This is a genomic window from Arthrobacter sp. KBS0702 (assembly GCF_005937985.2).
Classification (GTDB): Bacteria; Actinomycetota; Actinomycetes; order Actinomycetales; family Micrococcaceae; genus Arthrobacter.
Genome location: NZ_CP042172.1, coordinates 623,681 through 734,954, shown reverse-complemented (window position 1 = coordinate 734,954; position 111,274 = coordinate 623,681). Strand labels below are relative to the sequence as shown.

Sequence of the window (111,274 nt, the reverse complement as noted above, 5' to 3'; positions counted from 1 at the left end):
CCCTCACGTAACAGGAGTCCTACATGAAGAAGACCATCGCAACCCTCCTCGTCGCCGGAGCCCTGGCCGCCGCAGGGCTCTCCGCCTCAGCAGCTGTCTCGGCTACCGGTGGCAACTCCGGCAGCACGGTTGTGGCAGCGCCGGACTGGTGGCCGAACTCCACCACCAAGTAGAACTGACAGCAACCGCAAAGGGCGGGGACCGGATTTACGTCCAGTCCCCGCCCTTTGTTATGTCCGGCCGCAAACACGCCGCCCGCAAACACGCCGGCCGCACCGCCGTCGTTCTTTCCGTCGGAGCATTACTCCGAAACTGCGCTCCACTGCCAAAGGGTTTCCTCCACGGCTTCCGCCGGTGCCGGGCGTCCAAAGTAATACCCCTGGCCGCTCCCGCAACCCAACCGGATCAGTTCCTCGGCCTGTTCGGCAGTCTCAATACCCTCGGCCACCGCTTTGAGCCCGCAGGCGTGGATCAGGTGCAGCACGGCCTCGACAAAGCCGCCCTGCTCCTCGTCCGTCCCCAGGCCCGCAATCAGACTCCGGTCAATTTTGACCACGTTCACGGGGAGCCGGCGGAGGTAGCTGATCGAGGAGTAGCCCGTGCCAAAGTCGTCGATCTCAAGCTGCACGCCGAGCTGGCGCAGCCCGCTGAGCGAGTACTTGTCCACATCACCGCCGGTGACGGCCATCGATTCCGTCAGTTCGATGATCAGGTTGGACGCATCCACACCGGTCTCGCGGAGGATGTCCTGGACGTGCTCGATGAGTTCGAGGTTTTGCAGCTCGGTGGTGGAGATATTCACCCGGACGGAGAATTCGCTATCCAGCGGCAACCGGTCTTGCCAGTCGCGCAACTGCCGGACCGCGGTGCGCAGGACCCAGTGCCCCAGTTCCACGATCATCCCGGTCTCTTCTGCCAGCGGAATGAACTGGTCCGGCATCAGGAGCCCGCGCTCAGGGTGGTTCCAGCGCACCAGCGCCTCGACGCCCTCGATCCGGCCGGTGGCGAGCTCCACCACCGGCTGGTAGTGCAGGGTCAGCTGGTCCTGGAGGATCGCTTCACGCATCTCGGTGACCATAAGGCTCTGCAACCGCCGGGCGTAGAGCAGCGCCGGTTCGAAGATCTTGATCCCGCTGTGCGGCTGTGCCTTGGCGGCGTACATGGCCGTGTCAGCTTCCATCACCAGGTCATCCACGGACTGCCCGGGCTCGGCCACGCGCACGCCGATGCTCGTGCCGCAGGTGATCCGGAGGTCGCCGATGTCCAGGCTCTCGCTGAGCGCCTTGAGAATCCTGTTGGCGACCCGACGGGCACGCACCAGGTTGGATTTTGGCAGCATGACGGCGAATTCGTCGCCGCCCAGCCTCGCCACGGTATCCGTGGCCCGGACTGCGTCCTGGAGACGCCGGGCAATCACACGCAGGACATCGTCGCCCGCGCTGTGGCCCAGCGTGTCGTTGATGCCCTTGAAGGAGTCGAGGTCGAGGATCAGCAGGGCCGGCGGCTGCTCACCGCGGGATGTCTCGGCTAGCGCGTGGCTGAGCACCGAGTTCAGGGCAGTCCGGTTGGCCAACTGGGTCAACGGATCCGTCAGCGCCATCCGCTCGAGCTCCACCTGCGCTTGGCGCAGCATGGCGGTCCGGCTCTCGACGCGCTCCTCGAGCTCCTGGTAAATGGTCTGCAGATCGTCGGCCATCAGGTTGATTCCGGCAATCACCGCCGCGACGTCGTCGCGCGCCCCGGAGTGGGGAATCCTGGTGCTTAGATCACCGCTGGCGATCCGGACAATGCCCTCCACGAGGGTATGGAGACGGGGGTCTGGAACATCACTTTTCACTCGTATAGGGCCTTAACCACTCAAGGGCTTCCGTGCGCGAAAGGAAGAACTCCGCCGGGATTGTTTCGGTTCTGGAGCGCAGCAGGTAGTGCGCGATCACGCGGTCCACGGGGCTCTCTCCCACCAGCGCGAATGCCGAAGCGGCAATCGAACCAGCATAGACCTGGCGGGCTTCCGCGCTGACGCCGACGACGCCGGAGATGTTCAGCAGTACGGGCACGCGCAGGCCGTCGGCGAGCGTGCGGACCGCAGCCCCGGCCGCCCGTGCTTCGGGGCCCTCGATCTCACGGTTCGGCGGCAACGCGACTTCGATGATGCCGCCTTGGAGTTGACGGACGCCGATGATCGGCTCCGGGGTTGGCTCCGCGGCCAACGTCGGCTCCGCGGTCAACAATGACTGAGCCGCCGCGGCGGGCGCTCCCGCAAGTGCTCGGGGGTCTTCCGGGATTTTCTCGTCCGGGGCGTCCGGAGCAACCGGCGCTTCAACCGTCACTGGGCCACCACCTGTGGCGGACGAACATTTGCCGGGACGCCGAAAACCGTTGTCGCTGCCATGCGCGGCACAACTAGCTGATCAGACATTCGTCCCCAAAGGCTACAAGTCGGCATTCCGGCGTGCGCTGGAGCCAGCTCCTGCACGAGGCACCGGAACGTTCCGGCGGATGCCCTCATAATAGTGCAAGCCTGCCCGTGGATGAGACATAAGACACCACCGCGACACGCATTCGCCAAAAGTGCCGCCGGAAAGGCCGGTCCGGGCAAATTCCACATGACTGGGCGAGGTATTCGAGGCTTTAGTTCGATCCCACGAACGCCCGCTTTCTGGCAACGAGTTCCTGCCGGACGCGCTGTGCCACGACCAGCCCCAGCACCGCCATGCCGATGGTGATGGGGTATCCCATCAGCCGTTCCAGCGTGCCCGGTTCCGGCACCTTCATCCCCGTCAGCCCGCCCGCCGCCAGCGCGGCCAGCGAAACGGCGCCGCAGCCAAGGATGAACCAGCACAAGGGTGTCTGGTGGCGCCACAGCCAGCCGACCAGCAACAAGGCCACCCCGCCGGCGGCGAAATACATCAGCGCGCCCACCAGATGCCAGCCGGAGCCGGCGTCTTCCGGCACCAGTCCGACCACCACGGTGCCCGCGCCGGCGGTCACGCTCAGTGAGCGCACGGCAAAAGCAGCGCGGGACGGCGAGCGCCGCCCGGGGGCAACGGCCAGCCGGGCCCCGGCCCGGGCCGCCACGCCGAGAACGGCGGAGCTGAGCAGCAGCGCCCCGACCATCATCCCGATCCCCTGGACCACGAACGAGGCGTTCATCAGCAGGTGTGCGGGCGAGCAGACGTCCCGGCCGGAAAACTCGCCGCACCGCAGGGCACCGAGATCGCTGATGTACCCGGTGCGCCGGCTGTACCGCTCCGGGCCCGCCCACGCGCCGATGACCGCGGCCTCGGCGACGAAGTACTGCAGCACGCTTAGTTTGGCGAGCGCTCCGAGGTAGAACCGGGTGGTGGCCACGTCGGGGATGTAGATAAGTTCGCGCGAGGCGGTGGCGGCAGAGGCTGTCATGCGAAGAGCGTAGTACGTGCCCTCACCTTGTATGCTGGTATCCGTGTCCGGACGGGCAGGCCAACCGCCGCCCGCCCCGTACGCCCGCCCTCGTAGCTCAGTGGATAGAGCACGGCTCTCCTAAAGCCGGTGTCGTTGGTTCGATTCCAATCGAGGGCACTTGAACTCCCAGCTGCCGGCCGCCGGTGAAGAAGAGGAACGGCCCTTCGATCTGCGCGCCTACCTCGTGGGCGACTGGAGCGTGGACCGGACCCTGCTGGACCGGGCCACCGGCAGCCGCGGAACCTTCACCGGCGTCGTCCGCTTCACAGAAACCAACGACGGCGGCCTCCGCTTCCGCGAAGACGGCACCGTGCAGTGGAACCCGGCCGGCGGCACGTCCTTTGCCGGGCCGGCCAGCCGCGAATACCTGCTCCGGGCGGCGGCAACACCGGACGCCATGGACATGTTCTTCCCCGACGGCCGCCCGTTCCACCGCATCGGCTTCGGCGGGCAGGACCACCGGGATACGCACTGGTGCGACCCCGACACCTACCGGGTCGAGTACACGAAGCTCGGGCCGGACGAGTTCCACTACCGCTGGGACGTCACCGGCCCGGCCAAGGACCTGCTGCTCGAATCCGCGCTGCACAGGACGGCCGTGAATCCCCGCATCGTCGTCTCCGCCGTCTGCGTCTTCGACGACGCCGGCCGCCTCCTGACCGTCCGCAAGCGCGGCACGGACAAGTTCATGCACCCGGGCGGCAAGCCCGAACCCGGCGAAACCGCCGCCCAGGCCGCTTCCCGCGAGCTCGAGGAGGAAGTGGGAATCAGCGTGGCCCCCGGGGACCTGGTGCCCTTTGGCCGCTGGCTGGCCGACGCCGCAAATGAGGCTGCCACGCAGATCGAGGCCACCGTTTTCACCGCGCCCACCTTGATCAACGCACCAGGCAGCTGGACCGCGCACCCGTCGGCGGAGATCGCCGAAATCCGTTGGCTGGACCTGTCCGGCGAGTTGCCGGACGATCTGGCGCCGTTGCTCACGGACCACGTGCTGCCGCTCCTCGCGGCCCAGGCGGACCGCCGCGGCTAGGGCTCCGGCACCGCCTCCGCGGCCACCGCGGTAGCCTCGGCAAACTGCGTCCGGTACAGCTCGGCGTAGCGCCCCTCCGCGGCGAGCAACTCGTTGTGCGTCCCCCGCTCCACAATTTGGCCGTCCTCGACCACCAGGATGGCGTCGGCGGCGCGAATGGTGGAGAGCCGGTGGGCGATCACGACGGCGGTGCGGCCCTCGAGCGCGGCGCCGAGCGCTTCCTGCACGGCGGCTTCGTTGGTCGAGTCCAGCGCGGCCGTGGCCTCGTCGAGGATCACGACCCGCGGCTGGGCGATCAGCAGCCGGGCGATGGTGAGCCTTTGCCGTTCGCCGCCCGAGAGCCGGTAGCCGCGCTCCCCCACCACGGTGTCCAGCCCGTCCGGCAGGGACCGGATCATGTCCTCGAGCCGGGCCTGGCGCAGCACGTCCCACATCAGCTCCTCGCTGGCGCCGGGCCTGGCCAGGCGCAGGTTGGAGGCGATGCTCTCGTGGAAGAGGTGCCCGTCCTGGGTGACCATGCCCAGGGTTTGCCGCATCGAATCGAAAGTCAGGTCGCGGACGTCCACCCCGGCGCCGGCTCCCGCACCGCCGAACCGGACGGCGCCCGAATCGACGTCGTAGAGCCGGGAGAGCAGCTGGGCGATGGTGGACTTTCCGGCGCCCGAGGAACCCACCAGGGCCACGGTCTGGCCCGGTTCCACCCGGAAGCTGATGCCGTGCAGCACTTCCTCGCCGCCGCGGGTATCCAGGGTGGAGACGTCCTCGAGGGAGGCCAGCGAGACCTTGTCCGCCGAGGGGTAGGAGAAGCGGACATCGTCGAACTCCACGGACAGCGGGCCGCGCGGCGATTCCACCGCATCCGGCTTCTGCTGGATGAGCGGCTTGAGATCCAGGATCTCGAAGACGCGCTCGAAGCTGACCAGGGCGCTCATGATTTCCACCCGGGCATTGGACAAGGCGGTGAGCGGCGCATAGAGGCGGGTCAGGAGCAGCGCGAGCACGACGACGTCGCCCGCGGCCAGCTGCCCGCCGAGGGCGAGCCAGCCGCCCAGGCCGTAGACCAGGGCCAGGGCGAGGGCGGAGACGAGGGTCAGGGCCGTGACGAAGGTGAACTGCAACATCGCGGTGCGGACGCCGATGTCCCGGACCCGCCCGGCCCGGAGCGCGAACTCGCGGGATTCCTCGTCCGGACGGCCAAAGAGCTTGACCAGGGTGGCGCCGGGGGCGGAGAAGCGTTCGGTCATCTGGGTGCCCATGGCGGCGTTGTGCTCCGCGGCTTCGCGGCGCAGTTCGGCAAGTCTGGAGCCCATCCGGCGGGCCGGAATCAGGAAGATCGGCAGCAGGATCATGGCCAGGACGGTCACCAGCCAGGACTTGTTCAGCATCACCACGAGGGTGAGGGCCAGCGCCACCACATTGCTGACAACGCCGGAGAGCGTGCCCGCGAAGGCCGACTGGGCGCCGATCACGTCGTTGTTGAGCCGGCTGACCAGCGCCCCGGTGCGGGTCCGGGTGAAGAACGCGATCGGCATCTTCTGTACGTGGTCGAAGACCTTGGTGCGCAAGTCCACGATGACGCCTTCGCCGATGGTCGAGGACAGCCAGCGCGTCACCAGCCCGATGCCGGCCTCAGCGACGGCCACGACCGCGATCAGCACGGCGAGCCAGATCACCGTTCCGGCGTCCGCCTTCGCGATGATCGCATCCACCACCTGGCCGGCAAGGACCGGCGTCGCGACCGCCAGCACGGCCATCACGATCGACAGCAGCACGAAGGCGATCAGCCTGCCGCGGTGCGGCCGCGCGAAGCCGAAGACGCGCTTGAGGAGCTCCTTGGAGAACGGTTTGGAGCCGCTCGAGGCGCGGGTGATGTTGTAGAGGGAGCTCCAGGCAACCCGGTCCATGCTCATGTGTTCGTGCCTTTCGGGGCGCTCGCGCCCTGCAGTTCGGTAACGACGCCGTCGACGACGTGCCAGCGCACGTCCAGGCGCACGTTTTCCAGCAGCCTGCGGTCGTGCGTGACGAGCAGCAGGGCGCCGTCGTAGCTTTCGAGGGCTTCCTCGAGCTGTTCGATCGCGGGGAGGTCAAGGTGGTTGGTCGGCTCGTCGAGGACCAGCAGGTTCACCCCGCGGGCCTGCAGCAGCGCCAGCGCGGCCCGGGTCCGTTCCCCCGGCGAGAGCGAGTCGACGGGCCGGGAAGTGTGGTCGGCCTTGAGGCCGAATTTGGCCAGCAGGGTGCGGACCTCGGCCGGGGACAGTTCCGTCAGGACCGCCTCGACGGCGTCGGCGAGTTTGAGCTGGCCGGCGAGCAGGCCGCGGGCCTGGTCGATTTCTCCCACGGCCACCGAGGCGCCCATGGACGCATCACCGGCGTCGGGCCGTGTCACCCCGAGCAGGAGGCGCAGCAGGGTGGACTTGCCCGCGCCGTTCGGCCCGGTGATGCCGATCCGCTCGCCGGCGTTGAGCTGCAGGTTCACCGGGCCCAGGGTGAAATCGCCCTGGCGAACGACGGCGTCGCGCAGGGTCGCGACGACGGCGCTCGAACGCGGCGCCGCCCCGATGCTGAACTGCAGCTGCCATTCCTTGCGCGGTTCCTCGATTTCCTCCAGCCGGGCGATCCGGGATTCCATCTGCCGGACTTTCTGGCCCTGCTTTTCGGAGGACTCCGTGCTGGCCGCCCGGCGGATCTTGTCATTGTCCGGATTCTTCTTCATGGCGTTTCGGACGCCCTGGGAGCTCCACTCGCGCTGGGTGCGGGCCCGCGAGACCAGATCCGCCTTCGTAGAGGCGAACTCCTCGTAACGTTCCCGCGCGTGCCGGCGGGCGACGGCGCGTTCCTCCAGGTAGGCCTCGTAGCCGCCGTCGTAGACCGCGACGGCGTTTTGCGCGCGGTCCAGTTCCACCACCGTGGTGACGCAGCGGGCCAGGAACTCCCGGTCATGCGAGACCAGCACGACGCCGCCGCGGAGACCCTGGACGAAGGACTCCAGCTTGGCCAGGCCGCCCAGGTCGAGGTCGTTGGTGGGCTCGTCGAGGAGCACGATGTCGAAGCGGCTCAACAGGAGGGCCGCGAGCGCCACCCGGGCGGCCTGGCCGCCGGAGAGCCCGGTCATTGCCGCGTCGGGTCCCACCTCGAGACCCAGATCCGCCAGCACCGGCGGAATCCGCTCCTCAAGATCGGCGGCGCCGGAAGCCATCCAGCGGTCGAACGCTGCCGAGTACGCGTCCTCGGAGCCCGGGGCGCCGGTTCCCAGCGCCTCGGCGGTGGATTCCATCTCCGCCGTCGCCTGCCCGCAGCCGGTACGCCGGGCGATGTAGCCGGCCACAGTTTCGCCGTCGATCCGTTCGTGTTCCTGCGGCAGCCAGCCGACAAAAGCGTCGGCCGGGGCAAGGCTCACCGTGCCCTCCTGCGGCTGGTCGACGCCGGCGAGCAGCCGCAGCAGCGTGGACTTGCCGGCACCGTTGGCGCCCACGACGCCGACGACGTCGCCCGGCGCGACCGTGAGGGAGAGTTTGGAGAAGAGTGTGCGGTGGTCGTGACCACCGGAAAGGTCCTTGGCAACAAGGGTTGCAGTCATTAGTCCATTCTCTCACCGAGGCCCAAAACGGACGGCTGGGGGGGCGGCCGGCCGGGGCTGAAATCCGGCGAAAATCCGCGCACCTGCCGCCCGGCATAGAAGAACCCGCTGGTCCGGACTTGGGGGGTGTACGGACCAGCGGGTTCGAGCATCTAGCATAGTTGAAGAACACGAGCAGGTAAAATCGCAAGCTAGCCCCGCTCTTTGATTCCACGACGCAGGAAGCCCCTCGATGCCATTACCCGCCAAGGCGTTCCAACACTGGCTTCACCGTGTCGCCCCGGCGATGAGCACCGCCGACATTTGTCGGATCTCCGGCGTCAAACGAACCACCTTGGCGCAGCAACTGGTGCGCGGCAAGGTCGCGGAATCCTCCGTCGTGAGCATCAGCCGGGCCCTGGGCCTCAACCCCCTGGACGGCCTCGCCAGCTTCGAGAGCTATGCCGGCCTGACGGGTCCATCGCGGCCGCCCACGCCGGCCGAGCTGGTCAGCCAGATCGCGACCACGGATTTGCTGCACGCCGTGATCGCACGCACCGCGCCGGGCGGCGCGGCCACCCCGGCGCTGCGTCCGGCCCCGCACGCCACCTCGGTGCGGAACTGGGTGGACGCCATCGACGACGGCGACCTCCGGCACCGGGTGTCGGCGGCCACCGGGATCGCGCCACAGAACTACTCGGCCCAACTGACCGCCAACCGGCTCTCCCCCGAACTCGCCGTGGCAACCTCGCGCGCCGCTGGCGTCGGTTTCACCGGCGGGCTCGTCGCCACCGGGCTGGTCACCGAAGCCGAGGCCGGCTGGCTGCCCGGCGCGCGGCAGGCGGCGCTGGATGCACTCTCCGACGGCGAACTCACCGTGCTGGCCGGCGACCGGTTGCAGGCGCTGGGAAGGACCCTGCGCCGCCAGGAACAAGAACAAGCGCAAACGGAAAAAATCTGGGAGAACCTGGGATGATCGAAATCCTGCAATGGTCCACCCTGGCCGTCTGCGGCGCACTGGCCGCGGCCAGGATCCCGAGCGCACGCCGCGGCGAGAACCGCCTGCTCTTTGGCATCCTGCTGCTGATGACCGTCGCGATCCTGCTCAGCATGCGGGCGCCTTATGTGGCCATCGACCAGGTGCTGGGAGGCCGCAACCTGGCCAACCTGATCCTCCGCTTCATCATTTTCGGCGCCATCCTCCTGGTGGGCATCCGCGTTGCGAGGGCTTTCGGGGCACGTCGCGCGCTGACGCTGATCACCGGCCGGGCCGGGGCCGTTGCCCTCGCCATTGCCGGCGTGGCCGTGATCGTGACGTTCCTGTTCATGGACACGGCGGGGTCCTCCGCCGGGCTGGAGGCGATCGCCGCGCAGGATGCCCGCAACGCCATGCTGGTCGAGTACTACGGGGCGGCGGGACGGCTGTACCCCAGCTACGTCGCGCTCGTCCTCCTGCCGGCCACGATCGGGGTGCTCCGCAGCCGCCTCCCGGCCCTCATCCGGACGGCGGCGCTGCTCCTGTCCGTGGGTGCCGTGGCCATCGCCTTGAGCCTGCTGTTTCCGATGATCCCGCCGGGCCTGGGCATCCTGCGGTTTATTGTGAACTACACCGCTATCCTCTGCTACGTACTGGGACTGGCCCTGATCTGGATGGCCAAACTCCGGGCCCACCCGTCGCCGCGGAACCGGCGCCCCGATCCAGCGGCCACGGCACCGGATTAGGAGTGCAGAAACATGGCAGTGCTTCAGTGGGGGACGCTGATCGTTTGCGGCCTCGCCACGGTCGTCCGGATTCCCGACGCCCTGCGCGGGCGCAACCGGACTGTTTTCGGGATCCTCTTCCTCGCCACGCTGTGCAGCCTGCTCAGCATCCCCGAGCCCTACTCGGCTATCGACAAGGCGCTGGGGAGCTGGAACCTGACCAACCTGATCCTGCGCTTCTTCGTTTTCGGAATGGTCTTCCTGGTCGGCGTACGGCTGGCCAAGGGGCTTGGCGCCGCCCCCGCCCGGCGCCTGATCACCGGCGCCCCGGGACGTTGGGGGCTGGCGGCCGCGTGCCTCGCGGTCACCGTCACGTTCCTGCTGATGGACACCGGGGGTTCCTCCGCCGGGCTTGAAGCCCTCTCGGACGAGGGCCGCCGCAATGCCGCCCTTGTCCCGTTCTATGCGGCGGCCGGGCGCAGTTATCCGGCGTTCGTCTCATTCGTTCTGCTGCTTCCCCTGCTGGCGACGATCAGGACACCGCTGCCGCGGCTGGTGCGGGCCGGCGCTGCAGTAACCCTGGTGGGGGCCGCCGCGGCCATCGCGAGCGTGCCGGCGTCCTTCGCGCCGGACGCCTGGGATCCGGCCCGGATGCTCATCAACTACGTGGCGGTGCTCGGCTACGTGCTGGGACTGCTCACCTTTTGGTTTTCCGGCCAGATCGCAGGACCGCCATATAACGCTCCCGCAACGTTCCGTAAAAAGTAGGCCCGGGCGTTCACAAAATCATTAGACCATGAGAGAATCATGAATGTGTGAAAACGCTAGCCGGCTTCGTGAATGGGGATTCAGTCTAACGGGCCTGGCGAAACGTGCAAGCGCCATTGGGGGGATGAGTGGTAGCGGTCCGGAAGGACCGCTCCCACTCAGCCTGTTTAAGCGGCAGGTGGCTCTCTTTATCCCACCACCACCCGACGGGCGTCAGCGCCGGAACCGGAGGGTCAGCAGCTGGAAGGGGCGCAGCTCAAGCTCCGCGGACCCAGCCCGGGTCGTCACCCCGGGTGCATCCACGGGCCGCTCCAGGAGATCCACGGTGAGCACTCCCGCGGCGTCGAAATTGGCTGAAACCGTGCCGGATGAGCGCTCCCCGAGGGATTCGTAGAGCCTCACGATCACGTCGCCCGAGCCGTCCTCCGCGAGTTTGACCGCCTCGACCACGAGGGCGGGATTGGAGACCGTGAACAGCGGCTCGACACCGCGGGCACCCCTGACCACGCGCGGTGCGAGGTTGGTGCGGTAGCCCTCCTCGACGGCGTCGGCTATCCCGGCGCCGGGCCGGACGGTGACCGTCAGCTCGTGCGGACCACGGTCGGCGTTCGGGTCCGGGTACTTGGGAGCCCGCAGCAGCGAGACCCGGACCGTTGTGGTGGTGCCGCCGTCATCCTCTCGAACGGCGCGGGTGACATCGTGGCCGTAGCTGGCGGCGTTGGAAACCGCGACGCCGTAGCCGGGCTCGGCCACATGGATCCAGCGGTGCGCACAGATCTCGAATTTGGCCGCCTCCCACGAGGTGTTGAGGTGGGTGGGACGGAAGACGTGGCCGAACTGCGTTTCCGAGGCGGAGCGGTCGGCCCGGACGTCGAACGCGAAACCAAGCTTGAGCAGTTTCTCGCGTTCCTGCCAGTCCACCGCGGTGGTGATGGCCAGCGAGGACGCACCGGGTTCCAGCAGGATCCGCTGGGTCACGGCGGAGGCGCCGGCCAGCCGCTCCACCACGACGGCGGCAGCGTCACCGAGGCGTTCCAGGGTCACGGAGCGTGCCTCGGTCAACGCTGTGACGTTGCGTCGGTAGAACGCGTCAATGTCCCACGCGTCCCATTCGTTGGGCGTGTCCCGGTGCAGTTCGAGGAGGTTGCCGAACTGGCCCGGGGCGATCGCCTCGCGTCCGCTGCCGTAGTCCTTGAGCGACACCAGCAGGCCATCGGCGTTCACCTCGGCGCGGATGATCCCGTTGTCCAGCACGTAGCCGCCGCCGGCCGTCGCGGACCGGACGGGCGCGGCCGTGCGGAGGGGGATGCCGCCGGCGAGGGCCGGTACACCGTGACGGGCGTGCGGGGCGGCGTTGAGCAGGAACTCCTGCCCTCCCTCCCCCAGGATGGCGCGGGCGGCCTCGGCGATGATCGCCTCCAGGTCGCGGGCGACGGCGTCGTAGTTCCGCTCGGCGTCCTGGTGCACCCAGGCGATCGAGCTGCCCGGCAGGATGTCATGGAATTGCTGCAGCAGCACCAGCCGCCAGAGCCGCTTGAGCTCGGCCGCCGGGTAGCGTGCGCCGGCACGGACGGCAGCCGTGGCGCACCACAGCTCGGCTTCCCGCAGCAGGTGCTCGCTGCGCCGGTTGCCCCGTTTGGTGTTGGCCTGGCTGGTGTACGTGCCGCGGTGCAACTCGAGGTACATTTCGCCCACCCAGACGGGAAGCCCCGGGTATTCCGCTTCGGCGGCGGCGAAGAAGTCCGCGGCCGCGCCGAGCCGAACCCGCGGGGATCCCTCCAGATCCGCGGTGCGCCGTGCCGCGGCCAGCATTTCACGGGTGGGTCCGCCGCCGCCGTCGCCGTAGCCGAAGGGAAGCAGGGACATGGTGCCGCGTCCGTGCTCCCGGTAGTTCCGCTCCGCGTGCGCGAGTTCCCGGCCGCTGATTTCGGCGCTGTAGGTGTCCACCGGGGGGAAATGCGTGAAGAGCCGGGTGCCGTCGATCCCTTCCCAGTGGAAGGTGTGGTGCGGCATCCGGTTGACCTGGTTCCAGGAGATCTTTTGGGTCAGGAACCAGCGGCTCCCGGCGGCCTTAACGATCTGTGGCAGCGCGGCTGAGTAGCCGAAGGTGTCCGGCAGCCAGGCCTCCCTGCACTCGACGCCGAACTCGGCTAGGAAGAAGCTCTTGCCCTCCAGGAACTGGCGGGCCATGGCTTCGCCGCCGGGCATGTTGCTGTCCGATTCGACCCACATGCCGCCTACCGGGACGAACTGGCCGGTCTTGACCTTTTCCCGGATGCGCTCGAAGAGCTCCGGGTAGGACTCCTTGATCCAGGCGAGCTGCTGCGCCGAGGAGCAGGAGAACACGAACCCGGGGTCCTCGTCCATGAGCGCCACCACGTTGGAGAAGGTCCGCGCGCATTTCCGGATGGTTTCCCGGACCGGCCACAGCCAGGCGGAGTCGATGTGCGCGTGGCCGGTCGCGAGGAGGCGGTGGGCCGAGGCGTAGGCCGGCCGGGCCAGCACCTCGGCGAGCACCGCCCGGCCGGCGGCAGCCGTGCCCGCCACGTCGTCCGGGTCCATAACGTCCAGCATCCGTTCAAGGGCGCGGAGGATCTCGTGCCGGCGGGGCAGCTCCATCGGCAGTTCGTGCATCAGCCCGCTGAGGGTCCAGATGTCCTGCTGCAGCTCCCACACGGCCTGGTTGAGCTCGGCGATGACGACAGGGCCCAGCCGGTACTGCGGCTCGGATCCGGCGGTCGCCTTGTCGCCGTAGGGGGTCGCCGCGAAGGTCCAGCCCTGGGACAGGTCCGGGTTGGCCGCCGCCTCGACGTAGAAGTCCACGGACATCCCGCTGCCCAGCAGCTTCAAGGGAATGTACTGGTTGCGCGGGGAGATCGCCTTGATCACGGTGCCGTCGGCCCGCCAGGCGGTGCCCTCGCATTGGAACCCCGGAAGGTCGCTGCTGAAGCCGAGGTCCACGAGGATTTCCACGCAGGTGTCCGCCGCACTGCCCCAGGAATCGGGAACCTCGCCCTGGAGCCGCAGCCACTTGGTGCTCCAGGGCCGCCCCCAGGCCTCCCCCTGCTCCTGCGGCGTGAACTGCTGCCGCACCGCCTCGAGCGCCGGGACGGGTTCGCCCGGCGCCTCCCAACTGCTCAGCGTGAGCGGCGCGCTGCGCGGGTAGACCGCGGGGATGATGCGTTCGCGCAGAAAGCGGTCCAGCCGGACTTCCGTGAGACGGCGGTCGTCGTGCAATGTGATCCTCTTCGCGCTGGTGCCGGTGGTTCGTGCGGGGTCGAGTCGTGTGTCCAGTCGATGGATAAAAATCTACGTCGGCCGCCGCGGTTAAGCCAACGCGCGCCTAGTCGGTGCCCTCCGGGGAGGACACGCGTTCGTGGCCGGCGTAGACGTTGAGCGTGGTGCCACGGCTGAACCCCGCGAGCGTCATTCCGCTGGCCTCGGCGAGTTCCACTGCCAGGCTGGAGGGGGCGCTGACGGCGGCCAGCACCGGGATTCCGGCCAGCGACGCCTTCTGCACGAGTTCAAAGGACGCCCGGCCCGACACTTGGAGCACGGTGCCGCTCAAGGGCAGCAGGCCTTCCCGCAGCGCCCAGCCGACGACCTTGTCCACCGCGTTGTGGCGGCCCACGTCTTCCCGCAGGCAGAGCAACTCGGCGGAACCGTCGTCGGAAATCCGGAAAAGTCCCGCGGCGTGCACGCCGCCGGTGACGTCGAAGACGGCCTGGGCTTCCCGCAGCCGGTCCGGCAACGAGGCGAGTGTCTCCACCGGCACGGTCAGCGGGTCGTCGGCGGGGTGGAAGTGCGAGGACTTACGCACGGCGTCGATCGAGTCGGTGCCGCAGATCCCGCAGGAGCTGGAGGTGAAAAAGTTGCGCCCGGTATCCGGCCGGACGACGTCGGGGCGCAGTTGCGCCTCCACGACGTTGAAGGTCTGGACGCCGTCCTCGTCCTCGCCGGCGCAGAACCGCAGGGAGACGAGTTGCTCCGGCGTCCAGATGACCCCCTCGGAGACCAGGAACCCGGCGACGAGGTCGAAGTCGCTGCCCGGCGTCCGCATGGTGACCGAGTAGGAGAGGCTGCCCAGCCGGATCTCGAGTGGCTCCTCGACCGCCAGCACGTCCTCCCGGTGCCGGACCGGGAACTCCAGCGCCTGCGGCGAGCCGTCCAGGACAAATTTGTGCACCTTGCGGCGCTGTGTCACGCGGCCCATCCGATACTCCTCATCAGCATTGCATTCGGGGTCGGCCGCCGGCGGCGGCACGCCCCTGGATCAATCATGAACTCTGCCCGCGCCTCAGCCAAGCAGTCCGCTCCAGTCCACCGGGCCGTCCGCGGCCGGCTTCCGGGCGGCACGCTTCGTGGCCGGCTTGGCGGGCGTCTTCGCCGGGGCAGGTTCCGGCAGCGCCGCGCCCCACGGCAGGGCAAACGCCGGCACCGGCTCGCCCAGCTGCACGCCGTGCGGCGGGACCACCAGGACGCCGTCGGCGGCGGCCAGTCCGCGCATCATGCCCGGACCGGTGTGCTGCGCCGGCGATGCCATCCCGTACACCATGCGGAACGGCATCAGCCGGGTCCGGCCGGGGTCGGGGTCGATCATGGTTCCGCACGGCACCTCGGTCACCGGAGGCGGCGTTCCGTGGCCCAGGGCGGCCAACAGAGGGGCGCCGAGGGTGGACAGCGCCATCATGGCGGCGAGCGGATTTCCGGGGAGCCCGATGATGAAGCGCCCGTCCGGCAGTTCCGCCAGCACCGCCGGGTGGCCCGGGCGCATGGCGATCCCGTCGACCAGCAGCCGGCCGCCCAGTTCCGCGACCGTTCGCCGGAGATGGTCGGTGCCAGAACGGCCAGTGCCGCCGGTGGTGATGACGACGTCGGCCGGCAGCGGTTCCGCGGCGTCACCGGCGGCCGGGCCGGCCTGCGCCGCCGGGGCGTCGGTGTCTTCAAGGGCGGCGAGCCACTCGGCGTCGGCGTCACCGATCTTGACCTCACCGGCGAAGATCCCGCCGAGCATTTCAACGACGGCGGCCAGCTGCGGCCCGAAGGTGTCCCGCACCTCGCCCGGTTCGGGGACGCCGCTGCTGACGACCTCGGAGCCGGTGAGCACGAGCCGGACCACGGGCTTGCCTAGGACCGGCAGCTCGTCGTGTCCGGCGAGGGCTGCCAGGGCCAGGTGCGCGGGGTTAAGGACGGCGCCAGCCTTGATGAGCACCTCACCGGCGGCGGCTTCCTGCGCGGCGTTGCGGATGTGGTCGCCGTTGCGCGGTTCCCCGGGCTTGGCCCCGCCGCCGAGTTTCAGGACCGGCAGCCCGTCCTCGTCCGGGGCGATGACGCCGCTCTCACTCCGGAGCACGGCTTTCGCGCCCGCCGGGATCAGTCCGCCGGTGACGATCGGGCTGGCCTGGTGCGGGGCCAGCCGCTGCCCGGGCTCGGCGAGGATCCAGGGGCCGCTGCCGTTGACGGCCCAGCCGTCCATCGCGGAGGAGGCGTAGTGCGGCATGTCATGCAGGGCTCTCAGGTCCTCGGCCAGGGTCCGACCCAGCGCATGCCGGAGCGGCACCGGTGCGGCCGGGATGGGGGTGGCGCAGTCGAAGGCCAGCTGCCGCGCCTCCTGCCAGCCGTGTGCAAGGTGCCGGTGGGGAGCCTCGGCGGAATCTCCGGAGGCTCGGTCGTCGGGGACCGAGGCGGCGTCGGCGGCGGCATGCCGCGTGGGCGGGGGATCGTCGGGGCCGGCGCTGCTGTCGGGCGGCTCAGGCGTCATGCCCCGGGAGCCTCGGCGGCGGCGTATTCCTTCGCGAGTTTCCGTGCCACGCCCATGGCGGCCTGCATCGACACACTGTCTGGGGCCTGGCCTGAACCCGAGGCCAGGCCGGCGGCGAAGCCCGCGATGAAGGTGGTCAGCGGCGCGGCGGGGCGGACGATGGAATGCGCCGCCACGCCAGCCAGTCCCAGCACTTCGTTGATGTCGATTTCGACGTCGTCGAGCTCCAGGGCCTGGAGCAGCGCGCGGCACCAGTCTTCCAGCGTTTCATCCTGGCTTTTCACTGTTTGCCTCCAAAGTCGAATTCGGCCGCTCCGTCCCGGACCGGCCTAAGCCGGGGTCTGAAACCCCCAGCGCGGAAGCGTCATCCCAGGTGTCCACGTCATCGGTGGAACCCGGCGGAACCGGAACCTTCCGCAGTTCAAGACTAGCAAGCAGGGCGAAGACGGAAGCCCCCTCGAGGGCGTTCCGCCGGGCCGCGTCGTCGACGGCGTGTTGTAGCGCGGCTGTGCGATAAAGCCCGACGAGGGGCTGGGTGCGCCCGTCCGACGAAACTGCCATGACCCCGTCGCGGCCGGCCGGGACTCCCGTGCGGCCCTCCTCGCCTGCAGCCAGCAGGGTGCCGACGGCGGCGGCGACCCGCGGCATGTCGCAGGCGAGCACCAAGGTCAGAACGGCGGGGCTGTTCCCGGTCCCGGCCAGGGCGTCGAGCCCGGCAGCGATTGCGGCGGCAGGTCCGGCGAACGGGGGGTCCTCGCGGCAGCCCAGCACCTCCGGCGGGAGGCCGCCCACCTGCGGGCCGACCACCACGGCCCGGCGCGCACCACGGACTGCCGCGAGGGTGAGTTCCAGCAAGGTGGCGCCGTCAACCGCCAGCTGGGCCTTGGGCACGCCGCCGAGCCGGGAGGACCTGCCCCCGGCGAGGATCACGACGTCGAATTCCACCCGCCCAGCCTAGCCGCAGCGGCCGGCACAGAGTGCAAGCGTGGGCCGTTCAGTGCGCCTTTTCGGGGAGCAGGAACGGGTCCCACGCCGGCGTCGGCTTCTCCAGTTCCTTGATCTGCCAGATGGTGCCTTTCGGTGGCCCCGGGACGAAGCCGAGTTTCCAGCCCATTTCCGCGGGCGTATGGTCCCCCTTGGCGTTGTTGCAGCGCAGGCAGGCGGCGACGAGGTTCTCCCACGAATCCGCGCCGCCCCGGGACTTGGGCTGGACGTGGTCGATGGTGTGGGCAGCTTTGCCACAGTAGGCGCAGCGGTGGTTGTCCCGGCGGAGCACTCCCCTGCGGCTGACCGCCGTCATGGTGTTGTATCGGGGCCTGATGTACCTGTTCAACAGGATCACCGAAGGGCGGCCGAGGATGTCCTGCGGGCCCACCACGGGATCGTCGCCTTCGGCCACCACGCTGGCCTTCCCCGTCAGCACAAGGACCAGCGCCCGGCGGAAGGTGACTACCGCCAGCGGTTCATATCCAGCATTCAGAACGAGAGTGCGCATCCGCATACCTCTTCACGGCCGCACCCGCCAGGGGCACGAGGGCCGGCTGCCCTGTGCATGGTCGGGCTATGGATCGACACCACAAGAGTAAACACCGGGAGCCCGGATTACCGAATTTTTCTTATCCCGGGCGCGCGCGGCACGGCCCGGCGGCGGGTCCGCCAACGCAAAGGACCCCTGCCGCGGGGCAGGGGTCCTTCACAATGCTTCCGGCGGGCGCCGGGATTCAGTCCTAGCCGCCGACGCGGATGAAGACCGGGCCGGAGCCTACGTTGACGCTGTAGAGCGCGGTGGTTCCGCCGTTCCAGCCGCCGTGGACGGCCATGCCGTTGCCGACGTAAACAGCGATGTGGGCCATGCCCATGCCGCCGTTCTGGTAGTAGGCGAGGTCGCCCGGCTGAGCCTCAGCGGCGCTCACGGTGCGGCCCAGGGACAGGTAACCTGCCGGCCAGCCGTGGTAGTTGATGCCCACTGCGGCAAGTGCGTTGGTCGCCAGCATGGTGCAGTCCTGGGAGACGCCGATCTGCGCGTAGGCAGCTGCGGCGATCGAAGCGCCCATGCCGCTGACAGCAGCCGGAGCCTTCGTGGCCAGGGAAGCCGTCACGGCGGTGCCGGTGGAAGCAGCAGCTTCCTTGACCTGGACAACCGGCTTGGGTGCCTCGACCGGGGCCGGTGCGGTGGTGACAGCAGGCTTCTCGTAGGAGATGGCGATGCTGGAGGCCGCGGAGATCGTGGCCGGTGCGGTGGACTGTACTTCCATGGCGGAAGCAGAAGTCGATTCGCGCTGAACGTTGGTCTCGGCAGCGTTGGCTGCGATACCGCTGGTCAGTACCAGGCCGGAGGCTGCAGCGATAACCGCGGCCTGGCGACCCATACCACCGGCGTTGTCGCCGACGGCCTTAGCAATGACAGCCAGCGAGTTGGTCTTGGTGACCTCCGCGCGGTGGCGTGCAATGGTTGCACGAGTAGTCATTCAGTTCTCTCTTTCGTGATCCTTTTGTCCGCGCTTTTACAGGCGGGACTGAGGACGCTCCGGCATCTTGGGGGTACGCCGGATCGCCCCGAAACGGGTTTCTTTAGCGAAGGGTGTACTGCGAAGACGCGCCAAAAGCGGGAACTGCGTTGTGAGATCCAGTCCGGGCGCCGGCAAGGGCCGCGCGGAGCATGGAGTTCAGCGGGCTCAAGTGAGCCTCGCCAGCGCGAGAACGCGCAGCATTGTGGCGTGAAGACACGAAAGTAGCCTCTCCCAATGCCTACGAGGTGAGCTGTCGGATTCGGATGGGAGTCACCCGGCCGCGCCGCTTCCTGGGAAGCTTTGCGACTTAACCCCAAGGTCTTCTTGCGAAGACCAAAATTGGTTCCCCCGCCCCTGCCAGACGATGTCATGCGAACGGACCTTGAGCGGTGGCAGAGTTAGGCAATCCACTCAAGAGCGCCAACTTCGGTGAAGTTGGCGTGCTTCATACGGTACAGCAGTTAGGACTCAATGTCACATTCAGATCACGGCGTGTCACAGAAATGCGAGTGGTCCCTCGGGTCGGTCTAAAGCCAGCCCAGCGGATCAACGACTTCTCCGTTGACCATCACCTCGAAGTGGAGGTGGCAGCCGGTGGAGGCGCCGGTGGTTCCGCTCATCGCCACCACATCGCCGCGGGAAACCTGCTGGCCCACGCGGACGTTTGAGGACGACAAGTGGTTGTACGTGGTCTCCAGGCCGTTGCCATGGTCGATCACGACGCGGTTGCCGCCCCCGTAGGGGTGCCAACCGGTAAAGGTTACGGTGCCGCTGGCCGCGGCGTGCACGGGGGTGCCGCACTGGGCGGCGTAGTCCTGGCCGCGGTGGAATTCGCCCACGGCCCCCGTGATGGGACTGATCCGGTAACCGAACGGCGAGGCGGTCACCATCACGTCCAGCGGTGCCCCCAGGCTACCGGCCGAGGCTGCCCTGGTAATCGTGCTGGCCGACTGGGCACTGAGCAGCTGCTTGAGCTTGCCATCCGGGTCGCCCTTGGTGGTGATAGCCGTGCGGTTGAAGTCGATCTGGGCCGCTGAGGCCTTGACCTCGGGCTGGGCCGCGGCCGACACAGAGCCGGTCTTGGCGGCGTCGTTGGCCATGACCGGGCCAGTGGCCGGGACGCTGATGGTGAGGACCAGTCCAGTGGCCGCCAGGGCGATGCCTGCCTTCTGCCCAACGCCGCTGACGGCGGCGAAGTCTGTCATCTGGCGGAACGCGCTGCGCCGGCCGCGGCGTTCATCGCGGTGCGCGTCACGCGGGCGCTCGGCGGTCACGACGGCGGCGGCCGGGCGCGGCTCCGGAGCGGGACCGGTCGCGCGACGGCGGCCCCTGACGGTCTGGGTGGTCAAGTACGGTTCCTCTCTGGATAGCCTGCGAAGTTAGCTGTCGGATTCGGGTCAGAGAGATCAAAGACCCGGTCCGCCGATGCAAGCATCCAGACACAGGGACATCCAGGGAGGCCCTCGTAGAGTTTGCTTGCCGCTAGCGGACTTCACCCCAAGGCTGTTGAATCAACAGCCGCTTGTGGTTCCCCCGCCTCTGCCAGAAGGTGACTCGCCTACTGATCCGCTGGCAGAGCTCGGCTTCGGATCAGATAACGCTTTAGTATCAGTGCCAGTGCTCAACTATAGGGGATTAAGGCAAGCAGTAATAATTTCGTTATCTCGCCTGTGCACAACCCCTGGCCGGCCCCGGGCATGCCCGCCCCGCGCGAGCTACCCGAGAGTAACAAAGACGTGGGCTGCAACCTCGGGAGGCAGTTCCAAGGCGCCTTCAATGTCCGGGACCCGGACCGAGATGTACTCCCCCACTCGTTCCAGCGACACCCTTGCGCCGGGACGGATTCCGCCTTCGTCCAGCTGGACCAGCAGTTCCGGCTCCACCTGGATGGGCTCGGCCAGGCGGCTCACGGTGATCCGGGAGTCCGCGCCGTAGCCGGCCATGGCGTCGAGGAGGTTGACGACCCCGTCCGCGATGCCTGATTCGGGGAGCCCGCCAAGATCTGCCAGTCCCGGGATCGGGTTTCCGTAGGGAGACACGGTGGGGTGGTCCAGCATCTCAAAAATGCGCCGCTCAACCCGTTCACTCATCACGTGTTCCCAGCGGCAGGCTTCCTCGTGAACGTAGGCCCAATCGAGTCCGATCACGTCGGCGAGCAGCCGCTCAGCGAGCCGGTGCTTGCGCATGACCTCGATCGCGCGCTTGCGGCCCGCTTCGGTCAGCTCCAGGTGCCGGTCGCCGGAAACCACGACCAGGCCGTCCCGCTCCATGCGGCCGACAGTCTGGGAAACGGTGGGGCCGGAATGGCGGAGCCGTTCGGCGATGCGGGCGCGGAGGGCGACGATGTTCTCTTCTTCAAGTTCCAGGATGGTCCGAAGATACATCTCGGTGGTATCAATCAGATCCGTCATTCAGCTCAGCTCCTCGAGCGCCGTCCTTGCGTCATTCCCACCGTACCGCGTCCGGGATGCGCCCCGGCGAGATCCGCCGTACGTCACCGCACAGCCTAGCCTATTTTGAATTACTCCGGATAATCCCGGACCCCGACGGCGCCGCCCCACCGTGCCTGTCTCAATGACCGGACTATGACGGACGTTTTTCCCGCCTGCCCGGGACCGTCGGGCAGAATAAGGGCAGGTCCCCGGCCGCAGCCCACGCACGATCCGCCCGGGCCACGCCACGCACCCAGCCGACAATTGGAGCCACTGTGAGCGACACCCGCATCACCATCCCCGCGAACCTCCTGCCCAAGGACGGCCGGTTTGGCGCCGGCCCGTCGAAGGTCAGGCCGGAGCAAATCCAGGCCCTGTCCGCGGCGTCGGCGACGCTGCTGGGCACCTCGCACCGCCAGGCTCCGGTCAAGAACCTCGTGGGTTCGGTGCGCACCGGCCTCAGCGACTTCTTCCGGGCCCCCGAAGGCTACGAGGTTATCCTCGGCGTCGGCGGGTCCACGGCGTTCTGGGACATTGCCAGCTTCGGCCTCGTAGAGAACAAGGCACAGCACCTGTCCTTCGGCGAGTTCGGCTCGAAGTTCGCCGCGGCCACCAATAAGGCGCCGTTCCTGGCCGAATCCTCGGTCATCACCTCCGAGCCCGGCACCCGCCCCGAGGCCCGGGCCGAGGCCGGCGTCGACGCCTACGCCTGGCCGCAGAACGAGACCTCCACCGGCGTTGCCGCGCCGGTGCGGCGCGTGCCGGGGGCGGACGAGGGCTCGCTCGTACTGGTCGACGCCACGTCCGCGGCCGGCGGCCTGGATGTCGACGTCGCCGAGGCGGATGTGTACTACTTCGCCCCGCAGAAGAACTTCGCGTCCGACGGCGGACTGTGGCTGGGCCTGTTTTCCCCGGCAGCGCTGGAGCGCGCCGCCCGGATCAAGGCCAGCGGCCGCTGGATCCCGGATTTCCTGGATCTGCAGACCGCCATCGACAATTCACGGCTGAACCAGACCTACAACACTCCGGCGCTGGCCACCCTGGTGACCCTCGATGCGCAGGTGCAGTGGCTCAACGCCAGCGGCGGCCTCGACTTCGCCGCCGCACGGACCGCCGACTCGGCCGGCCGCATCTACCGCTGGGCCGAGGCCTCCTCCTATGCCACGCCTTTCGTGGCCCGGGCGGAGGACCGCTCCAACGTGATCGCCACGATCGACTTCGATGACTCCATTGATGCCTCGGCCGTCGCCAAGGTCCTGCGCGCCAATGGCATCGTGGATACCGAGCCGTACCGCAAGCTGGGCCGAAACCAGCTGCGCATCGCCACCTTCGTGGCGATCGAGCCCGACGACGTGTCCGCGCTCCTTGAGTGCATCGACTTCGTCGTGGGCGAGCTCAAGCAGTAGCGGCGGTGTCCCCCCGCGGGACGAGTCAGCGGCCGACGGCGTCGCCGGGGGTTTCCCCCCGGTCGGCGCCGTCGGCGTTCTCACCGGAGGTTGCCTCCCGTCCGGCGGCACCGGTCGACGGGCTGCCGGGGATGACCCGGAAGTAGCGCAGCCCGCGGGCACGGCGGTTGAAGCGGATCCGGAGCTGCTTTGCCCGCACAATCCAGGCCATCCCGATCAGGGCCGCGGCAACTCCCGCGGCCGCCGCGACGCCCATGGACCAGCGTGCGCCGGCAACGTTCGCCACCCACCCCACGAAGGGGGCCCCGATGGGGGTGCCGCCCATGAAGATCGCCATGTACAGCGCCATCACCCGGCCGCGCATCACCGGATCGGTGGTGGTCTGGACGTAGCCGTTGGCGCTGGTCATCATGGTGATCGCGAAGAGGCCGACCGGCACCAGCGCGACGCCGAACCAGAAGTAGTCGGGGGCCAGCGCGGCGAGGCCGGAGGTCAGGCCGAAGGCCCCGGCCGCCCCGAAAATCACACGCATCCGCGGCCGTCCCCGGCCGGCCGAGAGCAGCGCGCCGGCAACCGAACCGATCGCCATGATCGAATTCATCAGGCCGAAGGCTCCGGCGTCCAGGCCGAACTCCGTGCCGACCATGGCCGCAATGAAGAGGACGAAGTTCAGTCCCAGGGTTCCCACGATGAAGACCGCCACGAGCACCACCACGATGTCCGGCCGGAAGCGCACGTAGCGCAGGCCCTCGCGGATCCGTCCCTTGCCGGCCGGCGCCCGGGGCAGCTGCCGCAAGGAGGCTACCGGGATTTTGGCCAGGCTCAGGAGCAGGGCCAGGAACGTGACGGTGTTGACCAGGAACACCCAGCCGGGCCCGATGGCCACGGTGAGCAGGCCGGCGACGGCGGGCCCGATCATCCGGGCCACGTTGAATGAGGCGCTGTTGAGGGCGACGGCGTTGGGCAGGTAGTCGTCGCGTACCAGCTCGGAGACGAACGTCTGGCGCACGGGTGCGTCGAGGGCGGACACGACGCCCAGCAGGAGCGCAAAGATGTAGACGTGCCAGAGCTGCGCGGCGCCGGAGAGCACCAGGACGCCGAGCGCCGCGCTCAGCAGTGCCATGGCGGACTGCGTCAGGACCAGCAGTTGCTTGCGGTTGAAGCGGTCGGCGACCAGTCCGGCCACGGGGGCGAGGAACAGCTGCGGTCCCAGTTGCAGGGCCATTGTGATGCCCATGGCTCCGGCGTCCTGCGCGCTCAGGTGGTCAAAGACCAGCCAGTCCTGCGCGGTGCGCTGCATCCAGGTCCCGATGTTGGAGACCAGGGCGCCGATGAACCAGATCCGGTAGTTCAGGATGTGCAGCGATTTGAAGGTGGACCTCATGCCCGAACCCTCCGCTGCCTTCCCCCGAACGGAGCCAAATCGCTAGTCGGCCTCGACGGTGGACTCGTCCTCCGCCGCCCCGGTATTGGCGTTGTCGTCGGGCGCTGAGTGCGCCTCCACGGCGTCGTCGGCGGCGGGCTGTTCCGTCGGGGCGCCACCGGCGGGGGCGGCGTCGTCGTCCTGCTGGGCGTCTTCCGGGCGAACCCGTTCGGCCCACGGAACCCACTCCGGGGCCAGGATGGAATCCTCGGAGGGCAGCAGGCCCAGTTCGTCCACCGTGATGACCTTGGAGCGGGAGTTGCGCGTCAACACCGCGTACCACTGCCAGCCACCGTAGCCGGGCAGTTTGGACTCGAAAAGGTGCGTGACCAGACGGTCGCCTTCGCTCTTGGCACCCAGATGCCGGCCGATCTGCTCCGCCGGAGCGATGCCCTCCACGGCCGTCCGTGCGGCGTCCACCGCAGCGGCCAGGAAGGCGTCGGGCTTGCCGGTGCGCCAGACGGGGACGCCGTAGCGCGGCTTGGATCCTGCTTTGGCGCCGGCGGCCTTGGCGGCCGCACCGGCCGTCGCGGCGGCGTTCTGTTCAGGTTCCGGAGTCATCGCGGGCCCTTACGCGTCCAGCTCGTCGGCGACCTTACGAAGCGCGGCGGCAATGGCCTTGGCCTTGTTGCCTTCCGGGTACTTCCCCGCGGACAGTGTTCCGGAAAGGTTGTCCAGCACGCTGACGAGGTCCTGCACCAGCGGTGCGAGGTCCTTGGCGCTGGGCCGCTTGGCCTTCGCGATGGACGGCGTCTTGTCCAGCACCCGCAGGCCCAGGGCTTGGGCTCCCTTGCGGCCGTCTGCCACACCAAACTCCACCCGGGTTCCGGCCTTGAGCTCCGTCACGCCTTCGGGCAGCGCCGACTTGGGCAGGAAGACCTCCTGGCCGTCTTCGCCTGCGAGGAATCCGAAGCCTTTTTCCTTGTCATACCACTTGACCTTGCCGGTGGGCACGTAATCAACCTTCTTCGTTCTGCGGGGGACGCGGCCGGCGGTCAGCGCATCCGCATGGATATGCGCGTTCAGGGTGTGACTGCCAGGTCCGTGTTGGTCTGTTCCTCCAAGGTTATCCTGCCTTGGCCACTTTGACGGTTTGAGGCGCGGGCTGGACCGGGCTGTTAGCGTTGGCTGCATGACACCTCAGCGTTTCCGGCGGCCCGTGTTGATCCTTGCGGCCGCCGTTGCGGCGCTCTCGCTGGCCGCCGTCGGAGCCGTGATGGCCATGGCGTTCAACACCACGGTGGCCCCGGCGTGGGTCACCTCCGTTGCCCTGTACGGGCTGCCCCTGGCGTTCCTGCTCATGCTGGCCCTTGTGATCGACGCCGTGGCCAGTCGTCGCCGGACACCAGAGCACGGCGAAAGGTAACGTTGGACTGATGTCCCTGATCCGCGCGCTCAGCAAGGAACTGCAGGCCCGCAGCGACGACTCGTTGCGGGCCCTGTTCTCCGCGCGGCCGGACCTGATCTCCCCGGCGGTCCCGGACTTCCCCGCCTTGGCCGCGCGGGCCAGCGGCCGGGTCAGCGTCCAGCGTGCGTTGGAACGACTGAACCGTCCCGAAATGCAGGTGCTGGAAACCCTGCACCTCTGCACCAACACGGACACTGGCCACAGCGCGTCGGCCGCGACGCTCAAACGGCTGATCAACGGCTCCACCGTGACCGCGCTTGAGCGGCTGCTGCACTCGCTGCAGGAACTCGCCCTCGTGCACCGGGCCGAGCCCCCGCATGGTTCGACCCCGGCCGCGGGCCGGCAGCGCTTTTACCTTCCGGTCGGGAGCCTCAAGGACGTCATCGGCATCTATCCTGCCGGGCTGGGACGGAGCTATACAGAACTGGTGCGGCTGCAGCCTGCCTTCGCCCAGCGCGTGGTCCAGCTTGTCGGCGAACTGCACCGCACCGGGGCCGACATTGCCCCGGCCACGACGCCGATGGAGGCCGCGCTGTCGTTACAGCACTGGACCGCCTCACCGGAAGCCCTGCGACAGCTGCTCGCCGACGCCCCCGACCGCACGGCGGCGCTGCTCGCCCGGTTCGGAAACTGGGCCATGGGCGCGGTCCCCCAGGCGCAGCGCCGAGCATCCGTGCTGAACGAGGGCTCCGACGTCGGGCCGGTCGACTGGTTGTTGGCCCGCGGGCTGTTGGTGCCGCTGGACGCCGCACATGTGGAGCTTCCGCACAGCGTCGGCATTTCGCTGCGGGGCGGCTTCGTGATCGAACACTTCGCGCTCAGCCCGCCGGTTCCACGGCTGGGACAGACCAGCGCGGCGCTGCGCCGCAATGCCGCGCTCGGCGCCATCGCCGAGACGCTGAGGCTGGTCGGCGAACTGCTCCACGCCGTGCGGGAACAGCCGCTCGTTACCCTGCGCAGCGGCGGCGTGGGCGTCCGGGAAATGAAGCGCCTCGCCGACGCCCTGCGGATCGGACTGACCGAAGCCGGTGGGCTGGCGGAGCTCTGCGCCCTCTCCGGGCTGCTCCGCCTGGACGTGGACAGCTCCGCCTGGATCCCGGCGCCGCAGCTGGAATGGCAGGCGCTGCCCCGGCAGGAGCAGTGGCTGTGGCTCGTCAACGCCTGGCTTGCCAGCGAACGCGTCCCGTCCCTGGTGGGCCAGCCGGTGAGCGGCGTCGCCACCGCCCAGGCGCACCGCGGCACGGCCGCAAGCACCATCAACGCCCTCTCCGCGGAAGCGCAGCGGCCCGATGCCCCGGTGGTCCGGAAACGGATTCTGGAGATCCTGAACGAACTCACCGTGGAAGCCGACGCGGCCGACGGCGAGGCCCCGGTGCTCGACGCCGCCGCCGTGCTGGAACGCGCCGACTGGTCGCAGCCGCGGATGGCGCGCCGCTTCAGTTCGCTGATCCGCGGGGTCCTTGCCGAAGCCGAAATGCTGGGCCTGATCGGGTCCGGCGCCCTGAGCCAGATCGGGGCGGCGATCGCCGTCGAACAGCCCGACGAGGCCCTGGCCATCCTGGGCGAGCACCTGCCGGCGGCGCTGAACCACGTGCTCCTCCAGGCGGACCTGACCGCCGTCGCCCCGGGCTACCTGGACCCGGAGCTGAGTGAGAAACTGCTGACCATGGCGGACGCGGAGGGCCAGGGCCCGGCCACCATCTACCGCTTCTCCGTGGCCTCGGTCCGGCGTGCCCTGGATGCCGGGCAGGACGCCCGGGGGCTGCTGGAGTTCCTGCGCGAGCACTCCGCGACCGCGGTGCCGCAACCGCTGGAGTACCTGATCGAGGACACGGCCGCGCGCCACGCCCGGCTCCGGGTGGGTCCGGCTGCGAGCTTCATCCAGAGCGAGGACGAGACCTCCCTGCTGGAGCTGCTCAATACCCCGGCTGCCGCCGGCCTGGCCCTGGTCCGGATTGCCCCGACCGTGCTGATCTCGCCGGCCGCGCCCCGGGAAACCGCCCAGGTGCTGCGCGGCCTGGGCCTCTCCCCCGCGCTGGAGGACACCGGTTCCGCCGTCGTCCGGCTGCGCCGCAGCACCGCGGCGCCCGGGAGCACCCGACCGGTCTACACAGCCCCCCGCACCGCCCCCGCGGACGCCGACGTCGACGCCCAGCTGGCCGTGCTGCGCGACGGCCGCACCCCGCACGCCTCCGGTGCGCCGGAGGGCCGCGGCACGGCGGCGCCCGACGCCGAGGCCGCGACGCAGCTGGGCCTGGAGACCCTGCAGAAAGCGATCCGGCTCAAGCAGCCGGTGGTGATGAACGTGGTGGACAGCCTGGGGAATGCCAGCCGCGAAACCGTTGTTCCGGTAGCAGTGAACGGCGGCCGGGTGCGGGTGTTCGACCCGGCCAAGGACACCGAACGCGTCCTGTCCATCCACCGGATTATTGATGTTGAAGCCACAGAGGAACTGCTCCAGTGAATGACGGACCGCTGATCGTCCAGAGCGACAAGACCATCCTGCTGGAAGTGGACCACGAACAGGCTACCGAGGCGCGCCACGCGATCGCGGCCTTCGCCGAGCTGGAGCGCGCCCCGGAACATGTCCACAGCTACCGCCTGACGCCACTGGGGCTCTGGAACGCCCGGGCGGCCGGGCTCGACGCCGAACAGGTGCTCGACACCCTGCTCAAGTATTCCCGCTTCCCGGTGCCGCATTCGCTGCTGATTGACATCGAGGAAACCATGTCCCGGTACGGCCGGCTGCGGCTGGAGAAGGACCCGCAGCACGGCCTCGTCATGCGCACCTCCGACTACCCGGTGCTCGAGGAGGTCAGCCGCGCCAAGAAGATCGCTCCCCTGCTGGGGCCGCGGATCGATGCCGAGACGGTGGTGGTGCACTCCTCGCAGCGGGGCCAGCTCAAGCAGCTGCTGCTCAAGATCGGCTGGCCCGCGGAGGACTTCGCCGGCTACGTCGACGGCACGCCGCACCCCATCATGCTCAATGAGTCCGGCTGGAAACTCCGCCCCTACCAGCAGCTGGCCACGGAGAACTTCTGGGCCGGCGGCAGCGGCGTCGTCGTGCTTCCCTGCGGCGCCGGCAAGACGCTGGTGGGCGCTGCCGCGATGGCCACGAGTTCCACCACCACGCTGATCCTGGTGACCAACACGGTGTCCGCGCGGCAATGGAAGGACGAGCTGCTCAAGCGGACCTCCCTCACCGAAGAGGAGATCGGCGAATACTCGGGCTCGGTCAAGGAAGTCCGCCCCGTCACGATCGCCACCTACCAGGTGCTCACCACCAAGCGCGGCGGACTCTACCCGCATCTGGAACTCGTGGACGGCAACGACTGGGGCCTGATCATCTACGACGAGGTCCATCTGCTGCCGGCGCCGATCTTCCGGATGACCGCGGACCTGCAGGCACGCCGCCGCCTGGGCCTGACCGCCACGCTGGTCCGCGAGGACGGCCGCGAGGGCGAGGTCTTCAGCCTGATCGGTCCCAAGCGCTACGACGCCCCGTGGAAGGACATCGAGGCGCAGGGCTACATCGCGCCGGCGGACTGTGTGGAGGTCCGGGTGGATCTTCCCCGCGACGAACGCGTGGCGTATGCCATGGCCGAGGATGCGGACAAGTACCGGCTTTGCGCCACCTCGGAGACCAAGACCGGGATCGTGGAGCGGCTGGTGGCCGAGCACGCCGGCGAGCAGCTGCTAGTGATCGGGCAGTACATCGACCAGCTGGACGAGATCGGCGAGCGGCTGCAGGCCCCGGTGATTAAGGGCGACACCTCGGTCAAGGAACGCCAGCGGCTCTTCGACGCCTTCCGCGCGGGAGAAGTGCAGACCCTGGTGGTGTCCAAGGTCGCGAACTTCTCCATCGACCTGCCGGAGGCCTCGGTGGCGATCCAGGTCTCCGGGTCCTTCGGCTCCCGCCAGGAGGAGGCCCAGCGGCTGGGGCGGCTGCTGCGGCCCAAGCAGGACGGCAGGGCCGCACGCTTCTATTCGCTCGTGGCACGGGACACCTTGGACCAGGACTTCGCCGCAAAGCGCCAGCGCTTCCTGGCCGAACAGGGCTATGCCTACCGGATCATGGACGCCAAGGATGTCGGCGCCGGCAGCTAGCCGACCTCCATTCAACACACATCTGCCTCTCAGAAAACTCACAGAGTCTGGGAGCATCATGGGAATCATGAAAAAGAACGGTCCCGAAGCCAAGCTGCTCGTTGTTGACGATGAACCCAACATCCGAGAGCTGCTCTCCACCTCGCTGCGCTTCGCCGGCTTCGAAGTCGTCTCCGCCGGCACCGGGCGCGACGCCCTCGCCGCCGCGGAGCTCCATGCCCCCGACCTCGCCGTGCTGGACGTGATGCTGCCGGACATGGACGGGTTCACCGTCACCCGCCGGCTGCGCGCCTCGGGCAAGCACTTCCCGGTGCTGTTCCTGACCGCGAAGGACGACACCGAGGACAAGGTCACCGGCCTCACCGTCGGCGGCGATGATTACGTCACCAAACCCTTCAGCCTCGACGAGGTGGTGGCGCGCATCCGCGCGGTGCTGCGCCGCACGCAGCCGCTCCAGGACGACGACGCCGTCATCCGCGTCGACGACCTTGAACTCGACGACGACGCCCACGAGGTCCGCCGCGGCGGCACGGTGATCGAGCTGTCCCCCACCGAGTTCAAGCTGCTGCGCTACCTCATGCTCAACCCAAACCGGGTGCTCTCCAAGGCGCAGATCCTGGACCACGTCTGGGAGTACGACTTCAACGGGGACGCCTCGATTGTGGAGTCCTACATCTCCTACCTCCGGCGCAAGGTGGACATCGATCCCGAGGCGCCCGCCCTGATCCAGACCAAACGGGGCGTCGGCTACGTGCTGCGGACGGCTGAGAAGCGCTGACCTTGCTGCACCGTTGGAGGGCGGCCTCGCTGCGGTCGCAGCTGGTCGCGATCATGATGGCCCTGATGCTGGTGGCACTCACCGCCACCGGCGCCGGCACGCTAGCACTGCTGCACAGCTACCTGCAGGGCCAGGTCGATGACAAGCTCAAGGCCGCCGTCGAGACCGCCCGCCAGCAGCAGTCCTTCAGCCAACTGCAGGACCAGAACCCGAACGTCCCCACCGACTACTCGCTGATGCTCTTCAGCCCGGGCCAGCCCGCCTACGTCTTTGGCGGCAGCAAGGGCTCGCGCCCCTCCATCGGCAGCATCAGCCCGGAGGACGCCCGCAGCCGCGGCGAGGCTCCCTTCCAGGTCCGCGGCACCGACGGCCGCAACTGGCGGGTCGTGGCCGTCAACGTGCTGGATGGGAACCAGCGGGCCGCCGTCGTGGTGATCGGCCTGCCGCTGTACCCGGTGGATTCGGTGATGGAACACGCCGCGCTCGTGGTGGTCGGCGTCGGGCTGCTGACCCTGGTCCTGGCCTTTTTCATCGCCACCTGGACCGTCACCCGGTCCTTCCGTCCGCTGGCGCGGGTGGAAAAGACGGCCGCGGCGATCGCCGCCGGCGACCTTTCCCGGCGCGTGGAGGTCGAGAACCCTGACACCGAAGTCGGCCGGCTGAGCCGGTCCCTCAACGCCATGCTCGCGCACATCGAATCGGCCTTCGCCTCAAGGATGGCCTCCGAGGCGAGGATGCGCCGTTTCGCGGCCGACGCCTCCCACGAACTTCGCACCCCGCTGGTCACCATCCGCGGCTTCTCGGAGCTCTACCGGCACGGTGCCCTGGCCACGCCCGAGGACGTTGCCACCGCGATGGGCCGGATCGAGAGTGAAGCCAAGCGGATGGGCGCCATGGTGGAGGACCTGCTGCTGCTGGCCCGGATTGACGAACAGCGCCCGCTGCAGCAGAAGCCTGCCGACCTCCTGCTGCTGGCCCACGACGCCGTGGTGGACACCCAGGCCAGCGACCGCAGCCGGGTGATCTCGCTCCGGGGGCTCGACGGCGGTTCCGGTGCCCCGGCCCCGGTGCTGGGCGACGAAGCGAAACTGCGCCAGGTCATTGGCAACCTTGTGGGGAACGCCCTGCGCTACACGCCCGAAGGCACCCCGATCGAGCTCGCCGTGGGGGTGCGGACGGACGCCGACGGCGCACGCCGCTCGGTGATCGAGGTCCGCGACCACGGGCCCGGCGTCCCCGAGGACGAGGCCGCGAGGATCTTTGAGCGCTTCTACCGGGCGGACACCTCCCGGACGCGGGAGACCGGCGGCAGCGGCCTCGGGCTGGCGATCGTAGCGGCCATTGTCGGTTCACATTCGGGCACAGTCCGCGTGCAGCCGACCGAGGGCGGCGGCGCGACCCTCGTGGTCAGCCTCCCGTACCTGGATGAAGTGGAGGCCACCGAGGCTGCTGAGGCGGCCGTGGAGGCCGGGGAGTCAGCGGGGGCCGCGGCCGTCCCGGCAGACGCTGCCGCAGCGGAACCCGGGCCGGACCGTTCCGTGCGCGGCTAGCGGTTGTCCACATAGCCGGGCTGCCCTCTGGGGCCGGTTCCCGTCGCTGCCTAGGCTCAAAGGGTCCGGAAGATCCGGGCGCTTCCACCCCAGGCAGCCGGGAATCCTGCTCCCCCTGCGATTAAGTCGGGATGCCCGGCTGCCTGCCGGCACACTCGAAAGGCAACCCGTGAGCATCATTTCTGTCGATACCGAACTCCTCCAGCTCAAGTCCGCCAACGTCCAGGCCACGGTCGAAAGGATCAGTGCCGATGTGCAGTCCATGAAGCGCGGGCTGGACGAACTTCAGGCGAGCTGGCGCGGCGCGGCCGCCACCAATTTCCAGGCCTTGATCACGGAATGGGCGCTGACCCAGGGAAAAGTCGAGGCCTCTTTGGCATCGATCAACCTGGCGCTCAACTCGGCCGCCGCCAACTACGCGCAGGTCGAGCTGAACAACGCCCAGCGGTTCGGCTAGCCGTTCCTGCACGTCCATGTTGCTGCACGCCCATGTTCCCCGACGCCGGTCAGTCGAGTTCGCCTGCCCGGGCCTGCGCCGTTCCTAGGCCTCGGGGGTGCCCTGATGGAAGCGGAGCCGCCACTGCGCACCGTCAAGGACCCACAGGGAACTGCGCAGCGCCGTTCCCGTGCGGGTGTGGCTGCGGTAGGTCAGGAGCACGGTGCCCTCACCAAGGCGCTCGGCGGCAATCAGCTCCAGCTCGGCGGGAACACCCGGATCGTCCTCAAGGGCCATCATCATCTCGTCGCGGGTCCAGAGCCGCCCGGAGCTGCCGATCTCGGTGAAGTCCGGATGCAGCAGCACTCCCGTTCGTCCCAGGTCGGAGCGCGTCGCGGGGAGCAGCAGTTCCCGCTCCAGGGCCTCTACGGTGGCCTCCGGCGTCTGTTCCGCGCCGGCCGCGGCTGCCCGGGATTCCTCTTCCAGCTCGCTGAAGAGGTCCGGCTCGGCGAACAGGCCGGATTCGCCGAACAGGGTCGGTTCACCGAACAGCTCCCGGGTTCCGGCCCGGGGTGCCGGCGGGGCGGCCGGGGCCCGGCGGGCGCTTGCGGCAGACATGGTCTGCCCCGCGGGAACAGGCTCGCCGGCAACCTGCGCTGCGGGATCCTGCTGCGGGTCGGGGGCGGAGGCTCCTCCAGCGCGGACGAAGCCGGGGCCCCGCCGGGGTGCGACGCCCTGCTGGTAGGCCGTGGCCGCTGCCCGCGCGCGGTCGTCCGCTTCCTCGTTGAGGTCGTGGCCCGCGTGGCCGCGGACCCACTCGAAGGTGTACTTGCGCCCGACGAGCGCCTGGTCGATTTCCTTTAGTAGTTCGACGTTAAGCACAGGCTTGCCGTCGGACTTCCGCCAGCCCTTGCGCTTCCAGCCCGGCATCCACTTGGTCACCGAATTGATGACGTACTGGCTGTCGCACAGAATGTGCAGGTCCTCGCCGGCTAGGTGCGCCGTGGACCGGAAGAGGTCCAGGACGGCCATCAGCTCGCCCTGGTTGTTGGTCCCATGCGGCCACCCGCCGGCACGCCAGCAGTCATCGTTCACGTACCAGGCCCAGCCGGCCGGACCGGGATTTCCTAGAGCCGAACCGTCGGCCGCTGCAGTAATCGTCACTGCACTATCCTGCCAGACCTCCGCACTCCGGCGCTCCCGCAGCACCGGCAACAAACCACCCGCCGCTCTCCCTCATCAATGTTTTTCGGGTGTGGGAGCGTCCCGCACGCCGCCCCCACAACTGCGGGAGCGTGTCTTAACGCCGACGGCGGCCCCACCCGAAGGTGGAACCGCCGTCGTCGAACAGCCAGTGGCCGGCGTGGGGGTTAGAAACCGCCCATGCCGCCCATGCCGCCCATGTCGTCGCCGCCGCCCATCTGGGCACCGGCCTTTTCGGGCTTGTCGGCCACAACGGCCTCGGTGGTGAGGAACAGGCCGGCGATGGACGCCGCGTTCTGCAGGGCAGAGCGGGTGACCTTGACCGGATCGTTGATGCCGGCAGCCAGCAGGTCGACGTACTCGCCGGTGGCTGCGTTCAGGCCGTGGCCTGCGGGCAGGCCGCGGACCTTGTCGACCACAACGCCCGGCTCAAGGCCTGCGTTGAAGGCGATCTGCTTCAGCGGAGCGTCGATGGCGACGCGGACGATGTTCGCACCGGTTGCCTCATCGCCTTCGAGCTGCAGGTTGGCGAATGCCTTGGCACCGGCCTGGATCAGGGCAACGCCACCGCCGGCGACGATGCCCTCTTCCACAGCAGCCTTGGCGTTGCGGACGGCGTCCTCAATGCGGTGCTTGCGCTCCTTGAGCTCAACCTCGGTTGCGGCACCGGCCTTGATGACTGCAACGCCGCCGGCCAGCTTGGCCAGGCGTTCCTGCAGCTTCTCGCGGTCGTAGTCGGAATCGGAGTTCTCGATCTCGGCACGGATCTGGGACACGCGACCGGCGATCTGGTCGGCGTCGCCGGCACCTTCGACGATGGTGGTCTCGTCCTTGGTGACAACAACCTTGCGGGCCTTGCCGAGCAGTTCGAGGCCGGCGGTCTCAAGCTTGAGGCCGACTTCCTCGGAGATGACCTGGCCACCGGTGAGGATGGCGATGTCGGCCAGCTGGGCCTTGCGGCGGTCGCCGAAGCCCGGAGCCTTGACGGCAACGGACTTGAAGGTGCCGCGGATCTTGTTGACGATCAGGGTGGCCAGGGCCTCGCCTTCGATGTCCTCGGCAATGATCAGCAGCGGCTTGTTGGACTGCATGACCTTTTCGAGGACCGCAACCAGTTCCTTGACGTTGGAGATCTTGGAGTTGACGATCAGGATGTACGGATCCTCGAGGACCGTTTCCTGGCGCTCTGCGTCGGTGACGAAGTAGGCCGAGATGTAGCCCTTGTCGAAGCGCATGCCCTCGGTGAGTTCCAGCTCGAGGCCGAAGGTGTTGGACTCCTCGACCGTGATGACGCCTTCCTTGCCGACCTTATCCAGGGCTTCGGCAATCAGGGCGCCAATTTCGTTGTCACCGGCGGAAATGGACGCGGTGGCGGCGATCTCTTCCTTGGTCTCGATTTCCTTGGCGGAAGCCAGGAGTTCGCGGGTGACCGCCTCGACAGCCTTCTCGATGCCGCGCTTGAGGGACAGCGGGTCAGCGCCGGCCGCGACGTTGCGCAGGCCTTCCTTGACCAGAGCCTGGGCCAGCACGGTGGCGGTGGTGGTACCGTCACCGGCGACGTCGTCCGTCTTCTTGGCAACTTCCTTGACCAGCTCGGCGCCGATCTTCTCGTACGGGTCGTCCAGCTCGATCTCCTTGGCGATGGAAACACCATCGTTGGTGATCGTGGGGGCGCCCCACTTCTTTTCGAGGACGACGTTGCGTCCACGCGGGCCGAGGGTGACCTTGACGGCGTCGGCGAGGATGTTCAGGCCCCGCTCAAGACCGCGGCGTGCCTCTTCATCAAATGCAATGATCTTGGCCATAACGGCAGTAGTCCTTTCGGGACAGTCGTTAAGAATGAACCTTGGCCGTGGTGCCCGCGACGGACGATTCCTGCCCGGCAGCCTCTGTATGCCGCCGGGCCGGGGATCTCACCCCAGCCAGGTGTTTCTCTCGCCCCCGGTGATCCCGCCGCCACGTCGCAGCCGGCCGAACCGGGCGTCGTGTTAGCAGTCAATACGCGGGAGTGCTAAGTCAATAATTAGCACTCCCCCGGGGAGAGTGCAAGCAGTGGCCGCCCCCGGCCCCGCCGCCACGGTGCGCTCTTCGCTACCAGCGATCAGGAGCCGGCGCTGCGGGCGGTTTCGCTGCCGGTCATCTTGGCGTTGTTGTCGGAGCCGTAGCTGTAGACCATGTAGGCGGCGGCGGTGACGTCGCCGTTGGCGTCGAAGTTGATAGGCCCGGACTGCCCGTTGTAGTCGGGGCGCTTGCCGGCGCGGAGGGCTGCCACGCAGTCCTGGTAGGACCCGCAGGCCTCGGCCTCGCCGGACGCCGTTCCTGCGGCACCGGCCGTCCCGCCGGAGACGGCAATGAGCCTCGAGGCGATCGAGGTCCCGGCGTCGTCCTCCGCGGCGGCAGCGGCGATGGCGGCGAGGTTGACGGCGTCGTACGTCTCGGCGGCGAAGGCCATGTCCTTCAGGCCGGGGTCGACGGCCACGAGTTCGGCCTGGAAGTGTGCGGAGGGGAAGGTGCCGGGGAGCACCCCGCGGGCGCCGTCCAGGGCCCTGGAGCCGAGGCCGTGGCCGTACTGGTTGACGGCGCCGTCGCTAAGGACGAGCTTGTTTCCGGCCAGGCCCGCGTTATTGAGCTCGGCGATGGCGCCTTGGGCGCCGTCCCGGGCCACCAGCACGACGGCGTCCGGGGAGGCCGCCTTGGCTGCCGCCGCCGCCTGCTGCGCGTGGCCGGCCGTGAACTCGGCGTCGACCGAGGTACCGAGGGCGGCGGCCTTCGCGGCAGCGGAGACGGCCACGGAGACTTCCTTGCCGTAGCTGCCCTCCTCGTGCAGCACGGCGATCGACTTGGCGCCGCCGTCCTTGGCGAGCTTAACGAGCACGGAAGCCTGCGCGATGTCCGCGGCGGCGGTCCGGAAGTAGTAGCCGCCGCTCTTGTACTTGCTGAGCCCCGGTGCTGCGTTGGCCGGGGAAATGAGGGCGACCTTGGCCCGGGAGAGCACGTCAATGGCGTCGGCGGCCCGGCTGGAGTCGGTCGGTCCGATCACGACGTCGGCCTTGGCCGCCACAAGGTTCTTGGCCTGGGACGCCGTATCCGTGCCGATCGATTCCGGCAGCAGTTCCACGGGCCTGCCCTTGTGGCCGCCCGCCGCGTTGATCTCCTTGACCGCCAGCTTTGCCGCCGCGAGCTGGGGGGCGTTCAGGAAGCTTTGTTTGCCGGTGTTGTCCAGGATCAGGCCGATCCGCAAGGTGCCGTCCCCGCTGGCGTCGGCGGCGTCCACCCGGGCGTTGCCGGTGGGCCCGGCGCACGCACTGAGCGCCACGGCTGCTGCCAGGCCGGCAGCCGCCGCGCGGCGGAGCCGCCTGGCGGACGGCCGGCGGTCCGGGCTCGTCGGGGCGGGTACGGCAGCGGAGAATGACACTAGGCGGGCCGGACGCTTTCGGCCTGCGGGCCCTTGTCGCCTTCGCCGATTTCGAGCTCCACCCGCTGGCCCTCGGTGAGGGCGCGGTAGCCCTCGCCGTTGATCGCGGACCAGTGCACGAAGACGTCGTCCCCGGAGCTGTCGACGGTGATGAAGCCGTAGCCCTTTTCGGCGTTGAACCACTTGACGGTCCCCAGTGCCATCTTCTCCACACTTTCAGCTAGCTGGCTAACGGCCCACCTCGTTGTGCGCCGCGGTATGCGAAACCAAATCCGCAGATACTCTACCCACAGCCTTCCACCGGGGTGCGGACCGGGCCCGGGACCGCGCGGATAGTTATTGAGGCGTAACCGACGCCGGCGGCCGGTGCTACTTGAAGCCGGGACCCAGGACGACGACGAGGGGCATCTTGAGTTCGGCCGAATCCACGAGGGTGCCGATTCCCAGGAGCGAGCCCAGTGCTTCGGCGTTCGCCTTCTGTGCCGGGCCGTTGTAGAAGACCACCGAGGTCTGCTGGCGGGCGCCGCCCCAGTTGCCGAGCGGGCCAAGGACCCACCCTGCGGAGGTGACCGTGGATCCGACGCGGCCGGCCAGCCCCGCCGTCGCGGTTCCGTTGTAGATCGCCACCGGCTGGGTTTTGTCCACGGCTGGGCTCGGGACCGTCGATGCGGACGGCGTCGAGGCCGCCGGGGCGATGCTGCCGCTCGGCTGGGCGCTGGCGGAAGGGGTGGGGCCAGCCGCGGCCGTGCTCGGGGCCTGCGACGTGGCGGCGTTGTTGCTGGCCTGGTCCGCCGTGATGGCCGATCCGCCGGCAGGGCCGAAGCCCAGCTTGGGCAGCAGGAGGAAGGCTACGAGGCCGATCGCGAGGGCCGCGGCGCCAAACGAGAGGATGGGACCCAACCGGCGGGAGTGGGGTGCGGAAGCCGTCCGGTGGACACCCTGGCGCGTGGAGGTCTCCGGGACCCGATCAAATTCATCCCGAGCGTACTTGGTCATGGTAAAACGACGTCCTTGCTGATTTCTGGCTGATGGCCCGCCGACGGTAACTGCGCGAATTTGCGCGCCTCCGGCTGGATTTCCCGCGGGTTTAAGCGTCTGAGCCGAGACGGCGGGCGGTGCGGGCACGTTGTCGTGACGTACGTAGTCTACGCAATCTCTTGACCAGCATGGGATCGTGGGCCAGCGCCGCCTCGGTATCGATCAAGGCATTGAGGATCTGGTAGTAGTGCGTGGCGGACAGGTCAAAAAGCTCCCGGATGGCCTGTTCCTTGGCGCCGGCGTACTTCCACCACTGCCGCTCCAGGGCGAGCATCTGCTGGTCCCGGCCGCTCAGCGGCGAGTCTTCGGCGACCGGCGACAGCCGGTCGCCCTCCGCCGGCAGGTACTCCGATGCTGCTTCGGCCACGACACACTCCCTGACTCGTTCCGATAGTTCTCCCCCACATGCTACGGCCGAATAACAGGCTTGTCATTTAACGGGCAGGTCGCGGGGCGTCCTGCGACAATGGGATCGTGCCTAATTCGTCGCAGCCCGATGCTCTGTTCCAGCTCGAACCGGCGGCTGCCGGGACGGCGGGCTTCGCCGATATGGCGCGGCAGCCGCTGGACGAACTCATGGCGCCGGACTGGGCGGCCGCACTCGCGCCGGTCGAGACGAACCTCCGGGCGGTCCTGGGGTTCCTCGCCGCCGAGGTGGCCGGCGGCCACGAGGTCTTGCCGGCGCCGTCGAACCTGCTGCGCGCCTTCCGCCAGCCGCTCGCCGGCGTCCGGGTGCTGATTGTCGGCCAGGACCCCTACCCCACCCCGGGCCACGCCGTGGGGTTGTCCTTCGCCGTGGACGGTGCCACCCGGCCGATCCCGCGCAGCCTGGCCAACATCTATAAGGAGCTCGAGGCCGACCTTGGGCTGCCGCCGCGGGTCCACGGCGACCTGGGCCGCTGGGCGGAACAGGGAGTGCTCCTGCTCAACAGGGTCCTCAGCGTCCGGGCCGGCGGGGCCGGGTCGCACCGCCGCAAGGGCTGGGAAGCCGTGACAGCCGCCGCCATCACCGCCGTGACGCACCGGTGCTCCGACGACGGCGCCCCGGCTCCGCTGGTCGCGGTCCTCTGGGGCAAGGAAGCGGAGGGGGTGCGGCCGCTGCTCGGGTCCACCGCCGTGATTGCCAGCGCCCACCCCAGCCCCCTCTCGGCTTCCCGGGGGTTCTTCGGCTCCCGGCCCTTCAGCCGGGTCAATGAGCTCCTCACCGCTCAGGGGGACGGCACGGTGGACTGGGAGCTGCCGCCGCTGCCCTGAGCCGTTGTTGGCTAGGCTTAGCCGCATGACTTCGCTCCCCGCCGCCACCACCGCCAACCGGAACTCCCGGCCCCAGACCAGCCTCACGGTCCTGCGGCGCGAGCAGCTCTCGCCGCACATGGTCCGGATCGTTGCCGGTGGCCCCGGTTTCGCCGGCTACGTCGACAACGGCTACGTGGACCGGTACGTCAAGATTGCCTTCCCGCAGCCGGGGATCGACTATCCGCAGCCGCTGGACCTTTGGGCCATCCGGGAATCCTTTCCGCGCGAACAGTGGCCGCACACCCGGACCTACACCGTCCGCTGGGTTGACGAAGCCGCTGCCGAGCTCGCGATCGACTTCGTGATCCACGGCGACGAAGGCCTGGCCGGCCCGTGGGCCGCGGCCGCCCAGGCCGGGGACGCTCTCGTCTTCACCGGACCGGGCGGGGGCTACAACCCGGACCCCGCTGCCGACTGGCACCTCTTCGCGGGTGACGAGTCGGCCCTGCCGGCGATCAGCGCCGCGGTGGAGACCCTGCCCCGGGACGCCCGGGGCTTGGCCTTCCTGGAGGTGGACGGCGAGGCCGACATCCTGGGCCTCGACGCCCCCGCCGGCCTCGAACTGCACTGGCTCCCCCGCCGCGGCGCCCCGGCCGGCAGCACCCCGCTGCTGGTGGACGCCGTGCGCGACGCCGTGTGGCCGGAGGGGCGCGTCCAGGTCTTCGCGCACGGTGAGCGCGGCTCCATGAAGGGCCTGCGCGAGGTGTTCTACGCCCAGCGCGGCCTCGAGCGCGGCCAGGTCTCGCTGTCCGGCTACTGGGCTCAGGGCCGGGTGGAAGACGACTTCCAGGCCGAGAAGAAGCTGCCGATCGGCAAAATCTAGCCGTTCGTCCCGGCCCGCCGGCCCCGGGCGACCGGGCATGGCGCCAGCCAGGCGGCTGCCGGGCAGGCTAGCGGCGGCGGGCCCGGCGCCGTTCGTTGCTGGCCAGGCTCCGGGTCAGCGGCCGGGCCAGGGTGTCACCGAGCACAATGCCGGCCGCAACGCCGAGCACGATTGCCCCGGCGTTGAGCATCCCGCCGGCGCCCATCAGGATCTCGGATTCCTCGATCGTCAATACATACATGGACCGGAATATAGTCAACCCGGGCAGCAGGATGAGCGCCGCAGGCACGGCCACGACCAGCTGCGGGGCTCCCATCCGGAGCGCCACCACCCGGGCCAGCAGACCGATGACGACGGCCGCCAGGGCCGGAGCAAACCGGGGGCCGATGCCCGCGGCCGTCCCGCCGATCAACACGAGGTGTCCGACGACGCCGACGGCCGCCGTCGGCAGCAACAGCTTCAGTGAGGTCTGTTCGGTCACGCCGATCGCGACCACGGCTATGGCGACCAGCGGCACGAGCGCCCACAAGGGATAGACCGGCGGGAATGTTTCGGTGACATCGATGGCTTTCATCCCGCTCATCGCCCCCACGACGAAGCCGACCGCGATTCCCGCGACGAGGGCTCCGAAGGTCAGCATGGTGGACAGGAACCGGCCGGCGGCCGTGACCGGGAAGCCGTTGATCGCGTCCTGCACCGAGGAGACGAGCCGGCCGGTGGGGAGCAGCAGGAGAATCCCGCCGACCACCACGATGGCGGGGGCGATCTGGATTCCGACGCTGCCGCCGAACCGCCACAGCAGCAACGCGATCAGCGTGACCACGAAGGAACACGCTGCCGTGATGAAGAAGTCCGGCGTGCGCCAGCGGCCCAGTTGCCGCGCCAGCAGGCTGATCAGCAGGTTGGACAGGAAGGCGACCCCGGAGGCTGCGAGGCCCCCGCCCAGCACGCCGACGAAAACTGCCGAGAAGACGCCGAAGGCAACGGTGACCATCCAGCGCGGGAAGGGTTTCGGGCTGTGCGTGATCTCGTCGAGCCGGCGCACCGCTTCCTCGCGGCCGACCCCGCCGGCCACGATCTCCGTGACCAGCTGGTGCACCTCGGCCAGGCCGGCGTAGTTGTTGGTCCAGGACCGCACGACGCGCAGCAGCGAGATGGGCGTCTGGTCCTTGGGCGCGTAGTTGATGGCCACTGACTGGTTAGTGATGTCCACCTCGATGTTCTTCAACCCCAGCGCGGCCGTGATGGCGATGATGCTGGTCTCCACTTCGAGGGCCCCGGCACCGTACCGGAACATCGATTCGGCCAGCTTGAGGGCAAAGTCGATGGTCTTGCGGGCGGACGCGTCCACGCCGCCGACCTGGATCATCGGGTTGGCGTACGGACTGCCGGCCAGCCGGTCGACGATGCTCAGCGGGGCCGTCGGCGGGTTTTCGCCCTGGACCAGCCTGCGGAGCATGCGTTTGGCGGCGGCGTTCTGCCGCACCTGCAGGGGCGACATCGGCTCGGTCTTGGGCAGTCCGTCGGTGTGCGGCCTCCGCTGCCCGTCGGTTTCCTTGGTCATTCCGGCGTCCTCAACTGGTCCGTGGCGTCCGGTTTAGTAGAACTGCTGGCCCGTGCGCCGCGTGTACAGCTGCCGGGCGACGCGCTCCCCGGCGGCCATCCAGGCCTTGTACTTCAGCGGGCTCAGGACCTGGTCGTAGCAGCCGACGAAGTCCGTGACGGTTTTGCTGAAGCTGGTCTTGAACAGGCCCAAACCGTGGAACGGGTTGGACGTGTCCTTGAGCTGGTCGCTGGGGGGCGTGCCGCAGAAATCGTATTCGGTGCAGCCGAGTTCCTTGAACTGGTTGATGGCCGTCCACTGCACCAGGTGGGAGTCGCCGTACTGGTTCCGCTTCTGCAGCGAGCCGCCATCCTTGTACGTGCCCTTGCGGCCGTAGTTGATGACGAATGCGCCCACCGAGGGCACGCCGTCCTCATAGACGAACAACAGCCGTCCCTGGTCGCGCTTGATGAAGTTGGTCCAGAACTGGCGGTAGTACTCGTATTCGCGGACCCGGACCTGGGACTTGGCTTCCACCGTGTTGGTCATCAGCGCGTACATGGCCCGGAAGTTCTCTTCGGTGGGGTCCACGTTGTGGACCTCCACGCCCTCCCGGATGGCGCGGCGGACGGCGTTGCGGCCGCGCGAGTGCAGGTTGCGCAGCAGCTGGTTCTCCTCCGGGGAGATGTCCAGCAGTGCTGTTGAGTCGTTGGGCTGCAGGTTGTGGGTCTTGACCAGGCCGGCACCTTCGATGACGCGCCGGGCCTCCTCGGAGAGGACGATGTCCGGTTCGATTTTGATCGCGAAGACTCCCAGCCGGGCGCGTTTCACAAACTCGGCGTTGGCCGCGGCGATCCCGGGGACGTCCTCGACGGACGCCACGTCCGGGCCCTTGATCAGGTACCAGAGCTTGCCGAGCAGCGGGAAGGACTTCTCCAGGATGAGGTTGTAGCTCGTGTAGTCAGCGGTTTCATAGACGAGGTGCAGGGGCTTCCAGCCAAAGTGCTGCTTGACCTCGGCGAAGGCCTCCGATTGCAGGAGATTGCCGCCATTGGGGTTCGCCGTGACGTGGGCATCCCAGTTGGCGATCTCTTCGGCTGAGGCAAAACGGGCAGTGAATTCACGCAAGGGGGCGGCATCCAATCATTGCGGTACGAGCATCGGCGGCATGGCTGGCATGCAGTCCCAAGTCTATCGGGGGCCGGGGCGGTCCGGGTCCCGCGGCCCTGTGCCAGCCGCCGGAACCGGGAATACTCTGGGGGTATGCATGAACGGCCGGATCCCCGGGGCCCCGTTGCGCAGGTGCTGGTCCTGCTCGCGCTGCTGGGCGCTTCGGCACTGGTTGCGGCACTCGGCGGGCTGGCCTCCGCAGCCAACGTCGACGGCTGGTACGCCGCCGCGGACAAGGCGCCGTGGTCCCCGCCGAACTGGCTTTTCGGGCCGGTCTGGACACTGCTCTACATCGCGATGGCCGTAGCCGCCTGGCTGGTGTGGCGCAGTCGGTCCCCCGGGAAAAGGGCCGCCCTCACCGTCTACGGCGCCCAGCTGGTGCTGAATCTGCTGTGGACGCCGGCCTTCTTCGCCTTGTACCCGTCCCTCGGCACACCGGCGCTGTGGATCGGCTTGGTGATCATCGTGGGGCTGGCGGTCGCCGTGGCCGTCACCGTGTTGAGATTCGGACCGATCAGCCGTGCCGCGGGGCTGCTGATGCTCCCCTACCTGAGCTGGATCGTGTTCGCCTCGTCCCTGAACCTGTGGGCGGCGCTGAACAACTGAGCCTCAGCACTCCACCACGTTGACGGCGAGTCCGCCCATGGCGGTCTCCTTGTATTTGGAGCTCATGTCCTTGCCGGTTTCGCGCATGGTCACGATGACCTCGTCGAGCGAGACGCGGTGCGTGCCGTCTCCCCACAGGGCCATCTTGGCCGCGTTGATGGCCTTCGCCGCGGCGATCGCGTTGCGTTCGATGCAGGGGATCTGCACCAGCCCGCCGATAGGGTCGCAGGTCAGGCCGAGGTTGTGTTCCATCGCGATTTCCGCGGCGTTCTCGACCTGCTGCGGCGTGCCGCCCATGACTTCGGCCAGCCCGGCGGCAGCCATCGACGACGCCGAGCCCACCTCACCCTGGCAGCCAACCTCGGCGCCGGAGATCGAGGCCTGTTCCTTGTACAGCACCCCGATCGCACCGGCGGTCAGCAGGAACTTGACCACGACGTCGTCGCGGTCGGCCTGGGTGGCCTTGTCCATCCCGGGGGCGAAGTGCAGGGCGTAGTAGAGCACCGCGGGGATGATGCCGGCCGCGCCGTTGGTGGGGGCGGTGACGACACGCCCGCCGGAGGCGTTCTCCTCGTTGACGGCGAGCGCAATCAGGTTGACCCACTCCTGCCAGTACTTCGGGTCGCGGTAGTCGGGGTCCTGGTCGGCGTTTTCCTTGAGCAGGCGTTCGTGCCAGTCGGGTGCACGACGGCGGACCTTGAGCCCGCCGGGCAGCAGCCCCTCGCGCTTCAGGGAGGTGGCCACGCACTCGGCCATCACCGAGTAGATGTGCAGGAGGCCTTCGCGGATCTCCTCCTCGGTGCGGGACGCCCGTTCGTTGACGAACATGATCTCGCCGATCGAAAGCCCCTTGGACTGGCAGCGGCCCAGCAGTTCCGCGGCGGTGCGGAACGGCAGCGGTAACTCTTTCTTGGATTCGTCGAGTTCCTTCAGCGCGGCGTCTTCCTCGCCCTCGCGGACGATGAAGCCGCCGCCGACGGAGAAGAAGGTGGCGCTGTGCAGGGTGTCGCCGTCGGCGTCGGCAACGGTGAACGTCATGCCGTTCGTGTGCCGAGGCAGGATGGTGAGCGGCCGCAGCACCATGTCCTTGACGCCGTAGGGCAGGGTGACGGCGCCGGCCAGCTGCAGTTTCCCGCTGTCGGCGATGGCGGCCAGCCGCTCCTCCACCTCCGCGGGGAGGATCAGTTCAGGGTGGTAGCCCTCGAGGCCGAGCAGGATGGCCGTCATGGTCCCGTGCCCGTGGCCGGTGGCGGCGAGGGACCCGTAGAGGTCCACGCGCAGCGACGCCACGCGGTCCAGATCGCCCGAGGCCTTGAGTTCCTCGGCGAAGACGGCGGCGGCCCGCATGGGGCCGACGGTGTGCGAGCTTGATGGCCCTAATCCGATGGAAAAGAGATCAAAGACTCCAACAGCCATTGTCGGTTCCTAACTAGGTCTTGCTGTGGCCCGGCAGGGGGTTTTTGCCGGAAGGCGGTGTGGCCGCCGGTAAGCGGCCGTCCCGCCGGATGCACGACGCCGGGCGGCGGCTGGTGGCCGCGGCCCGCCCGGCGTCGTGTCCTCTTCAGTCATACGTCGCCTAGGCGAGGTTATCAACCGAGGGGTAGAGCGGATGGGCGGCGGCGAGGGCCTCGACCCGTGAGCGCAGACCGGACAGGTCCGCGCCGGCGTCGGCGATCAGCGCCTCAGCGATGATATCCGCCACCTCGGTGAAGGCGGTCTCGCCGAAGCCGCGGGTGGCCAGCGCCGGGGTGCCGATCCGCAGGCCCGAGGTGACCATCGGCGGGCGCGGGTCGAACGGGACGGCGTTGCGGTTCACGGTGATGTCGATTTCCGCGAGGCGGTCCTCGGCTTCCTGCCCGTTGAGCTCGCAGTTGCGCAGGTCCACCAGGACCAGGTGCACGTCGGTGCCGCCGGAGATCACGTTGATCCCCTTCGCGGTGACGTCCGGCTGGACCAGGCGCTCGGCGAGGATCCGGGCACCGGCCAGCACACGTTCCTGGCGTTCCTTGAACTCCGGTGACGCGGCAATCTTGAAGGCCACGGCCTTGCCCGCGATGACGTGCTCGAGCGGGCCGCCCTGCTGGCCCGGGAACACAGCCGAGTTGATCTTCTTGGCGATGTCGGCGTCGTTCGAGAGGATGATGCCGCCGCGCGGACCGGCGAGGGTCTTGTGCGTGGTGGAGGTGGTGACGTGGGCGTGCGGCACCGGCGACGGGTGCAGTCCGGCCGCGACGAGCCCGGCGAAGTGGGCCATGTCCACCATCAGGTAGGCGCCCACCGAATCGGCGATCCGACGGAACTCCGCGAAATCGAGCTGGCGCGCGTAGGCGGACCAGCCGGCGACGATCAGGGCCGGCTTGTGCTCCTGGGCCAGGCGCTCCACCTCGGCCATATCGATCCGGTGGTCATCCTCCCGGACCTGGTACGGGATCACGTTGTACAGACGGCCGGAGAAGTTGATCTTCATGCCGTGCGTGAGGTGGCCGCCGTGCGCCAGGTTCAGGCCCATGATGGTGTCGCCCGGACGGATCAGGGCGTGCATCACGGAGGCGTTGGCCTGGGCACCGGAGTGCGGCTGGACGTTGGCGTACTCGGCGCCGAAGAGGGCCTTGACCCGGTCGATCGCGAGCTGTTCAATGACGTCCACGTGCTCACAACCGCCGTAGTAGCGCTTGCCCGGGTAGCCCTCGGCATACTTGTTGGTCAGCACCGAACCCTGCGCCTGCATGACGGCCTTGGCGGTGTGGTTTTCCGAGGCGATCATTTCCAGGCCGTCGCGCTGGCGGCCCAGCTCGGCGTCGATCTTTGCGGCGATCTCCGGATCCAGGGCGGATAGCTCCGCGTCCAGGGACGGGGACACGACCTGCTCGAACACCGTTTCGGTCCCCGTCGCTGCCCCGCTCACAGTTCGCCGCCGTTCTTGGAGGCGTAGTCCTGTGCGGAGAGCAGCGGGCCGTCGGACTCGGCGGCCACCTTGAAGAGCCAGCCGGCGCCGTAGGGGTCGCTGTTGATCAGTGCGGGGTCGTCGACGACGGCGGCGTTGACTTCGGTGACCTCGCCCGTGACCGGGGCGTACAGGTCCGAGACCGACTTGGTCGACTCGACCTCGCCGCAGGTCTCCCCCGCGGTCACCGCGGAGCCGACCTCGGGCAGGTCAACGTAGACGATGTCGCCGAGGGCATCTGTGGCGACCGCGGAGATGCCGATGGACACAATGTTTGATCCGGCGTTGCCGGAGTCCCGCGCAACCCACTCGTGCTCGTCGGAGTACTGCAGTTCAGGGGCAACTTTTGCCATGTGTTTTTCCTTTACGTTTGAAAAAGTCGTGGGTCACGTTAATTGTGGCTGGGTTGGGTGGCGGGTGAGGCGATTCCTCCGCGTGCTCGCTCGTTCCTCGCTTAGACGCACGCTTCCGGAATCCCCTCACCCGCCGCTATTCAGTTCAGTTTTCGGGGCCAACAGTTCCCCGGAAAGAAACATGGCCGTTCGAATTCTTCTAGGGCCGAGCCGCGGGAGGCGGTACGTTCCCCAGCACCTTTGGCTTTCGAAGGCGCTGGCTCCTGTTGGTCTTGGTGTGGCGGCTTGTCCTCAAAGGTGAGATGTCCACGAGGGGCCGGCCGGCCGCGGTTTTCGAAAGCGTGCGTCTAAGCGAGGGACGAGCGAGCACGCGTGAAAACCGGGGCCTGCCGGTCCCGGAGCCGGGAACAGACGGCCGGTCCCGGAGCCAGCCACGGCCCCGGGACAGCCGGCTACTTTTGGCGCTTGTAGAAAGGCAGTGCGACAACTTCGAAAGGCTCGCTCTTGCCGCGCAGGTCGATTTCCAGGGCGGTGCCGGGTTCGGTGAACTCGACGTCGACGTAGGCCATCGCGACCGGGTAGCCGAGGGTCGGGCTGGGCTGGCCGGAGGTGACTTCGCCGACCGTGGTGCCGTCCTTCAGGACCGGGTAGTGGCCGCGGCCGGCCCGGCGTCCGAGGCCTTTGAGTCCGACGAGCTTGCGGCCCGTGGTGGATCCGGCGCCGGCTTCCTTCTTGGCGGCCAGGGCTGCCTTGCCGACGAAGTCGCCCTCCTTGGAGAGCGCGACGACGGGGCCGAGCCCGGCGGCGAACGGGTCGCCTTCGAGGGAGAGTTCGTTGCCGTAGAGCGGCATGCCGGCCTCAAGCCGGAGCGAGTCGCGGGAAGCGAGGCCGGCCGGGGTCAGTTCGCCCTCCTCGGCGATGGCGATGAGCGCCTGCCAGAGGGCGGCGGCGTCGTCGTTGGCGACGAAGATTTCGAAGCCGTCCTCACCGGTGTAGCCGGTGCGGGCCAGCAGGAGTTCCTGGCTGCCGCCGCCGAACATGAACGGGACGTCGACAGCGGCGTAGTACTTCAGCCCGGTGACAAGCTCGTGCTGCGCCGCGGGGACCAGACGGAGCAGGATGGCCTCCGCCTTGGGACCCTGGACGGCAATCAGCGAGGTTGCCGCGGAGGCATCCTCGACGGTGACGTCAAATCCGCCTTCTTGGGCAGAACCGGCGCGCTCCGCCAGGGCCTCGGCCACGACCTTGGCGTTGCCCGCGTTGGGAACCACCAGGAACTTCTCGTCACCGCGCCGGTAGGTGATGAGGTCGTCGATGATGCCGCCGTCTTCGTTGCAGATCAGCGAGTACTTGGCCTTGCCGACCGCCATGGCGGAGATCTTGCCCACGAGGGCGTAGTCCAGGAAGGCGGCAGCGTCCGGGCCGGTGACCCAGACTTCGCCCATATGGGAGAGGTCGAACAGGCCCGCGGAGTTGCGGACGGCGTGGTGTTCGGCGAGTTCGGAGCTGTACTTGAGCGGCATCTGCCAGCCACCAAAGTCCGTGAAGGAGGCGCCGAGTTTCTTGTGCTCTTCGTACAGGGCCGTGTAGTTCTCAGTCATCAACAATCCTTAGTTTTCGAATTCGGACAGCGGCGGGCACGAGCAGATCAGGTTGCGGTCACCGGCCGCGCCGTCGATCCGGCCGACCGGCGGGAAGTACTTGTCCTGCTTGAGCGTGTGGACCGGGAAGGCCGCCTGTTCGCGCGGGTAGCTGCGCTCCCAGTCGGTGCTGATCACGGCGGCAGCGGTGTGCGGGGCGTTGCGCAGCGGGCTGTGCTCCACGCTGAAGTCACCGTGGGCCACCTGGTCGATCTCGGCGCGGATAGCGATCATGGCCGTGATGAAACGGTCGATCTCGCCGAGATCCTCGGACTCGGTGGGTTCGACCATCAGGGTGCCTGCCACGGGGAACGCGAGAGTGGGGGCGTGGAAGCCGTAGTCGATCAGGCGCTTGGCGACGTCCTCGGCGGTCACGCCGGTCTTGGCCGTGAGCTCGCGCAGGTCCAGGATGCACTCGTGGGCCACGAGGCCGCCCTCGCCGGTGTAGAGCACCGGGAAGGAGTCGTTGAGCCGGGCCGCGATGTAGTTCGCCGCCAGCAGCGCCGACTTGGTGGCCTCGGTCAGGCCCTGGCCGCCCATGAGCTTCACGTACGCCCAAGAGATCGGCAGCACGCCGGCCGAGCCGTAGCGGGACGCGGAGATCGGGGTGCCCTCGGCGCCGTTGGCGGGATCGGCCGCGTTGCCCGGCATGAACGGGGCCAGGTGTGCCTTGGCCGCGACCGGGCCGACGCCGGGTCCGCCGCCGCCGTGCGGGATGCAGAAGGTCTTGTGCAGGTTCAGGTGCGAGACGTCGCCGCCGAATTGGCCCGGCTGGGCGAGCCCGACGAGGGCGTTGAGGTTGGCGCCGTCGATGTAGACCTGCCCGCCGGCGGCGTGGATGGCGTCGCAGACTTCGCGGACGTCGGCGTCGTACACGCCGTGCGTCGAGGGGTAGGTGATCATGATCGCGGAGAGCGCGTCCTTGTGCTGCTCGATCTTGGCAGTGAGGTCCGCGTGGTCGATCGTGCCGTCGGAGGCGGTGGCCACGACGACGACCTTCATGCCGGCCAGCACTGCGGAGGCGGCGTTGGTGCCGTGCGCGGAGGCCGGGATGAGGCAGATGTTGCGCTGGGCGTCGCCGCGGGAGAGGTGGTAACCGCGGATGGCGAGCAGGCCCGCGAGCTCGCCCTGGGAGCCGGCGTTGGGCTGGATGGACACCTGGTCGTAGCCGGTGATCTCGGTCAGCTGGGCTTCGAGGTCCTCGATCAGTTCGCGCCAGCCGGCGGTCTGGGATTCGGGCGCGAAGGGGTGGATGGAGGCGAACTCCGGCCAGGAGATGGCTTCCATTTCGGCCGTGGCGTTCAGCTTCATGGTGCAGGAACCCAGCGGGATCATGGTGCGGTCCAGGGCGAGGTCGCGGTCCGAGAGGCGGCGGATGTAGCGCAGCAGCTGGGTCTCGGAGCGGTGCGTGTGGAAGACCGGGTGCTGGAGGTAATCGGAGGTGCGCTCGACAGCCGCGTCCAGGGCGAACGCAGTGCCCGTGCCTGCGGCACTATTTGCGACGCTGGCGCCGAAGGCGGCGACGACGTCGGCAACGATCGCCGCCGTCGTCGCTTCATCGGCGGAGATGCCGACCGAGTCGGCGTCGATGGCGCGCAGGTTGATGCCCCTGGCGTCGGCGGCGGCGATGATTTCCGCGGCCTTGCCCGGCACGGACACCGTGACGGTGTCGAAGAAGGAGGTGTGCTGGACGTCGAGTCCGGCGGCCTTCAGCGAGGCGGCGATGGTCCGGGCGTGGCCGTGGACCGTTTCGGCGATCGCCTTCAGCCCGTCGGGGCCGTGGTAGACGGCGTAGAAGGAGGCCACGATGGCCAGCAATGCCTGGGCGGTGCAGATGTTGGAGGTGGCCTTCTCGCGGCGGATGTGCTGCTCGCGGGTCTGCAGGGCCAGGCGGTAGGCGGGTACGCCGGCGTTGTCCTTGGAGACGCCCACGAGGCGGCCGGGCATGGAGCGCTCCAGGCCCTTCTGGACGGCCATGTACGCAGCGTGCGGGCCGCCGAAGAACAGCGGCACGCCGAAGCGCTGCGCGGAGCCGACGGCGATGTCCGCGCCCTGTTCGCCCGGGGAGGTGATCAGGGTCAGGGACAGCAGGTCCGCGGCGACGGTGACAAGCGCGCCCCGCTCCTTGGCGTCGGCAATGACGGCCGAGTGGTCGAACACGCGGCCGGAGGCACCGGGCTGCTGCAGCACGACGCCGTTGATGACGCCCTCGGGCAGGCCCTTGGACAGGTCTGCGACCTCGACCTCAAAGCCGAGGGCCTCGGCGCGGCCCTTGACGATGGCGATGGTCTGCGGCAGGCAGTCGGCGTCGAGGACGGTCTTGCCGTCGTGGGCCGTCTTATTCTTGTTGGCCCGGCGCATCATCAGTACGGCCTCGGCGACGGCGGTGGCTTCGTCCAGCAGCGAGGCGTTGGCGATCGGCAGGCCCACCAGGTCCTGGACCATGGTCTGGAAGTTCAGCAGCGCCTCGAGCCGGCCCTGCGAGATTTCCGGCTGGTAGGGGGTGTAGGCGGTGTACCAGGCCGGGGCTTCGAGGATGTTGCGGCGGATCACGGCCGGGGTGACGGTGTCGTAGTAGCCCTGGCCGATCATCTGCACGGCGGTCTTGTTCTTGGCTGCCAGCTTGCGCAGTTCGGCCAGCACTTCGACTTCGCTCAGCGCTGCTGCGAGCGCCAAGTCGGAGTCCTGCCGGATGTCCTTCGGAACGGCGGTATCCACCAGCGCGTCGACGGTGTCGTAGCCGACGGCCTTCAGCATGGTGTCGAGGTCGGCCTGGCGGCGCGCGCCGATGTGCCGGTCAACGAAGGACGTGGAGGCTGAGGTAACAGTCACAAGGAACTCCATAACTAAGGCGGCGCAGGGTACGCCACATTGATTCGGGTTCCTCCCCGCTCTGTATTGGACCTGAGAGTTTCCGCGCAGCCGCTTTCGCAGGGCTCCGCTTGCACCGTCGGTGAGCACGGCGCGTCACGAGACGCGCTTGCTGCTTTCCAGAGTTGCCTTGCCGCGGCGGTACATGGGCCTGAGAGATTCCTGGGGAGGGTTTGCTCCTACGGCGCCTGCTTGTACCTACTTGCAGAACTCTCCCGCCGCAGATCAAAGGCATATTCAGTTGCTCGTGACCGCAGTCACAACTTCCATTGTCCTATGCCGGAGACGCGTCCGCAAACTCCGGCACCCGGCGCGGTTCAGGTTACGCTCCGGGCGCCGCCGCAGACCCCAGTTGGGACGCTCGCTCAGGCGCGCAGCCGCTCGACGGCGGCCAGCAGCCTCTCGACGTCGCTGGCTTCCGTCAGTGGCGCCTCACCGGGGCTCCGCGCCAGCATGGCGTTGAAGTACAGCCCGTCCCCCATGTACAGCACGGCCTTCGCCATCGCGGGGCCGACGTCGGCCGCCAGCAGCGCCAGCCAGCTGGCCTGGACGCCGGCCATCCGGCGCAGGGTCTCGGCGTGCGCGACTTCGGCCAGCCGGGTGGCGGCCACGAACACCCGGTCCAGCGGTGTGTCGGCCCACACCGAGGACTTGATGAAGTAGGCCGCGGCGCCTTCGGGAGCGGCCGCCATGGCGTCGAGGTCCGCCGCGAGGAGCCGGTCCAGGCGCTCCAGCAGCACCGAGACCATGGCCTCCTTGTTCGGGAAGTGGTACAGCAGGCCGCCCTTGGAGACGCCTGCCAGCCGGGCCACCGCATCCAGCGTCGCGGCGCGTTCCCCCTCGGCGATGAGCAGGGATTCGAAGGCGTCGAGGACGGCTTCGCGGGCGACGGGTTTTCTGGCCATGGGTTACATCATGCCTGTCAGGAAGTGCATTTCTTAACTATACCGGCCAGACGGTATAGTTAAGCTCCATGAACACCGCACCCCTGTCCGCACACGCCCGCCCGGCGGCGGCCTCCACGCCGGCGCCACGCGCACCCTGGCACGACTGGCTGGCGTTGTCCCTGCTGATGTTCCCGGTGCTGCTGGTGGCCGTGGACAACACGGCCCTGACCTTCGCGCTGCCGGCGATTGCCCGCAGCCTGGATGCCACCGGCGTGGAACTGCTCTGGATTGTCGATGCGTACCCGCTGGTCCTGGCCGGCCTGCTCGTGGGGATGGGCAGCCTGGGCGACAGGATCGGCCGGCGCCGGCTGCTGTTTGTCGGCAGTGCTGGCTTCGCAGCAGTCTCCGCGGTGACGGCCTTCGCCCCCGGTGCGGCGTGGCTGATCGCCGGCCGGGCCGGGCTCGGCTTCTTCGGCGCCATGCTGATGCCATCCACGCTGTCGCTGATCAGGAACATCTTCCCGGAACCCAACCGGCGCCGGCTCGCGGTGGCGATCTGGGCTGCCGGCTTCTCCGGTGGCGCCGCGCTGGGACCGATCCTGGGCGGCTGGCTGGTGGAACACCTCTGGTGGGGTGCTGTCCTGCTCGTCGCGGTGCCCATCATCCTGCCGCTGCTGGTCCTGGGCCCCGCCCTGATTCCGGAATCGCGCGACCCAAACCCAGGCCCCGTGGACGCGCCCAGTATCGCGCTGTCCCTGCTGGCCATGGTCCCGGCGGTCTACGCCATTAAGATCCTGGCGACCCACGGCCCGGCGCCGGAACCGCTGGCTGCCCTCGGCGTCGGCCTGCTGATGGGCTACGCCTTCGTCCGCCGCCAGCGCCGGCTGGCGGCATCGGCGTCGGCCGCTCCCCTGCTGGACCTCAGCCTCTTTGGCAATCCTGTTTTCAGCCCCGCCATCACAGCCAACGTCCTGGCCCTGTTTTCCTACAACGGTTTCATCCTCTTCCTCGCCCAGCACCTGCAGCTGCTGGAGGGCCAGTCGCCGTCGGAGTCCGGCCTGGCGATGGTCCCGGCCCTGGCCGCCACGGTCGTCGCGGGCCTGCTCGTGGTCCCGCTGGTGCGCAAGATCCGCCCGGGCATTGTGGTCGCGGGCGGACTACTGCTGAGCGCTACGGGATATGCCTTGGTGGCCCTGGGCGACCACGGTGCCGGCCCAGGGCTGTTGCTGGCAGCCCTGCTGGTGCTCTGCCTGGGCGTCGGCGCGGCCGAAACTATCTCCAACGACCTCATCCTGGGGTCGGTCCCGGCAGCGAAATCGGGCGCCGCGGCGGCCATTTCGGAAACCGGCTACGAGGTCGGTTCCCTGCTCGGCACAGCCATCCTCGGTTCCATTCTCACGGCATCGTACCAGCGCAACCTGCAGCTTCCCGCCGGCGTCGCCCAGGCCGGCCCCGGGGCGGTCCACAAGGCGGGCGAAACCCTTGCCGGCGCGGCCGAGCTGGCCCGGACCCTCCCGGCACCGCTGGCGGAGGCCGTGACGGCTGCCGCCAGGAGCGCCTTCGATTCCGGCGTCCACATCACGGCCGCCATCGCACTGGTGCTGATGGCCGGCGCTGCCGTCCTGGCCGCCGTCGTCCTGCGTAAAGTGCCGACGGCGCACTGACCGTCAGCGCCAGCCGGCGCCTTGCCCGGTCGCTTAAAAGCGAACGTCCGACGCCGGGTGGGAACCCGGCGCCGGACGCTTGGAAGGCGCTGGCCTGCTACTTCTTGGTGTCCGGCGTGGTGACGCTGGCGGACGCACGCATGGTTTCGGCGTTCACCATCCAGGCGAACTGCTCGAACTTGGCAATGAATTCATGCAGCAGGTCGGCAGTGGTGGGGTCTTCCTCATCCACCTCGTCGTGCACCTTGCGCATGGTGCCGACGGCGGCCTCAAGCGCGGCGACGATCTTGTCGATCGCGTCCTTGGTGTTGATCAAGCCGGCAGGGAATTCCGCCAGCGCGGTGGACTTGGAAACCGTCGAGCTGCGGCCGTCAGGCAGCGCGTGGAGGGCGCGCATCCGCTCGGCGAGGTCGTCAGCGAAACCGCGGGCAGCTTCGATAATCTCATCCAGCTGGAGGTGGAGGTCGCGGAAGTTCGTGCCCACGATGTTCCAGTGTGCCTGCTTGCCCTGAACGTGGAGTTCAATCAGGTCCACGAGAACGGCCTGCAGGTTGCTTGTCAGGGTGGGTGTTGCTTTCATGCATCCTCCTTGATTGGAACGGCTGGTACGTCGTTATGCCTCAGACGCTACCCCAGTGAGAACGCACCCGCGATGGCCGCGGCTGAATTTCACGGTCAGCTTACTAAGTGAGCTTAGTAACGGACCGGATCGGCCTTAGACGGCCTGGTTCAGCATCGGCCCCTGCGGGAAGATGGCCCGGGTGATCCCTCCGGCGGTCGCTTCGGACAACTGGGCAAGGTAATCGTTCCGGCGGCGCGGCGTGATCCGCGACTGCGGTTCGAAGCCCTGGTCCGGGTCGTCTGCGTAGTGGGCGGTGAGGCCGTCGCGCATCAGCCGGATCGCTTCGGCGCGCTGCTGCGACACGGCCGCGTGCGTGGAACCCAGTTCAGCTGCCAGGTCCTTGACGGTGCGGTCGCCGAAGTAGATCTCCTCGACCACGTAGCGCATCCGCTCGGGCAGGGACTTCACGGCGGCCCGGAGGTACTGGAGACGTTCGTCAGCAAGCACCGAGTGCTCCGGCGACAGGGTTTCCGCCGCCAGCGTGTCCACAACGGCGTCGTCGAGCGGCGTGAGCGTGCGGGACGCATCTGCCAGCGCCGCTTCCACCACGCTTTGCTGGACGCCCAGCGCGGAGGCAATCTCATCCACCGAAGGCGTGCGGCCGAGGGCGGCGGCGAGGGTCTCCTGGACGGACATGGTCTCTTTGATCCGGCGGCGCGCGGAGCGGGTGGCCCAGTCGCTGGCCCGCATCTCGTCCGCGAAGGCGCCAAGGATGCGACGCCGTGCGAAGGCGCCGAAGGGCACGCCAAGGTCCGGGTCGAAGGAGTCTGCCGACGTAATCAAGGCAACGGCGCCAGCCGACGCCAAATCATCGCGCGAGAGGTGGGACGCCTTCGAGCACAAATCTGAGACGAGATAACCCACCAGCGGAAGGTGCTGGGTGACCATCTCGTTGCGTTCCACGCGATTCAATAGTGTGTCCCCCCATGAGACCGGATCAGGAGCTTTAAAACCCTGAGAGCCGCACCCGCAAACGGTCCCGCGCTCCCCCCATGGGAGGCGGTGTTCGAAGCTCGGGCGCAGCACCCAGAACGAAACCTATCACCTGATCTGGAATCTGCGTGTAGCCTCAGGGAAAAGCTTGGCGGAAAATGCGGAATGCCGTAATTTGGCCGGGATGGCAAGGGAATGGGGCCCATGGGTGCAGGGGATCTTTCGGCGGCGCTGTGGCAGGAGCGGCGGCAGTTGGAACTACTCCTGTTCAGGCTGGAAACCCAGCGCCTGCACGTGGCTGCCGGCAACACCCACTGGCTGACCTTTACCGCGTCCGAGGTGGAGTCGGTACTGGACCGTCTGCGATTCGAAGCCCTGGCCAGGAATGTCGAGTCGGCGGCCGTGGCGGCCGAGTGGGGCCTGCCGGCGCAGGCGACGCTGGTTGAACTGATTGCGGCCGCCCCGCCGGGTTCCTGGCCGACGGTCCTGCAGGAGCATCTGGACGGTCTGCGCCAGTTGTTGGCCCGGCTCGGCGACACGGCCCGCGCCAGCGAGGAGATGCTTCAGGGCCTGCAGCTGCCCGCCGGTTCCGGCGATCCGGCCGGGATGCTGGAGCAACTGACGACGGCGGGAAACATTGAACGGGCCTTGGCCATTACGCGCCGCGCCAGCCAGCCGCTGATGGCCCAGTACCTCGGCGACGACGCGAACTCCCACTAACCGCCGTCAGTCAACGGGTCGGGCGGCCGCCGGGGGAAGCAAGCCGCGCAGGGCGTCTTCGGTTCCCGCGCCGGCTTCCGCGCCCGCTTCAGCGGCTGCCAGGTTCGCCGCCGCGATGGCCTCGATGACTTCCCGCCGCTGGATCGGGACGCCGCGGGGCGCCTCGATGCCGATCCGGACGCCGTCTCCGCGGCCTTCCAGAACAGTGATGACGATGCCGTCGCCGATCATGATCTGTTCGCCCGGCTTGCGTGTAAGTACCAGCATTCTCTCAATCTACCCTTCGCGGCCCGGCGCTGCGTCCCACGGCAGCGGCCGGGTCGCCGGCCGGCCATCGATCCAGCCCACGGGCAGCCCGAGGGCGTCAACGCTTTCGGGGGTGGCGGTGTCCGCGGCGCCCACCACGGCCACCGCGGCCACGTCGAGCCGCGCCCTCAGCAGGCCCACCCAACGGGCCGAATCCTCGTGCTTGCGGCCGGCGTCCACGACGACCCAGAGCTGGTCCGGCGACAGCGCCGCGATCGTCTGGAGCCGGGCCAGGGTGTTGCGTGCCTTGCCCAGCCCGAAGGCCGCCAGCACCGTCTGCTCGGTTTCCACGGCGTGGGCGCGGGCCGCCGTCGCGCTCTGGCGTCCGTCCAGGTGCAGGTGGCCGTAGGCGCTTAGCTCCCCCGCGGTGCGGACGTCCGCACCGCCGGCGGCGATGGACATGGCCAGGGCGGTGTCGAGTGCGTCGTCGTCGAGGCCCACCAGCACCACCAGGTCGCCGGTGCCGCCCAGCGGGACGGGGACAGTCTCGCGGGCCGGCGCGGCGGCCCGCGACGACGGCGGGGGTGCCGCCTGGCCGGCGGATGTCGCGGGGCGCTCCCCGTCTCCGTCCCCCGGGCGCGCCGAAACCACGGGTGCGGGCTGTGCGGGCTCGGCTGCCTGCGGCCGGAGCCCGGAACCGAGCTGGTCCAGCAGTTCGGCGAAGCCCGGCGACTCGGTGGAGACGCCGTGGGCGGCCGTCCGGTGCAGGGTCAGTTCGGCGGCGTCGGCCTCGGCCAGCAGGGCAGCGATCGCATCGCCTTGCAGCTCGTGGCCGGGAGCGGCGCCGAGCCGCTGGACGCCCGGCCTCGTGGGCCGGGGGGTGGCCCGGGGCGTGTCGCCGCCGGTGGGCCGCGGCGTGTCGCCGGGCATGTCGACGATCTCGCCTTCGGACAGGATGTCGGCGTCCGGGACGACTTCACCGGTCACGACGTCGTGCCGGGGCTGGACCTCGATGATGGCTTCATAGCGGTTGGCGGCGAAGAGCCCGGCGATGCCGGGGCTGATGACACGTTCCGCGGACACGATGCGGGCCGCGGGGCCGTACTGGGCTTCCGCCTTGCTGCGGATTTCCTCCAGCGAGGCTCCCTTAAGCCGATAGCGGTTCGGCATGGCGCACGACTCCTACGGTTTCGATCCGGACATTGGCGGAGGTGACTTCGCGGTAGGACAGCACCGGCAGGGAACCCGGCTGCGCTCCGACGAGCCGGTGGATGGCCGGGCGCAACGCGGGGGCGCAGACCAGGACGGCCTGCCGGTTGGCGGCGGCCGCGGAGTCAACCGCGTTGCGCACCGAGCGGAGTACGGCGTCGAGCCTGTCCTGCCCCATCACAATCTGGCTGCCGCCCTCGGCCGGGCGCATATCCTCGAGCATGGACTGTTCCAGCAGCGGATCGATCATGATCACGTTGAGCACGGGGCCCTCCATGAACTTGGCAGTCAGCGCCGGTCCCAGGGACTGGCGGGCGGCCTCCACCAGCGATTCGGGGTCCGTGGAGATCTTGGCCCGGAGGGTGAGCGCCTCGTAGATGCGGGCCAGGTCGTTGATGGGGACCTGTTCGTCGAGCAGGCCCTGGAGCACGCGCTGCAGCTCGGCGAGCGAGAGCAGTGCCGGGGTGAGTTCGTCGACGGCCGAGGGGCTCTGCTTGCGGACGCCCTCGGTCAGCACCCGGACATCTTCGCGGGAGAGCAGCCGGGCGGCGTTGGCCGTGACGATGGAGGACAGGTGGGTGACAAGCACCGAGACGCGGTCGATCACGGTGGCCCCGGTCATTTCGGCGTTGTGCCGCATCTCGGCCGGAATCCACTTCCCGGCGAGGCCGAAGACCGGTTCGATCATCGCGACGCCGGGCAGCGAGTCCAGCGAATCGCCGAGGGCCAGCATCTGGCCGGCCGGGGCGGTGCCGCGGCCGGCTTCCACGCCCGCGATCCGGATGGCGTAGGTGGCCGGCGGCAGGTCCACGCTGTCCCTGGTGCGGACCGGCGGGATGACCAGGCCCAGTTCCATGGCGATCTTGTGCCGGAGCGACCGGACCCGGGCCAACAGGTCATCAGAGGCGCCGGAGACCATGTCCACCAGGTCCGGAGCCAGCAGGATCTCCACGGGGTGGATGCGCATGTCCTCGAGCAGCTTCTCGTTCGGGTCCAGCTCCGGGGAGTTCAAGGCCGCAGCCTCGGCGTCGCGGGCCCGCTCCGCCTCCTTCTGGCTGGCGGCGGTGCGGCGGGAGGCCAGGATCAGCCCGGCGCCGACGAGGATGAACGGGATGGGTGGCATGCCGGGGATGAGCGCCATGGCGATGGCGGCCACGCCGGCGATCAGCAGGGCATTCGGTGACTGCAGCAGCTGGGTGGAGGCCGTCCGGCCCATGTCCGCTTCGGTGTTGGACCGGGTCACGATCATGCCGGTGGAGACCGCCATGAGCAGCGCCGGAATCTGTGTGACGAGGCCGTCGCCCATGGTCAGCAGGCCGTAGGTGTTGAGGGCGTCGCCGATTTGCATGCCGCGCTGCAGCATGCCGATGGCGATGCCGCCGATGAAGTTGATGATGATGATGATGATGCCGGCGATGGCATCGCCCTTGACGAACTTGGAGGCGCCGTCCATGGCGCCGTAGAAGTCGGCTTCCGCCGAGACCTCCGCGCGCCGCGCCCGGGCCTGGGTGTCCGTGATCAGGCCGCCGTTGAGGTCGGCGTCGATCGCCATCTGCTTGCCGGGCATGGCGTCCAGGGTGAAGCGCGCCCCCACCTCCGCGACGCGCTCGGCGCCCTTGGTGACCACGACGAACTGGATCACCACCAGGATCAGGAAGACGACGGCGCCGATGATCATGGAGCCGCCCACGGTCACCTTGCCGAAGGCCTCGATGACCTGCCCGGCGTAGCCGTTGCCCAGCACCAGGCGGGTGGAGGCGACGTTCAGGCCCAGCCGGAACAGCGTGGCCACCAGCAGCAGCGACGGGAACACGGAGAAGTCCAGCGGCTTCCTCACGAACATGCTGGTCAGCAGCACCAGCAGCGCGAGCAGGATGTTGCACACGATCAGGAAATCCAGCAGCGGCGCGGGCACGGGAACCACCAGCAGCAGCACGATGCCTACGATGCCGATGGGCACCGCAAGCCGGGCGAGCCTGTTGTTCATGATGCGGTCCTTTCACAGACGCTGGTTCGAAAAGTGTGCTCAACGATGTGCCTGGCAATGTTCACAGCGCGGCCCCTGCCATGCGGTGCAGCCCGGCGCCGGCGCCGCGGGCCTTGAGGGACATAACGAAGGCGAGCACCCCGGCCACGGCGTGGTAGAAATCCACGGGGATCTCCTGCCCCAGCTCGCAGGCGCCGTGCAGCGCCCGGGCGAGCGGGATGTCCTGGACCATCGGCACGTTTTTCTCCTCGGCCTCCTGCCGGATGCGTGCCGCGACGTGGCCGGCGCCTTTGGCCACCACCCGCGGAGCGGACTTTCCCGGCTCGTATTTCAGCGCGACGGCGACGTGCGTGGGGTTGACGAGGACGACGTCGGCGTCGCCGATCGCAGCGATCATGCGGTTCCGGCTCATGGCCAGCTGCCGGGCCCGGCGCTGGGACCGGATCAGCGGGTCGCCTTCGCTGCTCTTGTTCTCGTCCTGGACTTCCTTCTTGGACATCCGGGTTTTCTTCCGGTTCCGGCGCATCACCACAAAGAAGTCCACCGCGGCCAGCGCAATGCCGGCGAAGACGGCGAACTGGACCAGTGAGGAGATGCCGCCGCCTGCGGCCGCGACGACGCCGGCCACCGGCAGGCCGCCCGCCGTGAGCAGCACCGGGATCAGGCCCTGCACCACGGAGTAGAGCACGAGGCCCACAACGCCGACCTTGAGCAGGGCTTTGACGCCGCCCCAGAGGGCCTGGGTCCCGAAAATACGCTTCAGCCCGCTCAGCAGCTTGAAGTTATCGAAGTCCAGGCGGAACTTCTTCAGGTGGACGCCGCCCTGCAGCGCGGAGCCGACCAGGACGACGACGAGCACCACGATCATCATGGGGCCGAGGATCCCGGCCAGCGAGCCGAGCCCCACTTCCAGGGCTTTGAGGGCCTTTGCCGGGTCCGGCTGCGCCATCACGCCCTTGACGCTGAAAACCTGGTCCGTGGCGGCGCTGGCCCCGCGCTCGACGGTGGAGGGAATCATGACCGCGGCGGCACCGACCGCCAGCCACGCGGTGAGGTCCTGGGAGCGGGAGAGCTGGCCCTTGGAGCGGACCTCCCGCATGCGTTTGTCGGTGGCCTGTTCGGTCTTTTCCTGTGAATCCGACATCAGCCCACCCCCAGCACGGTCTTGGCAGCCTGCCCGGCGAGGGTGGAGACGATCCTGGGCAGCGCGAGGAAGAGGAACCCGGCCAGTGAGAGGGTCAGCATGATCTTCAGCGGGAAGCCCAGCGAGAAGGCGTTCAGCGCGGGGGCCACGCGGGTCAGCAGGCCCAGTCCGACGTCGGCGAGGAAGAGCACCACGAGCAGCGGCCCGGCGATCTGGACGGCGGCGAGGAACATGCCGGTCACCGCGGACGTCATGGCCTGGACCGGCTGGGCGAGGTCAAGGCCGCCGGCCAGCGGCAGCGCGGTGAAGCTGCCGGTCAGGCCGCCGATGACGAGCTGGTAGCCGTCCGAGGAAAACAACAGGGCCAGCGCGGCCATCTGCAGCAGCCGGGTGAACTGCGCGCCGTTGACCATCATCTGGGGGTCGAAGGCCTGGGCCATCTGGAAGCCGCTGAAGAGGTCCACCAGGGAGCCAGCGGACTGGACCGCGGCGAAGACCAGCATGACCAGGAAGCCCAGGACCAGGCCGGTGACGAGTTCCAGGACCACCCCGGTGAGGAATCCCGCCGTGTCGCGCGCGACGTAGCCGGCGGAAAGCCGCTGCGACACGGCCAGGCCCAGGCCCACGCCCAGCATGGCCTTAATCCGTCCGGGAAACGCCTGGTGCGCGAAAGGCGGCGCCACAATCAGGAAAGCCGTCATCCGGACGGTGGCCAGCAGGAGGACTTCCAGCCACGTCTGGTCGATCGGGATGCCCACTTCACAGGCCCCCGAGCAGGGACGGAATCTTGGCGAACAGGTCGTTGGTGAAAGCGACCATCTCCGTGATCATCCAGTGACCGCAGATCACCAGGGCCACCGCTACGGCGGCGAGTTTGGGCACGAAGGAGAGGGTGGCTTCCTGGAGCTGGGTGATGGACTGCAGGAGGGAGATGGCCAGGCCCACCACCAGCGCCGTCACGAGCACCGGGGCGGAGAGTTTGGCAGCCACGATCATGGCCTGGAGGCAGATGTCCAGGACGGCGTTGGCGTTCATCCCGTGCCCGCATAACTCTGGATCAGCGAGGTGATGATCAGGCCCCAGCCGTCCACGAGGATGAAGAGCAGGATTTTGAACGGCAGCGAGATCATGACCGGCGGGAGCATCATCATGCCCATGGACATCAGGGCCGCGGAGACGACAAGGTCGATCACGAGGAACGGGATGAAGATGACGAAGCCGATGATGAAGGCCGCGCGGAGTTCGGAGATCATGAACGCCGGGATCAGTGTCTGCAGCGGCACCGACTCCGGGGTCGCCGGGTTCTCCATGCCGGCGGCGCGGGTCATCAGGGCGATGTCTTCCTCGCGGGTGTGCGCCAGCATGAAGTGCTGCAGCGGCCCCGAGCCGGCGCTGAGCGCGCCGTTGAAGTCGAGGGTGCCGTTGAGGTAGGGCTGCACGCCGATGGTGTTCATCTCGTTGATGACCGGCCACATGACGAAGATCGACAGGAACAGGGCCAGTCCCGCGAGTACCTGGTTGGGCGGGATGGAGGGCAGCGAGAGCGCGTTGCGGGTCATGGCGAGGACCACGAAGATCTTAGTGAACGAGGTCATCATCAGCAGCAGCGCCGGCGCCACGGACAGCAGGGTGATCCCGATCAGGGTCAGGACCGCTGTTGAGGGCTTCCCGTCCATGCCGTTGATCTCAATGTTGACGCTGCCGGTGTCCGGGCTGGCCGGCGGGGTGGGCGGAACCGGCGGGACGGGGGCGGCGTGCCCGGCGGACGCGTTGAGCCACAGCACCAGGACGGCGAGGAGCAAGGCGGCCAGCCCGAGGGCCAGGATTCGGCCGGCACGGCCCGCGGCGCCGGCCGAAACGGCGCCGGCCGAAACTGCGCCGGTCGAAACTGCGCTCGTCGCGGTTGCGCCGGTGGAAGGGGCGGGGGCGGTACGGGTGTTGATGGAGCAGATCAATTGCGGCGTCCGCTCCTGAGAGCGGCAGCGGCCTGCTTCCAGGTGGAACCGGCGAGGATCGATCCGGCCAGACGTGACCCCTGCAGCGGCGGGTGCGCTGCGGCGCTGGGCAGCCCGGACCGCCCCGGGCCGGTCCGGGCATGGGAATCGCGGTGGATTGAACTGCGGCGGGACAGCGGCAGCTCCGGCGTCGTGCCGATCGTGGGCTGGCCCCCGGCCGGCAGCGGGGCCTCGGCGTCGTTCCGGGGTGCGGCGGCGGCGCCCGCGAGGATCTGGGCGAAGGCGCCGGCTGCCCCGCCGCGGCGGGGCTCCGGGGCGAGATCTTCGACGGCTTCTTCCGGGATGTCGCCGGTGTGGAGGACGTTGACGGCGTGGTCGGTGACGCCGAGCAGGAAACGGTGGCCGCCGGCGTCGACCACCACGACGGAGGCTCGCTGGCCGAGGCTTTGGCGGCTGACGACGCTCAGCGCGGCGTCAGCGCGGCGTCGTCCCGGGCCTTTGCCGAGACGGCGTTGCAGCAACCAGATCAGGCCAAGCACCGCGCCCAGGGCTACGGCTACCCGCAGCCCGAGGATCAGCGAGTCCATTCAGCTGAGCCCCTCGGCCACGTCGAGGATCCGGGTGATCCGCACGGCGTAGTCCTGGTCCAGGACGACGACCTCGCCGTGCGCGATCAGCCGCCCGTTGAGGAGCACGTCGGCCGGGGCGCCCGCGGAGCGGTCGAGTTCAATGATCTTGCCGGGTTCGAGCGAGAGCACGTCGCGGACGGACATGCGGGTGCGGCCGATCTCCACGGTCAGGGCCATCTCGATGTTGTTGATGCGGCCCAGCCGGCCGGCCACCGTGTCGCCGCCGCCGAAGAGGTCGCCGGCGCGGTCCTGGCCGGTGCCGTGTTCGCGCAGCCGGACGGCGAACCAGGCCGCCGGGCTGGTGCCGTCGGAGAGTTCGAAGACGGCGGTGTCCGGGTCCGAGAGCAATCCGGAGGCGTCGGATTCGCGCAGGTCGGACAGCACGCCGGCGCCGAAGACGGAGCTGGCGCTTTCCATCGCCGGGCGGAGCACGTCGGTGACGGAGACGACGCCGAGCTGGCCGCCGGCCATGCCGCCGGCCGCTTCGTCCAGGAAGGTGCGGTCGCTGAGCATGAGGGCCAGGTCGGCGGTCACCGATCCGACAAAGGTCGCTGTGACGGCCTGCCGGGTGTAGGGGGCCGCGGCGCGGGCGGGGACCAGGGCAACAACCTTCAGCGCCACCGGGCTCGGCAGCTCCTCAACGAGCCGTTCCGCCGACGATTCGTGCTTGGTCAGGGTGATGCTCATTGGTTGTTCTCCTCGATTGTGACAATGACGGCCGCGGCCCGGGACCCGTTGCGGGCCGGGGCGGCGGTGGCCAGCCTCGTGCCGTCCAGGGTGAGGTCAAAGGGCCGGTTTTCCAGGTGCGGGAGGGTCAGGACGTCCCCGACCGCGAGGCCCAGGACCTGGCTGGGGGTGACGTACGACGTCGAGAGCCGCACCGAGAGTTCCACCGGGACGCGCTCCAGTTGCGCACTGACGCGGGCCGCCGCGTTGCCGCGGTCGTCCGTCGGATTGACCTTCTTCAGCCGGCCCAGCAGGATCCCCGCCGGCACCGCCAGGGTGGCCGGGGCACTGATGTTGCCGACGTTGATGGTGAAGGCGGCGACAATCATGAGTTCGCTCGGTGCTGCGGCCTGGGCGAACTGGGAGTTGTACTGCACGGTGTCCACCCGGATGGTTTCGCTCAGCAGCGGCCCGAGCGAGTAGCCGAGGTCCTCGAGTGCCTCGTCCATGAGTCCCTTGACCAGGGCCTGTTCAATCTGGGTGAACTTCCGGTCCGGCATCACCGTGTCGTTCGAGGCGCCCAGCATCCGGTTGATCCAGCCCAGGGCCGAGGGGGCGGGGAACTGCACAACGAGCTTGGAATCGTGTGCTTCGACGGTGCACAGGACCATCGCCGTCACGGCCGGCAGGGAAGCGGCGTACTCGTCGTAGCTCTGCATGCCGACGTCTTCGAGCCGCACCACGGATTTCACCCGGACCTTGGCGGTCAGCTGGGTTCCCCACTGGCGGGCGAAGGTTTCGAAGGCGAGTTCCAGGACGCGGCTGTGCTCGCGCGCCAGCGTCGCGGGACGCCGGAAGTCATAGACGCTGACGGTCCGCTCCCGTGCCACTTCCCGCTCATCCAGAACACTCACGGTTGCCACTATCGGCAAGGGATCAGCCGCCGTAAGCCATCCGCCCGAGGCAATACCGGCCTATTTCTGGGTCAGCTTCATCGCCTCGGGAATGAGGGCGCGGACGACGTCGGGCTTGTCCGAAATCACCACAATGTCCACCCGCCGGTTCCGTTCCATCAGCTCCGGCGTCGAATCGTCGTTGACCTGCCGGGCGGAGCCGAACGCAACGGCCCCGATCCGTCCCGGGGGGATCCCGCCGCGGTCCACCATGTAGCGCAGCACGTTGACCGCCCGGGCCGAGGACAGTTCCCAGGTGGACGGGTAGGACGTGATGCCGTTGGCCGCGTGGCCCTCCACCATAATTTCCAGGGCGGCCGGGCCGAGGATCGGCGAGATAATGTGCAGCACCTGGGAGGCCCGGTCCGTGAGTTCGGGCCGGTCCGCGGCGAAAAAGGCCTGGGAGCCGATCAGCTTGACCGTCAGGCCGCGCTGGTCGATCTGGAACTCGACGTTGTCAGTGAGCCCGGCAGCGGCGAGGCCGGCCTTCATTTTGGCTTCCAGGGCGCGCAGCCGGTCTACTTCTTTCTTAGCTTCCTCGAGGGCTGCCTGCGACGCCGCGGGGCCTGGAGAGGGGACGGCGGAGAAGGCTTCGAGGTTCTTGTCCACGAATTCGGGGGGCACCACCGTTCCGGAGGCCGTGTCCACTGTTTCCGAGGCCACCGCGCCGAAGCCGGTGGCAAGCGAGTTGCGCAGCTTTTCGAACTTGTTCGCGTCGACGGTGGACATGGCGTACAGGACGATGAACAGGCACATGAGCACGGTGACCATGTCCATGTAGGAGGCCATCCAGCGTTCATCGACGTGGTGCGCCTCGGGTTTCTTGCGCGGCCGGCGGCGGCCGCTCACGCGGCCGCGTCCATCGGCTCTGCAGAGTCGACCCCGCTGGGCGCCTTCCGGCCCTTGTCGGCGCCCTTGAGCTGGTGTTCGGGGACCATGGAGCGGAGCCGTTCGGCCAGCAGCAGCGGCTGGGCGCCGGACTGCACGGCGAGCATGCCCTCCATCACCAGCGTCATGCGTTCGATGTCCAGCTCGGAGAGCCTGGCCAGGCGCGAACTGAACGGCAGCCAGATGAAGTTGGCAGAGAGCAGGCCCCACAGGGTCGCGACGAACGCGGCGGCGATCATGTGCCCCAGCTCGTCCGGCTTCGAAAGGTTTTCCAGGACGTGGGTCAGGGAGACGACAGTTCCGACAATGCCGATGGTCGGGGCGTAGCCGCCGAGGCTGGCGAAGAACTTTGAGGAGGCGTGGTCGCTGCGGGACTTTGTGTCGATCTCGTCCTCCATCTGCATCCGGAGGTCCTCGGCGTCGGTGCCGTCGGCGATGTTTTGCAGGGCGCGGGCGAGGAAGGGGTCCTTGACGCTCGTCGCCTCCTCCTCGAGGGAGAGCAGACCCTCGGCGCGCGCCTTTTCAGCAAAGCGGACCATCTGGTCGATGCTTTCCTGCGGCTTCGATGTTTTGCCCATGAACATTCCCGGCACGGACTTGAACGCCTGGAGCACGTCCTTGAGGGTGTTGCCGGCCAGCCCGACGGCCAGGGTTGCGCCGAAGACCAGGACCAGGGGCCCGGGCAGCAGCAGGGCGGTGATGCTGCCGCCTTCAATGAGCACCATCGTGATGACGGACCCAAAGGCCAGGAGCAGTCCAATGATTGTTGCGGGATCCATGGCTTACTTCCTAGGTGGTTCAGGTGCAGGGGCGCCGGACTCGTCGTCCGGTCCGGCCGGCGGGACCAGGCTCAACGGGTACCCGGTGACCGCGGGAAAGTCCCGCGCCTTGCTCAGCACATAGGCGCGGTAGTCGGCGATCAGCTCGACCACCTCGGCGAGGCTTTCGAGCACCACGTACGCGGCGCCGTCGAGCGTGACCAGGTGGGTGTCCGGGCTCTCGTGGATCCGTTCGATCAGGTCCGGATTGACCGCGAAGCGCGTTCCGTTGAGGCGTGTGACAACGATCATGGGCCGATTCTGCTTTGGGGACTGCTCGGCTGGGCGGCCAAGCGGCGGGGATGAGTGTTCTCCCCTTACTGTCGGCCGCCGGCGCGCTTTCGTTAGGCACCTGGCAGGGAGCCGCCCGCCGCCGCGTGGCCGGAGGCCAGGATCAGCTGAATTTCGCCGTTCCCGGTGCGGCCGCGGCTGCACGGGACTAGGGTGGAAGCCAACGGGGCCGCGCGGCCCGCCCCGTTAAACCCCTGGCCCGACACGGTTGGATGATCGTTGGTCCACGGGCGCCGCATAGAGCCACAAACACGGCCGCCCGCCCCAAGAGGAGGGCCAGCCATGGTGTCATTTCCGGCTCTTGAGCAGCCGCTGAACCCGTTTCCGCACTACGAAGCGATGCGCCGCAGTGATCCGGTTTTCCAGGATCCGGAGAGCGGGGTCTGGCACGCCTTCGGCTATGCGGACGTGCAGCGTGTCCTGTCCGACCACGCCGCGTTTTCTTCCCGGTTCAGCGGTGACAGTCCCTCCGAGACGGGCCAGCTCTTCGCAGCGAGCCTGATCAACACGGATCCGCCGCGGCACCGCCAGCTGCGTTCGCTGGTGACTCAGGCGTTCACGCCGCGGGCCGTGGAGGCGCTCGCCCCGCGCATCGCGGCGCTCACGGAGGGCTTGCTGGAACCAGTGGTTCCCGCCGGCAGCACCGATCTGATCGAGCAGCTGGCGTATCCGCTCCCGGTGATCGTGATCGCGGAGCTGATGGGCATCCCTGCCGCGGACCGGGACCGGTTCAAGCTCTGGTCCGACGTGATCGTGAGCCAACGCCCGGACGGCGACGAGGACCGGTCCCCCGGCAACCAGGACATGGTCGAGTACTTTTTGGGGATGATCGAGGAACGGCGGCACCGGCCGGGCCAGGACTTGATCAGCAGCCTCCTCATGGCGGAGATCGACGGGCAGAAACTCAGCGTCATGGAGCTGCTGGGATTCTGCGCCCTCCTGCTCGTCGCGGGCAACGAAACCACCACCAACCTGATTGGCAACGCCGTGCTGTGCTTCACCGAAGCGCCGGGCACGGCGGAGCGGCTGGCAGCCGAGCCGGAGCTGCTTCCCCAGGCGATCGAAGAGGTGCTCCGCTACCGCTCCCCCGTCCAGTCCATGTACCGGGTCGCCGCCGTAGACACCGAGCTGCACGGCCGGCCGATCCCGGCGGGCTCGCCGATCGTGGCCTGGATCGGCTCGGCAAACCGCGATGAGCACCAGTTCCCGCATCCGGACGTGTTCGACGTCGTCCGCTCGCCGAACCGCCACCTCGCCTTTGGGCAGGGCATCCACTTCTGCCTCGGGGCGCCGCTGGCCCGGCTCGAAGCAAAGATCGCGCTGCAGGCCGTGCTCTCCCGGTTGCCGGGGCTGGCAGTGGAACCTGGGGCGCGGCTGGAGCGGATGGACAGCACGATCGTCTTCGGGGTGAAACAGCTTCCGGTGCGCTGGCAGGCCGCCTGAGCACCGCCGACGCGCGGCCGTTGCCCGCACCCAACCCGTTGCCCTATCACGTATGGCTGCTTGGGCCTGCTTTTGGCAGCTATACGTGATAGGGCAACCCGGGGTGGTGCGCCGGAGATTAGCGCTTGAGCTGGGTCAGCTCCTGCAGGACCTCGTCGGAGGTGGTGATGATGCGGGCATTGGCCTGGAAACCGCGCTGGGCGACGATCAGGTTAGTGAACTCCTGGGAGAGGTCCACGTTGGACATTTCCAGCGAGCCGCCGGCCAGGGTGCCGATGCCCGGGTCGCCGGCCGCGCCCAGCTGGACGTTGCCGGAGTTGGCGGTGGCGACGTAGGACGAGCCGCCGGCTTTCTCCAGGCCGGCCGGGTTGGTGAACTTCGCCAGCGCGATCTTGGCCAGCACCTGCTTGGTGCCGTTGCTGAAGGACCCGATCAGGGAGCCGTCGTTGCCGAGGGTGAAGGATTCGAGCTTGCCGACGGCCGCGCCGTTCTGGCCGGCGACCGTGAGGGAGTTCATCGTGGCGTAGCCGGAGACCTTCGACAGGTCCACCGTGATGGCAGATGCACCCGCACCGAGCTGGAAGGGGCCGCTGGGCGTCAGGGTGCCGTCGGGGTTCTGGTTGAGCGTGACACTGGCCGTAGCGCCGTTGGCGTCGCTCCCTGCCGCACTCCATCCCGTTGCGGTCTTGGAGAAGGTGAGGGTTACGTCGCGCGCGGCGCCCGTGGCGTCGTACACCTTGACGACGCGCTGCAGGTCGGGGCTGCCGACGGCGGCGTCACTGGGCAGGTTTCCGTCCAGCGTGACCTTGCTCGTGGCGTTGGCGATCATGGTGTTGGGGTTGAGCGTGATGTTGCCGATGGCGCCGCCCTGGTTCACGACGCCGGTCTGGTCGGCGGTCCAGCCCTGGAGGATGCCGCCGTCGGGGCTGACCAGCTGGCTGTTAGCGTCGAAGGTCATGGACCCGGCGCGGGTGAACAGCTGCTGTCCGCCTTTGCTGGTGACGAAGAAGCCGTCGCCGGAGATCATCATGTCGGTGGCGCGGCCGGTGCTCTGCGAGGAGCCCTGGGCGAAGTTGGTGCTGACGCCGGCGACCCGGACGCCGAGGCCGATCTGCGCCGGGTTGCTGCCGCCGGATTCGCCCTGCGGCGCGGAGGCCCCCTGGGTCATCTGCGAGAGGGTGTCCTGGAACTGGGTGGTCGAAGACTTGAAGCCGGCGGTGTTGACGTTGGCAATGTTGTTGCCGGTGACATCCAGCATGGTCTGGTGGGCACGGAGGCCGGAGATTCCGGAGTACAGCGAGCGGAGCATGGGAACTGCCTTTCTACGGGTGAAGCACTGATTAGGAGGCGGCGGGCGCCGTAATGCCGGAAATCGAGTCGAGCGGGATGGAAAGGGTACCGACCTTGACGGCCGGAACTGCGCCGGCAAAAGTCACCGAAGAGGCGAGTCCGCTGCCGGTGGTGCCGTCGCTGAGCGTGTAGTCGACGTTGTGGCCCACCAGTTGCGCGGCGGCCGACCGCATCTGGAGGGAGAACGCCTCCTTGCTGTTGGTGGTCATCTCGGTGGTCTTTTCCATCATGGAGAGCTGGATGGTCTGGCTCATCATCTGGTTGGTGTCCATCGGAGCGCTGGGGTTCTGGTTTTTCATCTGCGCCACCAACAGCGTCATGAACACATTGGCGTCCATGCTCTGAACGGGCGAGCGTACGGCCGACGCCGGCGCGGAGGCGGTGCCCCCGACAAGCTGCGGCGTGACCGGCTGGGGAGCGATCGGCTGTGATGCGATCGGTTGAATCGTCATATGTCGCGTTCCTTTGTGTCAGACGAGAATGTCGAGGGTGGTCTGGGGGCCATTCAAGATCCTGGCGGTGCGCAGCGCGGATTCATCGGCCAGGGCGTCCCAGCGGTGACCCGGACGCGGGTCTCCGTGGAGGCCGCCGCGGCCGGGGCCGTTGCCGCCCGAACCGGTTCCGAAACCGTTCCGGCCCGGGTCCTGGCCGGCGTCCTGCCAGGGCTCCTGTCCCTGACCGGGGGGTCCGTTCTGGTCCGAAAGGTCCAGGCTTGCACCAAACCCGGAGTCCGCAAGTTCCTTGCGCAGCTCCGGGAGGATCGCCCGCAGCGCTTCCCGGCCGGAATCTCCCGGGGCGAACAGTTCGATCCGTACTCCGGTTCCGTCGATGTGGGCGCGCACGGTCAGCGGTCCCAGGTCTTCCGGGGTGACCTTCAGGGTCATAATGTGCTGGCCGTGCGGTGCCCCGGCGAGGGTGAAGAGCGGCTTGGCCAGCTGCGGCTGGAGGGCAGGCTGCGGGGCCGATGCCGGGGCGGCGGGCTGGGGAGCGGCGGCCGACGGCACCGGTCCGGGCGTCGGCGCCGGTACCGCGGAACCCGCGACGCCGGCGGCGGCCAGGCCGTCGACGGGTGCGGCCGCGGTCGCTGCGGGGAGGCTGTCCGCGGGGGCTGCCGGTGCGAGGCCGGAAAGCGGACCGGCGGCGGCGGCGCCCGCCGCGCCGGGTGCCGGTGCGGCCGCAGGAGCAGCTCCCGCGGCTCCCGTCGCTGCGGGAAGAGCAGGCGCCGGGGACAGGCCCTGTCCTGCTGCCAGGGGAGCAACCTGCTGTCCCGGGGCGGCGGCAGCCGAGCCCGGGGCGGTCTGGTCGGATGCGCGGCCGCCGGCGCCTTGGCCACTCGCTCCGCTTTGGCCAGCGGCCGTTGGGAGGACGACGGCGCCCGAAAGCTGGGTGTCCGGCATCGACGCCGTGAGGCCGCCGGCTGCGCTGGTTCCCGATTCGCGGGAGGCCGCGACAGCGCCGGGGACGGAGAACGCAGCTGCCGCGGCCGCTGCGCCGCTGCCGGGGGCCGTCGCGGCGGACGGGACGGCAGACGGGACGGCGGCCTGGGATGCCGCGACCTGGAGTGCCGGGCCGGACGCAACGGGCGCAGCGGATCCGGCCGCGGCCGGGGCAGCGAGTCGTGGGTCGGCAAGCGCCTGGGCGGAAGCTGCGATGACCTGGCCGCCAGCCGGCACGGCGGCCTGCTGCCCCGCCGTCATGGGCGTGTTTTCGGCCGTGTCCGCAGCGGGCTGAATTCCGGCCGCGAACAGGGCCGAGGCGGCGAGGATGCCGGCGTCGGCGGCCGGAGCAGGGCCGGCCGGAGCGGAAGCTGCGGTGTCCGGCCCGGTGGCCTCGGCCGCGTCGCGCTTTGTCGAGGCGTCGGCGGGAGTCTGGCCGGCCTGGCCCGCCGCGGTGGCCGCCTCGTGGGTCACGGCGTCGTTCAGTACCGTTCCGAAGCCGCCGGCTGCTCCGGCCTCGGAGCGGCCACGGCTCCCCTGCTGGGGGCCGCGGGTCTGCGCGGGGGCCGCGGCGAGCGCCGAAGCCAGGTCCGCCGAAGCCATGCCTTTCATGAGGCGCCTCCTGCCGGAACGATCCGCCGGATGGAGGTCAGGTTGGACTGCTGCTCCCAGGCGTCGCGGATCTGGATGGTCTTGCCCGGCACGGGCGCGTCGATGGCTTTGCCGTTGCCGAGGTAGATGGAAATGTGGTTCCCGCCGAAACTGATCAGCAGGTCCCCGGGCTTGGCCTGCGCGAGGGACGCCACGGGAGTTCCCTGCTTCATCTGGTCGCTGACCACCCGGGGAAGCTCGATGCCCAGGTCCTTGAACACCCGCTGGGTGAAGCCGGAGCAGTCCATGCCGGTGGCCGGGTTGGTGCCGCCCCAGACGTAGGGCACGCCGATGTATTTCTTGGCCATGGCGACCACGTCCGTGCCGGTGGCGGTGCCGGCCGGCAACGACGAGGGGCCGAGGGAGGCCGGCGGGGTGAGCCCGGTCAGCGCGCCGAGCCCGGTGGTTCCTCCCAGCCCCAGGCCCTTGGCCAGCGAGGAGACGTCCGTGCCGGACGCCAGGCCGCTCCCGCCGAGCGCCGCGGTGAGGGCGTCGGTGAACGAGGCGGCGTCGCCGGTTCCCGTGCCGGTGGCGAGGGAGGTCGCGGCGCCGGACTTCAGGGCCGCGGCTGTGCTTTCGGTCTGGGCCGGGCGGCTCAGTTCCGCGATCATCGACTGGATGCCCTGCATGCGGCCCAGCGCCTCGGTCATGCTCATGAGCGCACCTGCTGCTCGTCCCGGTGCCAGATCGTCGAGGAGATCTCGTCCAGGGTGGACTGTTCGGCCCGCAGCTCGGCGGTGGTGACCTCGGCGTGGTGCCGGGCCTGCAGCTTCTCCAGGCCGACGGAGCGGGTGCGGGCGGCGATGAATTCCTCGCGGGCCGTGGCCTCGTCGGTCTCGGCGATGCGGGCGAGGTTTTGCAGGTCCGCGAGCATGCTGTGCGAGGCCGACCGGGCGGCGGCCACGGCGCGCAGCGACGCCGAGCTGACGACTTCCTCGTCGGCGGCGGTCAGTTGCCGGCGCGCCGAGGCTTCCCGGGCGCGGACTGAGCTGGACCGGGACCGGGCCCGGGCCAGCCCGGAGGCGGCCTGGTCCTGCTGGATCTGGCGGAGGCGCAACAGCCCCGCCAGTGAAAATTGCCGGCTCATGCCGCGGCTCCCAGGATCGAAGTGAGGTGGTCCAGCTGGCGCCAGGACTCGGGATGGGGGGTGGACTCGTCCATCGGCTGCTGCAGGAACCCGCTGATGGCGTGCTCGTGCGCCAGGGCGGCGTCCACCAGCGGGTTGGTCCCGGCCTGGTAGGCGCCGACGTCGATCAGGTCCTGGGCGGACTTGCGGGCCGCGAGGACCCGGCGCAGTGTGGAGGCGGCCTCCAGATGGGGCCGGGCGTTGACCTTCGAGGCCACGCGGGAGACCGACCCGAGCACGTCCACGGAGGGGAAATGCCCTGTCACGGCGAGTTTCCGGTCCAGCACCACGTGGCCGTCGAGGATCGACCGGGCGGCGTCGGCGATGGGTTCGTTGTGGTCGTCGCCGTCCACCAGCACGGTGTAGATGCCGGTGACGGAGCCGGTTTCGGCGGTGCCGGCGCGCTCGAGCAGCCGCGCGAGGATGGAGAAGGTCGACGGCGGGTAGCCGCGGGTGGCGGGCGGTTCGCCGGCAGAGAGGCCGATCTCGCGCTGGGCCATGGCCACACGGGTGAGGGAGTCCATCATCAGGACGACATCCCGGCCCTGGTCGCGGAAGGACTCGGCGATGCGGGTGGCCGTGAACGCGGCGCGCATGCGCATCAAGGCCGGCTCGTCGGAGGTGGCGACCACCACCACGGAGCGGGCCAGCCCGGCAGGGCCCAAGTCGTCCTCGAGGAATTCGCGGACTTCGCGGCCGCGCTCCCCCACGAGGGCGATGACGGACACTTCGGCGTCGGTGCCGCGGGCGATCATGGACAGCAGCGAGGACTTGCCGACGCCGGAGCCGGCGAAGAGGCCCATGCGCTGGCCCTTGCCCAGAGTGGTCATGGTGTCCAGCACCCGGACGCCGGTCTGCAGCGCGGTATTGATCCGGGCGCGTTTCATGGCGTTCGGCGCCTCGTTGTCGATCGGGACCCGCGGGCCGCTGAGCAGCGGGCCCTTGCCGTCGATCGGCCGGCCGAGGCCGTCGAGAACGCGGCCGAAGAGCCCGGCGCCGGTGGGGACCAGCACGGTGCCGCCCTTGGCGCGGACGGGGTCGCCGGCGGCGACGCCGGCGAGGCGTCCCAGCGGCATGCAGCGCACGGCGCCGTCGAGGGCAGCCACGACTTCGGCGTCGAGCCCGGGGTGCTCCCCCACGGTGAGGAGGTCGCCGAGCGCGCAGTCCAGGCCGGACACCTCAAGGCCCAGGCCCATCACGGAAGTGACGGTGCCGACCCGCTGCGGCGAGGCGGCGGCGAGGGCGGTCGCGAAGTCGTCCCCCTTGGGGCGCCACTGGGCGATCATGGCTGGCCGCCCTGGTAGTCATCGGCCGCACTCGGGGACCACGGCTGGTCCCCCAGCAGGGCCGCCTTGGCGCGGGCCAGCGCGCTGCCGAGGCTGGCGTCGAGCCAGCCCTGCTGGTACTCCACCTTGGCGTCGCCGCGCTGCAGCGACGCATCCGCGAGCAGCGGCAGGCCGGCCGGGTGGTCCTGGCCTTCCTTGGCGAGGACTTCGATGTCGGCCGGGTGCAGGCGGATGGCCAGCACGGTTGCGGCGTCGTTGCCGGAGAGGGCACGGTCCAGGGCGGCGCGGGCGGTCCGGGTCCCCTCGGCCAGTTCGTAGCCCAGGATCGCCTCGGCGAGTTCCAGCGCGGTGCGGGCCAGGACCTCCTCCGCGTCGTGCAGTGCCTGGACGTTGCGGTGCGCAAAGTCGGTGCGGGCTACCGCGAGGGCGCGGACGGCACGGTCCAGGTCCTGCTGCCCCGCGGCGAGCGAGGCGGCCTGCTCGGCCGCCATCCGGTCGCGCCAGCGGCGCTGTTCCTTCGCGGCGGCACGCACTCCCGCGGCGTAGCCGGCGGCGTGGCCCTCGGTATAGCCGGCCTGCTCGCTGGCGGGTCCGCTGGAGCGCAGGGAGGGGAAGACGATGCGGGCCGGCGCGGCCCCCTCAGTAGACATAGTCTTCTTCGTCCCCGCGCTGGATCGTGATCTGGCCGTCGGCCTCGAGTTCGCGGATGGAGCGGACGACGGCGGCACGCGCCTCCTCGATCTGCGAGGCGCGCAACGGTCCCAGCGCAGCCATCTCGGATTCGAGGATTTCGAGGTTGCGTCCCGAAACGTTGGTGGTGATGGTCTCCAGGACCGGTTCCGTGGCACCCTTCATGGCCACGGCCAGCACAGAGGCGTCCAGGCCGCGGAGCACCAGCTGAACGTCGCGGCGTTCCAGCTTCACGATGTCCTCGAAAGTCACCATCTGGGCGCGGATCTCCACGGCGAGGTCCGGATCGAGCAGGTCCAGGCCGTCCAGGACTGACCGTTCGGTGCCGGCGTCGGTCCGGTTGATGATTTCGAGCAGCGGCTGGATGCCGCCGACCACCTTGGAGGCCTGCTGCGAGACGGCGGCGCCGCCACGCAGTTTCAGCGTGTCCGCCACGATGCCGATGGCTTCCGGAGCGCCGGAGCCCATCGTGGCGATGCTCAGCGCGACATCGGCCCGGAGCGAGCCGGGCAGGCCGGACATCACGGCCGAGGCCTTGCGCGGGCTCAGGTGGGCCAGGACCAGGGCGATGGTCTGTGGCAGTTCGCCGTCGATCAGGGCGAGGATCTGCACCGGTTCGATGTCTTCGAGGAACTCGAAGGACTTGCCGGCCATGTTCACCGTCAGCCGGTTGATCAGGCCGGCAGCCTTCTCGGAGCCGAACGACGCCTCGAGCAGGCCTTCGGCGAGCTCCCGGCCGCCGCGGGCCTGCCGCGGGCTGCTCAGGGCAGCCTCGTGGAAGTCCTTCATGATCTGCTCGGCGACCTCGGGGTCCACCTTGCGGAGCCGGACAATCTCGGCGGCGATTTCCTCCGCCTCGTTGTCGGTGAACTGGGCCATCACCCGCGCCGCGTTGGCGGGGCTCATCTGCATCAGGACGACGGCGGCACGCTGGGTCCCGGTGAGGGTCGATTCGGCAAGTTTCATGCGGGCTGCCTGTCATCCATCAGGCCGCGGAGGTAGTCGGCGGCCTTTTCCGGGTTGGCGGCGACCATGTTGTCGATTTCCTGCATCCGGCGCTCGGCCTCGAGTACTTCCATCGGCGGGGCCGGCAGCGGCTGCAGCGGCAGCGCGGTCAGCGGGATGGCCGAGGTCGCGGGCGCCGGGTCGAAGGCGGTCACGGCGGGCAGCGGCGGCAGCAGGTCCAGGCGTTCGCCGAGGTCCACCGGTTCACGCTTCTGCCGGCGGCGCAGGATGATGGTGACGATCAGGGCCAGGATCAGCAGCCCGAGCAGGATGCTTCCGGCGGTGACGAGGGTGCCGAAGAACGCCGCCTGCTTCTGCGCCTCGATTTCGGCCTTGGCCGCGTCGAGGGAGGCATTGGCCTGGTCCGCTGCGGCCGTGCTGAACGGGATCACCTCGACGGTGACGACGTCGCCGCGGGCCCGGTCGACGCCGGCCGCGGAGGTGACCAGCGCGGTCAGCGAGCCGAGGTTCAGCCCGCCGGCGGCGGACTGGCTGACAGCCACGGAGATGGTCTGGCGCTTGACGGCGCCCGGCGGGATGACCCGGTCCTCGGTGACCTTGTTGACGGCGTTGTTCTTGGTCGCCGTGGTGGAGTCGAAGTTGCCGTTGCCGCTGGTGCCACCGGGGACGGCGATGTTGTCCGGGCCCAGGACGCCGGCGGCCCCTCCCCCGGTTCCGCTGTACTTTTCGGTCTTGGAGGACTCACTCAGCGGCAGCGCGCCGGGGGTGTTGGAGAACGTTTCGCTCTTCTGCTGGGCGGATTCGCCGGTGACGTCCGCGGCGACCGCCACGGTTGAGTTGCCCGGGCCCACCACACGGTCCAGGACGGCGCGGACGGCGTCGCCGGTGCGCTGTTGGTAGTCGGCGGCCTGCTTGGAGGAGGAACCGGCGGCCCCGCCGCCCACGGCGGAGAGGACGTTGCCCTGCGAGTCGACCACGGAGACGTTGGCGGGTTTGAGGTTCTCGATCGCGGCGGAGGTGAGGTGCACAATGGCCTGGACCTTGTCGCCGGAGAGCGTGACGCCGGGGGCGGTCTCGATGAAGACCGAGGCCGTGGTGTCCGGGGTTTTGGAGACGAAGACGGTCTTTTCCGGGATCGCCAGCCGGACGGCGGCGGTCTTCACGCCTTCCATGGCGGAAATGGTGCTGGCCAGTTCGCCTTCGAGCGCGCGTTTGTAGGTGACGGACTGCTGGAACTCCGAGGACGTGACGCCCATCTTGTCCAGCAGCGAGTACCCGGTGGCTGCGGCGGTGGGGAGGCCTGCGGCCGCGGCCTTGAGACGCTCGTCGTAGACCTTGTCCTGCGGGACGAGGATGGTGGCGCCGCCGTCGCTGAGTTCGTAGGGCACGTTGTCCTTGCGCAGCTGCTCCACGATGCCGTTCGCGTCGGTGTTCTTGAGGCCGGAGAACAGCGGCGTCATGGTGGGCTTGGACAGCCACGCTGACAGCGCGATGATGCCCACCACGAGCAGGGCGCCGCCGAGGACGGCCAGCGTGCGCTGGCCGGTGGTGAAGCCCTTGAGGCCCGCGCCGAAGCGCTGGAAGAAGACGGTAATCTGCGGAGGCATCAGGCCTGCATCCTCATGATCTCGTTGAACGCGTCAACGCCCTTGTTGCGCATGGATGCCACGAGCTCCAGGGTTACCTGTGCCCGGGTGGCCGCGATGGTGGCGTCCTGGATGTCGTTGAGGTTGCCGGTGACGGCCGAGACGGCGAGCTGGTTCGACGTCGACTGCAGCTGCTGGAGGTTATCCACGGCCCCGGCGAGGGATGCCGCGAAGCCGGATCCGCCCGTGCTGGGCACGGCCGAGGCGCCGGAGAGGTAGTCCGTGGGAACGACACCCTGGACCGGCGCGATGGGGGAAACAGGCATCAGGATCTTCCAATCTCAAGGGCGGCGAGGTAGGTTTCGCGGGCGCGGTCCACGACCTGGGCATTGGCCTGGTAGCCGCGCTGGGCAATGATCAGTGCACCCATCTGCTCGGCCATGTCGATGTCCGGGTACTTCACGTTGCCGTTGGCGTCGGCCAGCGGGTGGTCCGGTTGGTAGACGATGCGTCCCGCACCGTCGCCCAGCTGCGTGCTCTTGACGTACACGCCGGTACCCCCGGCGCCCTCGGCGGCCTCGACGTACTTGGCGCGGAACGCCGGGCCCGACGTGGCCGAGGCGTTGTTCATGTTGGCCAGGTTGTCCGAGACGGCGTCGAGCCACTTGCGGTGCACGGTGAGGGCAGAGCCGGCGATGCCGATGGCGTCGAAGGTCATTAGTTGGTCCTCATTGCTGCGCGGACGGCACTGAACTCATAGCCAACAGCGCGGGAGGCGAACTGAAAGCGCAGCACGGTATCGATGTTGGAGAGAGTTTCCGTGTCCAGGTTGACGTTGTTGCCGTTGAGCTGGGTGGGTTCCAGGGAGGACGCTGTGGTGGCCTGGACGTGGCCGTCGCCGGACTGTACCGATTGGGCCAGTGCATCTTCGAAGCTGACGCGCTGGGCATGGTAGTTCGGCGTGTTGACGTTCGCGATGTTGTTCGCGATCGTGCGCTGGCGCAGGGACAGCCCGTTCAGGGCGCTGGCCAGAGCGGCGGAAGTCACGGATTCGAGCACAGAGTCCTGCCTGGGGAATTGTGGGGTGGCCGATCCGTGGCCGGTAAATGAGCGATCCGTGCTCTTACTGTGGTTATCGGCACAGTTCAGCGCCGCGTTAGCAAAATATGTGAAACGTTTATGCGGGTTCTTTTGAGCCGCGGCTCGGCGCCGGTTTTACCCGTTGACGTCGAGGTAAATCGCCCCGGACGGGTCGCCGACACCGGGCACCGAACTGACGGCGTGTAGCTGACGGACGACGTCGTGCTTGGCGGCCTCCAGCCGCCGGGCTACACGCTCCTGGGCCTCAGCCAACGCCAAGGCCCGCCGGCGCGCCTCGGGAGGCAGCGGGGCATTCAGAGACGGCGGGGACCAGCGTTCCGCGGGCAGCGCGGCCACCGGCTGATCCCGCGCAGAGAGTGGACCCAACGGGTCCTTGAGGGTCTTCTCCGCAGCGACAACGGCCATTTCCAGCACGTCCAGTACCAGGGACCACGCGGCGAGGGCGGGGTCCTTCTGGAATGGTTCGGCTGTTTGGTCCCCCCAATGGGCTTGCTCAGCCAAAGCCAAGGCTCCCACCGGCGGCACCCGGCTGCGAGGCCCAGGCACCGGCGGCTGCGAAGGCGGACGACGCCGGTCCGGCTTGTGTTGCGGCCGGGGCGGCAGCCGGCTGGGCCACGGGGATGGCCGCGGCGGCCTCGTGCCAGGCCTGGCGGAGGGGTTCCAGCAGTTCGATCGCTTCGCGTGTGAGGGCCGCGTCCCGCTGGATGTTGGCATTGACCAACGCGGTGAAGGCGTAGTTATAAAGCCCCAGCAGTCCGTCCGCGCCGTCCCAGGCATCCGTCTTGAGCGACGAAATGAGCTCTGCGATGATCGCCTGGCCGTGCAGCAGGTTCTCCGAGGCGACCGGCCAGTTGGCGGCCTGCTGTGCGGCCTCGGCGCGGCCCAGATCCAGCAGGAGCCGGTCGTAGAGCATGGTCAGGAGGCGCGCCGGCGGGGCCGAGAGGACGGAGTCCGCCAGGTACTGGTTCCGCTGGGCGGCGCCTCCGTTGCCCAGCGAGTTGCCGTAGCCGCCGAAGCCATTCCCAAAGGGGGCGCTGGTCATTACTTGGCGCTCCCGCCGGCAAGGCCAGCGAGCTGCGAGGACAGCCAGGTTTGCTGGGCCTTCATGTTGCTCAGTGCCACTTCGAGGGCCGAGTAGGTGCTTTTCAGCGTCGCCTGGCGGGCGGCGAGCCGGGTGTCCCAGTCGCTGATCCGGTCGGCGAGGTCCCGGACCTCGGACTGCTGCCCGGTGATCGTGGTGGTCAGGGTGCCGGTGTATTTGTCCGAGGCGGCTGTCGCAGCGGTGGCGATGCGCCCGGCAATTTCCTGCACCTTGGCGGCGGTGCCCGTGGGGTCCGCGGCGAGGGCCGCGCCGAACTTGGTGGCATCGAACTCCATCGTGCCCGACTTGGTGATGCTGATGCCGATTTCCGACGGCGACCGCGGCGGGGTCCCCACCGGCAGCGACGCGGCGGAGAGGATGTTCTGGTTCACGGAGCGGACCGTGCTGTCACCGGCGAAGACGCCCGCGGAGGTGGTGGTGCCGCCGCTGTTCGTGCTGGTGCTGACCGCGCTCTGGCGGGCGATAAGCGAGAAGATGCCGTTGACCCCGTCGACCAGGCCGGAGGCGACTTTCGTGATACCGGCGTCGTCGCGGGACACCGTCAGGGTCACGGGAGCCGCGGTCACGTCCTTGGCGGTGATGGAGACGCCGGGCAGGAGATCAGTGAACGTGTTCGTGGACGACGTCACCGTCTGCGCGGCGGCGGTGCCGGGCCAGAGCGAAATCGTGGCGTCCTGCGCGGTCTTGACGTCGGTGTAGGTGGTGCCTGGGTCCGTAATAGTGAACGCGCCGGCCGCACCGGACTTCGTCGCGGTGAACTGGATCCGGAAGTCGCCGCCGCCGACGTCGACCTTGCTGGCGGTGACACCGGCGCCCGCGGCGTTGACCGCAGAAACGACGTCGTCGAGGCTGTTGGAGGCGGGGGTGATCGTGTAATTCGCTCCGCCGCTGTTGATCGTCATCGTGGTGTACGGCCAGCCCGTCACCGCGTTCACCTTGGGCGTGACAGTGACCTGGGCCTGCGCCAACTGGGTGACCTGGAAGTCGAGGGAACCCGCCTTCGCGGCCGCGGTGGTCGTGGCGACGACCTTGTCACTGTTCGTGGTCGCGGCGTAGAGGTCCAGGGCGCCGGGTTTGGCGGCTGCCGTGGCCTGTGTTGCGAGCGCGGCAACCTTGCCGTTGAGTCCCTGGAGGGCGGAGACCATGGACTGGATGTCGTAGGACTTGTTCTTGAGCAGGGTTTGCGGGAGGGCTTCGGACTGCATGATTGAGCTGATAAGCGCGGTGGTGTCGAGCCCGCTGGCCAGTCCGTCGAGTGAGATTCCCATCGGTGCCTCTCCTTGGCAATAACTGTCAAAAAATGTTCGGTGATCTGAAGTCAGGGTTTTGCACGTAAGGGCCGGACGATGGTTTTGCCATCGTCCGGCCCTTCCGCAGCTGAATGATCGGGGGTGTCTCTTCGTCCGATCAGGGTGGCAGGCTGACCATTGACTGCCAGACTGCCGGGTTTGCCTAGCGCAGGAGCGAAAGAACGCCCTGGCTGGACTGGTTGGCCTGGGCCAGCATCGCGGTGCCGGCCTGGGACAGGATGTTGGCCTTGGTGAACTTGACCATTTCCGAAGCCATGTCGACGTCGGCGATGCGGGACTGGGCAGCCTGCAGGTTCTCACCGGCGATGTTCAGTGCCTTGACGGTGTGCTCGAGGCGGTTCTGGGTAGCACCCAGGCCAGCGCGGGCCGAGGAGACGGTGCCAATGGCCGTGTCGAGGGAAGTGATGGTGGTGGCCGCCACCGTGCTGCTGGCGAAACCGTCGGTGGTGATGATGCTGGTCTTCAGGTTCGTGGCAAGGGTCTTGATGTCCGCGCCCGAGAGGTCAACCTTGATCTGGTCACCGCTGCCGGCGCCGACCTGCATGGACATAACGCCCGCGGTGCCTGCGGACTTGTCCAGCAGCTTGATGCCGTTGAAGTTGGTCGAGGAGGACATGCGGTCCAGTTCGTCCACCAGGCTGGTGGCCTCCGCGGTGATGGCCTTGCGGGAATCCGTGTTGTTCGAGTCGTTACCGGCCTGAACAGCAAGGTCACGCACGCGCTGCAGGATGGAGTGGACCTCGGTCAGGGCGCCTTCAGTCGTCTGGATGACGCTGATGCCGTCCTGAGCGTTGCGGGCGGCCTGTGCCGAACCGGTGATCTGTGCCTTCAGGCCCTCGGAGATGGACAGGCCTGCTGCGTCGTCGCCGGCGCGGTTGATGCGCAGGCCGGTGGACAGCTTCTCCAGGGACTTGGAGAGGTCGCCCTGCGTGGCGTTGAGGTTGCGGTAAGACGTGTTAGCCGCGAGGTTGTTGTTAATAACGAAGCCCATGGTATTTCCTCCGTGATTTGGGACTGTGTGCGATGGCCCGTCCGTGGGCCTTCAGCAGTAGTTATCGCCATCCGGACTGCCGAGGTAAGGAGAATTCCAAAATTCTTTTCGGAATTTCCCTCCCGCCGAAATCCGCGTGTTATCAGCCTTATTCCTGCTAACGGGTGCGGCAATCCTGCCGATAGTTTGTACGAACCCTGCAGAAGGCCTCGTCGTCCGCACGACGATTTCCCGGCCTTCGCACCATTCGCACTCATGAGGGAGCCGTCCGGACCATGGCCATCCACGAACTTTCTGCCCTGCTGTGGCGGGAGCGTGAACTTCTGGACGTACTGACTTTTAAGCTGGAGGAAGAGCAGCTCCTGCTCACCGCCGGCAAGTCCCGCTGGCTTCCGCACGGGACCAGGGAGGTGGAGCAGGTGCTGGGCCACCTCTCCCAGGCGAGCCTGGCGCGCACCATCGAGGCCGCCGTCGTCGCCGAAATGTGGGGACTGCCCACCGACGCCACCCTGGGTGAACTCGCCGAGGCCGCTCCGGAAGGCGCCTGGGCCGAGGTCCTCAGCGCGCACCTCGCAGCCCTCACCCGCCAGACCGCCCTGATCAAGGAACTGCGCGACGCGAACGAACAGTATTTGCGCAGCGCCGTCCGCTCCACCCAGGAATCCCTCGCCGATCTGCGTCCGGCCAGCGCCGGCACCTACGACGCCCACGGCAAGACCGGGGAATCCGCCGGCTCCCGCATCTTCGACAAGCAATTCTAAGGAAGCGACCATGAGCACCTTCGGCGCCCTGAACACCGCCTACCGTGGGCTGACCGCAGCCCAGCAGGGCATGAACGTGGCCGGCCAGAACATCGCCAACGCCGCCACCGAGGGCTACACCCGCCAGCGCGTCCAGCAGTCCGCCATCGGCGCCCCGGCCCCGGGGATGTTCAGCAGCGGCACAGTCCAGACGGGCCAGGGTGTCTCGGTGGACGCCATCACACGGCTCGGGAGCAGTGTCCTCGACGCCAGCGTCCGCTCCGCGAGCGCGCAGGCAGGCTACGCCGGCGTCCGGTCCTCGGCCCTGCAGGGCATCGAAGGCATCCTGCAGGAACCCGGGGACAACGGTATCTCCACCGCGCTCCAAGGGTTCTGGTCCGCATGGCAGGGTGCAGCCAGGCAGCCGGCGGAGGACGGCCCCAAGGGCTTGCTGCTCAACGCGGCCAACTCGCTGACGGACAAGATCTCCTCCGCCTACCAGGCCCTCCAGGGGCAGTGGAGCAGCGTTCGGGCCCAGGCCGCCGACGCCGTTACCGCCGTCAACGCCGCCGCCAACCAGGTGGCTGCCTACAACGCCACCATCCGCTCCACCCTGAATGCCGGCGGATCCGCGAACGAGCTGATCGACGCCCGCGCCAAACTCACCGACACCATCTCGCGGCTGGCGGGCGGCACGGTGCGGGAACAGCCTGACGGCACCGTGGACGTCCACATCGGCGGCAACGCCCTCGTGATGGGCACGTCCGTCCGGGGCCTTCAGCTCTCCGGCAGCCAGTCCGCGGACACACTGGGATCCACCGTGCAGCTGCTCTGGACGGATCCGGCCGGCGTGGCCTCCGCCGACGGCGGCGAAATCGCCGGCGCCCTTTCCGTCCTGGCTCCGGCCGCCGGCGGCTCCGGCGGCGCCATCGCCGAGGCAGCCGAGAAGTACAACGGTTTCGCAAAAGAGTTGGCCAAGGCCGTGAACGACGTCCACCAGCTGGGCCAGCTTCCCAACGGCATGACGGCCCAGAACTTCTTCACCCTCGGCGCCGGACCGGCCGCGCTCGGCATCAAGGCCCCGTCCAGCACCGCGGACATCGCGCTCAAGCTGCCCAACCAGGGTGCCCTCGACACCAGCATCGCGGACACGATCTCCCAGCTCGGCACCGGGGCAACCTCCCCGGACAAGCTCTGGTCCGGCATCGTCACCGGAATTGGCGTGGAGTCCCGCGGCGCCCAGCAGCACGAGGCGCTCACGTCCGCGGCGCAGGCGTCCGCCGTGACCGGCCGCGCGTCGCAGGCGTCTGTGAGCCTGGATGAAGAGAACGTCAGCCTGCTCACCAACCAGCACGCCTACCAGGCGGCGGCCCGCGTGATGACCGCCGTCGACGAGGCCCTGGACGTCCTGATCAACCGCACCGGACTGGTAGGAAGATAGCCATGCTGAACCGGGTAACAAACCTGACCATGAGCGCCGCCGCGCAGCGGAGCCTGCAGACCCAGCAGGCAAAGCTGGCCGACTTGCAGGACAAGGCCACCTCGCTCAACAAGATCTCCCGGCCCTCGGACGATCCCGCCGCCACGGCCCAGGCCCTGGCGACCCGGTCCCTTCAAGCGGCCAACGCCCAGTACGGCCGGAACATCGACGACGGCAACACTTGGCTCACCGCTGCGGACACGGCCCTGGAACAGGCCACGAACGTGATGCGCCGGATCAAAGACCTCACTGTCATGGCCGGCAACGATTCCCTGCCGCAGTCGGGCAAGGACGCCATCGCCATCGAGCTGAAGTCGCTGAATAACGACCTCGTCTCCGTCGCTAACGCCAAGCATCTGGGCAGGAACATCTTTGCCGGGAACTCCGACGCCGTCGAAGCGTTCAGCGGCGCCGTTCCGCCGACCTTCAACGGGGCCGGCGCCAGCCCGGTGGAGCGGCGGATCAGCGCCACCCAGACGGTCCGGGTGGACGCCGACGGGCAAAAGATCTTCGGCAGCGGAGCCGGGTCGGTCTTCGACGCCGTCAAGTCGATCGCCGATACCTTAACTGCTGGCGGGTCCCCCTCCACCAGCCAGGCCAGCACCCTTGACGACGCCTTCAAGAGCATCGTCAACGGCCGTGCTGAAATTGGAACACGGCAGGCACAGCTGGAACGTGCTGGCAACGTCAACACCGAATTGGAGGCTTCCTTGGACGCCCAGCGGACCGGCATTGAAAAAGCTGACCTCGGCAGCGTGATCATGGACCTGAAGCTTCAGGAAACCAACTACCAGGTGGCCCTGGCCGCCACGGCGAAGGTCTTGCAGCCCACCCTGATGGATTTCCTGCGATGAACTCCGTCATGAGCAGCACGCCGGTGACCTTTACCGCCCCGATGCCGGGACTGGATAACATCCACGACTTCGCTCTGCGGAGCATCGATAGCGCCCCGGGCCTGTACGCCCTTGAGTCCGCTTCGGCTCCGGTGCGGCTGTTCCTCGCGGACGCGGCGGTCTTCGTTCCGGGCTACGCCCCGCCCCTCCCCGGCTCCGCGCTGGAGGACCTGGAAGTCGGCGACGGCGAGGCGCCCCAAGTGCTCGTGGTGGTCAACCACTCCCCCGCCGCCACCACGGTCAACTTGATGGCGCCGATCGTGTTCAACCCGGCCGCCCGGCGTTGCGCCCAGCTGGTGCTGGACGGCAAGGAGTACCCGCTGCGGGCGGAACTCGGCGCGCTCTAGGCGCTACCGCCGTCGGGGGTCACAGACTCACGGAAGCCGTTCACCAGAAGTGCGCCACGTCGACCACCAGGCGTGAGCCGGTGCCGGGTCCTGGCAGCGCGAAGACTCGGAAAGGCAGCCGAGCCCGGACGCCAACACCAAGGCTGGTGTAGCCCTCGAAGCTCCCGGCCCACGCCACCTGCCGGAGGGTCTGGTATCCGCCGACGTTGCTGACCTCCGATTTCGTGCCCGGTGTGTAGCTGGGCTGGCCGGCGTCGTCGTAGGCGGGGGCGTTGACGGTGAGCTGGAGGAAGGCCTGGCCCCGCAACGGGATTGGCAATCCGGACCCGTCCTGCGCGACCTGGGGGACGTACCGCACCGTGTAGCCGGCCACCGGGCCGCTGAGGTCGATGACGATCCGGTCGAAGCAATAGTGCTGACCGGTGCGGACGTTTACCACCTTCGCCTGGCTCATGTCGGCGTCGGTCCTGGCCAGCGACCCCCAGACGAATCCGCAGTACGGCTCGGCCGCGGCCGGCCCCGGCGCCAAGAGCCCCAGCCCTGCCGCCATCAGTACTGCCGCCAACCAGACGGTGAGTTTCTTCCCCAGCAATCGCATCACGCGGGCCGCCCCCTCAAGTCATTCAGACACCTCAAGCGTAGGATCGGGCGCCGTCGTTGACGAGGGCCAGGGCCGCATCGGCGTTCAACCGTTAGCGGGCAGCGGCACTGGTCACGAAAGCGACACGGTGTCCGGCTTCGGGGCCGGGGGATACAGCAAAGCGCCGGACCCTTGCGGGAGGCCGGCGCTTTGCTTTTATATCGAAATTCTTGGAACGGGCCCGCGGAGGACTCGCACGCTGGAAGGTTTTAGCCTTCGCAGTCGCGGCAATACTTCAGGCCGTTCTTCTCCTTGGCGACCTGGGACCGGTGGCGGACCAGGAAGCAGGAGGAACAGGTGAATTCATCGGACTGCTCGGGAACAACAATGACAGTCAGTTCTTCGCCGGAAAGGTCGGCGCCGGGAAGGTCGATGCCTTCAGCGGTGTCGTTCTCGTCGACGTCGATAACAGCAGTCTGGGCGCCGCCGCCACGGGACGCCTGGAGGGCCTCCAGCGATTCAGCGGGAGACTCTTCTTCTGTCTTGCGTGGGGCGTCGTAATCGGTAGCCATAGCGGGATTCACTTTCGTTGCTGCGCAGCGCCATTTCAGGCACCTCAGTGAAGCAGTTTAGGCCATCATGCCCGGAGTTGGAGAATACTGTGTTTAAAGCGACATTCCGCGTCGCCGGACAGGGTGAATCTGGAGGCAATGATGGCTACGAAACTCAACAAACAAGCGCTCTCCCACGCGCGCCGCCTGGTCAAGGACGGGAAGGTCCAGCGCGACACCCGGGACGACTGGAGCGAGCACGCACCGTCAGCCGAGGAGGAAAACACGTTCATCGAAAAGAACGGATTCGCGGAGTTCTCCCACTGGCATCTGGGGCTGGACCCGGACGCTTCCGAAGGCACCAAGGGCAGCGTGACGTTTCCCTTCGGCGACTTCAAGAAGGTCCACCGCTGCGCCGTCATTTCGCTCGAGAGCCGGGCCGCGCAACATGGTCATGACGACATCGCCGACGCAGCCAGGAAACTCCTCGAAGAGATCGACGCCGACTAGCGTCGGATGACATTCGGAATCAGGCGACCGGCCAGACGATAAGGGTCTTCCACACCGCCGGATCCGGCTCGGTGCCGGGGTCGCTGAGGTAGTACTCCCACATGCTGTCGCCCGGCGTCAGGCCCTCCGCCTCCATCCGCGCCATCACCTTGCCATACGTCTCCGGCAAGGTCTCGTACGGGCCCACGTGCAGCGCTTCCAGGGCGCGCCCGGCAGGAAGCACGCCGGCTGTCACACCGCCGTCGCCCCCGCCCGGGAAGGGGGCTGCGAGCGGGAAGCCCGCCTCGACGTCGACGACGTCGGTGGGCATGCCCCGGTACAGCGCAAACGGCGGTCCCGCCAGCTGGACGTGCTGCTGCTGGACGGCCGCCATCACCGCCGAGTAGGCGCGGCCGAAGAATTCCCGCAGGTCATTCATGGGCACGGTTTCACGCAGCACCGCGGTCGGCTGTTCCTTCAAATCGGCTGACTTGATGTCGGCAGAGTTGACGTCGGGCGAGTTAATGTCGGGCGTCGTATCCGGATTCGTATCGCTCATCTGAACAGCCTCCGCCGCCGCCCTCGGGCTGGTCAAGGGCCTAACGGCCCGGCAGCCCTTGCGTTTGTGCAGAATATGCACTGGTGCATAAGAGTGCGGCATGACTGCACGCGGTACGACACGACAGGGACCGGCAGCCGCCCAAGTCGTGCTAAGTGTGACGGCGATAATGGGCCACGAACGCCCCCTTCCGGCGGGATAAATGACGGCGTCGCGGCTACCGCGCGATGATGACGTCGAGGATGCGCGGGCCGTGGACCCCCTCGACGCGCTCGAGTTCAATGTCACTGGTGGCGCTCGGTCCGCTGATCATGGTGAGCGGCCGGGTGCCATCGATCCGCCGCAGCGCCTCGGGGAGGATGCCGGCGATATCGGCGGCGTTCACGACGCAGATATGGTAATCCGGAACGAGGCTGATGGCACGGCGGCCCTGGTTGGGACTGCCGTCGAGGATGATCGTCCCCGTTTCGGCGACGGCGACGGCGCTGCCGGTCACGACGGCGTCAACGCCGTCCAGTTCGGCAACGGTCAGCGGCGCAGACACGGAATCCACGCGGCGGCGGTCGCCGTCGGGAGCGAAGTGCGGGCCCGCGGTCCAGTCGGGGTCGAGCCCCGCCGGGATAACGTAGCTGCGGGCGTCCGCGAGCAGCTCGGCGATCCGTTCGGGCACCTCGGCCGCGTCCAGCACGCAGACCCTGGCTTTGTAGTCGACCAGGCGGTCCACCAGCAGATGGATCAGCGCGTCGTGGTCCAGCTCGGATGATGTGCGGTATGCCCGCGGAATCTGCGGTGCTACGGGTGCGTCCCGCAGCGCGGAGCGGATCCGGCCGAGGATATCTTCGCGTGCGCTCATGCTCCGTCTTCCTTGTCCTGGGCATTGAGGTGGGCATCCGCCCGGGCGGTGCCCCGGGCCGGAGCGTTGGTGCCGCCGGTTTCCGGCCCGTGGTGTTCCTTGGCCCACCAGTCCCGGAAGGATTTCTGCGGGGGCGCCGGGATGTCCCGGCTTTGGGTCCAGCCGGCGGCAATGCCGGGCAGCTTGGTGATCTTGTGATCCGGGCCGGCCGCCAGGCGCCCCAGGGGAAGACCCTTTTCGACCAGCCCGAGCCGCTTCCCGGAGGACAGCGCCCAGGATGCCGCCTTCATGCCGACGTCCATCTGGCTGGGCAGCTTCTTCTTTCCGCGCTTGCTGTCCACGTCGACGCTGCGCAGGTGCACCAGGATGTCCGGAATGTTGATTTTCACCGGGCAGGCGTCGTAGCAGGCCCCGCATAGCGAGGAGGCGTACGGCAACGAGCTGTTTTCCTCCGACTCGATGCCGGTCAGCAGCGGCGAAAGGATGGCGCCGATCGGGCCGGGATAGGTGGAGCCGTAGGCGTGGCCGCCGGTCCGCTCGTAGACCGGGCAGACGTTCATGCAGGCACTGCAGCGGATGCAGTGCAGCGCGGAGCGGCCCATCTCGTCCGCCAGGGCGGCGCTGCGTCCGTTGTCGAGCAGTACCAGGTGCACGTTTCGTGGCCCGTCGCCGTCCGTGACGCCAGTCCACAGCGAGGTGTAGGGGTTCATCCGTTCCCCGGTGGAGGAGCGCGGGAGCAGCTGCATAAACACCTCGAGGTCCTGCCAGGTCGGCAGCAGTTTTTCCACGCCCATCACGGTGATCAGGGTCTCCGGCAGGGTCAGGCACATCCGGCCGTTGCCTTCGGATTCGACGACGGCCAGGGTGCCGGAATCGGCGAGCGCGAAGTTGGCCCCGGACACGGCCACCTTCGCCGTGAGGAACTTGCGGCGCAGGTGCGCGCGGGCCGCCATGGCCAGCACCGCGGGGTTGTCGGTCAGCGCCGGGTCCGCGCCGGGCATCTCGCGCAGGAAGATGTCCCGGATTTCGGTGCGGTTCTTGTGGATGGCGGGAACCAGGATGTGGCTGGGCTTGTCGTGGTCCAGCTGCACGATCAGCTCGGCCAGGTCCGTTTCGAAGGCCGTAATCCCCTGCTCTTCGAGGTACTCGTTGAGCCCGATTTCCTGGGTGGCCATGGACTTGACCTTGACCACCTCGGTTTCGCCGGTGTCCCGGATCAGTCCCGCGACGATGTCGTTGGCCTCGCCGGCGTCGCGCGCCCAGTGGATGACTCCGCCGCGGGCGGTGAAGTTCTGCTCGAACTGTTCGAGGAGTTCGGGGAGCCGGGCCATCACGGATTCCTTGATGGCGGACCCGGCGTCGCGCAGCTGTTCCCAATCGGGCAGTTCGGAGACCACCTGGAGGCGCTTGTCGCGGATCGTGTGGGTGGCGTGGCCGAGGTTGGCGCGCAGTTGTGCGTTGCCCAGCTCGCGGTGCGCCGCCGTCGGGAACGATTCGGCGGCGTGCAGGTTGCCCGTGCCGAAGACGGGAAGGGAGGGCATGCCCAGGAAGGTGCTCATCGTGTTGCCTTTCCGGTGGCGACGCGTATCTCGCCGGTGACGGACGCCGGCGCTTCCGCGGTGCTGGCGAGAATTTCGGCCAGGTGCAGGGTGGTCACGTCGCTGCCTTGGCGGGACAGGCCGCCGCCGATGTGCATCAGGCAGGAGGCGTCCCCGCCCGTACACAACGCGGCGCCGGTGGAGCGTATGTTCGCCGTCTTGTCCTCAAGCATGGCCGAGGACACGTCGGCGTTTTTCATCGAGAAGGTGCCGCCGAAGCCGCAGCACTGGTCCGCTTCCGGGAGTTCGGCCAGCTCGATTCCATGGACGCTGCGCAGCAGCCGGGCCTGGCGGTCGCCGAGGCGGAGCAGGCGCATGCCGTGGCAGCTGGGGTGGTACGTGACCCGGTGCGGGAAGTAGGAGCCCAGCTGGGCGCCGGCGTCGGTCACGCCCAGCACGTCCACCAGCAGCTCGGACAGCTCATACGTCCTGGCACCGACGGCGGCGGCCCGGGCTTCCAGCGCTGTGTCGCCGCAGGAGCGGGCCACCATCGGGTGCTGGTGCTTCACGGAGGCGACGCAGGACCCGGACGGCGCGACGGCGACGTCGTAGTCCTTGGTGTCAAAGGCGTGCACATGGTTGGCGACGACCGGGACGGCTTCCTTGAGGTAGCCGCTGTTGACGTGCATCTGCCCGCAGCAGGCCTGGCCGGACGGGAACACGACCTCGTGCCCCAGCCGCTCCAGGATGCTCACGGTGGCCTGCGCGGTGCGCGGATACATCGCATCCACGATGCAGGTGGCGAACAAAGCGATTCTCATAACAGCCTTTCGGGCAACGCCGTAGTTATGTGGTCTGACCATAGTAAAGCACGTGATGGCCGCCACTTCCACTGCCGGACGAAAAGTGAACCCCCTCACACACTGCATGAGATCTGCGCTACACTCGCATGGTCCGACCACAGTGGTCTGACCAAAGAACTCGTCGTCTCTCAACGCAGAGGAACTTCCGTGGACCACTTCACCCCCACCACCGACCCGGTGCTGAACAGCGTGGCCTGGTCGGCCATCGTCGGCCTGCTGCCGCTGCTCACCTTCTTCATCCTGCTGGCCGTCGTGAAGACCAAGGCCCACGTGGCCGGGGCCTTCGCCCTGCTGGTCGCCCTCGTGGTCGGCATCGCCGCCTTCCACATGCCGGCTGGGCTGGCGGTCCTGTCCGCAACCCAGGGCGGGGTCTTCGGCGCCTTCCCCGTGCTCTGGATCGTCGTGATGGCCGTCTGGCTCTACCAGGTGACCGTCCTCAGCGGCAGGTTCGAGGACCTGCGCCGGGTCTTCGACGTGATCGGCGGCGGCGACGTACGCCTGCAGGCCGTTCTGGTGGCCTTCTGCTTCGGCGGGCTGCTGGAGGCCCTGGCCGGCTTCGGCGCCCCGGTGGCCATTACCGCCACCATGCTGCTGGCCTTGGGACTCCCGCCGCTGCGCGCGGCCGCCGCCGTGCTGGTGGCCAACACCGCACCGGTCGCGTTCGGCGCCATGGCCATCCCGATCACCACGGCCGCCGGCCTGACCGGACTGCACGCGACGGACATCGCCTCCATCGTGGGCCGCCAGGCTCCCCTGCTTGCCACCTTCGTGCCGCTGATCCTGCTCTACATCATCGACGGCCGCCGCGGCCTGAAGGACTGCTGGCCCGCAGCGCTGGTGGTCGGCGGCTCCTTCGCCGTCGCCCAGTTCCTGTGCTCCAACTTCTTCTCCTACGAACTCACCGACATTCTGGCCTCGCTGGTCGGCCTCGGCGCCGCCGTCGTGTTCTTCCGGATGTGGAAGCCGAAGGGCAGCGCCGCCGCCCGCGAGCGCCTCGGCGTGGCCACTGACGCTGTTGCCGGCGGCACCGCCGCACAGAGCCGGGGCTCGCAGGATGCCGGCAAGGCCGGCGTCGTGACCGCCGAAAAGGCCACCGACGGCGGCCTCACGCCGACGCGCACGTGGCTGGCCCTCTTTCCGTACTTCCTCGTGATCGTCGTGTTCGGCATCGCCAAGCTGTGGAAGCTCGGGGTCGACCTGCCCGCGTTCCTCGCCGCCACGGACATCAAGATCCCCTGGCCGATCCTGCACGACGCCCTCGTCAGCGCCGACGGCAAGCCCGTCTCCTCCACCGTGTACACCTTCCAGTGGCTGTCCAGCCCGGGCACGCTGCTGCTAATCACCGGGTTGCTGGTCGCGTTGGTGTACTCCAAGTACGACGACGGCGGCCGCTTCCGCCTCTCCTTCGGCGACGCGGTCCAGGAGATCGGACGGACCATCTTCAAGATGCGCTGGGCAGGACTCACCATCATCACGGTGCTCGCCCTGGCCTACGTCATGAACAACTCGGGGCAGACGGTCTCGATCGGCACCTGGCTGGCCGGCACCGGCAGCTTCTTCGCCTTCCTTTCGCCCGTGCTCGGCTGGCTGGGCACTGCCGTGACCGGCTCGGACACCTCCGCCAATGCGCTGTTCGCCAAGCTGCAGCAGACGGCGGGCCTGAAGGCCGGCATCGATCCGAACCTGCTGGTGGCCGCCAACACCTCCGGCGGCGTCGTGGGCAAGCTGATCAGTCCGCAGAACCTCGCCATCGCGGCGACCGCCGTCAACCTTGACGGCCAGGAGTCGGTGATCCTGCGTAAGGTGGTCGGGTGGAGCGTGGCTCTCCTGCTGGTCCTGTGCACCCTCGCCTTCCTGCAGTCCACCCCCGTCCTGGGCTGGATGCTGCCTTAGCCGCCAGCCTTCACGCCATCAAGAGTGCGGGCCGCACACCGCGGCCCGCACTCCCGCCCGGAAGGAAACGCCCGTGACAACCGCCGAAGCAGGAGCAGGCCCCCGCCGTCGAACCTATGACGCGCTCCTGCAGGACATTGAGGCCGATCTGCGCTCCGGCAAGATCAAGCTCGGCGACCGTCTCCCGGGCGAACGGACCCTGGCGGAAAGCTACGGGATCTCCCGCGCCTCGGTCCGCGAAGCCATCCGGATCCTGGACGCAATGGGCGTGTTGCGCAGTTCCGTCGGCTCCGGGCCCACTTCCGGGGCCATCGTCATCTCGGATCCCTCCGCCGGCCTCTCCTCCGCCCTGCGCCTGCATGTGGCCAGCAGCCGGTTGCCCGTCGAGGACATCGTGCAGACCCGCATCCTGCTCGAGACCTGGTCCGCCCAGGCCGGGGCTGCCCGCGGCGGCACGGAGGAAGAGCTGAAGCAGGCCGCCGCGCTGCTGGACGCGATGGACAACCCCGGAATTGACCGGGCCACCTTCCACGAACTCGATGCGCGGTTCCATGTCGCGCTGAGCTCGCTCGCCGGGAACGCCGTCGTCGCCACCATGATGGAGTCCCTAAGCGGGGCGATCGTCGGCTACGTCAAGGGCGCCATGGACGCGATGGAGTCCTGGCCGGATGTCCTGTGCGAACTGCGGAGCCAGCACCACGGCATCTTTGATGCCGTCCAGGCGCACGACGGCGAGCTTGCGGCCCGCCTGCTGCGCGAACACATCGAATGGTTCTACGTTCGGGCGCAGGAAGCCACCCCGCCGCAATCCCCTCCCACCCCGTAACCCTCTGGAGCACCGCATGACCTCCACGGCCGCCGCCGCACCCCTGATCGACCAGCTTGACCTCGATACAGTCAGTACAAGGGACCTGGACCGCCGGGCCATGGCGCACGACGCGTCCCACTACCTGCTGATCCCCCAGGCCGTCGCCACCCCGCGCAACGCCGACGACGTCGGGCAGCTGCTGCGCCGCAGCCGCGAGCTCAAGCTGCCCGCCACCTTCCGTTCCGGCGGCACGAGCCTCTCCGGCCAGGCGCTCAGCGACAGCCTGCTCATCAACACCCGCCAGCACTTCCGCGGCATCGAGGTCCTCGACGGCGGCGCCCGCGTCCGCGTCCAACCCGGCGCCACCATCCGCAGCGTCAACGCCCGGCTGGCAGCGTTCGGCCGCAAACTCGGCCCCGACCCGGCGAGCGAGATCGCCTGCACCGTGGGCGGCGTGATCGCGAACAATTCCTCCGGGATGGCCTGCGGCACGGAGTTCAACACCTACCGCACCCTGGAATCCATGGTCCTGGTACTGCCCTCGGGCACGGTCATCGACACCGCCGACGCCGATGCGGACGCTCGCCTGCGGCAGCTGGAGCCGGACCTCCACGAGGGCCTGCTGCGGCTGCGGCGGCGGGTAGCCGGGAACGCGGAGTCGGTGCGCACCATCACCTCGCTGTTCTCGATGAAGAACACGATGGGCTACGGGGTGAACTCGTTCCTGGACTACGAACGTGCCGTCGACATCCTGATGCACCTCATGATCGGCAGCGAAGGCACCCTCGGCTTCGTGGCGGAGGCAGTCTTCCGCACCGTGGAGGTCAAGCCCGCCGTCGCCACCGGGCTGTTGGTCTTCAACACGCTCGCCGCGGCCACGGCCGCCCTGCCCGAGCTGGTGGCCTCCGGCCTGGCGACCATTGAACTGATGGACGCCGCCGCGTTGAAGGTCGCGCAGCTCGCTGCCGACGCGCCCGCGGCCATCCGTTCGCTCCCGGTCCAGGGACACACCGCACTGCTGGTGGAACACCAGGGCGCCGACGCCGCGGAGCTGACCGACAAGCGGCAAAACTCGCAGCCGCTCTTCGCGTCCCTGGAGCTGGCCTCGCCGTTCGCGCTGACCACGGACCCGAAGGACCGCGCGGCACTCTGGCACGTGCGCAAGGGCCTCTACACCACGGTGGCCGGCGCCCGCCCCTCCGGCACCAACGCGCTGCTGGAAGACATTGTGGTTCCGGTGCCAGCCCTGGCGGACACCTGTGGCGAACTGACCCGGCTCTTTGCCGAACACCGCTACGAGGAATCGGTCATCTTCGGGCACGCGAAGGACGGCAACGTCCACTTCATGCTCAACGAGCGCTTCGACGACCCCGCGCAGCTCCTCCGCTACCAGGCGTTTACGGACGACATGGTGGATCTGGTCCTCGGCGCGGGCGGCTCGCTCAAGGCCGAGCACGGCACCGGGCGCATCATGGCCCCGTTCGTCCGCCGCCAGTACGGTGACGAGCTCTACGAAGTCATGCAGGAGATCAAACGGCTGATCGACCCCGCCAACCTCCTCAACCCGGGGGTGCTGCTCGCGGAGGATCCGCTGTCCTACGTGCAGAACCTCAAGGTGGCGCCGACGGTGGAGGAAGAGGTGGACCGCTGCGTCGAGTGCGGCTACTGCGAACCGGTCTGCCCGAGCAAAGACATCACCCTCACGCCCCGCCAGCGCATCGTGCTGCGGCGCGAGATGGCCGCCGCGGAACAGCGCGGCGACGACGCCCTGGCCGCCCGGCTGCGCAAGGACTACGAGTACGACGGCGTGCAGACCTGCGCGGCCGACGGCATGTGCGTCACCGCCTGCCCGGTGCTGATCAACACCGGGGACCTGGTGCGGCGGCTGCGGACGGAAAACGCGAACGCCGTCGCGGAGGCCGGCTGGAGCGCCGCCGCGGATCGTTGGGGCGCCGTCACCGCCGGCGGCGGCCTGGCCATGACGGTGGCGAAGGCGATGCCCGCGCCGCTGGCCAAGGCGGCGACCGCCATCGGCCGGGCCGTGCTGGGCGCGGAGACCGTTCCCGCCTACGACTCCGTGTTGCCGGGCGGCGGCTCCAAGCGCCGGCCGCGCCGGGACCCGGACAGCGTCGCCGTGTTCTTCCCGGCCTGCATCGGCACCATGTTCGGCCCCGCGGACGCGCCGGGTGACGCCAAAGGCTCGGCCCAGGCCTTCCTGGAACTCTGCGAGCGCGCCGGCGTGGGGCTGACCGTCCCGGAGGAGATCGGCGGCCTGTGCTGCGGCACCCCGTGGAAATCCAAGGGCTTCTCGCAGGGCTACGCGGCGATGTCCGCGAAGGTTCTGGACGGGCTCTACCAGGCAAGCGGCCAGGGCCGGCTGCCGGTGGTGTGCGACGCCGCCTCCTGCACCGAGGGCCTGGAGACGATGAAGCGGCTCGCCGCCGAGGGCGGGGAACGCTACGCCGGGCTGCGGTTCGTGGACTCAGTGGAGTTCGTGCACCAGCACGTGCTCGGGCAGCTGACCGTCACCGCCCCGGTGGGTTCCATGGCCCTGCACCCCACCTGCTCCTCCACGCAGCTGGGGACCAACGACGCGCTGATGGACATCGCCCTGGCCGTGACCGGAGACGTGTTCGTGCCGCTGAACTGGGGCTGCTGCGCATTCGCCGGTGACCGCGGCCTGCTCCACCCGGAACTGACCGACTCCGCCACGGACAAGCAGGCCCGGGAAATCAACGAGCGCGAATTCGACGCCTACGCCTCAACGAACCGCACCTGCGAACTGGGCATGTCCAAGGCCACCGGCCACTCCTACCGGCACCTGCTGGAAATCCTCGAGGAGGCCACCCGGCCGGCGGGGTGAGGAGTGCCGGGCAACGTTCCTGACCGACCCACCGCGCCGTTTCGACGGTTCCGTGCCCACTCGATGCCGGGAAGCGTCGTGTGGGCACGGAACCGTCGAAACGGCGGACCAGACAGACCCCCGAGCTCTCACCCGCCTGCTGCACTCTTATGGCTTGCCGATCGTCACTGCCAGCGATGAGACCTTTGTAGCCGCTATGTAGGCGTCATCGAGTGAGAGCGTGCCTGTCACGACGGCGTCCTGGAGCGTGACATGGGCGGCGGTATGCGCCACGAACTGTCCGGGCTGCACGTCCCGCGTGGCGGTGGCATCGCGCTCCGCAGTTCCAGTGCCGTGCCACGTGAGGTCCAGGTAGATCCGGGTTCCGTCAGAGAGCGGGACTGTGGCGATGGCGTGCACCGAAGTGTGATTGAAGGTGAAGACCTGGGTCGGACCACTGCCGTGGACGGAGTAGCTCTGCGCCGTGCACCTGTCGTAGGTGCTGGAAGAGTAGTACATGGTGCTGCCGCCGTCGCCCTGGGATGACGTTCCGGCGCTGGCGGCCGTGGAGGTGGACCTGCACCCGTCGGACGATGTGGTGTTTGTGAAGCCCCCTGTGGACACGGATTTGTAGTTCTCCCTGGAGACGGTGGTGGCGGCCGATGCCGGCGATGCCACCACGAATGCGCTTCCCAAGGCCGTCAGCAGGCCCGCCACGAGCGCTGCGATGCGGGTCCTAAGACGCGGGTTTCTGAAATACATGGACTGGCCTCTGCTTTCATGTGGTCCGGTTCGCCCCGACAAGGCCGATTCCCGCATTGTCCGTGCCGCGTGTGGAGCGGGCTAGGGTCTTTCGGCGGGCCCGGCGACCGAGGGACTGGCCCGGGCAACGTTCCTGACCGACCCACGGCGCCGTTTCGACGGTTCCGCGCCCACTCGATGCCTGGAAGCGTCGTGTGGGCACGGAACCGTCGAACCGGCGGACCCGCCAGGCCCCGGGCACGGAAAAACCCCTCCGTCCCGGGCAGAATCGCCGGAACGGAGGGGTTCGTGGAGCCCCCTGTCGGATTCGAACCGACGACCCCCGCTTTACAAGAGCGGTGCTCTGGCCAACTGAGCTAAGGAGGCAGTTTCGCCGTCGTCGCCGGGCCGCTCAAGGGGCCTGACGCTAAGCGCTAGATAAGGGTAGCCCACGGAGGCCTGCCGGTAAAAAATGCGGCACCCTGCCGAAAGAGAGACAGCCCGGCCCGGACGAATCCGGGGCCGGGCTGCATCCGATGCGCGGCGGCTACTTCTTGGCGTCCACCGCTGCCTGGAGGTACTGGTCGAACGGAGTCTGGGCGCTGTCGCCCTTGCCCCACTGCTTGCCCTCGACAAAGACGGTAGGCGTTCCGGTGACCCCGATGGCCGCAGCCTGCTGGGTCGTATATTTCACGTACGGGCGGTAGGTCTTGTCATCAACGCACTTGTCGATGCTCTTGGCCCCGGTGTCGGTGGCCAGCTTCTTCAAGTCCGAGTCGGAGAGGCCCGCGCTGCCCTCGGCCGGCTGCTTGGCGAACAGCGCGTCGACGAAGTCCGAGTACTTCTCCGGGGACTCATTGACCACGCAGGCCGCGGCGTTGGCTGCCCGCGAGGAGTAGTTCGTGCTGGAGCGGCTGTCCAGGAAGCCCAGCGGCCGGTACTCGACGGTGATCTTGCCGTCGTTGCGGAGCTTGGTGAGGGTCTGGTTGTACCGGGATTCGAAGTCCTTGCACACCGGGCAGATGAAGTCGATGTAGAGGACCACCTTGACCGGCTTGCCGGCCTCGGCGTCGGCTCCGGGCGCCTTGATCTCTGCCGGCGGCGTGGCGGGGGCAGACGGCACGTCCGCGAGCTTGACGGTGGCCGGGGCCGACTTCGCCACCTCGGTGTTGGCCAGCAGGGTCACGCCGCCGTTGACGTTGCCGTTTGCCGGCGTCGGACCGGAATCGGCGATCGGTGCGTTCTTTTGGATGTTCGAGGTGACCACCAGGGCGACAATCACGATGATGGCAACGACGGCGGCCACGATGCCCCAGCCGATCAGCAGCTTGTTCCGCTTTTCCTTCTTCAGCTGCGCCTCGCGGATCTCACGGGCTTTCTCGCGCGCCGCGGCGGTGCGCTCCGCTTTGGACTGACGGGGTTCGTTTGCGGGGCTCATTAGTTCCTCGTGTCGATCGGCCTGGGATGGTCCACTGGGTGGCAACTCCATCATTTTAGGGGAGAAACCCGGGAGCTTGCGCCTTCAAGTTTCCCTCCGTGTGCCTAACGGGCGAATAGCACAGAAGATTCCGCCCGGCTAGGGTGGATCAGAGCCACAAGCAACCCCAGGGGGCACCAATGCAAGCAAGCCAGAGCGCCGAACGCGCCGAGCACCACACTGCACAGACAGCCGACGGGGAGCAGGACGCCCCGTCGGCGGCGGACAAGCACCCCGGTGTTTCGGAAGCAGCCGACACGTTCGATTTCATGGTCGTGTCCAACCGCCTGCCCGTGGACCGCTGCTCCCCGGATGAGCCCGGCTGCGAGGACGGCTGGCGCCGCTCCCCCGGCGGCCTCGTGACGGCGCTGGCCCCCATGATGACCAAGACCGACGGCGCCTGGGTGGGCTGGCACGGCGCCCCGGACGAGCACCTCGAGCCCTTCAGCCACCGCGGCATCGACCTCATCCCCGTCCAGCTCAGCACCCGGGACATCGAGCTGTTCTACGAAGGCTTCTCCAACGCCACGCTCTGGCCGCTCTACCACGACGTGATTGCGCCGCCGGAGTTCCACCGCGCCTGGTGGGACTCGTACCGTAAGGTCAACAAGCGGTTCGCGGACGCCGTCGTCCGCCACGCGGCGCAGGGCGCCACGGTCTGGGTCCAGGACTACCAGCTTCAGTTGGTGCCCAAGATGCTCCGCGAGGCGCGCCCGGACCTCAAGATCGGCTTCTTCAACCACATCCCCTTCCCGCCGCCGGAGATCTTCGCGCAGCTGCCGTGGCGCCGCGCGATCATCGACGGACTGCTCGGCGCGGACCTGGTGGGCTTCCAGCGCAGCAGCGACGCCGGAAACTTCATGCGCTCCGCCCGCCGCTTCCTCGGCGCCAGCGTCAAGCAGCAGCAGGTCCACGTCAAGGGCGCCGACGGCGAAACCACCCACATTGCCCGCGCCCAGGCTTTCCCGATCTCCATCGATGTCAAACAGATCACCGAACTGGCCCACAAGCCGGAGATCATCGAGCGTGCCCGGCAGATCCGGCGCGACCTCGGCAACCCCAAGACGATCCTGCTCGGCGTCGACCGGTTGGACTACACCAAGGGCATCCGGCACCGGCTCAAGGCCTACGAGGAACTCCTGGAGGACGGCAAAGTCACGGTGGAGGACGCGTCCCTGATCCAGGTGGCCAGCCCCAGCCGCGAGCGCGTCGAACAGTACCGCCTGCTGCGCGAGGAAGTCGAGGGCACCGTCGGCCACATCAACGGCACCTACGACACGATGCAGAACACCGCCGTCCGGTATCTGCACCACAGCTACCCGATCGAGGAAATGGTCGCGCTGTACCTGGCCGCCGACGTCATGCTCGTCACCGCCCTGCGCGACGGCATGAACCTGGTCGCCAAGGAATATGTCACGGCCCGGACAAACAACGACGGCGCCCTGGTGCTCAGCGAATTCGCCGGCGCCGCGGACCAGCTCAAGCAGGCCCTCCTGATGAACCCGCACGACATCGACGGGCTCAAGGACACCATCATGCGCGCGGTCAACATGCAGCCCGCCGAGGCCGCACGACGGATGCGCGCCATGCGGAAGCAGATCCTGACCAACGACGTCGACCTCTGGTCCGCTGACTTCCTTCGCGCGCTGCAGGAAAAGGTGGTCCGCGATGACTCCTGACGCCGACCCCGCCAAGACCTCGCTCTCGCTCTCCCCCGAACTGCTGGAGGCCGTGCACCGCGTGGCCGGCACCGAGGAACTGCTGGTCGCGATGGATTTCGACGGCACCATGGCCCCGCTGGTGGACCATGCGGAGGACTCTCGGGCACTTCCCCGTTCCGCCGCGGCCTTCGCCGCCCTGGCTGAGCTTCCGCGGACGACGACGGCGCTCATCTCCGGCCGCGCTCTGGACAGCCTGCGGGCCGTCGCCTCGCCCCCGGAGCAGACGCTGCTGATCGGCAGCCACGGCGCCGAGGTCTGGATGGGCCCCGGTTCAACCGAGCTCGTGCTGGAAGACGCCCAGCGGGAGCTGCTCGCCGACGTGCGCCGGATCCTGGCGGAGATCGTGGAGCAGGCGCCCGGAACCCTGCTCGAGGACAAGCCAGCCGGCGTCGTGCTGCACACCCGGCTGGCCGCCAACGACGTCGCCGAGGACGCCGTTGCGGCGGCCAAGGCCGCCCTGCAGGACCGGCCGGGGGTCTTCCTCAAGACTGGAAACCGCGTGCTGGAGACCTCCGTTGTCCACGCCTCCAAAGGCGAAGGGATCTCCTTCCTCCGCCAGGCCACCGGGGCCACCGCCGTCGTGTTCGCCGGCGATGACACCACGGACGAGGACGCCCTGGGCAGCCTCATCCGAGGGGACCTGGGCGTCAAGGTGGGCCTGGACTTCACCCAGGCAGAGTTCCGGGTGGAGGCTCCCACGCACGTCTCCGATTTTCTGGAGGCGCTGCTGCGCGAACGGCGGAAGGCCGTCGGCGGCTAAGCGCCAGATCGCGGCCGCCCTTGTCGGTTCCGGGGACGGGTGGCGTGCCCCCATCCGACCGACCAGGCGAAAAGCCCTGAAGTTCGGGGTCGGCGTCGCTAAACTGGAAGTGCGCCGCACATGACGCAGATTTCGTTTCGGGAAGGGAACGATCATGAGTGACAACAGCGGCAAGAACACCCCAGATGCAGCCGGCTCGGAGGTTGGCCCCGAGGAAGAGGACCTGCGGGGGCGATACGTCGAGGGCAACTTCGGCAAGGCCGGCTCCGAACGTGGCCGCCATGCAGATGACGAAGAAGGCCGGTACATCGAAGGCGACTACGGTGAAGCCGGGAGCGAAGGCGGCATCCCCGAGCCGCTCGGCGACAAGGCCCAGGAATCAGGGCGGTACGTCAAGGCCAATTACGGCCAGGCAGGATCGGCGCCCGGACGCACCGCGGAATCTGAGATCGGACGCTACTCCGAGGGCAACTATGGGGCGGACGGAACCGTGGACCCGACGCGCAAACCACGCACCAGCAGTGACACGAAACCAACACCAACTGACTCGCAGTAGGCCGACTTCAGCCCTCAAAACGGCAACGAACGCGACCCAGTTGGGTCAGGACTCATGTTCGTAGCCAATGAGCCAATGCAGTCCGTGACGGTCCACGACCTGGCCATCCGACGCGCCCCAGGGCTTCGGGGCGAGGGGGTCGATCACGCTGCCCTCAACGGCGAGCTTGTCGAACCACTCGTGCAGCACTGCGGGCTCGGCGGTCCCGAGCAGCGAGAGCATCAGGCCTTCGAAACGGACACTTTTCTCGCCCGCCGCCGCATCCGAGCCTGCAAGGGCGACCGCGCCGGTCAGCTGGCCGTGGGCGATGGCATCCGGCGGTCCGTCGGTGCGGTTGAACTGCTCATACGTGAACATGGCCAGCTCGCCGCCGAAAACGTCCGCATAGAAGCCAAGGGCTTCCCGCGCCGTGCCGGGGAAACTGACATAGATCTGGAGGGCCGTCATGCGCAGAGTATACACAGCCGGCTCGGACGCTCCGTGACCGAGCCCACCTGTGAGATCCGTAACCTTTTAGCCCCAAAACCAAAAATCTGACATACTCTGTATGTGATGTGGCGCACAACTACCGTGCGGCGTCATTGGATGCTCCTCGGCTTCGGCCGGGGAGCATGCGCATCCACCTCCGGATGCCACAACTGAATAAAAAGAACCATTCACTACGGATCGTCCGGCACGTACCTGCCGGTGAAGGGATTGATAACTGTGGCTACAGTTACTTTTGATAACGCTACGCGTCTGTACCCGGGCACAGAGAAGCCCGCTGTTGACAAGCTCAACATTGAAATCGCCGACGGCGAGTTCCTGGTCCTCGTTGGACCCTCCGGCTGCGGAAAGTCCACCTCCCTGCGTATGCTCGCGGGCCTGGAAGACGTCAACTCCGGCCGGATCCTGATTGGCGACCGCGATGTCACCGACGTCCCGCCGAAGGACCGTGACATCGCCATGGTCTTCCAGAACTACGCCCTCTACCCGCACATGACGGTGGCGGACAACATGGGCTTCGCGCTGAAGATCGCCGGCGTCAGCAAGGAAGAGCGCGCCGAGCGTGTCCGTGAGGCCGCCAAGCTGCTGGACCTCGAGCCGTACCTCGACCGCAAGCCGAAGGCCCTCTCCGGCGGCCAGCGCCAGCGTGTCGCCATGGGCCGCGCGATCGTGCGTAACCCGCAGGTCTTCCTGATGGACGAGCCGCTGTCCAACCTTGATGCCAAGCTCCGCGTGCAGACCCGCACGCAGATCGCGTCGCTGACCCGCCGCCTCGGCGTCACCACCGTCTACGTGACCCACGACCAGGTCGAAGCCATGACCATGGGCGACCGGGTCGCCGTGCTCAAAGACGGCGTGCTGATGCAGGTGGACACCCCGCGCAACCTCTACGACAAGCCGAAGAACGTCTTCGTGGCCGGCTTTATCGGCTCCCCCGCGATGAACCTGCTGGAGCTTCCCGTCGTCGACGGCGGCGTGCAGTTCGGCGGCACTATCTACCCGGTCCCGCACGATGTCCTCGAAGAGGCCAGTGGCAAGACCGTCACGCTGGGCAGCCGTCCGGAGGACCTTGAGACCGCCCCTGAGGGCGAAGGCCTCCAGGTGGAGGTCGACGTCGTCGAGGAACTCGGCGCCGACGCCTACGTCTACGGCCACACCACCCTCGACGGCAAGGACCACGACATCGTGGCCCGCGTCGACGGCCGCCGTCCCCCGATGAAGGGCGAGACCGTCTGGGTCCGCCCCCAGTCGGGCCACGTGCACCTGTTCGACACCAAGACGGGCCTGCGCCTCGGCGACTGACGGTCCGGCTTAGAGACCGACGGCGGTCCTCCTCCGGGAGGGCCGCCGTCGGCCGTTAAGCGGCAGATTTTAGGCGCGGTACCCCCGCGTACGGGAGAATTGGCTCATGAGCGAGGACAACGGTGCCCAGTGGCACGACGAACCCACTGACTACGGGCAGATCGGCAAGCTGCCTCGGTACGAGGCTGCTAGCGCCAACGACGACAAGGCCGTCTCCAGTTCGCTGAGCATCACGGCCGCCGCCACGGAGCCCGAGCTGCTGGACCTGCCCTGGCACATCGCGCTGGAGGACTGGCCGGCGGAGTACCTCGCCGCGCTCCCCCGCGGCATCTCCCGGCACATCGTGCGGTTCGCCCACCTCGGCGGATCCGTGATCGCCATCAAGGAGACCTCGGAGCACATCGCCCGGCACGAGTACCACATGCTCCGCAAGCTCGCCCGTCTGGACGTCCCCTGCGTGGAGCCGGTGGCGGTCATCACCGGCCGCACCACCCCCGAGGGCCGGCCGCTGAACCCCGTGCTGGTCACCCGGCACCTGAAGTTCTCCATGCCCTACCGCGCACTGTTTTCCCAGATGCTGCGCAAGGACACCCTGACGCGCCTGATCGACGCGCAGGCCCTGTTGCTGGTCCGGCTCCACCTCATCGGCTTCTACTGGGGCGATGTGTCCCTCTCCAACACCTTGTTCCGCCGCGACGCCGGCGCCTTCGCCGCCTACCTCGTGGACGCCGAAACCGGCGAGCTGTACCCGGACCTGTCCACTGGCCAGCGCGAGTACGACCTGGAAATTGCCCGGGTGAACATCGCCGGCGAACTGATGGACCTGCTCGACGGCGGCCTGATCGAGGAGAAGGTCGATCCCGTTGCCACCAGCGAGCTGATCATGGAGAGCTACCGGCGGCTCTGGACCGAGCTGACCGAGAAGGAGTCCTTCGAGATCGGCGAACGCTGGCGCGTGGCCGCCCGCATCCGGCGGCTCAATGAACTCGGCTTCGACGTCGAGGAGTACGCCATCAAGACCACCCAGAACGGCTCCACCATCCAGCTGCAGCCCAAAGTGGTCGACGCCGGGCACCACCAGCGGCGCCTGCTGCGCCTGACCGGCCTGGACGCCCAGGAAAACCAGGCCCGGCGGCTGCTCAACGACATGGACTCCTTCCGGGCGGACAACAACCCGGGCATGGACGAGGAATACAGCGCGCACCTCTGGGTAAGCCAGATCTTCGAGCCGATCGTCCGCTCAATCCCACGGGACCTGTCCGGGAAGCTGGAGCCGGCGGAAGCCGTGCACGAGATTCTGGAGCACCGCTGGTACATGTCCGAGAAGGAGAACCGGCACATCCCGCTGGCCGAGGCCGTGCAGTCCTACATCGATTCCGAGCTCCGGCACCGCCGGGACGAAGCCGCGATCATGCTTAATCCGGACACCGAGCTGCTGAAGATCCTCGAAGTGGAAACCGAGGAGTCCCGCTACGGCGACGACGAGTCGGCCGAAGAGTACCCCGACGCCGACGACTGAACACCCCCTCCCCGGCCCAACTATTGCGAGTCAGTTGGGTGACGGGCGCGAAGAAGCACGGCCGGGCTAAATCGCCTTGCCGGGGTTCAGGATGCCGGCCGGGTCGAAGAGCTCCTTGATCCGGCGCTGCAATTCCCGTACCGGTTCCTTCTGCTCCAGGCCCAGCCAGCGCAGCTTGTACTGGCCCACGCCGTGCTCCCCCGTGATGGTGCCGCCCATCGCCAGGGCCACCGTGACGGAATCGTCCAGGGCGGCGCCGAGCCGCTCCATGGCCGCGGCATCCACCGCGTCGCCGGTCCGGTCTACCCAGAAGGTGGGGTGCAGGTTGCCGTCGCCGGCGTGCGCCACCACCTTGAGCTTGACCTCGTGCCGCACGGCCATGGCCTCGAGCTCTTCGACGTAGTCCACCAGCCGCGAGCGCGGCACGGCGACGTCCTCGCCCACCCGGTATTCGTCGTCGACCTCCACGCCACGGCTGTTGCGGCGCAATTCCACGAGCTGCTCCGCTTCCGCGTTCGCCTCCATGGTCACCACGGCCCCGCCAGCGGCCAGCAGCGGCCGGATCGCGGCCGCCTCCGCTTCGGCGCCGAAACCGTCGGTCTGGATCAGCAGCAGCGAGGCGCCCCGGGAGGCCAGGTCCGAGCCGTGGACCGCATCGAGCCGGGCGAGGGTGCCGCCGTCGAGCAGTTCCATGATGGCCGGCTGGACCCGTGCGCGGCCCACCGCAAGGACCCCGGCCGCGGCGCTGCGGAAGTCCGGGTAGAAGGCCGCGATGGTGTGGACCTCCCGCGGCAGGTACTTCAGCCGCACCGTGACCCCGACGACGATCCCGAGGGTCCCCTCCGACCCCACGAACAGCCCGGTGAGGTCGTAGCCTGCCACGCCCTTGAAGGTCTGGTGCCCGGTGTGGATGAGCGAACCGTCCGCGAGCACGACGTCGAGCGCCAGCACCGAATCCCGGGTCACCCCGTACTTTGCGCAGCGCAGCCCGCCGGCGTTGGTGGCGACGTTGCCGCCGATGGTGGAGATTTTGTAGCTCGCGGGATCGGGGGCGTACATCAGGCCGTGCACCGCGGCGGCGGCGTTGAGGTCCGCGTTGATGACGCCGGGTTCGACGACGGCGGTCTCGTCGTCCGGGTTGAGCTCCAGGATGCGGTTCATCCGTTCCAGGCTCAGCACCACGCAGCCCTCGCTGGCGTGGGCGCCACCGGACACCCCGGTACCGGCACCGCGGGCCACCAACGGCACCCGGCGGGCGGCGCAGGCCCGGACGGCAGCCTGGACGTCGGCCACGGATTCGGCGAGGACCACGGCCTGCGGGAGCTGGTAGTCCAGCACGGGGGCCTGGTCCACGGCATAACCGGCCAGGGACGCCTCATCCACCGCGATTTTCTCCGCGCCCAGGGCGGACGTCAGCTCCTCAACAATGCTGCGCATGGGTCTCCAGTTCTCCGTCGAATCCGGCCGTCAGTTGTGGCCTTCAGTCTAGGGTGCCGGCACCGTGACGCCGGGCAGTACCCAGGCGGCGGCCGCGGGGCCGCCGGCACGGAGGCGTGCCCCGGCCGCAGCAATGTCTCCGACGGCGAAGGCCGGCGGCCGGGAGAGCGCATCGAGCTGGCCGTCGGAGAGCAGCCCCGCTGCGAGGTGCACGTTTGCGGCGGCCCGGGCCACCGCCACCAGCACCGCACTGTCCGGGGTTTCCCGGACAAAGGCCAGCGCATCCCCCTGCGCGTGCAGCCAGCGGATTCCGCCGCCGGTGAGCGCCTGCTGGTCCCGGCGCAGCGCGGTGAGTGCGGCGTAGGTGCCGCGGAGGTCGGTCAGGATCCGGCCGGGGTCGGTCCAGGGCATGGGGGTCCGGGAGAACTCCCCGTTATCGCCCTTGAGTCCGAACTCGTCGCCCGCAAACAGCACCGGCACGCCGGGGAGGGTGAACATCAATACGGCGCCCAGCCGCTGGCCGCCGTCGATCATCACCGTGGCCGCTCGGGCGGTGTCGTGGCTGTTCAGGGCGTTCATGTTCTGCTGCCGGACGTCCCAGCTGAACGCGGCGGCCAGGTCCTGGTGCGTGGCGAGGAAATCCTCCGCTTCCATCCGGTTCGGCCCCGGCAGCGGCGTGCCGAAGAAGTTGACGTGCCCGGCATCGCCGCTAAGCCAGGCCCACAGCGGCCGGGTGAAGTTGGAGTACGTCATGGCCCCGTGCCAGTGCTCGCCGCTGAAGTCGGGGGCGGCGTCGTTGGTTGCCTCGGCCAGCAGCGCCGCGTCCGGATTGATTTCCCGGACCCGGTCTGCGATCAGCCGGGCGACCTCCTGGTTGAGGTCCGTTGCCCCCAGCCGCCCGGTCATGTTGCCGACGTCGATCCGCCATCCGTCGAGGTTGAACGGCGGACGGAGCCAGCGGGCCACCGGGGAATCGTCGGCCAGGACGAATTTGTCCCGCAGGCCAGCCGAAGCCCAGTTCAGCTTGGGCAGCGAGGGGACGCCGTACCAGGCCTCGTAGCTGGTGTGGTCCGCGTTGAAGTAGTAGTAGCCCGCTTCCTCGGAGCCGGGGTCGGCGAGGGCCCGCTGGAACCATTCGTGCGCGTCGCCGGAGTGGTTGGCGGTGAGGTCGCCCATCACCTTCAGGCCGCGGGCGTGGGCCGCCTCCACGAGCTCCACCAGGGCCTCATCGCCGCCGAGCAGCGGGTCCACCGTGGCAAAGGTGGAGGCGTCGTAGCGGTGGTTGGAGCGCGCCGGGAAGAACGGCGTCAGGTAGATGATGTCCGTCCCGAGCGCCTGGATGTGGTCCAGGTGCTCGGTGATGCCGTGCAGGTCCCCGCCGTAGAACTGCACGGGCGTCTCCGGGGAGGCGCCCTGCACCTCGGTGGTGTCCCAGTCGCAGGGCACGGCCCAGTCCGGGGCCGGGTGCGCCGCGGCCGGGTTTTTTCCGGCGGACGAGCGGGCGAAGCGGTCCGGGAAGACCTGGTACATCGTGCCCTGGCGCAGCCACCGCGGGGCGGCCGGGAAGGTCGTCAGCCGGAAGTCGGCGTAGTCGGAGACGTCCCGGCTGAAGAGACCCTGGGCATTGAGGCTCCAGTACCGCTGACCGGCCTCAATCAGGAAGCGGTAGCGGGCCACCGGGTTGGTGACGGCCAGCTCCGCTTCCCACCAGGCCCAGCCATCCGCCACGCCGAGGCTGGCGGCGGCCGTGTACCGGGGTTCGCCGTCGTGCACGGAGCGGAGCCAGACCCGGCTCGCGTGGCCCCACACCTCAGGGATGCGGAGCCGGAGCCGGGCCGCCTCCCCGAGTGCCGCCTTCTGCGGGGCGTGCAGCCCCGAGCCGTCGTGGTGCGGAAGCGGCCCCGGCGTGTGCGCCGCCGGCATGCCTAGCCCTTCACCGAGCCCGCCGTCAGCCCGCTGACGATGTAGCGCTGCAGGAACAGGAACAGCGCCATCACCGGCAGGGCGGAGATCACGGCGCCGGCCGCGAACACGCCCCAGTTCTCGGAACGCTGTTGCGCCACGAAAGAGTACAGGCCGACGGCCAGGGTCTGGCTGTCCGGGTCGGTGAGCACCACGGACGCAATCACGAATTCACCGGAGATGGCGATGTAGGTCAGCAGTCCCACGACCGCCAGGATCGGGGTGACCAGGCGCATGATGATGCCGAAGAAGATCTGGGTATGGCTGGCGCCGTCGATCTTGGCTGCCTCGTCCAGGGACTTCGGCACGGTGTTGAAGAAGCCGTACATCAGGTAGGTGTTCACGCCCAGGGCGCCGCCCAGGTAGACCATGATCAGGCCCAGCTGGCTGCCCAGGCCCAGTGCCGGGATGACCTCGGAGATGCCGCTGAGCAGCAGGAAGATGGCGACGACCGCCAGCAGCTGCGGGAACATCTGGAGCAGGAGCAGGCTCAGCAGGCCCACGCGGCGGCCGGTGAAGCGCATCCGGGAGAACGCGTAGGCGGCCATCGCGCCGAGGAACACCGTGGCGGCGGAGGTTACGCCGCCCACCACCAAGGTGTTGAGGAACCAGCGGGCAAAGGGCCGGGAGGGGATGTTGAACAGCGCCGCGAAGTTTCCGAAGTCGATCTTGCTGAACAGGGCGTTGGATCCCACCAGGGTGCCGGTGGAGTTGAGGGCCGCCGAGAGCACGTAGAGCAGCGGGAAGACGGCGAAGATGGTGACGACAATGCCGACCAGGTGGCGCCAGCCCTTGTCCTTGAACCAGGCCCCGAACGGGCGCCGGCGGTGCAGCGACTTGAGGTAGTCGACGTCGGTGGCGCCCCCCGCGGCGGTCGGGTGGTCCGTGGTGGGTGCCGCCGGAGCGGTGCGCGGTGCTGACCCGTTCATGAGTTCACGTCCTCGAGTGCCTTGGTCTGCTTGAAGCTGATGGCCGATACGGTGGCCACGATGATGAAGATAATGATGGCCAGTGCACTGGCCAGGCCGTAGTCACGGCCGGTTCCCTGCCCGAACGCCACCTTGTACACCAAGGTGATCAGGATGTCGGTGGCGCCGATGTCCCGGTTGGTGTCCGCAAAGCGCGGACCGCCGCCGGTGAGCATGAAGATCACGTTGAAGTTGTTGAAGTTGAAGGCGAAGGACGAGATCAGCAGCGGCGCGATCGAGACCAGCAGCAGCGGCAGCTTGATCGAACGGAACACCCGCCACGGGCCGGCGCCGTCCATCCGGGCTGCCTCGTCCAGCTCGCTGGGAACCGACTGCAGGGCGCCGGTGCAGACGAGGAACATGTAGGGATAGCCCAGCCAGAGGTTGACCACTAGCACGCTGATCTTGGCCAGCACCGGGTTGGTAAGCCAGCCGATGGAGGCGCCGCCGAGCAGGGTCTGGTTGAGCCAGCCGAACTCCGGGTTCAGGATGCCGGACCAGACGAGGCCGGTGAGGAAGGCGGGGAAGGCGTAGGGGAGGATCATCAGGATCCGGTAGACCTTCTTGCCCTTGAGGTCCTCGCGGTTGAACGTGATGGCCAGGAAGAGGCCCAGGGCGAAGGTCAGCGCGACCGAGGCGAGAGCGAAGGTGAACGTCCAGAGAATCACGCCCAAGAGCGGACCGCGCAGGCTCGGGTCGGTGAACGCGCGGGCGAAGTTTTCCATGCCGACGTCGATCTTCCAGCCGGTGGACAGCGTCTCGCCGCTGTCCGCGGCGAAGGCGCCCTTGCCGTTGTCGCGGTAGACGGCGCCGGTGTCGGTGTCGGTGAAGGTGTCCGCGGCGGCGTCGTACTTCAGGGCCGGTTTGAACTGGTAGGCGTTGCTGCCGTCGGCGGTGCGCAGCGTGCCGTCGGCCGGGTCGGAGGAGACCGGGACGGTGATGCCCAGGATCTGCTGCTGGTTGGCCACGATTTCCTGGAAGTTCAGGGTCCGGTAGCCGTCCAGGGCGTTGGCCTTGCCGGTCGAGTCCTTGCCGGCGGCGTCGACGCTTTTCAGCGGGGTGTCGGTGCTGCCGAGCGAGACCTTGCCGTCCGGGGCGGTGAAGAGCAGGTAGAACGAGTTGTCTTTGGCGAGCACGGCGGCCTTGTAGGCCGGCGAGTCGGGCACGCGCTTCTGGGCGGTGAGCTGGATGGCCGCGATCGCGTCATCCTTGGTGCTGTTGTGGCCATCGCCGTAGTTGGTGAAGGCGATGTAGCCGCTGAACAAGACCACAAAGACCTGGAAGACCAACAGGAACAGCACGCCGGGCGCGAGGTACTTCGCGGGCAGGCCGCCCTTGCGCAGGTAGATCCAGTTGATGGCCAGCACGACGACGGCGGAGACGGCCAGGACCGTCCAGGAGTGGCTGAAGAACAGCATCATCAGGACGTAGACGGCCACGGCATCCACGAGGCCCAGCAGGACGATTTTGGCGATCGTCCCCTTGGTGCCGTCCGGGCCGAAACGTCGGCGGGAGGTGCCGCGCTGCCTTCCGGGGACGGAGGGGCCGGCGGTCTTGGCTGCCGGCGCGGCGTCGGGGCCGGGGCCCTCGCGGAGTTCAGTTTCTGGCATAGCTGTCTTCAGTCCTTGGGGGAAGCTGGGGTGATGCAGGAACGGGCCGGGCGGTTTGATCCGCCCGGCCCGGTGCTGGCCGGTTCCTGGCGCTGCTCGCAGGTCTCGAGGCGTCAGGAACCGGCGCGGGGGCTAGCCCCCGATTTTGGTTTTGATGCTGGCTGCCATCTTGGCCCAGTCAGCGGCGGGGTCGCCCTGGCCCTTGATGAGGGAGAGCTCGGTGGCTCCCCAGTCAGCCCAGACGGCGCTCATTTCCGGGATGGCCGGCATCGGAACGCCGGTGGCGCCGATCTTGCCGAACGCCGCGACAACCGGGTCGCTTGCAGCCTTCTCGAAGGAGGACTTCAGTGCCGGCGGGCGGCCGCCTGCCTTGTACATGGAGTCCTGGGCCGCCTCGGAGGTGAGGTAGTTGGTCACGAACTCGTTGGTGGCCAGCG

General features: G+C 68.5%; 107 protein-coding genes, 2 tRNA genes, 1 pseudogene and 3 riboswitches (1 of these 113 only partly in view). Of the genes and pseudogenes, 33 read left to right on the top strand and 77 right to left on the bottom strand.

Annotated features, from left to right (window positions below; all coding sequences use genetic code 11):
- The first annotated feature begins 23 nt into the window (after window positions 1–23).
- Window positions 24–173 carry a hypothetical protein gene (locus tag FFF93_RS16885; RefSeq protein WP_186372218.1) on the top strand — a complete coding sequence of 50 codons (150 nt, stop codon included), beginning with the start codon at window positions 24–26 and terminating at the stop codon, window positions 171–173.
- A gap of 128 nt (window positions 174–301) precedes the next feature.
- On the opposite strand, the gene FFF93_RS03465 is transcribed toward FFF93_RS16885, so the two are convergent.
- The 3 genes from FFF93_RS03465 to FFF93_RS03455 form a co-directional block, all read right to left on the bottom strand.
- Window positions 302–1,798 carry a putative bifunctional diguanylate cyclase/phosphodiesterase gene (locus FFF93_RS03465; RefSeq protein WP_395858411.1) on the bottom strand — a complete coding sequence of 499 codons (1,497 nt, stop codon included), beginning with the start codon at window positions 1,796–1,798 and terminating at the stop codon, window positions 302–304.
- Between the two features lie 28 nt (window positions 1,799–1,826).
- A complete protein-coding gene (locus tag FFF93_RS03460; protein WP_138770146.1) occupies window positions 1,827–2,330 on the bottom strand; it encodes a hypothetical protein in 504 nt (167 codons plus the stop codon).
- A 301-nt stretch (window positions 2,331–2,631) separates the two neighbouring features.
- On the bottom strand, window positions 2,632–3,402 hold the full coding sequence (locus FFF93_RS03455) for a DUF998 domain-containing protein (RefSeq protein WP_138770147.1): 771 nt from the start codon (window positions 3,400–3,402) through the stop codon (window positions 2,632–2,634).
- A gap of 86 nt (window positions 3,403–3,488) precedes the next feature.
- Between FFF93_RS03455 and FFF93_RS03450 the strand changes: the two genes are divergently transcribed.
- The 3 genes and pseudogenes from FFF93_RS03450 (at window position 3,489) to FFF93_RS03440 (ending at window position 4,474) form a co-directional block, all read left to right on the top strand.
- Window positions 3,489–3,561, top strand: a tRNA-Arg gene (locus tag FFF93_RS03450).
- Between the two features lie 67 nt (window positions 3,562–3,628).
- Window positions 3,629–3,976 (top strand): annotated as a pseudogene (locus FFF93_RS03445) (DUF6314 family protein); the annotation flags it as partial.
- A gap of 66 nt (window positions 3,977–4,042) precedes the next feature.
- Complete coding sequence (locus FFF93_RS03440) at window positions 4,043–4,474, top strand: NUDIX domain-containing protein (RefSeq protein WP_138770574.1); 432 nt, start codon at window positions 4,043–4,045, stop codon at window positions 4,472–4,474.
- Here the strand turns inward: FFF93_RS03440 and FFF93_RS03435 are convergent.
- Entirely contained in the window at window positions 4,471–6,384 is a 1,914-nt protein-coding gene (locus FFF93_RS03435) for an ABC transporter ATP-binding protein (RefSeq protein WP_138770148.1), read from the bottom strand. The genes FFF93_RS03440 and FFF93_RS03435 overlap by 4 nt on opposite strands.
- Window positions 6,381–8,051, bottom strand: a complete 1,671-nt coding sequence (locus tag FFF93_RS03430; protein WP_138770149.1) for an ABC-F family ATP-binding cassette domain-containing protein — start codon at window positions 8,049–8,051, stop codon at window positions 6,381–6,383. The genes FFF93_RS03435 and FFF93_RS03430 overlap by 4 nt, the downstream gene beginning before the upstream one ends.
- Before the next feature lie 232 nt (window positions 8,052–8,283).
- Here FFF93_RS03430 and FFF93_RS03425 point away from each other — a divergent pair, with 232 nt between their 5' ends.
- The 3 genes from FFF93_RS03425 to FFF93_RS03415 are packed head-to-tail and all read left to right on the top strand — an operon-like array spanning window position 8,284 to window position 10,499.
- Entirely contained in the window at window positions 8,284–9,006 is a 723-nt protein-coding gene (locus tag FFF93_RS03425; protein ID WP_138770150.1) for a hypothetical protein, read from the top strand.
- The gene (locus FFF93_RS03420) at window positions 9,003–9,752 is read left to right on the top strand and encodes a hypothetical protein (RefSeq protein ID WP_138770151.1); all 750 of its coding nucleotides are present in this window, start codon (window positions 9,003–9,005) and stop codon (window positions 9,750–9,752) included. Before FFF93_RS03425 ends, FFF93_RS03420 begins: the two co-directional genes overlap by 4 nt.
- 12 nt (window positions 9,753–9,764) lie before the next feature.
- The gene (locus FFF93_RS03415) at window positions 9,765–10,499 is read left to right on the top strand and encodes a hypothetical protein (RefSeq protein WP_138770152.1); all 735 of its coding nucleotides are present in this window, start codon (window positions 9,765–9,767) and stop codon (window positions 10,497–10,499) included.
- A gap of 213 nt (window positions 10,500–10,712) precedes the next feature.
- Here FFF93_RS03415 and FFF93_RS03410 read toward each other — a convergent pair whose 3' ends face one another.
- The 9 genes from FFF93_RS03410 to FFF93_RS03375 all read right to left on the bottom strand — a co-directional run bounded on the left by FFF93_RS03410 (window position 10,713) and on the right by FFF93_RS03375 (window position 21,181).
- A complete protein-coding gene (locus FFF93_RS03410; protein WP_138770153.1) occupies window positions 10,713–13,736 on the bottom strand; it encodes a glycoside hydrolase family 38 C-terminal domain-containing protein in 3,024 nt (1,007 codons plus the stop codon).
- Window positions 13,737–13,842: 106 nt separating this feature from the next.
- On the bottom strand, window positions 13,843–14,712 hold the full coding sequence (fdhD, locus tag FFF93_RS03405; protein ID WP_138770154.1) for a formate dehydrogenase accessory sulfurtransferase FdhD: 870 nt from the start codon (window positions 14,710–14,712) through the stop codon (window positions 13,843–13,845).
- An 84-nt stretch (window positions 14,713–14,796) separates the two neighbouring features.
- Window positions 14,797–16,260 carry a molybdopterin molybdotransferase MoeA gene (locus FFF93_RS03400; RefSeq protein WP_138770155.1) on the bottom strand — a complete coding sequence of 488 codons (1,464 nt, stop codon included), beginning with the start codon at window positions 16,258–16,260 and terminating at the stop codon, window positions 14,797–14,799.
- On the bottom strand, window positions 16,257–16,544 hold the full coding sequence (locus FFF93_RS17015; protein WP_222424641.1) for a DUF6457 domain-containing protein: 288 nt from the start codon (window positions 16,542–16,544) through the stop codon (window positions 16,257–16,259). The genes FFF93_RS03400 and FFF93_RS17015 overlap by 4 nt, the downstream gene beginning before the upstream one ends.
- Window positions 16,528–17,205, bottom strand: coding sequence for a molybdenum cofactor guanylyltransferase (locus FFF93_RS03395; protein WP_222424640.1), 678 nt, complete (start codon window positions 17,203–17,205; stop codon window positions 16,528–16,530). The genes FFF93_RS17015 and FFF93_RS03395 overlap by 17 nt, the downstream gene beginning before the upstream one ends.
- Window positions 17,206–17,254: 49 nt before the next feature.
- Window positions 17,255–17,755, bottom strand: a complete 501-nt coding sequence (locus FFF93_RS03390; RefSeq protein WP_138770156.1) for an HNH endonuclease — start codon at window positions 17,753–17,755, stop codon at window positions 17,255–17,257.
- A gap of 232 nt (window positions 17,756–17,987) precedes the next feature.
- Window positions 17,988–18,728 carry an NlpC/P60 family protein gene (locus FFF93_RS03385; protein ID WP_138770157.1) on the bottom strand — a complete coding sequence of 247 codons (741 nt, stop codon included), beginning with the start codon at window positions 18,726–18,728 and terminating at the stop codon, window positions 17,988–17,990.
- Between the two features lie 263 nt (window positions 18,729–18,991).
- Window positions 18,992–19,185, bottom strand: a riboswitch (cyclic di-AMP (ydaO/yuaA leader).
- A gap of 112 nt (window positions 19,186–19,297) precedes the next feature.
- The gene (locus FFF93_RS03380) at window positions 19,298–20,119 is read right to left on the bottom strand and encodes a M23 family metallopeptidase (protein ID WP_138770158.1); all 822 of its coding nucleotides are present in this window, start codon (window positions 20,117–20,119) and stop codon (window positions 19,298–19,300) included.
- Between the two features lie 4 nt (window positions 20,120–20,123).
- Window positions 20,124–20,365, bottom strand: a riboswitch (cyclic di-AMP (ydaO/yuaA leader).
- Between the two features lie 120 nt (window positions 20,366–20,485).
- Complete coding sequence (locus tag FFF93_RS03375; RefSeq protein ID WP_138770159.1) at window positions 20,486–21,181, bottom strand: metal-dependent transcriptional regulator; 696 nt, start codon at window positions 21,179–21,181, stop codon at window positions 20,486–20,488.
- A gap of 296 nt (window positions 21,182–21,477) precedes the next feature.
- Between FFF93_RS03375 and serC the strand changes: the two genes are divergently transcribed.
- On the top strand, window positions 21,478–22,608 hold the full coding sequence (gene serC / locus FFF93_RS03370) for a phosphoserine transaminase (protein ID WP_138770160.1): 1,131 nt from the start codon (window positions 21,478–21,480) through the stop codon (window positions 22,606–22,608).
- Between the two features lie 25 nt (window positions 22,609–22,633).
- On the opposite strand, the gene FFF93_RS03365 is transcribed toward serC, so the two are convergent.
- The 3 genes from FFF93_RS03365 to FFF93_RS03355 are packed head-to-tail and all read right to left on the bottom strand — an operon-like array spanning window position 22,634 to window position 24,985.
- On the bottom strand, window positions 22,634–23,992 hold the full coding sequence (locus FFF93_RS03365; protein ID WP_138770161.1) for an MFS transporter: 1,359 nt from the start codon (window positions 23,990–23,992) through the stop codon (window positions 22,634–22,636).
- A gap of 42 nt (window positions 23,993–24,034) precedes the next feature.
- On the bottom strand, window positions 24,035–24,592 hold the full coding sequence (locus tag FFF93_RS03360; RefSeq protein WP_138770162.1) for a DUF3027 domain-containing protein: 558 nt from the start codon (window positions 24,590–24,592) through the stop codon (window positions 24,035–24,037).
- A 9-nt stretch (window positions 24,593–24,601) separates the two neighbouring features.
- Window positions 24,602–24,985 (bottom strand): cold-shock protein, encoded by a 384-nt coding sequence (locus FFF93_RS03355; protein WP_138770163.1) that lies wholly within the window; start codon window positions 24,983–24,985, stop codon window positions 24,602–24,604.
- Between the two features lie 178 nt (window positions 24,986–25,163).
- On the opposite strand from FFF93_RS03355, the gene FFF93_RS03350 reads away from it, so the two are divergent.
- The 6 genes from FFF93_RS03350 to FFF93_RS03325 all read left to right on the top strand — a co-directional run bounded on the left by FFF93_RS03350 (window position 25,164) and on the right by FFF93_RS03325 (window position 32,331).
- Entirely contained in the window at window positions 25,164–25,397 is a 234-nt protein-coding gene (locus tag FFF93_RS03350; protein WP_138770164.1) for a hypothetical protein, read from the top strand.
- A gap of 10 nt (window positions 25,398–25,407) precedes the next feature.
- Complete coding sequence (locus FFF93_RS03345; protein ID WP_138770165.1) at window positions 25,408–27,903, top strand: helicase-associated domain-containing protein; 2,496 nt, start codon at window positions 25,408–25,410, stop codon at window positions 27,901–27,903.
- Window positions 27,900–29,546, top strand: coding sequence for a DNA repair helicase XPB (locus FFF93_RS03340; RefSeq protein ID WP_138770166.1), 1,647 nt, complete (start codon window positions 27,900–27,902; stop codon window positions 29,544–29,546). Before FFF93_RS03345 ends, FFF93_RS03340 begins: the two co-directional genes overlap by 4 nt.
- 67 nt (window positions 29,547–29,613) lie before the next feature.
- Window positions 29,614–30,324: a response regulator transcription factor gene (locus FFF93_RS03335; RefSeq protein WP_138770167.1), complete on the top strand. Its 711-nt coding sequence runs from the start codon at window positions 29,614–29,616 to the stop codon at window positions 30,322–30,324.
- Between the two features lie 2 nt (window positions 30,325–30,326).
- A complete protein-coding gene (locus FFF93_RS03330) occupies window positions 30,327–31,874 on the top strand; it encodes a HAMP domain-containing sensor histidine kinase (RefSeq protein WP_186372217.1) in 1,548 nt (515 codons plus the stop codon).
- A gap of 169 nt (window positions 31,875–32,043) precedes the next feature.
- Complete coding sequence (locus tag FFF93_RS03325; protein WP_138770168.1) at window positions 32,044–32,331, top strand: WXG100 family type VII secretion target; 288 nt, start codon at window positions 32,044–32,046, stop codon at window positions 32,329–32,331.
- Window positions 32,332–32,415: 84 nt separating this feature from the next.
- Here the strand turns inward: FFF93_RS03325 and FFF93_RS03320 are convergent, their stop codons facing one another.
- From FFF93_RS03320 to FFF93_RS03295, 6 genes are all read right to left on the bottom strand, one after another.
- On the bottom strand, window positions 32,416–33,474 hold the full coding sequence (locus FFF93_RS03320) for a ribonuclease HI family protein (RefSeq protein ID WP_138770169.1): 1,059 nt from the start codon (window positions 33,472–33,474) through the stop codon (window positions 32,416–32,418).
- A gap of 206 nt (window positions 33,475–33,680) precedes the next feature.
- Window positions 33,681–35,318 carry a chaperonin GroEL gene (gene groL, locus FFF93_RS03315; protein WP_138770170.1) on the bottom strand — a complete coding sequence of 546 codons (1,638 nt, stop codon included), beginning with the start codon at window positions 35,316–35,318 and terminating at the stop codon, window positions 33,681–33,683.
- A gap of 296 nt (window positions 35,319–35,614) precedes the next feature.
- Window positions 35,615–36,928 (bottom strand): ABC transporter substrate-binding protein, encoded by a 1,314-nt coding sequence (locus FFF93_RS03310; protein WP_138770171.1) that lies wholly within the window; start codon window positions 36,926–36,928, stop codon window positions 35,615–35,617.
- The gene (locus tag FFF93_RS03305) at window positions 36,928–37,131 is read right to left on the bottom strand and encodes a cold-shock protein (RefSeq protein WP_138770172.1); all 204 of its coding nucleotides are present in this window, start codon (window positions 37,129–37,131) and stop codon (window positions 36,928–36,930) included. The genes FFF93_RS03310 and FFF93_RS03305 overlap by 1 nt, the downstream gene beginning before the upstream one ends.
- Window positions 37,132–37,297: 166 nt before the next feature.
- Window positions 37,298–37,924 (bottom strand): LytR C-terminal domain-containing protein, encoded by a 627-nt coding sequence (locus FFF93_RS03300; RefSeq protein ID WP_138770173.1) that lies wholly within the window; start codon window positions 37,922–37,924, stop codon window positions 37,298–37,300.
- 91 nt (window positions 37,925–38,015) lie between these two features.
- On the bottom strand, window positions 38,016–38,333 hold the full coding sequence (locus FFF93_RS03295; protein ID WP_138770174.1) for a DUF3263 domain-containing protein: 318 nt from the start codon (window positions 38,331–38,333) through the stop codon (window positions 38,016–38,018).
- 182 nt (window positions 38,334–38,515) lie between these two features.
- On the opposite strand from FFF93_RS03295, the gene FFF93_RS03290 reads away from it, so the two are divergent.
- Together FFF93_RS03290 and FFF93_RS03285 are read left to right on the top strand one after the other, a co-directional pair.
- A complete protein-coding gene (locus tag FFF93_RS03290; protein WP_138770576.1) occupies window positions 38,516–39,220 on the top strand; it encodes a uracil-DNA glycosylase in 705 nt (234 codons plus the stop codon).
- Between the two features lie 25 nt (window positions 39,221–39,245).
- Window positions 39,246–40,085 (top strand): siderophore-interacting protein, encoded by an 840-nt coding sequence (locus tag FFF93_RS03285; RefSeq protein WP_138770175.1) that lies wholly within the window; start codon window positions 39,246–39,248, stop codon window positions 40,083–40,085.
- Between the two features lie 67 nt (window positions 40,086–40,152).
- Here the strand turns inward: FFF93_RS03285 and FFF93_RS03280 are convergent, their stop codons facing one another.
- Together FFF93_RS03280 and FFF93_RS03275 are read right to left on the bottom strand one after the other, a co-directional pair.
- A complete protein-coding gene (locus tag FFF93_RS03280; protein WP_138770176.1) occupies window positions 40,153–41,649 on the bottom strand; it encodes a threonine/serine exporter ThrE family protein in 1,497 nt (498 codons plus the stop codon).
- A 33-nt stretch (window positions 41,650–41,682) separates the two neighbouring features.
- The gene (locus FFF93_RS03275; protein ID WP_138770177.1) at window positions 41,683–42,756 is read right to left on the bottom strand and encodes a peptidoglycan bridge formation glycyltransferase FemA/FemB family protein; all 1,074 of its coding nucleotides are present in this window, start codon (window positions 42,754–42,756) and stop codon (window positions 41,683–41,685) included.
- A gap of 135 nt (window positions 42,757–42,891) precedes the next feature.
- Between FFF93_RS03275 and FFF93_RS03270 the strand changes: the two genes are divergently transcribed.
- Complete coding sequence (locus tag FFF93_RS03270) at window positions 42,892–43,404, top strand: TspO/MBR family protein (RefSeq protein WP_138770178.1); 513 nt, start codon at window positions 42,892–42,894, stop codon at window positions 43,402–43,404.
- Window positions 43,405–43,407: 3 nt separating this feature from the next.
- Here the strand turns inward: FFF93_RS03270 and FFF93_RS03265 are convergent, their stop codons facing one another.
- From FFF93_RS03265 to FFF93_RS03240, 6 genes are all read right to left on the bottom strand, one after another.
- On the bottom strand, window positions 43,408–44,820 hold the full coding sequence (locus tag FFF93_RS03265) for an L-serine ammonia-lyase (protein WP_138770179.1): 1,413 nt from the start codon (window positions 44,818–44,820) through the stop codon (window positions 43,408–43,410).
- A 160-nt stretch (window positions 44,821–44,980) separates the two neighbouring features.
- Window positions 44,981–46,309 (bottom strand): serine hydroxymethyltransferase, encoded by a 1,329-nt coding sequence (glyA, locus tag FFF93_RS03260; RefSeq protein WP_315851471.1) that lies wholly within the window; start codon window positions 46,307–46,309, stop codon window positions 44,981–44,983.
- The gene (gene gcvH / locus FFF93_RS03255; protein WP_138770180.1) at window positions 46,306–46,701 is read right to left on the bottom strand and encodes a glycine cleavage system protein GcvH; all 396 of its coding nucleotides are present in this window, start codon (window positions 46,699–46,701) and stop codon (window positions 46,306–46,308) included. The genes glyA and gcvH overlap by 4 nt, the downstream gene beginning before the upstream one ends.
- Window positions 46,702–47,153: 452 nt before the next feature.
- The gene (gene gcvT / locus FFF93_RS03250; protein WP_138770181.1) at window positions 47,154–48,302 is read right to left on the bottom strand and encodes a glycine cleavage system aminomethyltransferase GcvT; all 1,149 of its coding nucleotides are present in this window, start codon (window positions 48,300–48,302) and stop codon (window positions 47,154–47,156) included.
- Window positions 48,303–48,311: 9 nt separating this feature from the next.
- A complete protein-coding gene (gene gcvP / locus FFF93_RS03245; protein ID WP_395858410.1) occupies window positions 48,312–51,185 on the bottom strand; it encodes an aminomethyl-transferring glycine dehydrogenase in 2,874 nt (957 codons plus the stop codon).
- 156 nt (window positions 51,186–51,341) lie between these two features.
- Window positions 51,342–51,440: riboswitch (glycine riboswitch) on the bottom strand.
- 137 nt (window positions 51,441–51,577) lie between these two features.
- Window positions 51,578–52,117, bottom strand: a complete 540-nt coding sequence (locus tag FFF93_RS03240) for a TetR/AcrR family transcriptional regulator (RefSeq protein ID WP_138770183.1) — start codon at window positions 52,115–52,117, stop codon at window positions 51,578–51,580.
- Between the two features lie 68 nt (window positions 52,118–52,185).
- On the opposite strand from FFF93_RS03240, the gene FFF93_RS03235 reads away from it, so the two are divergent.
- A complete protein-coding gene (locus FFF93_RS03235; RefSeq protein WP_138770184.1) occupies window positions 52,186–53,763 on the top strand; it encodes an MFS transporter in 1,578 nt (525 codons plus the stop codon).
- Between the two features lie 97 nt (window positions 53,764–53,860).
- Here the strand turns inward: FFF93_RS03235 and FFF93_RS03230 are convergent, their stop codons facing one another.
- Together FFF93_RS03230 and FFF93_RS03225 are read right to left on the bottom strand one after the other, a co-directional pair.
- Window positions 53,861–54,343 (bottom strand): Dps family protein, encoded by a 483-nt coding sequence (locus tag FFF93_RS03230; RefSeq protein WP_138770185.1) that lies wholly within the window; start codon window positions 54,341–54,343, stop codon window positions 53,861–53,863.
- A 135-nt stretch (window positions 54,344–54,478) separates the two neighbouring features.
- Window positions 54,479–55,297, bottom strand: coding sequence for a sigma-70 family RNA polymerase sigma factor (locus FFF93_RS03225; protein ID WP_138770186.1), 819 nt, complete (start codon window positions 55,295–55,297; stop codon window positions 54,479–54,481).
- A 225-nt stretch (window positions 55,298–55,522) separates the two neighbouring features.
- On the opposite strand from FFF93_RS03225, the gene FFF93_RS03220 reads away from it, so the two are divergent.
- The gene (locus FFF93_RS03220) at window positions 55,523–56,038 is read left to right on the top strand and encodes a flagellar protein FlgN (protein WP_138770187.1); all 516 of its coding nucleotides are present in this window, start codon (window positions 55,523–55,525) and stop codon (window positions 56,036–56,038) included.
- 6 nt (window positions 56,039–56,044) lie between these two features.
- Here the strand turns inward: FFF93_RS03220 and FFF93_RS03215 are convergent, their stop codons facing one another.
- The 13 genes from FFF93_RS03215 to FFF93_RS03155 form a co-directional block, all read right to left on the bottom strand.
- Window positions 56,045–56,305, bottom strand: a complete 261-nt coding sequence (locus FFF93_RS03215) for a carbon storage regulator (RefSeq protein WP_138770188.1) — start codon at window positions 56,303–56,305, stop codon at window positions 56,045–56,047.
- Between the two features lie 9 nt (window positions 56,306–56,314).
- A complete protein-coding gene (locus FFF93_RS03210) occupies window positions 56,315–57,454 on the bottom strand; it encodes a hypothetical protein (protein ID WP_138770189.1) in 1,140 nt (379 codons plus the stop codon).
- Window positions 57,432–59,480 (bottom strand): flagellar biosynthesis protein FlhA, encoded by a 2,049-nt coding sequence (locus FFF93_RS03205; protein ID WP_138770190.1) that lies wholly within the window; start codon window positions 59,478–59,480, stop codon window positions 57,432–57,434. Before FFF93_RS03205 ends, FFF93_RS03210 begins: the two co-directional genes overlap by 23 nt.
- A gap of 61 nt (window positions 59,481–59,541) precedes the next feature.
- Entirely contained in the window at window positions 59,542–60,624 is a 1,083-nt protein-coding gene (locus FFF93_RS03200) for a flagellar biosynthesis protein FlhB (RefSeq protein ID WP_138770191.1), read from the bottom strand.
- Window positions 60,624–61,382, bottom strand: coding sequence for a flagellar biosynthetic protein FliR (locus FFF93_RS03195; protein WP_138770192.1), 759 nt, complete (start codon window positions 61,380–61,382; stop codon window positions 60,624–60,626). The genes FFF93_RS03200 and FFF93_RS03195 overlap by 1 nt, the downstream gene beginning before the upstream one ends.
- A 1-nt stretch (window position 61,383) precedes the next feature.
- Entirely contained in the window at window positions 61,384–61,659 is a 276-nt protein-coding gene (gene fliQ / locus FFF93_RS03190) for a flagellar biosynthesis protein FliQ (protein WP_138770193.1), read from the bottom strand.
- Window positions 61,656–62,450 (bottom strand): flagellar type III secretion system pore protein FliP, encoded by a 795-nt coding sequence (gene fliP, locus FFF93_RS03185; RefSeq protein ID WP_138770578.1) that lies wholly within the window; start codon window positions 62,448–62,450, stop codon window positions 61,656–61,658. The genes fliQ and fliP overlap by 4 nt, the downstream gene beginning before the upstream one ends.
- A 125-nt stretch (window positions 62,451–62,575) precedes the next feature.
- Window positions 62,576–63,166, bottom strand: a complete 591-nt coding sequence (gene fliO / locus FFF93_RS03180; RefSeq protein ID WP_138770194.1) for a flagellar biosynthetic protein FliO — start codon at window positions 63,164–63,166, stop codon at window positions 62,576–62,578.
- Window positions 63,167–63,895 (bottom strand): flagellar motor switch protein FliN, encoded by a 729-nt coding sequence (gene fliN, locus FFF93_RS03175; protein ID WP_138770195.1) that lies wholly within the window; start codon window positions 63,893–63,895, stop codon window positions 63,167–63,169. It lies immediately after the preceding gene.
- Complete coding sequence (locus FFF93_RS03170) at window positions 63,892–64,788, bottom strand: flagellar motor switch protein FliM (protein ID WP_261375269.1); 897 nt, start codon at window positions 64,786–64,788, stop codon at window positions 63,892–63,894. Before FFF93_RS03170 ends, fliN begins: the two co-directional genes overlap by 4 nt.
- Before the next feature lie 60 nt (window positions 64,789–64,848).
- Entirely contained in the window at window positions 64,849–65,676 is an 828-nt protein-coding gene (locus FFF93_RS03165) for a flagellar motor protein MotB (RefSeq protein ID WP_138770196.1), read from the bottom strand.
- Window positions 65,673–66,494, bottom strand: coding sequence for a motility protein A (locus FFF93_RS03160; RefSeq protein WP_138770197.1), 822 nt, complete (start codon window positions 66,492–66,494; stop codon window positions 65,673–65,675). The genes FFF93_RS03165 and FFF93_RS03160 overlap by 4 nt, the downstream gene beginning before the upstream one ends.
- Window positions 66,495–66,497: 3 nt before the next feature.
- Window positions 66,498–66,785 carry a flagellar FlbD family protein gene (locus FFF93_RS03155; protein ID WP_138770198.1) on the bottom strand — a complete coding sequence of 96 codons (288 nt, stop codon included), beginning with the start codon at window positions 66,783–66,785 and terminating at the stop codon, window positions 66,498–66,500.
- A gap of 321 nt (window positions 66,786–67,106) precedes the next feature.
- Here FFF93_RS03155 and FFF93_RS03150 point away from each other — a divergent pair, with 321 nt between their 5' ends.
- The gene (locus FFF93_RS03150) at window positions 67,107–68,267 is read left to right on the top strand and encodes a cytochrome P450 (RefSeq protein WP_138770199.1); all 1,161 of its coding nucleotides are present in this window, start codon (window positions 67,107–67,109) and stop codon (window positions 68,265–68,267) included.
- Between the two features lie 118 nt (window positions 68,268–68,385).
- Here FFF93_RS03150 and FFF93_RS03145 read toward each other — a convergent pair whose 3' ends face one another.
- The 16 genes from FFF93_RS03145 to FFF93_RS03070 form a co-directional block, all read right to left on the bottom strand.
- Entirely contained in the window at window positions 68,386–69,576 is a 1,191-nt protein-coding gene (locus tag FFF93_RS03145; protein WP_138770200.1) for a flagellar hook protein FlgE, read from the bottom strand.
- Window positions 69,577–69,607: 31 nt separating this feature from the next.
- Entirely contained in the window at window positions 69,608–70,069 is a 462-nt protein-coding gene (locus FFF93_RS03140) for a flagellar hook assembly protein FlgD (RefSeq protein WP_138770201.1), read from the bottom strand.
- An 18-nt stretch (window positions 70,070–70,087) separates the two neighbouring features.
- On the bottom strand, window positions 70,088–71,665 hold the full coding sequence (locus tag FFF93_RS03135; RefSeq protein ID WP_138770202.1) for a flagellar hook-length control protein FliK: 1,578 nt from the start codon (window positions 71,663–71,665) through the stop codon (window positions 70,088–70,090).
- Window positions 71,662–72,360: a C40 family peptidase gene (locus FFF93_RS03130; protein ID WP_138770203.1), complete on the bottom strand. Its 699-nt coding sequence runs from the start codon at window positions 72,358–72,360 to the stop codon at window positions 71,662–71,664. The genes FFF93_RS03135 and FFF93_RS03130 overlap by 4 nt, the downstream gene beginning before the upstream one ends.
- Window positions 72,357–72,791 carry a flagellar FliJ family protein gene (locus FFF93_RS03125; protein ID WP_138770204.1) on the bottom strand — a complete coding sequence of 145 codons (435 nt, stop codon included), beginning with the start codon at window positions 72,789–72,791 and terminating at the stop codon, window positions 72,357–72,359. Before FFF93_RS03125 ends, FFF93_RS03130 begins: the two co-directional genes overlap by 4 nt.
- Window positions 72,788–74,116 carry a FliI/YscN family ATPase gene (locus tag FFF93_RS03120; protein WP_138770205.1) on the bottom strand — a complete coding sequence of 443 codons (1,329 nt, stop codon included), beginning with the start codon at window positions 74,114–74,116 and terminating at the stop codon, window positions 72,788–72,790. The genes FFF93_RS03125 and FFF93_RS03120 overlap by 4 nt, the downstream gene beginning before the upstream one ends.
- The gene (locus tag FFF93_RS03115) at window positions 74,113–74,766 is read right to left on the bottom strand and encodes a FliH/SctL family protein (RefSeq protein WP_138770206.1); all 654 of its coding nucleotides are present in this window, start codon (window positions 74,764–74,766) and stop codon (window positions 74,113–74,115) included. The genes FFF93_RS03120 and FFF93_RS03115 overlap by 4 nt, the downstream gene beginning before the upstream one ends.
- Window positions 74,756–75,772 (bottom strand): flagellar motor switch protein FliG, encoded by a 1,017-nt coding sequence (fliG, locus tag FFF93_RS03110; RefSeq protein ID WP_138770207.1) that lies wholly within the window; start codon window positions 75,770–75,772, stop codon window positions 74,756–74,758. The genes FFF93_RS03115 and fliG overlap by 11 nt, the downstream gene beginning before the upstream one ends.
- Window positions 75,769–77,379 (bottom strand): flagellar basal-body MS-ring/collar protein FliF, encoded by a 1,611-nt coding sequence (gene fliF, locus FFF93_RS03105; protein WP_138770208.1) that lies wholly within the window; start codon window positions 77,377–77,379, stop codon window positions 75,769–75,771. The genes fliG and fliF overlap by 4 nt, the downstream gene beginning before the upstream one ends.
- Window positions 77,379–77,684 carry a flagellar hook-basal body complex protein FliE gene (gene fliE / locus FFF93_RS03100; protein ID WP_138770209.1) on the bottom strand — a complete coding sequence of 102 codons (306 nt, stop codon included), beginning with the start codon at window positions 77,682–77,684 and terminating at the stop codon, window positions 77,379–77,381. The genes fliF and fliE overlap by 1 nt, the downstream gene beginning before the upstream one ends.
- Window positions 77,684–78,076, bottom strand: a complete 393-nt coding sequence (locus tag FFF93_RS03095) for a flagellar basal body rod protein FlgC (protein WP_138770210.1) — start codon at window positions 78,074–78,076, stop codon at window positions 77,684–77,686. The genes fliE and FFF93_RS03095 overlap by 1 nt, the downstream gene beginning before the upstream one ends.
- Window positions 78,076–78,417: a flagellar basal body protein gene (locus FFF93_RS03090; RefSeq protein ID WP_138770211.1), complete on the bottom strand. Its 342-nt coding sequence runs from the start codon at window positions 78,415–78,417 to the stop codon at window positions 78,076–78,078. The genes FFF93_RS03095 and FFF93_RS03090 overlap by 1 nt, the downstream gene beginning before the upstream one ends.
- A gap of 156 nt (window positions 78,418–78,573) precedes the next feature.
- Entirely contained in the window at window positions 78,574–78,960 is a 387-nt protein-coding gene (locus tag FFF93_RS03085) for a hypothetical protein (protein ID WP_138770212.1), read from the bottom strand.
- Window positions 78,953–79,501, bottom strand: a complete 549-nt coding sequence (gene fliS, locus FFF93_RS03080) for a flagellar export chaperone FliS (RefSeq protein WP_138770213.1) — start codon at window positions 79,499–79,501, stop codon at window positions 78,953–78,955. The genes FFF93_RS03085 and fliS overlap by 8 nt, the downstream gene beginning before the upstream one ends.
- On the bottom strand, window positions 79,501–80,829 hold the full coding sequence (fliD, locus tag FFF93_RS03075) for a flagellar filament capping protein FliD (RefSeq protein ID WP_138770214.1): 1,329 nt from the start codon (window positions 80,827–80,829) through the stop codon (window positions 79,501–79,503). Before fliD ends, fliS begins: the two co-directional genes overlap by 1 nt.
- A 184-nt stretch (window positions 80,830–81,013) precedes the next feature.
- Window positions 81,014–81,862, bottom strand: coding sequence for a flagellin (locus tag FFF93_RS03070; RefSeq protein ID WP_138770215.1), 849 nt, complete (start codon window positions 81,860–81,862; stop codon window positions 81,014–81,016).
- A gap of 275 nt (window positions 81,863–82,137) precedes the next feature.
- Between FFF93_RS03070 and FFF93_RS03065 the strand changes: the two genes are divergently transcribed.
- Genes FFF93_RS03065 through fliW form a run of 4 tightly spaced genes read left to right on the top strand, consistent with a single transcriptional unit; the run spans window position 82,138 to window position 85,322 of the window.
- Entirely contained in the window at window positions 82,138–82,623 is a 486-nt protein-coding gene (locus FFF93_RS03065) for a flagellar protein FlgN (protein ID WP_138770216.1), read from the top strand.
- A 10-nt stretch (window positions 82,624–82,633) separates the two neighbouring features.
- Complete coding sequence (flgK, locus tag FFF93_RS03060; protein WP_138770217.1) at window positions 82,634–84,043, top strand: flagellar hook-associated protein FlgK; 1,410 nt, start codon at window positions 82,634–82,636, stop codon at window positions 84,041–84,043.
- A gap of 2 nt (window positions 84,044–84,045) precedes the next feature.
- A complete protein-coding gene (flgL, locus tag FFF93_RS03055) occupies window positions 84,046–84,936 on the top strand; it encodes a flagellar hook-associated protein FlgL (protein WP_138770218.1) in 891 nt (296 codons plus the stop codon).
- 8 nt (window positions 84,937–84,944) lie between these two features.
- Entirely contained in the window at window positions 84,945–85,322 is a 378-nt protein-coding gene (gene fliW, locus FFF93_RS03050; protein WP_261375268.1) for a flagellar assembly protein FliW, read from the top strand.
- A gap of 40 nt (window positions 85,323–85,362) precedes the next feature.
- Here fliW and FFF93_RS03045 read toward each other — a convergent pair whose 3' ends face one another.
- Together FFF93_RS03045 and FFF93_RS03040 are read right to left on the bottom strand one after the other, a co-directional pair.
- A complete protein-coding gene (locus FFF93_RS03045; RefSeq protein WP_138770580.1) occupies window positions 85,363–85,920 on the bottom strand; it encodes a hypothetical protein in 558 nt (185 codons plus the stop codon).
- 251 nt (window positions 85,921–86,171) lie between these two features.
- Window positions 86,172–86,474, bottom strand: coding sequence for a DUF4193 domain-containing protein (locus tag FFF93_RS03040; protein WP_056741192.1), 303 nt, complete (start codon window positions 86,472–86,474; stop codon window positions 86,172–86,174).
- Window positions 86,475–86,615: 141 nt separating this feature from the next.
- Here FFF93_RS03040 and FFF93_RS03035 point away from each other — a divergent pair, with 141 nt between their 5' ends.
- The gene (locus FFF93_RS03035) at window positions 86,616–86,963 is read left to right on the top strand and encodes a hypothetical protein (protein WP_138770581.1); all 348 of its coding nucleotides are present in this window, start codon (window positions 86,616–86,618) and stop codon (window positions 86,961–86,963) included.
- Window positions 86,964–86,982: 19 nt separating this feature from the next.
- Here the strand turns inward: FFF93_RS03035 and FFF93_RS03030 are convergent, their stop codons facing one another.
- From FFF93_RS03030 to FFF93_RS03015, 4 genes are all read right to left on the bottom strand, one after another.
- Window positions 86,983–87,501, bottom strand: a complete 519-nt coding sequence (locus FFF93_RS03030) for a GyrI-like domain-containing protein (protein ID WP_138770220.1) — start codon at window positions 87,499–87,501, stop codon at window positions 86,983–86,985.
- Between the two features lie 217 nt (window positions 87,502–87,718).
- Window positions 87,719–88,354 (bottom strand): LUD domain-containing protein, encoded by a 636-nt coding sequence (locus tag FFF93_RS03025; protein WP_138770221.1) that lies wholly within the window; start codon window positions 88,352–88,354, stop codon window positions 87,719–87,721.
- The gene (locus FFF93_RS03020; RefSeq protein ID WP_261375267.1) at window positions 88,351–89,913 is read right to left on the bottom strand and encodes a LutB/LldF family L-lactate oxidation iron-sulfur protein; all 1,563 of its coding nucleotides are present in this window, start codon (window positions 89,911–89,913) and stop codon (window positions 88,351–88,353) included. The genes FFF93_RS03025 and FFF93_RS03020 overlap by 4 nt, the downstream gene beginning before the upstream one ends.
- Entirely contained in the window at window positions 89,910–90,713 is an 804-nt protein-coding gene (locus FFF93_RS03015; RefSeq protein ID WP_138770222.1) for a (Fe-S)-binding protein, read from the bottom strand. The genes FFF93_RS03020 and FFF93_RS03015 overlap by 4 nt, the downstream gene beginning before the upstream one ends.
- Window positions 90,714–90,902: 189 nt before the next feature.
- Here FFF93_RS03015 and FFF93_RS03010 point away from each other — a divergent pair, with 189 nt between their 5' ends.
- The 3 genes from FFF93_RS03010 (at window position 90,903) to FFF93_RS03000 (ending at window position 96,319) form a co-directional block, all read left to right on the top strand.
- A complete protein-coding gene (locus FFF93_RS03010; RefSeq protein WP_138770223.1) occupies window positions 90,903–92,648 on the top strand; it encodes an L-lactate permease in 1,746 nt (581 codons plus the stop codon).
- Between the two features lie 73 nt (window positions 92,649–92,721).
- Window positions 92,722–93,474: a FadR/GntR family transcriptional regulator gene (locus FFF93_RS03005; RefSeq protein ID WP_138770224.1), complete on the top strand. Its 753-nt coding sequence runs from the start codon at window positions 92,722–92,724 to the stop codon at window positions 93,472–93,474.
- A 16-nt stretch (window positions 93,475–93,490) separates the two neighbouring features.
- A complete protein-coding gene (locus tag FFF93_RS03000) occupies window positions 93,491–96,319 on the top strand; it encodes an FAD-binding and (Fe-S)-binding domain-containing protein (RefSeq protein ID WP_138770225.1) in 2,829 nt (942 codons plus the stop codon).
- 147 nt (window positions 96,320–96,466) lie between these two features.
- On the opposite strand, the gene FFF93_RS02995 is transcribed toward FFF93_RS03000, so the two are convergent.
- From FFF93_RS02995 to FFF93_RS02985, 3 genes are all read right to left on the bottom strand, one after another.
- Window positions 96,467–97,060, bottom strand: coding sequence for a hypothetical protein (locus FFF93_RS02995; protein ID WP_138770226.1), 594 nt, complete (start codon window positions 97,058–97,060; stop codon window positions 96,467–96,469).
- Window positions 97,061–97,349: 289 nt separating this feature from the next.
- Window positions 97,350–97,426, bottom strand: a tRNA-Thr gene (locus FFF93_RS02990).
- A gap of 160 nt (window positions 97,427–97,586) precedes the next feature.
- Window positions 97,587–98,477: a DsbA family protein gene (locus FFF93_RS02985; protein ID WP_138770227.1), complete on the bottom strand. Its 891-nt coding sequence runs from the start codon at window positions 98,475–98,477 to the stop codon at window positions 97,587–97,589.
- 308 nt (window positions 98,478–98,785) lie between these two features.
- Between FFF93_RS02985 and FFF93_RS02980 the strand changes: the two genes are divergently transcribed.
- The 3 genes from FFF93_RS02980 to FFF93_RS02970 all read left to right on the top strand — a co-directional run bounded on the left by FFF93_RS02980 (window position 98,786) and on the right by FFF93_RS02970 (window position 101,553).
- Window positions 98,786–100,195 (top strand): trehalose-6-phosphate synthase, encoded by a 1,410-nt coding sequence (locus FFF93_RS02980; RefSeq protein ID WP_138770582.1) that lies wholly within the window; start codon window positions 98,786–98,788, stop codon window positions 100,193–100,195.
- Complete coding sequence (otsB, locus tag FFF93_RS02975; RefSeq protein WP_138770228.1) at window positions 100,185–100,997, top strand: trehalose-phosphatase; 813 nt, start codon at window positions 100,185–100,187, stop codon at window positions 100,995–100,997. The genes FFF93_RS02980 and otsB overlap by 11 nt, the downstream gene beginning before the upstream one ends.
- 154 nt (window positions 100,998–101,151) lie before the next feature.
- The gene (locus FFF93_RS02970) at window positions 101,152–101,553 is read left to right on the top strand and encodes a hypothetical protein (RefSeq protein WP_138770229.1); all 402 of its coding nucleotides are present in this window, start codon (window positions 101,152–101,154) and stop codon (window positions 101,551–101,553) included.
- A gap of 45 nt (window positions 101,554–101,598) precedes the next feature.
- Here FFF93_RS02970 and FFF93_RS02965 read toward each other — a convergent pair whose 3' ends face one another.
- Complete coding sequence (locus FFF93_RS02965) at window positions 101,599–102,000, bottom strand: VOC family protein (protein WP_138770230.1); 402 nt, start codon at window positions 101,998–102,000, stop codon at window positions 101,599–101,601.
- A 258-nt stretch (window positions 102,001–102,258) separates the two neighbouring features.
- Here FFF93_RS02965 and FFF93_RS02960 point away from each other — a divergent pair, with 258 nt between their 5' ends.
- A complete protein-coding gene (locus FFF93_RS02960; RefSeq protein WP_138770231.1) occupies window positions 102,259–103,341 on the top strand; it encodes an ABC transporter ATP-binding protein in 1,083 nt (360 codons plus the stop codon).
- A 106-nt stretch (window positions 103,342–103,447) separates the two neighbouring features.
- Window positions 103,448–104,860: a DUF4032 domain-containing protein gene (locus FFF93_RS02955; RefSeq protein WP_138770232.1), complete on the top strand. Its 1,413-nt coding sequence runs from the start codon at window positions 103,448–103,450 to the stop codon at window positions 104,858–104,860.
- A 66-nt stretch (window positions 104,861–104,926) separates the two neighbouring features.
- Here FFF93_RS02955 and FFF93_RS02950 read toward each other — a convergent pair whose 3' ends face one another.
- The 5 genes from FFF93_RS02950 to FFF93_RS02930 form a co-directional block, all read right to left on the bottom strand.
- Window positions 104,927–106,297, bottom strand: coding sequence for an FAD-binding oxidoreductase (locus tag FFF93_RS02950; protein ID WP_138770233.1), 1,371 nt, complete (start codon window positions 106,295–106,297; stop codon window positions 104,927–104,929).
- A 48-nt stretch (window positions 106,298–106,345) separates the two neighbouring features.
- A complete protein-coding gene (locus FFF93_RS02945; RefSeq protein ID WP_138770234.1) occupies window positions 106,346–108,220 on the bottom strand; it encodes a glycoside hydrolase family 13 protein in 1,875 nt (624 codons plus the stop codon).
- Between the two features lie 2 nt (window positions 108,221–108,222).
- Window positions 108,223–109,188 (bottom strand): sugar ABC transporter permease, encoded by a 966-nt coding sequence (locus FFF93_RS02940; RefSeq protein WP_138770235.1) that lies wholly within the window; start codon window positions 109,186–109,188, stop codon window positions 108,223–108,225.
- Complete coding sequence (locus tag FFF93_RS02935; RefSeq protein WP_138770236.1) at window positions 109,185–110,837, bottom strand: ABC transporter permease subunit; 1,653 nt, start codon at window positions 110,835–110,837, stop codon at window positions 109,185–109,187. The genes FFF93_RS02940 and FFF93_RS02935 overlap by 4 nt, the downstream gene beginning before the upstream one ends.
- Before the next feature lie 132 nt (window positions 110,838–110,969).
- Window positions 110,970–111,274 carry the final stretch of a maltose ABC transporter substrate-binding protein gene (locus FFF93_RS02930; RefSeq protein WP_138770237.1) on the bottom strand. Its footprint extends 994 nt past the window's final position, so the window shows 305 of its 1,299 coding nt (coding positions 995–1,299); the start codon falls outside the window, past its right edge; it ends in the stop codon at window positions 110,970–110,972.

Bases quoted from the DNA above. Each gene is read 5' to 3' on its own strand.
- FFF93_RS03280 (WP_138770176.1), bottom strand. From the start codon at position 41,649: ATGACCAAGGAAACCGACGGGCAGCGGAGGCCGCACACCGACGGACTG.
- FFF93_RS03035 (WP_138770581.1), top strand. From the start codon at position 86,616: ATGGCTACGAAACTCAACAAACAAGCGCTCTCCCACGCGCGCCGCCTG.
- FFF93_RS03455 (WP_138770147.1), bottom strand. From the start codon at position 3,402: ATGACAGCCTCTGCCGCCACCGCCTCGCGCGAACTTATCTACATCCCC.
- fliF (WP_138770208.1), bottom strand. From the start codon at position 77,379: ATGCCTCCGCAGATTACCGTCTTCTTCCAGCGCTTCGGCGCGGGCCTC.
- FFF93_RS03040 (WP_056741192.1), bottom strand. From the start codon at position 86,474: ATGGCTACCGATTACGACGCCCCACGCAAGACAGAAGAAGAGTCTCCC.
- FFF93_RS03400 (WP_138770155.1), bottom strand. From the start codon at position 16,260: ATGACGCCTGAGCCGCCCGACAGCAGCGCCGGCCCCGACGATCCCCCG.
- FFF93_RS02940 (WP_138770235.1), bottom strand. From the start codon at position 109,188: ATGAACGGGTCAGCACCGCGCACCGCTCCGGCGGCACCCACCACGGAC.
- FFF93_RS03290 (WP_138770576.1), top strand. From the start codon at position 38,516: ATGGCGCGGCAGCCGCTGGACGAACTCATGGCGCCGGACTGGGCGGCC.
- FFF93_RS03015 (WP_138770222.1), bottom strand. From the start codon at position 90,713: ATGAGAATCGCTTTGTTCGCCACCTGCATCGTGGATGCGATGTATCCG.
- fliW (WP_261375268.1), top strand. From the start codon at position 84,945: ATGAGCAGCACGCCGGTGACCTTTACCGCCCCGATGCCGGGACTGGAT.
- FFF93_RS03210 (WP_138770189.1), bottom strand. From the start codon at position 57,454: ATGCCGAACCGCTATCGGCTTAAGGGAGCCTCGCTGGAGGAAATCCGC.
- FFF93_RS02980 (WP_138770582.1), top strand. From the start codon at position 98,786: ATGGTCGTGTCCAACCGCCTGCCCGTGGACCGCTGCTCCCCGGATGAG.
- flgK (WP_138770217.1), top strand. From the start codon at position 82,634: ATGAGCACCTTCGGCGCCCTGAACACCGCCTACCGTGGGCTGACCGCA.
- FFF93_RS03375 (WP_138770159.1), bottom strand. From the start codon at position 21,181: ATGACGGATCTGATTGATACCACCGAGATGTATCTTCGGACCATCCTG.
- FFF93_RS03120 (WP_138770205.1), bottom strand. From the start codon at position 74,116: ATGATCGCCCAGTGGCGCCCCAAGGGGGACGACTTCGCGACCGCCCTC.
- FFF93_RS03065 (WP_138770216.1), top strand. From the start codon at position 82,138: ATGGCCATCCACGAACTTTCTGCCCTGCTGTGGCGGGAGCGTGAACTT.
- FFF93_RS03000 (WP_138770225.1), top strand. From the start codon at position 93,491: ATGACCTCCACGGCCGCCGCCGCACCCCTGATCGACCAGCTTGACCTC.
- FFF93_RS03205 (WP_138770190.1), bottom strand. From the start codon at position 59,480: ATGAACAACAGGCTCGCCCGGCTTGCGGTGCCCATCGGCATCGTAGGC.
- FFF93_RS03125 (WP_138770204.1), bottom strand. From the start codon at position 72,791: ATGAGCCGGCAATTTTCACTGGCGGGGCTGTTGCGCCTCCGCCAGATC.
- FFF93_RS03070 (WP_138770215.1), bottom strand. From the start codon at position 81,862: ATGGGCTTCGTTATTAACAACAACCTCGCGGCTAACACGTCTTACCGC.
- FFF93_RS03265 (WP_138770179.1), bottom strand. From the start codon at position 44,820: ATGGCTGTTGGAGTCTTTGATCTCTTTTCCATCGGATTAGGGCCATCA.
- fliD (WP_138770214.1), bottom strand. From the start codon at position 80,829: ATGGGAATCTCACTCGACGGACTGGCCAGCGGGCTCGACACCACCGCG.
- fliQ (WP_138770193.1), bottom strand. From the start codon at position 61,659: ATGAACGCCAACGCCGTCCTGGACATCTGCCTCCAGGCCATGATCGTG.
- FFF93_RS03025 (WP_138770221.1), bottom strand. From the start codon at position 88,354: ATGAGCGCACGCGAAGATATCCTCGGCCGGATCCGCTCCGCGCTGCGG.
- FFF93_RS03345 (WP_138770165.1), top strand. From the start codon at position 25,408: ATGTCCCTGATCCGCGCGCTCAGCAAGGAACTGCAGGCCCGCAGCGAC.
- FFF93_RS03365 (WP_138770161.1), bottom strand. From the start codon at position 23,992: ATGAGGTCCACCTTCAAATCGCTGCACATCCTGAACTACCGGATCTGG.
- FFF93_RS02985 (WP_138770227.1), bottom strand. From the start codon at position 98,477: ATGAGCCCCGCAAACGAACCCCGTCAGTCCAAAGCGGAGCGCACCGCC.
- FFF93_RS03390 (WP_138770156.1), bottom strand. From the start codon at position 17,755: ATGCGCACTCTCGTTCTGAATGCTGGATATGAACCGCTGGCGGTAGTC.
- otsB (WP_138770228.1), top strand. From the start codon at position 100,185: ATGACTCCTGACGCCGACCCCGCCAAGACCTCGCTCTCGCTCTCCCCC.
- groL (WP_138770170.1), bottom strand. From the start codon at position 35,318: ATGGCCAAGATCATTGCATTTGATGAAGAGGCACGCCGCGGTCTTGAG.
- FFF93_RS03115 (WP_138770206.1), bottom strand. From the start codon at position 74,766: ATGTCTACTGAGGGGGCCGCGCCGGCCCGCATCGTCTTCCCCTCCCTG.
- FFF93_RS02995 (WP_138770226.1), bottom strand. From the start codon at position 97,060: ATGTATTTCAGAAACCCGCGTCTTAGGACCCGCATCGCAGCGCTCGTG.
- fliS (WP_138770213.1), bottom strand. From the start codon at position 79,501: ATGACCAGCGCCCCCTTTGGGAATGGCTTCGGCGGCTACGGCAACTCG.
- FFF93_RS03135 (WP_138770202.1), bottom strand. From the start codon at position 71,665: ATGAAAGGCATGGCTTCGGCGGACCTGGCTTCGGCGCTCGCCGCGGCC.
- fliN (WP_138770195.1), bottom strand. From the start codon at position 63,895: ATGAGCATCACCCTGACCAAGCACGAATCGTCGGCGGAACGGCTCGTT.
- FFF93_RS02970 (WP_138770229.1), top strand. From the start codon at position 101,152: ATGAGTGACAACAGCGGCAAGAACACCCCAGATGCAGCCGGCTCGGAG.
- FFF93_RS03300 (WP_138770173.1), bottom strand. From the start codon at position 37,924: ATGACCAAGTACGCTCGGGATGAATTTGATCGGGTCCCGGAGACCTCC.
- FFF93_RS02945 (WP_138770234.1), bottom strand. From the start codon at position 108,220: ATGCCGGCGGCGCACACGCCGGGGCCGCTTCCGCACCACGACGGCTCG.
- FFF93_RS03230 (WP_138770185.1), bottom strand. From the start codon at position 54,343: ATGAAAGCAACACCCACCCTGACAAGCAACCTGCAGGCCGTTCTCGTG.
- FFF93_RS03150 (WP_138770199.1), top strand. From the start codon at position 67,107: ATGGTGTCATTTCCGGCTCTTGAGCAGCCGCTGAACCCGTTTCCGCAC.
- fdhD (WP_138770154.1), bottom strand. From the start codon at position 14,712: ATGGGCCGCGTGACACAGCGCCGCAAGGTGCACAAATTTGTCCTGGAC.
- FFF93_RS03270 (WP_138770178.1), top strand. From the start codon at position 42,892: ATGCATGAACGGCCGGATCCCCGGGGCCCCGTTGCGCAGGTGCTGGTC.
- FFF93_RS03020 (WP_261375267.1), bottom strand. From the start codon at position 89,913: ATGAGCACCTTCCTGGGCATGCCCTCCCTTCCCGTCTTCGGCACGGGC.
- FFF93_RS03145 (WP_138770200.1), bottom strand. From the start codon at position 69,576: ATGCTCCGCTCGCTGTACTCCGGAATCTCCGGCCTCCGTGCCCACCAG.
- FFF93_RS03130 (WP_138770203.1), bottom strand. From the start codon at position 72,360: ATGAGCATGACCGAGGCGCTGGGCCGCATGCAGGGCATCCAGTCGATG.
- FFF93_RS02955 (WP_138770232.1), top strand. From the start codon at position 103,448: ATGAGCGAGGACAACGGTGCCCAGTGGCACGACGAACCCACTGACTAC.
- FFF93_RS03095 (WP_138770210.1), bottom strand. From the start codon at position 78,076: ATGACCTTCGACGCCATCGGCATCGCCGGCTCTGCCCTCACCGTGCAC.
- FFF93_RS03385 (WP_138770157.1), bottom strand. From the start codon at position 18,728: ATGACTACTCGTGCAACCATTGCACGCCACCGCGCGGAGGTCACCAAG.
- fliG (WP_138770207.1), bottom strand. From the start codon at position 75,772: ATGAAACTTGCCGAATCGACCCTCACCGGGACCCAGCGTGCCGCCGTC.
- FFF93_RS03155 (WP_138770198.1), bottom strand. From the start codon at position 66,785: ATGATCGTTGTCACACGCCTCAACGGAACGCGCTTCGCGGTCAATCCG.
- FFF93_RS03420 (WP_138770151.1), top strand. From the start codon at position 9,003: ATGATCGAAATCCTGCAATGGTCCACCCTGGCCGTCTGCGGCGCACTG.
- FFF93_RS03435 (WP_138770148.1), bottom strand. From the start codon at position 6,384: ATGAGCATGGACCGGGTTGCCTGGAGCTCCCTCTACAACATCACCCGC.
- FFF93_RS03140 (WP_138770201.1), bottom strand. From the start codon at position 70,069: ATGACGATTCAACCGATCGCATCACAGCCGATCGCTCCCCAGCCGGTC.
- FFF93_RS03215 (WP_138770188.1), bottom strand. From the start codon at position 56,305: ATGCTGGTACTTACACGCAAGCCGGGCGAACAGATCATGATCGGCGAC.
- FFF93_RS03360 (WP_138770162.1), bottom strand. From the start codon at position 24,592: ATGACTCCGGAACCTGAACAGAACGCCGCCGCGACGGCCGGTGCGGCC.
- FFF93_RS03415 (WP_138770152.1), top strand. From the start codon at position 9,765: ATGGCAGTGCTTCAGTGGGGGACGCTGATCGTTTGCGGCCTCGCCACG.
- FFF93_RS03235 (WP_138770184.1), top strand. From the start codon at position 52,186: ATGAACACCGCACCCCTGTCCGCACACGCCCGCCCGGCGGCGGCCTCC.
- FFF93_RS02950 (WP_138770233.1), bottom strand. From the start codon at position 106,297: ATGCGCAGCATTGTTGAGGAGCTGACGTCCGCCCTGGGCGCGGAGAAA.
- FFF93_RS03240 (WP_138770183.1), bottom strand. From the start codon at position 52,117: ATGGCCAGAAAACCCGTCGCCCGCGAAGCCGTCCTCGACGCCTTCGAA.
- FFF93_RS03160 (WP_138770197.1), bottom strand. From the start codon at position 66,494: ATGGATCCCGCAACAATCATTGGACTGCTCCTGGCCTTTGGGTCCGTC.
- FFF93_RS02935 (WP_138770236.1), bottom strand. From the start codon at position 110,837: ATGCCAGAAACTGAACTCCGCGAGGGCCCCGGCCCCGACGCCGCGCCG.
- gcvP (WP_395858410.1), bottom strand. From the start codon at position 51,185: ATGGAGTTCCTTGTGACTGTTACCTCAGCCTCCACGTCCTTCGTTGAC.
- FFF93_RS16885 (WP_186372218.1), top strand. From the start codon at position 24: ATGAAGAAGACCATCGCAACCCTCCTCGTCGCCGGAGCCCTGGCCGCC.
- fliE (WP_138770209.1), bottom strand. From the start codon at position 77,684: ATGCCTGTTTCCCCCATCGCGCCGGTCCAGGGTGTCGTTCCCACGGAC.
- FFF93_RS03030 (WP_138770220.1), bottom strand. From the start codon at position 87,501: ATGAGCGATACGAATCCGGATACGACGCCCGACATTAACTCGCCCGAC.
- FFF93_RS03200 (WP_138770191.1), bottom strand. From the start codon at position 60,624: ATGTCGGATTCACAGGAAAAGACCGAACAGGCCACCGACAAACGCATG.
- FFF93_RS03305 (WP_138770172.1), bottom strand. From the start codon at position 37,131: ATGGCACTGGGGACCGTCAAGTGGTTCAACGCCGAAAAGGGCTACGGC.
- FFF93_RS03430 (WP_138770149.1), bottom strand. From the start codon at position 8,051: ATGACTGCAACCCTTGTTGCCAAGGACCTTTCCGGTGGTCACGACCAC.
- FFF93_RS03220 (WP_138770187.1), top strand. From the start codon at position 55,523: ATGGGTGCAGGGGATCTTTCGGCGGCGCTGTGGCAGGAGCGGCGGCAG.
- FFF93_RS03425 (WP_138770150.1), top strand. From the start codon at position 8,284: ATGCCATTACCCGCCAAGGCGTTCCAACACTGGCTTCACCGTGTCGCC.
- FFF93_RS03045 (WP_138770580.1), bottom strand. From the start codon at position 85,920: ATGCGATTGCTGGGGAAGAAACTCACCGTCTGGTTGGCGGCAGTACTG.
- FFF93_RS03350 (WP_138770164.1), top strand. From the start codon at position 25,164: ATGACACCTCAGCGTTTCCGGCGGCCCGTGTTGATCCTTGCGGCCGCC.
- gcvT (WP_138770181.1), bottom strand. From the start codon at position 48,302: ATGACTGAGAACTACACGGCCCTGTACGAAGAGCACAAGAAACTCGGC.
- FFF93_RS03285 (WP_138770175.1), top strand. From the start codon at position 39,246: ATGACTTCGCTCCCCGCCGCCACCACCGCCAACCGGAACTCCCGGCCC.
- FFF93_RS02965 (WP_138770230.1), bottom strand. From the start codon at position 102,000: ATGACGGCCCTCCAGATCTATGTCAGTTTCCCCGGCACGGCGCGGGAA.
- FFF93_RS03335 (WP_138770167.1), top strand. From the start codon at position 29,614: ATGAAAAAGAACGGTCCCGAAGCCAAGCTGCTCGTTGTTGACGATGAA.
- gcvH (WP_138770180.1), bottom strand. From the start codon at position 46,701: ATGGCAAAAGTTGCCCCTGAACTGCAGTACTCCGACGAGCACGAGTGG.
- flgL (WP_138770218.1), top strand. From the start codon at position 84,046: ATGCTGAACCGGGTAACAAACCTGACCATGAGCGCCGCCGCGCAGCGG.
- fliO (WP_138770194.1), bottom strand. From the start codon at position 63,166: ATGGACTCGCTGATCCTCGGGCTGCGGGTAGCCGTAGCCCTGGGCGCG.